At 60.9% G+C, this 115,079-nt stretch carries 98 protein-coding genes and 1 pseudogene (2 of these 99 cut by a window edge); 57 read left to right on the forward strand and 42 right to left on the reverse strand.

The window, feature by feature from the left end; genetic code table 11:
* Positions 1-919, forward strand: the 3' end of a protein-coding gene (locus NJC40_RS19095) for a UvrD-helicase domain-containing protein (protein WP_253142893.1). Its footprint begins 1,547 nt before the window's first position; 919 of the gene's 2,466 nt are visible here — the last part of the coding sequence; its start codon lies beyond the left edge, outside the window; the stop codon is at positions 917-919.
* Positions 920-936: 17 nt separating this feature from the next.
* Here the strand turns inward: NJC40_RS19095 and NJC40_RS19100 are convergent, their stop codons facing one another.
* Complete coding sequence (locus tag NJC40_RS19100) at positions 937-1,215, reverse strand: DUF1652 domain-containing protein (protein WP_084710063.1); 279 nt, start codon at positions 1,213-1,215, stop codon at positions 937-939.
* 333 nt (positions 1,216-1,548) lie between these two features.
* On the opposite strand from NJC40_RS19100, the gene NJC40_RS19105 reads away from it, so the two are divergent.
* The 3 genes from NJC40_RS19105 (at position 1,549) to NJC40_RS19115 (ending at position 4,589) form a co-directional block, all read left to right on the forward strand.
* Positions 1,549-2,625, forward strand: coding sequence for a polyamine ABC transporter substrate-binding protein (locus NJC40_RS19105; RefSeq protein ID WP_045490768.1), 1,077 nt, complete (start codon positions 1,549-1,551; stop codon positions 2,623-2,625).
* Positions 2,626-2,931: 306 nt separating this feature from the next.
* Complete coding sequence (locus tag NJC40_RS19110) at positions 2,932-3,612, forward strand: hypothetical protein (RefSeq protein WP_045490770.1); 681 nt, start codon at positions 2,932-2,934, stop codon at positions 3,610-3,612.
* Positions 3,613-3,695: 83 nt separating this feature from the next.
* Positions 3,696-4,589 (forward strand): polysaccharide deacetylase family protein, encoded by an 894-nt coding sequence (locus NJC40_RS19115; protein WP_045490771.1) that lies wholly within the window; start codon positions 3,696-3,698, stop codon positions 4,587-4,589.
* Between the two features lie 171 nt (positions 4,590-4,760).
* Here the strand turns inward: NJC40_RS19115 and NJC40_RS19120 are convergent, their stop codons facing one another.
* From NJC40_RS19120 to NJC40_RS19130, 3 genes are all read right to left on the reverse strand, one after another.
* Entirely contained in the window at positions 4,761-5,690 is a 930-nt protein-coding gene (locus NJC40_RS19120) for an IS110 family transposase (RefSeq protein ID WP_253143071.1), read from the reverse strand.
* A 346-nt stretch (positions 5,691-6,036) separates the two neighbouring features.
* Complete coding sequence (locus tag NJC40_RS19125) at positions 6,037-6,402, reverse strand: 4Fe-4S dicluster domain-containing protein (protein ID WP_253142988.1); 366 nt, start codon at positions 6,400-6,402, stop codon at positions 6,037-6,039.
* Positions 6,399-8,006 carry an FAD-binding protein gene (locus tag NJC40_RS19130; protein WP_253142987.1) on the reverse strand — a complete coding sequence of 536 codons (1,608 nt, stop codon included), beginning with the start codon at positions 8,004-8,006 and terminating at the stop codon, positions 6,399-6,401. The genes NJC40_RS19125 and NJC40_RS19130 overlap by 4 nt, the downstream gene beginning before the upstream one ends.
* Before the next feature lie 197 nt (positions 8,007-8,203).
* Here NJC40_RS19130 and NJC40_RS19135 point away from each other — a divergent pair, with 197 nt between their 5' ends.
* The 6 genes from NJC40_RS19135 to NJC40_RS19160 all read left to right on the forward strand — a co-directional run bounded on the left by NJC40_RS19135 (position 8,204) and on the right by NJC40_RS19160 (position 14,263).
* Positions 8,204-9,016, forward strand: coding sequence for a class II aldolase/adducin family protein (locus NJC40_RS19135; RefSeq protein ID WP_045490777.1), 813 nt, complete (start codon positions 8,204-8,206; stop codon positions 9,014-9,016).
* Between the two features lie 61 nt (positions 9,017-9,077).
* Entirely contained in the window at positions 9,078-9,986 is a 909-nt protein-coding gene (gene glsB, locus NJC40_RS19140; RefSeq protein WP_045490779.1) for a glutaminase B, read from the forward strand.
* Positions 9,987-10,029: 43 nt separating this feature from the next.
* On the forward strand, positions 10,030-11,115 hold the full coding sequence (locus NJC40_RS19145) for a DUF1615 domain-containing protein (RefSeq protein WP_363321704.1): 1,086 nt from the start codon (positions 10,030-10,032) through the stop codon (positions 11,113-11,115).
* Positions 11,116-11,208: 93 nt separating this feature from the next.
* Positions 11,209-12,246: an NADP(H)-dependent aldo-keto reductase gene (locus tag NJC40_RS19150; RefSeq protein ID WP_253142986.1), complete on the forward strand. Its 1,038-nt coding sequence runs from the start codon at positions 11,209-11,211 to the stop codon at positions 12,244-12,246.
* Between the two features lie 74 nt (positions 12,247-12,320).
* Entirely contained in the window at positions 12,321-13,871 is a 1,551-nt protein-coding gene (norR, locus tag NJC40_RS19155; RefSeq protein WP_045490785.1) for a nitric oxide reductase transcriptional regulator NorR, read from the forward strand.
* Positions 13,872-14,038: 167 nt separating this feature from the next.
* Complete coding sequence (locus tag NJC40_RS19160) at positions 14,039-14,263, forward strand: DUF6555 family protein (protein WP_045490787.1); 225 nt, start codon at positions 14,039-14,041, stop codon at positions 14,261-14,263.
* Between the two features lie 13 nt (positions 14,264-14,276).
* On the opposite strand, the gene NJC40_RS19165 is transcribed toward NJC40_RS19160, so the two are convergent.
* On the reverse strand, positions 14,277-14,771 hold the full coding sequence (locus tag NJC40_RS19165; protein WP_045490789.1) for a hypothetical protein: 495 nt from the start codon (positions 14,769-14,771) through the stop codon (positions 14,277-14,279).
* Between the two features lie 197 nt (positions 14,772-14,968).
* On the opposite strand from NJC40_RS19165, the gene NJC40_RS19170 reads away from it, so the two are divergent.
* Positions 14,969-15,556 carry a LysE family translocator gene (locus tag NJC40_RS19170; RefSeq protein ID WP_253142985.1) on the forward strand — a complete coding sequence of 196 codons (588 nt, stop codon included), beginning with the start codon at positions 14,969-14,971 and terminating at the stop codon, positions 15,554-15,556.
* Positions 15,557-15,593: 37 nt separating this feature from the next.
* On the opposite strand, the gene NJC40_RS19175 is transcribed toward NJC40_RS19170, so the two are convergent.
* Together NJC40_RS19175 and NJC40_RS19180 are read right to left on the reverse strand one after the other, a co-directional pair.
* Positions 15,594-16,436, reverse strand: a complete 843-nt coding sequence (locus NJC40_RS19175; protein ID WP_253142989.1) for a helix-turn-helix transcriptional regulator — start codon at positions 16,434-16,436, stop codon at positions 15,594-15,596.
* A gap of 80 nt (positions 16,437-16,516) precedes the next feature.
* Positions 16,517-17,416 carry a LysR family transcriptional regulator gene (locus NJC40_RS19180; RefSeq protein ID WP_253142984.1) on the reverse strand — a complete coding sequence of 300 codons (900 nt, stop codon included), beginning with the start codon at positions 17,414-17,416 and terminating at the stop codon, positions 16,517-16,519.
* A gap of 114 nt (positions 17,417-17,530) precedes the next feature.
* Between NJC40_RS19180 and NJC40_RS19185 the strand changes: the two genes are divergently transcribed.
* Both NJC40_RS19185 and NJC40_RS19190 read left to right on the forward strand, forming a co-directional pair.
* Positions 17,531-18,949, forward strand: a complete 1,419-nt coding sequence (locus NJC40_RS19185; RefSeq protein WP_045490795.1) for a coniferyl aldehyde dehydrogenase — start codon at positions 17,531-17,533, stop codon at positions 18,947-18,949.
* A 24-nt stretch (positions 18,950-18,973) separates the two neighbouring features.
* Positions 18,974-19,651 (forward strand): type 1 glutamine amidotransferase domain-containing protein, encoded by a 678-nt coding sequence (locus tag NJC40_RS19190; protein ID WP_253142983.1) that lies wholly within the window; start codon positions 18,974-18,976, stop codon positions 19,649-19,651.
* A gap of 40 nt (positions 19,652-19,691) precedes the next feature.
* Here NJC40_RS19190 and NJC40_RS19195 read toward each other — a convergent pair whose 3' ends face one another.
* Positions 19,692-20,003: an RcnB family protein gene (locus NJC40_RS19195; protein ID WP_045490798.1), complete on the reverse strand. Its 312-nt coding sequence runs from the start codon at positions 20,001-20,003 to the stop codon at positions 19,692-19,694.
* A gap of 243 nt (positions 20,004-20,246) precedes the next feature.
* Positions 20,247-21,101, reverse strand: a complete 855-nt coding sequence (locus NJC40_RS19200; protein ID WP_253142982.1) for an SDR family oxidoreductase — start codon at positions 21,099-21,101, stop codon at positions 20,247-20,249.
* 86 nt (positions 21,102-21,187) lie between these two features.
* Between NJC40_RS19200 and NJC40_RS19205 the strand changes: the two genes are divergently transcribed.
* The 12 genes from NJC40_RS19205 (at position 21,188) to NJC40_RS19260 (ending at position 35,773) form a co-directional block, all read left to right on the forward strand.
* On the forward strand, positions 21,188-21,601 hold the full coding sequence (locus NJC40_RS19205) for a winged helix-turn-helix transcriptional regulator (RefSeq protein WP_253112906.1): 414 nt from the start codon (positions 21,188-21,190) through the stop codon (positions 21,599-21,601).
* 98 nt (positions 21,602-21,699) lie between these two features.
* A complete protein-coding gene (poxB, locus tag NJC40_RS19210) occupies positions 21,700-23,418 on the forward strand; it encodes a ubiquinone-dependent pyruvate dehydrogenase (RefSeq protein ID WP_253142981.1) in 1,719 nt (572 codons plus the stop codon).
* A gap of 133 nt (positions 23,419-23,551) precedes the next feature.
* Positions 23,552-24,613 carry an RNA-guided endonuclease InsQ/TnpB family protein gene (locus NJC40_RS19215; RefSeq protein WP_492180392.1) on the forward strand — a complete coding sequence of 354 codons (1,062 nt, stop codon included), beginning with the start codon at positions 23,552-23,554 and terminating at the stop codon, positions 24,611-24,613.
* 378 nt (positions 24,614-24,991) lie between these two features.
* The gene (locus tag NJC40_RS19220; RefSeq protein WP_253140930.1) at positions 24,992-26,296 is read left to right on the forward strand and encodes an HlyD family secretion protein; all 1,305 of its coding nucleotides are present in this window, start codon (positions 24,992-24,994) and stop codon (positions 26,294-26,296) included.
* A gap of 12 nt (positions 26,297-26,308) precedes the next feature.
* Positions 26,309-29,053: a M16 family metallopeptidase gene (locus NJC40_RS19225; RefSeq protein ID WP_253140929.1), complete on the forward strand. Its 2,745-nt coding sequence runs from the start codon at positions 26,309-26,311 to the stop codon at positions 29,051-29,053.
* A gap of 12 nt (positions 29,054-29,065) precedes the next feature.
* Complete coding sequence (locus NJC40_RS19230) at positions 29,066-29,269, forward strand: hypothetical protein (protein WP_253140928.1); 204 nt, start codon at positions 29,066-29,068, stop codon at positions 29,267-29,269.
* Between the two features lie 161 nt (positions 29,270-29,430).
* Positions 29,431-29,631: a hypothetical protein gene (locus tag NJC40_RS19235; protein WP_045490806.1), complete on the forward strand. Its 201-nt coding sequence runs from the start codon at positions 29,431-29,433 to the stop codon at positions 29,629-29,631.
* A gap of 26 nt (positions 29,632-29,657) precedes the next feature.
* Complete coding sequence (locus tag NJC40_RS19240) at positions 29,658-29,987, forward strand: hypothetical protein (protein WP_045490808.1); 330 nt, start codon at positions 29,658-29,660, stop codon at positions 29,985-29,987.
* A gap of 184 nt (positions 29,988-30,171) precedes the next feature.
* The gene (locus NJC40_RS19245) at positions 30,172-31,326 is read left to right on the forward strand and encodes a JmjC domain-containing protein (RefSeq protein WP_253140927.1); all 1,155 of its coding nucleotides are present in this window, start codon (positions 30,172-30,174) and stop codon (positions 31,324-31,326) included.
* A gap of 12 nt (positions 31,327-31,338) precedes the next feature.
* Entirely contained in the window at positions 31,339-33,426 is a 2,088-nt protein-coding gene (locus NJC40_RS19250; RefSeq protein WP_253140926.1) for a peptidase domain-containing ABC transporter, read from the forward strand.
* Positions 33,426-34,739 (forward strand): TolC family outer membrane protein, encoded by a 1,314-nt coding sequence (locus NJC40_RS19255; RefSeq protein WP_253140925.1) that lies wholly within the window; start codon positions 33,426-33,428, stop codon positions 34,737-34,739. The genes NJC40_RS19250 and NJC40_RS19255 overlap by 1 nt, the downstream gene beginning before the upstream one ends.
* 116 nt (positions 34,740-34,855) lie before the next feature.
* On the forward strand, positions 34,856-35,773 hold the full coding sequence (locus tag NJC40_RS19260) for a LysR substrate-binding domain-containing protein (protein WP_253112880.1): 918 nt from the start codon (positions 34,856-34,858) through the stop codon (positions 35,771-35,773).
* A 222-nt stretch (positions 35,774-35,995) separates the two neighbouring features.
* On the opposite strand, the gene NJC40_RS19265 is transcribed toward NJC40_RS19260, so the two are convergent.
* Positions 35,996-41,341 carry an RHS repeat-associated core domain-containing protein gene (locus tag NJC40_RS19265; RefSeq protein WP_253140924.1) on the reverse strand — a complete coding sequence of 1,782 codons (5,346 nt, stop codon included), beginning with the start codon at positions 41,339-41,341 and terminating at the stop codon, positions 35,996-35,998.
* Between the two features lie 438 nt (positions 41,342-41,779).
* On the opposite strand from NJC40_RS19265, the pseudogene NJC40_RS19270 reads away from it, so the two are divergent.
* A pseudogene (locus NJC40_RS19270) lies at positions 41,780-41,896 on the forward strand (LysR family transcriptional regulator); the annotation flags it as partial.
* Between the two features lie 12 nt (positions 41,897-41,908).
* Here the strand turns inward: NJC40_RS19270 and NJC40_RS19275 are convergent.
* Entirely contained in the window at positions 41,909-43,480 is a 1,572-nt protein-coding gene (locus NJC40_RS19275; protein ID WP_253140923.1) for a hypothetical protein, read from the reverse strand.
* Positions 43,481-43,688: 208 nt separating this feature from the next.
* On the opposite strand from NJC40_RS19275, the gene NJC40_RS19280 reads away from it, so the two are divergent.
* The 5 genes from NJC40_RS19280 to NJC40_RS19300 all read left to right on the forward strand — a co-directional run bounded on the left by NJC40_RS19280 (position 43,689) and on the right by NJC40_RS19300 (position 48,821).
* A complete protein-coding gene (locus NJC40_RS19280; protein ID WP_253140922.1) occupies positions 43,689-44,303 on the forward strand; it encodes a putative antibiotic biosynthesis monooxygenase in 615 nt (204 codons plus the stop codon).
* A 147-nt stretch (positions 44,304-44,450) separates the two neighbouring features.
* A complete protein-coding gene (locus NJC40_RS19285; RefSeq protein WP_045494719.1) occupies positions 44,451-46,292 on the forward strand; it encodes an amidohydrolase in 1,842 nt (613 codons plus the stop codon).
* A gap of 82 nt (positions 46,293-46,374) precedes the next feature.
* Positions 46,375-46,998 (forward strand): isochorismate family cysteine hydrolase YcaC, encoded by a 624-nt coding sequence (ycaC, locus tag NJC40_RS19290; protein WP_045490828.1) that lies wholly within the window; start codon positions 46,375-46,377, stop codon positions 46,996-46,998.
* Positions 46,999-47,698: 700 nt separating this feature from the next.
* Positions 47,699-48,007, forward strand: a complete 309-nt coding sequence (locus tag NJC40_RS19295) for a hypothetical protein (RefSeq protein WP_045490830.1) — start codon at positions 47,699-47,701, stop codon at positions 48,005-48,007.
* A gap of 298 nt (positions 48,008-48,305) precedes the next feature.
* Positions 48,306-48,821 (forward strand): chalcone isomerase family protein, encoded by a 516-nt coding sequence (locus NJC40_RS19300; RefSeq protein ID WP_045490832.1) that lies wholly within the window; start codon positions 48,306-48,308, stop codon positions 48,819-48,821.
* A gap of 12 nt (positions 48,822-48,833) precedes the next feature.
* On the opposite strand, the gene moaA is transcribed toward NJC40_RS19300, so the two are convergent.
* The 3 genes from moaA to NJC40_RS19315 form a co-directional block, all read right to left on the reverse strand.
* A complete protein-coding gene (moaA, locus tag NJC40_RS19305; protein ID WP_045490834.1) occupies positions 48,834-49,832 on the reverse strand; it encodes a GTP 3',8-cyclase MoaA in 999 nt (332 codons plus the stop codon).
* 108 nt (positions 49,833-49,940) lie between these two features.
* Positions 49,941-51,296 carry a cation:proton antiporter gene (locus NJC40_RS19310; protein ID WP_253140921.1) on the reverse strand — a complete coding sequence of 452 codons (1,356 nt, stop codon included), beginning with the start codon at positions 51,294-51,296 and terminating at the stop codon, positions 49,941-49,943.
* A 58-nt stretch (positions 51,297-51,354) separates the two neighbouring features.
* Positions 51,355-51,576 carry a VOC family protein gene (locus NJC40_RS19315; RefSeq protein ID WP_253140920.1) on the reverse strand — a complete coding sequence of 74 codons (222 nt, stop codon included), beginning with the start codon at positions 51,574-51,576 and terminating at the stop codon, positions 51,355-51,357.
* A 109-nt stretch (positions 51,577-51,685) separates the two neighbouring features.
* On the opposite strand from NJC40_RS19315, the gene NJC40_RS19320 reads away from it, so the two are divergent.
* Entirely contained in the window at positions 51,686-52,747 is a 1,062-nt protein-coding gene (locus NJC40_RS19320; RefSeq protein WP_492180399.1) for an RNA-guided endonuclease InsQ/TnpB family protein, read from the forward strand.
* Here the strand turns inward: NJC40_RS19320 and NJC40_RS19325 are convergent.
* The 3 genes from NJC40_RS19325 to NJC40_RS19335 form a co-directional block, all read right to left on the reverse strand.
* A complete protein-coding gene (locus NJC40_RS19325; RefSeq protein WP_253140918.1) occupies positions 52,744-52,947 on the reverse strand; it encodes a hypothetical protein in 204 nt (67 codons plus the stop codon). The two genes, NJC40_RS19320 and NJC40_RS19325, sit on opposite strands and share 4 nt — an antisense overlap.
* Before the next feature lie 11 nt (positions 52,948-52,958).
* Positions 52,959-53,900, reverse strand: coding sequence for a class I SAM-dependent methyltransferase (locus NJC40_RS19330; RefSeq protein ID WP_253140917.1), 942 nt, complete (start codon positions 53,898-53,900; stop codon positions 52,959-52,961).
* Between the two features lie 110 nt (positions 53,901-54,010).
* Positions 54,011-54,295, reverse strand: a complete 285-nt coding sequence (locus NJC40_RS19335; protein WP_045490842.1) for a hypothetical protein — start codon at positions 54,293-54,295, stop codon at positions 54,011-54,013.
* Between the two features lie 627 nt (positions 54,296-54,922).
* On the opposite strand from NJC40_RS19335, the gene NJC40_RS19340 reads away from it, so the two are divergent.
* On the forward strand, positions 54,923-56,491 hold the full coding sequence (locus NJC40_RS19340) for a TerC family protein (RefSeq protein ID WP_045490844.1): 1,569 nt from the start codon (positions 54,923-54,925) through the stop codon (positions 56,489-56,491).
* 171 nt (positions 56,492-56,662) lie between these two features.
* A complete protein-coding gene (locus NJC40_RS19345) occupies positions 56,663-56,935 on the forward strand; it encodes a hypothetical protein (protein WP_045490846.1) in 273 nt (90 codons plus the stop codon).
* Positions 56,936-57,092: 157 nt separating this feature from the next.
* Here the strand turns inward: NJC40_RS19345 and NJC40_RS19350 are convergent, their stop codons facing one another.
* Complete coding sequence (locus NJC40_RS19350; protein ID WP_253140916.1) at positions 57,093-57,671, reverse strand: GNAT family N-acetyltransferase; 579 nt, start codon at positions 57,669-57,671, stop codon at positions 57,093-57,095.
* Positions 57,672-57,804: 133 nt separating this feature from the next.
* Between NJC40_RS19350 and cysC the strand changes: the two genes are divergently transcribed.
* Positions 57,805-58,368 carry an adenylyl-sulfate kinase gene (gene cysC, locus NJC40_RS19355; protein WP_253140915.1) on the forward strand — a complete coding sequence of 188 codons (564 nt, stop codon included), beginning with the start codon at positions 57,805-57,807 and terminating at the stop codon, positions 58,366-58,368.
* On the opposite strand, the gene NJC40_RS19360 is transcribed toward cysC, so the two are convergent.
* Positions 58,365-59,279 (reverse strand): LysR family transcriptional regulator, encoded by a 915-nt coding sequence (locus tag NJC40_RS19360; RefSeq protein ID WP_253140914.1) that lies wholly within the window; start codon positions 59,277-59,279, stop codon positions 58,365-58,367. The genes cysC and NJC40_RS19360 overlap by 4 nt on opposite strands.
* 103 nt (positions 59,280-59,382) lie before the next feature.
* Between NJC40_RS19360 and NJC40_RS19365 the strand changes: the two genes are divergently transcribed.
* Both NJC40_RS19365 and NJC40_RS19370 read left to right on the forward strand, forming a co-directional pair.
* Complete coding sequence (locus tag NJC40_RS19365) at positions 59,383-60,552, forward strand: aspartate aminotransferase family protein (RefSeq protein ID WP_253140913.1); 1,170 nt, start codon at positions 59,383-59,385, stop codon at positions 60,550-60,552.
* A gap of 122 nt (positions 60,553-60,674) precedes the next feature.
* Positions 60,675-61,202, forward strand: coding sequence for a DUF4174 domain-containing protein (locus NJC40_RS19370; protein ID WP_045490856.1), 528 nt, complete (start codon positions 60,675-60,677; stop codon positions 61,200-61,202).
* 81 nt (positions 61,203-61,283) lie between these two features.
* Here NJC40_RS19370 and NJC40_RS19375 read toward each other — a convergent pair whose 3' ends face one another.
* Together NJC40_RS19375 and NJC40_RS19380 are read right to left on the reverse strand one after the other, a co-directional pair.
* Positions 61,284-61,724, reverse strand: coding sequence for a CBS domain-containing protein (locus NJC40_RS19375; protein ID WP_045490858.1), 441 nt, complete (start codon positions 61,722-61,724; stop codon positions 61,284-61,286).
* A gap of 116 nt (positions 61,725-61,840) precedes the next feature.
* Positions 61,841-64,423 carry a bifunctional diguanylate cyclase/phosphodiesterase gene (locus NJC40_RS19380; protein ID WP_253140912.1) on the reverse strand — a complete coding sequence of 861 codons (2,583 nt, stop codon included), beginning with the start codon at positions 64,421-64,423 and terminating at the stop codon, positions 61,841-61,843.
* Positions 64,424-64,535: 112 nt separating this feature from the next.
* Here NJC40_RS19380 and NJC40_RS19385 point away from each other — a divergent pair, with 112 nt between their 5' ends.
* Complete coding sequence (locus NJC40_RS19385) at positions 64,536-66,896, forward strand: DNA polymerase II (RefSeq protein ID WP_253140911.1); 2,361 nt, start codon at positions 64,536-64,538, stop codon at positions 66,894-66,896.
* Between the two features lie 199 nt (positions 66,897-67,095).
* Here the strand turns inward: NJC40_RS19385 and NJC40_RS19390 are convergent, their stop codons facing one another.
* Entirely contained in the window at positions 67,096-67,947 is an 852-nt protein-coding gene (locus NJC40_RS19390; RefSeq protein ID WP_253140910.1) for an NAD-dependent protein deacetylase, read from the reverse strand.
* A 108-nt stretch (positions 67,948-68,055) separates the two neighbouring features.
* On the opposite strand from NJC40_RS19390, the gene NJC40_RS19395 reads away from it, so the two are divergent.
* A complete protein-coding gene (locus tag NJC40_RS19395; RefSeq protein WP_253140909.1) occupies positions 68,056-68,898 on the forward strand; it encodes a PhzF family phenazine biosynthesis protein in 843 nt (280 codons plus the stop codon).
* On the opposite strand, the gene NJC40_RS19400 is transcribed toward NJC40_RS19395, so the two are convergent.
* From NJC40_RS19400 to NJC40_RS19410, 3 genes are all read right to left on the reverse strand, one after another.
* Positions 68,895-69,734: a TIGR03915 family putative DNA repair protein gene (locus tag NJC40_RS19400; protein ID WP_253140908.1), complete on the reverse strand. Its 840-nt coding sequence runs from the start codon at positions 69,732-69,734 to the stop codon at positions 68,895-68,897. The genes NJC40_RS19395 and NJC40_RS19400 overlap by 4 nt on opposite strands.
* Positions 69,731-70,951: a putative DNA modification/repair radical SAM protein gene (locus tag NJC40_RS19405; RefSeq protein ID WP_045490870.1), complete on the reverse strand. Its 1,221-nt coding sequence runs from the start codon at positions 70,949-70,951 to the stop codon at positions 69,731-69,733. Before NJC40_RS19405 ends, NJC40_RS19400 begins: the two co-directional genes overlap by 4 nt.
* An 81-nt stretch (positions 70,952-71,032) precedes the next feature.
* Positions 71,033-71,377, reverse strand: coding sequence for a nuclear transport factor 2 family protein (locus tag NJC40_RS19410; RefSeq protein WP_253140907.1), 345 nt, complete (start codon positions 71,375-71,377; stop codon positions 71,033-71,035).
* A gap of 207 nt (positions 71,378-71,584) precedes the next feature.
* Here NJC40_RS19410 and NJC40_RS19415 point away from each other — a divergent pair, with 207 nt between their 5' ends.
* Together NJC40_RS19415 and NJC40_RS19420 are read left to right on the forward strand one after the other, a co-directional pair.
* Positions 71,585-72,100 (forward strand): sigma-70 family RNA polymerase sigma factor, encoded by a 516-nt coding sequence (locus NJC40_RS19415; protein WP_045490873.1) that lies wholly within the window; start codon positions 71,585-71,587, stop codon positions 72,098-72,100.
* A complete protein-coding gene (locus NJC40_RS19420) occupies positions 72,097-73,059 on the forward strand; it encodes a FecR domain-containing protein (RefSeq protein WP_253140906.1) in 963 nt (320 codons plus the stop codon). The genes NJC40_RS19415 and NJC40_RS19420 overlap by 4 nt, the downstream gene beginning before the upstream one ends.
* Positions 73,060-73,064: 5 nt before the next feature.
* Here the strand turns inward: NJC40_RS19420 and NJC40_RS19425 are convergent, their stop codons facing one another.
* From NJC40_RS19425 to NJC40_RS19450, 6 genes are all read right to left on the reverse strand, one after another.
* A complete protein-coding gene (locus NJC40_RS19425; protein WP_253140905.1) occupies positions 73,065-73,877 on the reverse strand; it encodes a class I SAM-dependent methyltransferase in 813 nt (270 codons plus the stop codon).
* 251 nt (positions 73,878-74,128) lie between these two features.
* On the reverse strand, positions 74,129-74,575 hold the full coding sequence (locus tag NJC40_RS19430) for a helix-turn-helix domain-containing protein (RefSeq protein ID WP_253113016.1): 447 nt from the start codon (positions 74,573-74,575) through the stop codon (positions 74,129-74,131).
* A 374-nt stretch (positions 74,576-74,949) separates the two neighbouring features.
* A complete protein-coding gene (locus tag NJC40_RS19435; protein ID WP_253140904.1) occupies positions 74,950-75,567 on the reverse strand; it encodes a PqiC family protein in 618 nt (205 codons plus the stop codon).
* Positions 75,564-77,243, reverse strand: a complete 1,680-nt coding sequence (locus NJC40_RS19440) for a PqiB family protein (RefSeq protein ID WP_045490880.1) — start codon at positions 77,241-77,243, stop codon at positions 75,564-75,566. Before NJC40_RS19440 ends, NJC40_RS19435 begins: the two co-directional genes overlap by 4 nt.
* Positions 77,233-77,850 (reverse strand): paraquat-inducible protein A, encoded by a 618-nt coding sequence (locus NJC40_RS19445; RefSeq protein ID WP_045490882.1) that lies wholly within the window; start codon positions 77,848-77,850, stop codon positions 77,233-77,235. Before NJC40_RS19445 ends, NJC40_RS19440 begins: the two co-directional genes overlap by 11 nt.
* A complete protein-coding gene (locus NJC40_RS19450; protein ID WP_253140903.1) occupies positions 77,847-78,476 on the reverse strand; it encodes a paraquat-inducible protein A in 630 nt (209 codons plus the stop codon). The genes NJC40_RS19445 and NJC40_RS19450 overlap by 4 nt, the downstream gene beginning before the upstream one ends.
* A 445-nt stretch (positions 78,477-78,921) precedes the next feature.
* On the opposite strand from NJC40_RS19450, the gene NJC40_RS19455 reads away from it, so the two are divergent.
* A complete protein-coding gene (locus NJC40_RS19455) occupies positions 78,922-79,275 on the forward strand; it encodes a hypothetical protein (protein ID WP_045490886.1) in 354 nt (117 codons plus the stop codon).
* Positions 79,276-79,334: 59 nt separating this feature from the next.
* On the opposite strand, the gene NJC40_RS19460 is transcribed toward NJC40_RS19455, so the two are convergent.
* Positions 79,335-79,652, reverse strand: a complete 318-nt coding sequence (locus NJC40_RS19460; protein ID WP_045490887.1) for an ElaB/YgaM/YqjD family protein — start codon at positions 79,650-79,652, stop codon at positions 79,335-79,337.
* Between the two features lie 140 nt (positions 79,653-79,792).
* On the opposite strand from NJC40_RS19460, the gene NJC40_RS19465 reads away from it, so the two are divergent.
* Positions 79,793-80,047, forward strand: a complete 255-nt coding sequence (locus NJC40_RS19465; RefSeq protein ID WP_045490888.1) for a hypothetical protein — start codon at positions 79,793-79,795, stop codon at positions 80,045-80,047.
* Positions 80,048-80,242: 195 nt separating this feature from the next.
* Here NJC40_RS19465 and NJC40_RS19470 read toward each other — a convergent pair whose 3' ends face one another.
* A complete protein-coding gene (locus NJC40_RS19470) occupies positions 80,243-80,722 on the reverse strand; it encodes an LEA/WHy family protein (RefSeq protein ID WP_253140902.1) in 480 nt (159 codons plus the stop codon).
* Between the two features lie 162 nt (positions 80,723-80,884).
* Between NJC40_RS19470 and NJC40_RS19475 the strand changes: the two genes are divergently transcribed.
* Both NJC40_RS19475 and NJC40_RS19480 read left to right on the forward strand, forming a co-directional pair.
* Positions 80,885-82,084 carry an acetyl-CoA C-acyltransferase gene (locus tag NJC40_RS19475; protein ID WP_253140901.1) on the forward strand — a complete coding sequence of 400 codons (1,200 nt, stop codon included), beginning with the start codon at positions 80,885-80,887 and terminating at the stop codon, positions 82,082-82,084.
* An 88-nt stretch (positions 82,085-82,172) separates the two neighbouring features.
* Positions 82,173-82,946, forward strand: a complete 774-nt coding sequence (locus NJC40_RS19480; protein WP_253112619.1) for an enoyl-CoA hydratase — start codon at positions 82,173-82,175, stop codon at positions 82,944-82,946.
* Here the strand turns inward: NJC40_RS19480 and NJC40_RS19485 are convergent.
* Complete coding sequence (locus NJC40_RS19485; RefSeq protein WP_253140900.1) at positions 82,943-84,793, reverse strand: type VI secretion system Vgr family protein; 1,851 nt, start codon at positions 84,791-84,793, stop codon at positions 82,943-82,945. The two genes, NJC40_RS19480 and NJC40_RS19485, sit on opposite strands and share 4 nt — an antisense overlap.
* Positions 84,794-85,072: 279 nt before the next feature.
* On the opposite strand from NJC40_RS19485, the gene NJC40_RS19490 reads away from it, so the two are divergent.
* Positions 85,073-85,777: a YebC/PmpR family DNA-binding transcriptional regulator gene (locus NJC40_RS19490; RefSeq protein WP_045490893.1), complete on the forward strand. Its 705-nt coding sequence runs from the start codon at positions 85,073-85,075 to the stop codon at positions 85,775-85,777.
* 1 nt (position 85,778) lies between these two features.
* Here the strand turns inward: NJC40_RS19490 and NJC40_RS19495 are convergent, their stop codons facing one another.
* The 6 genes from NJC40_RS19495 to xthA form a co-directional block, all read right to left on the reverse strand.
* On the reverse strand, positions 85,779-87,071 hold the full coding sequence (locus tag NJC40_RS19495) for a leucine-rich repeat-containing protein kinase family protein (protein ID WP_253140899.1): 1,293 nt from the start codon (positions 87,069-87,071) through the stop codon (positions 85,779-85,781).
* Between the two features lie 40 nt (positions 87,072-87,111).
* Positions 87,112-88,248 carry a M14 family metallopeptidase gene (locus tag NJC40_RS19500; RefSeq protein ID WP_253140898.1) on the reverse strand — a complete coding sequence of 379 codons (1,137 nt, stop codon included), beginning with the start codon at positions 88,246-88,248 and terminating at the stop codon, positions 87,112-87,114.
* A 91-nt stretch (positions 88,249-88,339) separates the two neighbouring features.
* The gene (locus tag NJC40_RS19505; protein ID WP_045490896.1) at positions 88,340-88,876 is read right to left on the reverse strand and encodes a DUF4880 domain-containing protein; all 537 of its coding nucleotides are present in this window, start codon (positions 88,874-88,876) and stop codon (positions 88,340-88,342) included.
* Between the two features lie 1,308 nt (positions 88,877-90,184).
* On the reverse strand, positions 90,185-91,093 hold the full coding sequence (locus NJC40_RS19510; RefSeq protein ID WP_253140897.1) for a LysR family transcriptional regulator: 909 nt from the start codon (positions 91,091-91,093) through the stop codon (positions 90,185-90,187).
* 85 nt (positions 91,094-91,178) lie between these two features.
* Positions 91,179-92,513, reverse strand: a complete 1,335-nt coding sequence (locus NJC40_RS19515; protein WP_253140896.1) for a substrate-binding domain-containing protein — start codon at positions 92,511-92,513, stop codon at positions 91,179-91,181.
* Positions 92,514-92,609: 96 nt separating this feature from the next.
* On the reverse strand, positions 92,610-93,422 hold the full coding sequence (xthA, locus tag NJC40_RS19520) for an exodeoxyribonuclease III (RefSeq protein ID WP_253140895.1): 813 nt from the start codon (positions 93,420-93,422) through the stop codon (positions 92,610-92,612).
* 185 nt (positions 93,423-93,607) lie between these two features.
* Here xthA and NJC40_RS19525 point away from each other — a divergent pair, with 185 nt between their 5' ends.
* The 11 genes from NJC40_RS19525 (at position 93,608) to NJC40_RS19575 (ending at position 113,613) form a co-directional block, all read left to right on the forward strand.
* Positions 93,608-94,270, forward strand: coding sequence for an N-acetyltransferase (locus NJC40_RS19525; protein ID WP_045490900.1), 663 nt, complete (start codon positions 93,608-93,610; stop codon positions 94,268-94,270).
* A 109-nt stretch (positions 94,271-94,379) separates the two neighbouring features.
* Positions 94,380-96,062 (forward strand): autotransporter assembly complex protein TamA, encoded by a 1,683-nt coding sequence (locus NJC40_RS19530; RefSeq protein WP_492180575.1) that lies wholly within the window; start codon positions 94,380-94,382, stop codon positions 96,060-96,062.
* Positions 96,059-99,748 (forward strand): translocation/assembly module TamB domain-containing protein, encoded by a 3,690-nt coding sequence (locus tag NJC40_RS19535; protein ID WP_253140893.1) that lies wholly within the window; start codon positions 96,059-96,061, stop codon positions 99,746-99,748. Before NJC40_RS19530 ends, NJC40_RS19535 begins: the two co-directional genes overlap by 4 nt.
* A gap of 169 nt (positions 99,749-99,917) precedes the next feature.
* A complete protein-coding gene (tpx, locus tag NJC40_RS19540) occupies positions 99,918-100,418 on the forward strand; it encodes a thiol peroxidase (protein ID WP_253112580.1) in 501 nt (166 codons plus the stop codon).
* Positions 100,419-100,612: 194 nt separating this feature from the next.
* Positions 100,613-101,917 (forward strand): MdtA/MuxA family multidrug efflux RND transporter periplasmic adaptor subunit, encoded by a 1,305-nt coding sequence (locus NJC40_RS19545; protein ID WP_253112577.1) that lies wholly within the window; start codon positions 100,613-100,615, stop codon positions 101,915-101,917.
* On the forward strand, positions 101,914-105,024 hold the full coding sequence (locus tag NJC40_RS19550; protein WP_253140892.1) for an MdtB/MuxB family multidrug efflux RND transporter permease subunit: 3,111 nt from the start codon (positions 101,914-101,916) through the stop codon (positions 105,022-105,024). The genes NJC40_RS19545 and NJC40_RS19550 overlap by 4 nt, the downstream gene beginning before the upstream one ends.
* Positions 105,021-108,128 (forward strand): efflux RND transporter permease subunit, encoded by a 3,108-nt coding sequence (locus NJC40_RS19555; protein ID WP_253140891.1) that lies wholly within the window; start codon positions 105,021-105,023, stop codon positions 108,126-108,128. Before NJC40_RS19550 ends, NJC40_RS19555 begins: the two co-directional genes overlap by 4 nt.
* Positions 108,125-109,582, forward strand: a complete 1,458-nt coding sequence (locus NJC40_RS19560; protein WP_253140890.1) for an efflux transporter outer membrane subunit — start codon at positions 108,125-108,127, stop codon at positions 109,580-109,582. Before NJC40_RS19555 ends, NJC40_RS19560 begins: the two co-directional genes overlap by 4 nt.
* Before the next feature lie 114 nt (positions 109,583-109,696).
* On the forward strand, positions 109,697-111,829 hold the full coding sequence (locus NJC40_RS19565; protein ID WP_253140889.1) for a putative bifunctional diguanylate cyclase/phosphodiesterase: 2,133 nt from the start codon (positions 109,697-109,699) through the stop codon (positions 111,827-111,829).
* A 71-nt stretch (positions 111,830-111,900) separates the two neighbouring features.
* Entirely contained in the window at positions 111,901-112,647 is a 747-nt protein-coding gene (locus NJC40_RS19570) for an SDR family oxidoreductase (RefSeq protein WP_253140888.1), read from the forward strand.
* A 411-nt stretch (positions 112,648-113,058) separates the two neighbouring features.
* On the forward strand, positions 113,059-113,613 hold the full coding sequence (locus tag NJC40_RS19575) for an MgtC/SapB family protein (protein WP_253140887.1): 555 nt from the start codon (positions 113,059-113,061) through the stop codon (positions 113,611-113,613).
* A 53-nt stretch (positions 113,614-113,666) separates the two neighbouring features.
* On the opposite strand, the gene NJC40_RS19580 is transcribed toward NJC40_RS19575, so the two are convergent.
* Entirely contained in the window at positions 113,667-113,828 is a 162-nt protein-coding gene (locus tag NJC40_RS19580; RefSeq protein WP_253140886.1) for a hypothetical protein, read from the reverse strand.
* A gap of 65 nt (positions 113,829-113,893) precedes the next feature.
* Positions 113,894-115,079: the 3' portion of a glycosyltransferase gene (locus tag NJC40_RS19585; protein WP_253140885.1), read on the reverse strand. Its footprint extends 128 nt past the window's final position; the window shows 1,186 of its 1,314 coding nt (coding positions 129-1,314); its start codon lies beyond the right edge, outside the window — the gene reads right to left on this strand; it ends in the stop codon at positions 113,894-113,896.

Below are 115,079 nucleotides of genomic sequence, written 5' to 3' on the forward strand. Positions count from 1 at the left end.
GCTGTTCGGCGAAACTGCGCCGGAGAATCTTGCGCAACTGGACGACGAAGCGCTGCGCCCGCTGTCGCACCTGATGATCGACGAGTTCCAGGATGTGTCGCCGCAGATCGTCTCCTGGCTGCGTGCCAGTTTGCGTGAAATCCGTCGGCGTGGCCCGGCCATGCATGTGGGGCGCCGGGCCCATCATGCCTCGCTGCTGTGTGTCGGCGATGACTGGCAGTCGATCTACGGCTGGCGCGGCAGTTCACCGCATTACTTCATGGCGTTCAACGAGGAGTTTTCATCGCCGGCCAGCACTCGGGTAATGCTCAGCGAAAACTACCGCAGCCATCAGCACATCATTGATGCCGCCGAACACATCGTCCGCGCCGCGCCGGCGATTGCCGGCAAAAAAGCCAAGGCCAGCGGTAACCAGCAAACACTGTGGCCGGTGGTCGTGCTCGAGCGCGATGACCAGGTCCTGTTCGAACGGGTTCAGGCTCACCAGCAGCAGGGCGACAGCATCCTGCTGCTGTACCGCAAGGGCAGCGAGCGTCAGCGGATGTCGGAGCAACTGCTGGCATTGCTGCAGGCCGATGCCGCGCAAACGCGGCAGATCAAAACCCTGAGTTACCACAGTGCCAAGGGCTTGCAGGCTGATGCCGTGTTTTTGCTCGGTGATTGCCAGCACCTGACTCAGTCGCCGGCCAAAAACCAGCTGTACCGGATTGCCGGACTGGGTGATAAGGGCGAACCGCAGGCGTACGACAAGGCCCAGCAGGACGAGGTGCTGCGGCTGGCGTATGTGGCGATTACCCGTGCAGTACGCCAGTGCTACTGGTTTATCGATAGCCAGGACCAAGGCAACGGCCCGAAAGCCTCGGACCGGGTGGCCGCCGACCAGGCGTACTTCGACGACCAGCGGCTGGGCAAAGTGTGATCAGGCCCGGCGGTTGCTCAAGATAGCTGCGAGGTCATGACCGGCAGGCTGAACAGCTCCATTTCTGCTTCGATGGCTTCGATGATGATTTCCACGTCACGGGCGTTCATGACCGTGGCGCAAGGCAGGCCGGCAATGGCCACGAAGGTCTGGCCGCTGGCGCGATCGAACAGGCGGGCGATCATACTGCTGGGCGCGTCCATGGTGGCTTCAAAACCGACCGGATGGAAATGCCAGCGCATGAGCTGGCAGGCGTTGGGGAACGTGACCTTGTTCATGGGACCCACCTGTATCATGCGCGCATCATCGATGCAGCGAGTGGCAGGGCAAGACATGGCTGAGCAAGCACTTATCCGAGGTGCTGTCGGAATTTTCCGGCACAATTGTCAGGCTTGTCTTGGTGAATAATGAAGATAGCACCGCCATATGAAACAAGCCGAAATATTTATCCCGAGGTTACAAAAAGTTCGATTTTTTTGACGTGAATCATGCTTGGGTGGGCTTGCGTACCGTCGGTCCGGTTTGCGCCGTTCGCTGGCCGCGTTGATGCTCTGTGCGGCGGTACTTTTTTCGTTGCTGTGCAGGTCGATAGAAGGCAAGCTGACAGCATGACGTCGAAGGGGTGCGCCATGTTCAAGTACACCATGCTGGGATTGCTGATGGCGGCCTCGGCCTCGCATGCAGCCGGGACGGTTAATGTCCACAACTGGACCGACTACATCGCCGACGATACCCTCAAGAACTTCCAGGCCAGCACCGGCATCAAGCCCATTTACACCACCTTCGAAAGCAACGAAGAACTCAACGGCAAGTTGCTGGCCAAGGGCTCGGGGTACGACGTGGTGTTTCCCTCGGTGCATTTCATGGCCCAGCAGATTAACGCCGGTGCGCTCAAGAAGCTCGACCTCAGCCAGTTGCCCAACTGGAAGAACCTCAACCCGGTGCTGCTCAAGGCTCTGCGGGTCAACGATCCGGGCAACACTCACGGCTTCCCTTACCTGTGGGGCAGCACCGGCATCGGCTATGACCGTGAGCAGATCGTTGCGGTGCTGGGCGAGAATCCGCCGGTGAACTCCTGGGATCTGCTGTTCAAGCCCGAGTACCTCAAGAAGGTCGCCCAGTGCGGCGTGGCGATCATCGACAACGCGCCGGAAATGCTGCCGATTGCCCTGAACTACCTGAACCTGCCGCCGCACAGCGATGTGCCGGCAGATTACGCCAAGGCCGAGGCTTTGCTGACCAGCGTGCGACCTTATGTGCGCTACTTTCATCTCAACAATTACATTCGCGACCTCGCGGCTGGAAAAATCTGTGTGGCAGTGGGTTTCTCCGGCGACATCGATCAGGCTCAGGACATCGCGGAAAAGGCCGGGCACAAGGACATTCTCTATTCGGTGCCTATGGAAGGGGCGCCGATGTGGTTCGACATGGTCGCCATGCCGGTGGATGCGCCCAATGAAAAGGCGGCCTACGCGTACATGAACTACCTGTTGCGCCCGGAGGTGATTGCCGCGATCACCAACCAGATGCATTACGCCAACGGCAACGAGAAAGCCGATGCGTTGATCGTGCGTGAGGTATGGTCTGACAAGACGGTGTACCCCGACGATGAGACCATCAGCCGGATGTTTGTTCTCGAGCCGGTCAATCCGGAGATTGACGCGCTGCGCAATCAGATCTGGGACCGGATTAAAAACCTCAAGTAAGCGGCCCGCATTCAGCATGGGTAGTCATATTTACTGACAACTGGGGCTGGTTTTTTTCGTCCGTTGTGCAACACAACGGCATTTTCCGACTCCCATAGAGGCTTATCGAGTCTGTCCGGGGGCAATGTTGCCCATGCCCCCGCTCATTCTTCATTGTGCAACATCTCCCGATTAGCCTTGGTAACAGGCTGTGCGAGGGATCGCGCACCGGCCTTCGAACGGACTCGTGAACCCGCCAGGTCTGGCAAATTTGCCGCAGTGACTGGACAGATTGCACCCGACTAACCTGTATCGGATTCAGAGAATATGACCCGTTTCAACTCATTGCTGACCAACGTGCGACAGCGCCGCTGGCTGGCGCTGCCAGCCGTTCTGACGGCCTCGGCAATTTTCTGGTTTTCCATCGGCGACGGCGTGCTGGCCGAACCCAAGAATGGCACCCAGACCCTGGTATTTCTGCGTCACGCCGAAAAACCTGCCATGGGCCTGGGGCAACTGAACTGCCAGGGTCTGAACCGCGCCCTGGACCTGGCCGAGCTGTTGCCCAATGAGTTCGGCAAGGCCGATTTCATCTTTGCGGCTGACCCTGGTCGGCATGTGGAAGAGGGCGAGGGCGATCATTCCTACAGTTACGTGCGCCCGTTGATGACCATCGGCCCGAGTGCTATCAAACTGGGCCTGCCGGTGAATATCGATTTTGGCGCCAATGACACCAGCGACCTCGCTCATGAACTGATGGACGTCAAATACCACGACGCGACGATTTATACCGCCTGGTCCCACGGTTATCTGCCGGAGCTGGTCAACAAGGTCGCCGAAGAGGCCTCCGGCAAGAAGATGAACCTGATCGACGACTGGACGGGTACCGACTTTGACTCGCTATTGGTCATGACTCTGGAATGGACCAACGGTAAAGCCAGCATGGAGTATCAGGTGGTCAAGCAGAACCTCAACAACGGTGCCGCGAGCTGTCCGGGCAGGGCATGAAACACTGGCTTTAGCGGGGCCGGGTCGCTAGTGTGTGCGGCCATCCGCTCAGCCGTCTTGAGCGGGGTTGTCGCGGACCCTTCATGAATGTTTTGAACGCCCTGTGCCTGTCGGCCGTCTGCCTGTTGGCGGGCTGCATCGGCCCGCCCGTGCCGCTTACCGAACAGACCCGCACCCAGTTGAGCCAGCAGGCGCCAGTGCGCTTTGTGCTGACCTTCGACGACGGTCCCAGCGGCTCGGGCTGGTGGAACCCGACCGCACGAATCCTGGATGATCTGGCTGATAACCCGGTGATGCCCGGGATCAAGGCCGTGTTTTTTGTCCAGACCGGGGCAATCGGTGGCGGTGGCAGCGACACGGGCCGGGAACTGCTGCGCCGTGAAGGCCGTGAGCTGCATATTCTCGGTTTTCACAGTGCTACGCCACGACACACCAACCACCGCTCGTTGAGCCCTGAGCAACTGGAGCAGTCGTTACGCGACGGGCTGCGGATCATCGCTGAGCAAAGTGGTCAGCAGGCCACGTTGCTGCGCCCGCCGTTCTGGAACTATGACCATCGTACATTCGCGGCTTACCGGGCGAAGGGGCTGCGAGTGCTGCTCACCGACCTGAGTGCCAACGATGGCAAGATCTACGGCTTCAACATGAGCCCGCGCCGCCGCGCAAACCTGCTACTGCAAGTCTCGCAAGTGCGCGAGCGGATCGCCAGGGGCGAGTTGCCCACGGTGGATGGCGCGACTCCGGTGGTGGTCACCTTCCATGACGTCAACCGTTATACGGCGCGGCATATCCATGAGTACTTGCAGATCCTGATCGACAGCGCCAGGGCCGATGGCTTGCCGCTGGCGGCCAAGCCGTTCTACGACGACCAGGCCCAATTACTGCGCGCCGCCACCGCCCGCACCGTACCTGATGATGGACGGGGCGTGCACCTGCCGGGGATCTGGGACTGGCTGTGGGACCATAACGGGCATTGAAACACTCGTTTCGACCGCGTCTGAGGTGTCGCAGCTAAAGCCAATACTGTTCAGATAAGCACTGCATGCCTTTGTGGGAGCCAACTGTCTTTCATCATCCCCCGATGAATGGGCATTTTATAATGCCATCGCGGATAGATTCCGCGATGGCGGGCAAAGCCCGCCCCCCATTCAAACCACGTGATCACGCCATGGTGTTCCGTCGCGCACCATGGCGTTCAGACGTATCAGCAGCACCCGCATGCAGGCCACCAGGGCCACTTTCGCGCACTTGCCTTTGGCACGCAGCCTCGCATAGCGCTCCTTGAAATCGGCGTTGTAGCGCACCATCACCAGCGCACACATGTAGGTCGCACGGCGCAGTTTCGTCCTCCCACCGTAGATCTGCCGCTTGCCGGCCTTGCTACCGCTGTCGTTGTTATACGGTGCCACACCGGCCAACGCTGCGATTTGTCCACGACTCAGATCACCCAGCTCTGGCAGGTAGCAGAACAGGCTGGCGATTGTCACTGGGCCTACGCCCTTTACGGCATGCAGCCGCTGCAGCAGTTCTGAGTCGACCTTGCGCGCTTGTGCATCGACAAGTTGATCTACCGCTTTGATCTGCACTTTGAGGCTGGCTTCCAACGCGAGGTAGATGTCCACCACGCTGGGCACTATGGTCTGTTTGATACGGCGCCGGTTGTCGTCACGTTGTTGAAGCAGATTGTTGCGCAAGTTGACCAGCTCAAGCAGGACTTCGCGCTCCTCGTCAGGCTTTGCGAAGCCCTTTGCCTCCAGGCTGGAGGCGAACATGGCCAGCATTTGCGCGTCGATTGGATCGGTCTTGGCACGCTTGCCCATGGCCAGAGCGAACTGACGTGAACGAACAGGGTTAATACGCTGGATCTTGAACCCGGCATTAGCCAGAAGCTTTACCGACAGTTTCTCGTAACCACCGGTGGCTTCAACAAGAACTCGTTCAACCTGATGGGCGCTGAGGTACTCAGCGATGCTGGCGAGACCTTCTTCAGTATTAGGCACACACAGCTCATCGGCTTTGGGAAACAGCGCAACCTGCAGCGTGGCCTTGGAAACATCAATACCGGCATAGGCGGACATGAGTAAAACCTCTAGGATAAAGAGTGAGAGGCGCTTTGGCCTGACTCACGCTTGTTGTTCGAGGTCGGACTCAGTCAACTGTTCGAGCTTTGAGCCAAAGCGGGAAGAGTGGATGGCAGCTTGGCTCCCACACGTGCTCTAGGCACCGCGATTTGTCAGCTTGCCATCCACCCCTCTCACCCCAGACTTTACCTTGATCAAAGACACAAGCGAGCTTGCTCGCGAAGAGGCCAGTAAAAGCACTAAATCTGCTGCGAATGTACCGCCGTCTTCGCCGGGAGGCCGGACCACAGCAACCGGAGTGCCGGCCGGCTGCTCCCACCAGTCTAATTGAACATTCTCGCCATCAGGCTTTATCCCGCCCGCCATGGGTCGCGCGCGCCTGGGCGAAGATTGCGTCCATGCGCCAGTGCTGGTTCTGGTAGTGCGGGTCTTCGGCCCATTCGTGCCAGCCTGAATCACGGCGGTACTGCCCGAGCAGGCCGCTGTGGCGAATCTGCCCGGCGTCCAGAACTTGTGGCTGGCTGCAATCGGGATCGACGTACAGCGCATCGCGGGTGCAGTACAACTCACACATGAAGCAGGTCTGGCAGGCCGACTGGTCGCCAATCGCTGGCAGGCCGTCGGCGTCCAGGGTCAAGGTGTTGGTCGGGCACACCTGCACGCAGGTGCCGCAGCCGTCGCACAGGTCTTTGAAGATGAGTTCAATCATGCCGGGGCTCCTTGCGCGCAGTGCGGTGTCGCAGGCTGGGGTTGCAGGGCATCGAAGCGATGCCAGTTGTGGTCCAGGCCGCCGATGCGCAAGTGCGCGTCGAAGCGCGCCAGTTGGGCAGGGCAGTCGCTGCGCTGGTGCATGCCACGGCTTTCCTGGCGTTGTTCGGCGGCCCGGTAGCACCAGCGTGCGGTGGCCGCCATGGCGGCCAGCTCACGGGCGCGCAGCGGGTTGCCGAGCGGGCTGGCAGTCGCATGGCGGAGCTGGTCCCAGACGTTGTCCAGTGCCTGCAAGGAGCGTTGAATCTGTGCGCCGCTACGAAACAGGTTCTTGTCCAGCGGATGAACTTCGTCCTGAATACCGCGGATCACGGCCTGGCTGTCCTGAACGGTCGTATTCAGGCCCAGGCCGGCAAAGCCCAGCAGCGCACCGCCAGCGCGGCCATGCTGCATGGCGTGCCGGGCGGCGGCGCGGCCGGCCCATTGTCCGGTCGACAGCGCCCAGGCCGAATTCTGCGCGCCACCGCCGGAGGTCGCCCCGGCAATCGGCTCACGGCTGGCGGCGTCTCCGGCGGCGTACAGGCCCGCCACGCTGGTCTGGCAATCCTCGTTGATCAAGCGCAAACCGCCCACGCCACGGATGGTGCCTTCCGGATGCAGGGTCACCGCAAAGCGCTGGCGGTACGGGTCGATGCCGCGACGGTCGAAGGGCAGCATCAGGTTGGGCTGGATGGTCGGCAACTGTTGGCGGATGTCGTGTGGCACCCGATGCAGGCGGCAGTACACCGGGCCGTTGAGTAACGCACGGGCCAGTTGTTCGGTAAAACCCGGTCCCTGGCTGATCGGCAGTTCCCCGTCATGGGCGTCATAGTACTGGCCGAAGCTGTAGACCATCGAACGGGTCATGCTGCTGCCCGCCGCTGCGATGCAGTAATAGTTGGAGAACTCCATGCCTGACAGTTCGGCACCGGCTTCGGCGCCCATCAGGTAGCCATCGCCGGTATTGTTGTGACTGCCCAGCAGGCTGGACAGAAACGCGCAGCCGCCGCTGGCCAGTACCACCGCTGGCGCCTGCACCTGCCAGTGACCGCCGGCCTGGCGCCGCCAGCCGCGCGCGCCGGCCAGGGTGCCGTGGGCATCGCGCAGTAGTTCCAGGGCCGGGCTGTGGTCGAGGACCGTGACGCCGCTATCCAGCGCCAGGCGGCGCATGCCGCGCATGTATTCCGGGCCGCGCAGGCCCCGGTAATGGGTCACGCCTTGGGCGTCGGTGGGGAAGTGGTAGTAACCCTGCAGGCCCGGCAGGCTGGTCCAGGTGGTGTCGATGGCGCGGGCCATCCAGTGCGGATCTGCCAGGCCAAACGCGGTGGCCAGGCGCTTGTCGATGGCCGCTTGACGCAACCCTGCATCCGGCGCCACCCACCAGTGGCCGGGGCCAGCGGTGGCCGTTACACCGCTGGTACCGCAGTAGCCCTTGTCGACCAACACCACCCGTGCACCTTCGCGTGCTGCCGCGACGCCCGCCCAGGTGCCGGCCAGGCCGCCGCCGATAATCAGCACGTCGGTTTGCAGTTCAAGGTCGGCAGAGGGGGGCAAGGGTGTGCTCATCAATGGCTCCAGGCAGCTCAGGATCAGGGCCTCCGCCTGGCAAGGGGTCGGTATCGCTGCGAATCTAAGCATAAAGATTATTTTTAATATTCTATTTTTTAATGATTAGCTTAGAAGAAAATGTGCTTTTTAAAGATCGCGTTATACGCATAGTCTGGGTGGCACGTGCTTCACGCAGCCATTTCAGGAGTTTCACCATGAGCAATGTCAGTGCCCTGCCGGTTCAGCCACCTTCCGCGTCGTCTGAAAGCAGCGTGCGCGAGCGGGTGTCTGCCGAAGAGTGGGAAGTGCGGGTCAAACTGGCCGCTGCCTACCGCCTCGCGGCACTCAAGCGCTGGACCGACCACATTTACACGCATTTCTCGGCGCGGGTGCCGGGCCCTGAAGAACACTTTCTGATCAACGCCTTCGGCTTGCTATTCGATGAAATCACCGCGTCGAACCTGGTCAAGGTCGACATTGACGGCACCATCGTCGACGACCCTACCGGGCTGGGCATCAATTACGCCGGCTATGTGATCCACAGTGCGATCCACGGTGCACGCCCGGACCTGCAGGCTGTGCTGCACACTCACACCCGCGACGGCATTGCCGTGTCGGCGCAAAAGAGCGGCCTGTTGCCGATCTCGCAACATGCATTGGGTTTCTCCGGGCGTGTGGCCTACCACGACTATGAAGGCGTGGCACTGGAGCTGGACGAGCGCGGGCGGTTGATCGCCGACCTGGGTGACAAGGATGTGATGATTCTGCGTAACCACGGCCTGCTGACCGCCGGGGTCAGTGTCGAACACGCCTTTCAGCAACTTCAGGGGCTGGAGTACGCCTGCAACATTCAGATCGCCGCGCAATCGGCTGGCAATGACGAGTTGATCCTGCCGCCGCCCCAGGTGGTGGCCAAGGTCGAGGAGCAGGCCAAGGTGTTCAAGGACGGTAACGGACCGGGTGTGCAGCGACACTGGAAAGCGCTGATTCGTGAACTGGATCGTCACGGCACCGATTACCAGCATTGAGCGGTGTTTTAACTTCGCGCCTTGGTGTAGTGTGCGCTCCCAAAAACACGGGGCGCCCTGCATGCAAGAGCTGTTGAACGAAATCCTCGAAGAAGTCCGTCCGCTGATCGGTCAGGGCAAGGTTGCCAATTACATCCCGGCACTGGAGCTGGTGCGGCCCGATCAACTCGGTATTGCGGTGTACGCCAACAGCGGCGAGATCTATCAGGCCGGCGATGCGATGACACCGTTTTCGGTGCAGAGCATCTCCAAGGTGTTCAGCCTGGTGCAGGCCATCAGTCACTCGGGCGAGGCGATCTGGGAGCGGGTCGGTTATGAGCCATCCGGCCAGCCGTTCAACTCGCTGGTGCAGCTTGAGTTCGAGCGCGGCAAACCACGCAACCCGTTTATCAATGCCGGCGCCCTGGTGATTTGTGATATCAATCAGGGCCGTTTTGCCGCGCCTGCCTTGTCGATGCGCGACTTCGTGCGCCGCTTGTGCGGCAACCGCACCATCGTCTCCGATGCCAAGGTCGCCGAGTCCGAGTATCAGCACCGCTCACGCAATGCGGCGGCGGCCTGGCTGATGAAGTCATTCGGCAACTTCAATGGTGAAGTCGAAGATGTACTGCGCAGCTATTTTCATCACTGTGCGCTGAGCATGACCTGTGTCGACCTGGCCAAGGCCTTTGGTTTTCTGGCCAACGAAGGGTTCTGCACCCACAGTGGCGAGCAGATTCTCAGTGCCCGCCAGACCACTCAGTTGAATTCGATCATGGCCACCAGCGGGCTGTACGATGAGGCCGGTAACTTCGCCTATCGGGTCGGATTGCCCGGCAAGAGCGGGGTAGGTGGGGGCATTATCGCTGTGGTGCCGGGACGTTTTTCGGTGTGCGTATGGTCCCCGGAATTGAACGCGGCCGGCAATTCGCTGGTCGGAATGGCGGCGCTGGAACGATTGAGCGCGCGGATCGACTGGTCGGTGTTCTAACCCTCGCCTTGATCCGCTTACCCATTTAAGGAGCAAGATCAAGGTGAACTCAAGCCTGCTGTCGAGTCTGCTGCTGGCCAGCCTCCTGCTTGGGGGGTGCGCCAGCCGCCCGTCAGGGCCGCCACCGTTAAGCCCTGAGCAGGCCCGCGAGCGCGTCCAGGCACTGTTGCCGGCCAGTGTGATCGACCGCCAGGGCTGGGCTGCTGATATCCAGACGGCGTTGACCACCCAGAACATCGCTGCGACCCCTGAAAACATCTGCGCGGTACTGGCGGTAACCGAACAGGAGTCAACCTTTCAGGCCGACCCGCCGGTGCCGGGGCTGGCGCGCATTGCCCGCGAAGAGATTGACCGCCGCGCGGCCCGCTTGCGGGTGCCCGCCAGCCTGGTGGATGCAGCGCTGGGGATTCGTTCGCCAGATGGCAAAACCTATAAACAGCGCTTGGCGGCTGCGCGCACCGAGAAGCAACTGAGCGCGATCTTCGATGATTTCACCGGCATGGTGCCGTTGGGCCAGACCCTGTTCGGGCGGTTCAATCCAGTGCACACCGGCGGCCCGATGCAGGTCAGCATCGCCTTTGCCGAGCAGCATGCAGGCAGCTACCCCTATGCCGTGGATGGCAGCATTCGCCGCGAAGTCTTCAGCCGCCGTGGCGGCATGTACTTCGGCACCAGGCACCTGCTGGGTTATCCGGCTGACTACCCCGAGCCGCTGTACCGCTTCGCCGATTTCAATGCCGGCTGGTACGCCAGTCGCAACGCGGCGTTTCAAAGCGCGCTCAGCCGCCTGACCGGTATCGGGCTCGCCCTCGATGGCGACCTGATCATCCACGACTCGCTGGCCACCGGCGCCACCGAGCGTGCGGTACGCAGCCTGGGGCCGCGGCTGGGGCTGAATAACCCGGCCATTTACAACCAGTTGAAAAAGGCCGACGGGCCGGATTTCGAAGACACCAAGGTGTACCGTCAAGTGTTCGAACTGGCCGAGCAGACAGCCGGTAAACAGCTACCCCGCGCCATACTGCCGGGTATCACCCTGCAAAGCCCGAAGATCACCCGTAAACTGACCACCGCCTGGTTTGCCAAGCGGGTTAATGAACGCTACCTGCGCTGCATGCAGCGTAACTGAAGGGTACCTCTAAAAACGTAAGCGATGGCAACGCAGGTAGTTTTTAGAGGTGCCCTGAACTGCTATTCATCACTCGATAAAAGGGAGTCATCGATGCAATTTCGTTCACTCGGCAAGACTGATATCTCGGTCAGCGCCATCTGCCTGGGCACCATGACCTGGGGCGAGCAGAACACTCAAGCGCAGGCCTTCGAGCAGATTCGCCTGGCCAAGGACGCGGCGGTCAACTTCATCGACACCGCCGAGATGTACCCGGTCCCGCCACGTGGCGAGACCTACACCCGCACTGAAAGCATCATCGGCGAGTACTTCAAGCAGTACGGTGATCGTCAGGATTGGGTACTGGCCAGCAAGGTGGCCGGGCCGGGCCGTATGGAGCACATCCGCGACGGCAATCCGCGCCTGGACCGGCGCAATATCACTGCCGCTCTGGAAGGCAGCCTCAAGCGCCTGAACACCGATTACCTGGACCTGTACCAGTTGCACTGGCCGGACCGCAAAACCAATTTCTTCGGCGTGCTGGGCTACCAGCATGATGCTGACGATCAGTCCACCGCCATTGAAGAAACCCTGGACGTGCTCGATGAGCTGGTCAAAGCGGGCAAGGTGCGCCATGTCGGCCTGTCCAACGAGACCCCGTGGGGCACTCAGCGTTTCCTGAATCTGGCCCAGACCCGTGGTCAGACCCGCGCCGTGTCGATCCAGAACCCCTACAGCCTGCTCAACCGAACCTTTGAAGTGGGGCTGGCCGAAATCGCCATTCGCGAGCAGATCGGCCTGCTGGCCTATTCGCCGCTGGCGTTCGGGGTACTGGCCGGCAAATACCTCAATGGCGCCCGTCCGGCCGATGGCCGCCTGACCCTGTTCGATCGCTTCCAGCGCTACAACAACCCGCAAGCGGTCAGTGCCACCGCCCAGTACGTGGCGCTGGCCCGTGAACATGGCCTGGACCCTGCGCAGATGGCCCTGGCTTATGTCACCAGCCGGCCGTTCGTGACCAGCAACATCATCGGCGCGACTACCCTGGAACAACTGACCAGCAACCTGGCGAGCATTGATCTGGTGTTGTCCGACGAAGCGATCGCCGGCATTGAGGCGATCCACGTCAAACAGCCGAATCCGGCGCCGTAACAAAACCAGGGTTCATCAGGCGGCAGGTTGCGGTCATAATGACCGCAACCTGACCGCCTGCCTGTGGAGCCTTGATGCCTCATCCTTTGCTGCGTTCGCTGTTGCCGCTGGTAGCCGACTTGTCGCGTGAGCTGCCTGACGAAGAACGTTATCGGCGCCTGCTGCATTCGCTGCGTCAGTTGTTGCCCTGCGATGCGGTGGCTTTGCTCAAGCTTGAAGACGACATGCTGGTCCCGCTGGCGGTGGATGGTTTGAGTCCGGACACCCTGGGGCGGCGTTTTCGGGTCAGTGAGCATCCGCGGCTGGAAATCCTCTTGTACAGCGGCAAGCCAGTGCGCTTTGCTTCGGACTGTGAACTGCCCGATCCCTACGACGGCCTGCTTGATGGTCATGGGCATCTGGAAGTCCACGACTGCCTCGGCTGCCCATTGATTATCCAGGGCGCGCCGTGGGGGCTGATTACCCTTGATTCACTGGACCCGGCCAGCTTCGGCAGTGTCGATCTCGACACCTTGCAAGGCTTTGCCAGCCTGGCTGCGGCCACGGTCATGGCCAGTGAGCGCATCAAGCAACTGGTGCGCGGCTTCGAGGACCAGCGGCAACTGCTTGAAGTCTACAAACACGTTGCCGGCGGCCATGCGCCCCGCGAGCTGGTTGGCCAAAGCCCGGCGCACAAGCGCATGGGGCAGGAAATCCAGCTGGTGGCCAACAGTCCGCTGACGGTGCTGATTACCGGTGAAACCGGGGTCGGCAAGGAATTGGTCGCCGAGTCGATCCATCTGCATTCACCCAGGGCGCACAAGCCGCTGATCAGCATCAACTGCGCTGCACTGCCGGAAACCCTGGTGGAGAGTGAGCTGTTCGGCCATGTCAAAGGTGCATTTTCCGGCGCACTCAACGGCCGCAGCGGCAAGTTTGAACTGGCCGATGGCGGCACGCTGTTTCTCGATGAGGTCGGCGAATTGCCGTTACCGGTGCAGTCCAAGCTGTTGCGGGTGCTGCAGAGTGGCCAATTGCAGCGTCTGGGGTCGGATCAGGAACATCATGTGGATGTGCGCATCATCGCCGCGACCAACCGCGATCTGGCCCAAGAGGTACGCCTGGGGCATTTTCGGGCGGACCTTTATCACCGCTTGAGCGTCTACCCGCTGAACGTGCCGCCACTGCGTGAGCGCGGCCGTGACGTGCTGTTGCTGGCCGGTTATTTTCTCGAAGAAAACCGCGTGCGCATGGGCCTGCGCAGTCTGCGCCTGAACACCGATGCCCAGCAGTTGCTGGTGGCCTGGCACTGGCCCGGCAATGTCCGGGAGCTGGAGCACCTGATCAGCCGGGCGGTGCTCAAAGCGATCTCGGCACATGCCGAGCGGCCCAGGGTGTTGACCATCGAGGCCTCGATGCTCGGACTCGAAAGTGAGCTGGCTGCTGCTACTTTGCTCCAGGTGCCGGACGACGAGCCACTGTTGCCTGCCCAGGCAGGACTCAAAGCGTCGGTGGACGGCTTCCAGCGTCGGCTGATCGAGCAGGCTTTGCAGCGCCATGACGGCAAATGGGCGCAGGTGGCACGCGAGCTGGACGTTGACCGCGCCAACCTCAGTCGGCTGGCCAGAAGGCTGGGGATTCGCTGAACAGACGGCTCGCCATACGACCGTTGGGAAAAAAAACGGAATCTTTCCTTTGGTGTGTGTGTCCCTTTATTCGCAGTGTCCGATTATTGCCAGGCTATTGCAGTGTCAAGGCAAAGCGTTGCGCACCGGGCACGGGGATTATTCAGACAAGGGAGGCAATGCCGTTAATGGCTCAGGAAAAACACTACCGGATCGACTACCTGTTGAACGGTGCATTTAAAAGCTTCTACATCCGATCTGTGCACATGGACAATGCCGAGGCCTGGCATTACGCAAGCGTCGATGCAGGCCTGGCACGCATTCCCAAGTACCGTCTGGAGAAGGTGGCGCGAGTGTCCAAACCCTACGCCGAACATTTTGGGATTACCAATGTGGAGTGGGCGCAGGCTTGAGGCGTCAGCCTGATCAGTCGCCGTCGTACGGGAACTCTTGCAGCGCCTCCAGCAGGGGACGGTCACCCGGCCCCTGCAGGTTGTCCAGAACCCAGCACTGCGAGGTCGGGTTCTTCGCCATCAGCAGCCGGGTGGTCTGTTCGACACCCTGCTGTCCGGGGGCATTCTTGTAACCCAGCAAATAGCTCATCTCGACGACCACCTGGCCGTCACTGTTGGACACCTGCTTCCAGGTGACCGGCTGTTGCACTTCGCCGTCCTGAGCGTCAGTCCACGGGTTGGCGGTGATGGCGCAGACATCCCCGCCGCCCTGGCAGGCCCAATCCTTCTTCAGCCACTCCAGTAACGTTGCCGACAGGTATTGCGGCCCGCCCTTGCCCTTGACGTAGAAATCAGCGTGCTGAGTGTAGATCCAGCGTGCGGTATCGGTAGGCGTCGGCGCGGGGCAGGCGGCCAGCGCGGTTGTGCAAAAACTGAAGGCAACGACGCAAGCGATGGCTTTGTACATGGGCTGAACTCGATAAAAATGAAGATAATGGCTAAGGGCTGCCTTATAACTGGCATTTGTAGAGTTAAACAGCAAAAAAGCAAGAGCGCAGGCGCATTTCTGTGCTGTGGCCGCGAGTGAGGGTAATTTCCTTCAATACAGCTGTACGGACCTGTCACTACCTTGGCGCAGTCATTTCGATTGTGTGTGAGGTAGGCATGAGTGTCCTGATTTCCATGGCGACGTTTGCGCTGGCATCGTCCATTACCCCTGGGCCGGTCAATATCGTTGCGCTCAGCGCCGCGGTGCGCTTTGGTTTTGCGGCCAGCATGCGGCATGTGCTGGGGGCAACCCTGGGCTTTACCCTGTTGCTGGTGCTGATCGGCTTCGGCCTGCATGAAACCCTGCAACACTGGCCGTTCCTGACCCGGATGATCCAGTGGGGCGGGGTCGCCTTTCTGTTGTACATGGCCTGGAAACTGGCTGCTGATAATGGTGAATTCAGCGTCGAGCAGTCCCAGGCCCGGCCGACCCTGCTGCACGGAGCGATGATGCAATGGCTCAACCCCAAGGCCTGGCTGGCGTCCATTGCCGGCATGGGCGCCTTCGTCGCCGACGGCCAGGCCAGCCTGATCTGGCAGTTTGCCGGGCTTTACCTGGTGATTTGCTACCTGTCGCTGGGCTGCTGGGCCTATGCGGGCGCACGGTTGAGCCACTACCTGGGCAGCGCCGCCAGAATGCGGCTGTTCAACCGAACCATGGCCGCGCTGCTGGTGGGCTGTGCGGTGTATCTATTGGTCCCATAGGAGGTAATGCCGTAGGAGGGGCTTTAGCCGCGAAGGCTTAGCCGCACAAGCTTTGCTCCTGCAACCGATACTGCCCAGGCGTCGCGGCCAGGTGTTTCTTGAATTCGCGCTGCAGGTGCGCCTGGTCGGCAAAGCCGGTTTCACACGCCACATCGGCGATCAACCGGCCACTGCGCAACTGGCTGTGCGCATGCTGAATGCGCCGGTTGAGCAGGTAGGCGTGCGGGGTCATGTGGTAGCGCTGTTCAAAGGCGCGGATCAGGTAAGACGGCGACAGCCCCACAGCGCGACAGATATCGTCCAGGCGCACGGCGTCTTTGAAATGGGCGTTGATGTAGTCAGCCGCCTGTTCGACCCGTGGTGCCGGCTTGCCCGCCTGCGGCCGTGCACCGCCGAGCAGATCCTGCATCAGGCCAAAAAACGCCACCGCCGTGCATTGCTTGTGCAGCAGCGAAGCGTCGCTATCCAGCAACGTGGCGTACAACCCCAGCAAACCTGCAAACAGCTGAGGGTCATGGCTGTGCGACGGGGCCAGCGGCGCAAAGCCGGTGGCAGTGTCATGCGAGATAGCGGCCAGCCACTGTGGGTCGACATACAGCATGATGTACGACCAGGGCTGGTCATCGATGGGGTTGCAGGCATGCACCTGGCCGGGATTCATCAGCACCACGGTCCCGGCGGCGATGCGCAGGGTGGATTTTTCCAGCAGGTAGGTACTGCAACCGGCGGTGATCGCACCGATGGAAAACACCTCATGGGAGTGCGGGGCGTAACACACCTGACGACCATCGGCCACCGAGCGGGCTTCGATGAACGGCAGGTCGGCGTGGCGCCAGAACAAGGGCCTGGCGGTGTGCTGAGGCTTGATTGCGCAGTCCATGTCCAGTGCTCCACCCACCCGATTATCCAGAGCGGGCAGGGTAGCCTGATTGGCGCCGCGATACCATGCCATTGGGCGCCTCAAGACTGGCCCGGGTCGTTGCGCAACCGCCACAACAACGCTTGCCGCGCATGGGCGACCCGTGGCTGGCGCAGTGCACTGGGTGTCCATAGCAAATAGTAATTGAGTTGCGTGCGGCCCTGCGGGGCGGCAATCTCCATCAGTTCGCCGCTGGCGATCTGGTGCTGGCACAGGTACTGCGGCAAGACGCTCCAGCCCATCCCCTTGACCAGCACATTGCGCAGGGTGCGCAGGTCCTGGCCGACCATCGCCGGTCGCAGCGTCGGCAGTTGCAGGCGGTTGCGCTCCAGCCAGTGGTTGATCAGCGGCAATTCCAGGTTGTAGGCCAGCAGCGGTTGGTCAAGCAGCGCCGCCGCCAGTTGCCTGGCGGCGTTCAGGCGCTGTACGACGCTGGGCGCTGCCACCGCCAGCACGTCGGTGGTCAGAATAAGCTCGCTTTTCAGGCGCTTGTCGGTAGCGCCAAAAGCCGAGATACCCAGATCGCAGTGACCTTCGAGCAGCATCTGGGTGATCAGGTCAGCGCTGCCGGTATGCAGGTGCACCCGGATGCCGGCCTGCAGCAACGGCGGCAACTGATCGACGATCACCTCGGCGAGAAAATCGGCATGGCCGATGATCTGCAGCACCCCCGAAACGTCCTGCGAGCGTGCCCGCGCCGCCGATAACGCGGCCTCGGCGGCATCGAGCCGGTCACCGACATCGGCGGCCAAGTCATCAGCGGCGCTGGTCGGCTGGACGCCATTGCTCAGCCGCTCGAACAACTGTCGGCCGACCGCGACTTCCAGCCCGGCGATGTGCTGCGAGACCGCCGGCTGGGTCAGGTTGAGCGCCCGCGCTGCGCCGCTGATCGAACCCTGGCGGTAGACCTCGATAAAAGTACGTAAGCGAACCAGTGACACGCCAAACCCCATAAATATATTTATGCCTGTCGCAAAATAGCCTTGTTAGCGCGTTCAGGCCAGCCTCCGTAACCTGTTGGCAACAGTAATTGACCCCTTACGGAGGGATCCGACATGTGTGATCAACCCACCGCCGCCGAACTGCAATGCCGTCTGCGCGCCATGCAACAGGCGCACTTGCGGGCCGGGCCGGCAAGCGCCCAATTGCGTCGGGATCGTTTGCAGCGCAGTGCGCGACTGATTCGTGAAAATCATCAGGCACTGAGTCAGGCATTGAGCGAAGACTTCGGTCATCGCAGCCACTATCAATCGCTGGTGGTCGACATGCTGACCACGGTGAAGATGCTTGAAGAGTCTGCCGAGCAACTGGAGCAGTGGATGCAGCCTGAGGTCGTCGCGACTCCCGCAGCGGGCATGCAGGCCTGGATTGAGCAGCAGGCGCTGGGCGTGGTGGGGGTGATCAGCCCGTGGAATTTCCCGATCAATCTGGCCTTCGGTCCGCTGGCCGGTATCTTTGCTGCCGGTAATACCGCCATGCTCAAGCCTTCGGAACTGACCCCGGCCACCTCGCAGTTGCTGGCCGAACTGATCGCCCGTTACTTTGACCCCAACGAGCTGGCCGTGGTGCTCGGCGATGCCAGTGTCGGCCAGGCCTTCAGTGCCCTGCCTTTCGATCACCTGGTCTTTACCGGCAGTACCAGCGTCGGTCGCCATGTAATGCGCGCTGCGGCCGAGAATCTGGTGCCGGTCACCCTGGAACTGGGCGGCAAATCACCGGTGGTGATCGACAGCGATGCCGACATTGCCCAAGCGGTGCAGCGCACGCTGACCATCAAAACCTTCAATGCCGGGCAGATCTGCCTGTCGCCGGATTATGTATTGATGCCCGAAGCCGCAGCCCAGGCGTTTGTCGACGCGGCCAAGGGCTTCATGGCCAGCAGCTTTGCCACGCTGCAGGACAACCCGGACTACACCGCGATCATCAGCCCGCGGCATTATCAGCGGCTGGTTGGCCTGCTGGACGACGCCGTCAGCAAAGGCGCGACGGTGGTGAGCCTGGCGCCCCATGGCGAGCTCGCCTACGACCCTGACACGCGCAAGATCGCGCCGCATCTGGTGCTGGGTGCCACCGATGACATGGCCATCATGCAGGAAGAAATCTTTGGTCCGTTGCTGCCAATCAAAGCGGTTCAGGATCTCAACGAGGCCATCGGCTACATCAACGCTCAACCCCGGCCACTGGCGGCTTACTACTTCGGTGCTGATCCGGCACGCCAGGCTCAATTCAATCAGCGGACCACGTCCGGCGCCCTGGTGATCAACGATGTGATGACCCATGCGGCCATCGACACACTGCCGTTCGGCGGGGTCGGGGCTTCAGGAATGGGCGCCTACCATGGGGTGCATGGTTTCCGGCGCTTTACCCATGCCAAGGCGGTGGTGGTGCAGAGCACCGATGGCGCCTCGAACCTTCGACTGCGCGCGCCGTATGGTGAAAAACATAACGAACTTGTGGCCCTGCTCAAGGCCTGAATACCTATTCACATGGAGAATGCTATGAAAATCCTGATGGTTCTGACCTCTCACAATCAACTGGGCAACACAGGCAACAAAACCGGTTTCTGGCTGGAGGAGTTTGCCGCGCCTTATTACACCTTCAAGGACGCAGGTGCCGAAGTGGTGCTGGCATCGCCGGCCGGCGGTCAGCCGCCGCTGGACCCGAAAAGCGCAGAGGCTGATTTTCAGACCGAACTGACCCACCGGTTCAATGCCGACCCGGCCGCGCAACAGGCGCTGGCCAACACCGTGCGCCTTGATAGCGTCAAGGCTGACGACTTCGATACGGTGTTCTACCCAGGCGGTCATGGTCCGCTGTGGGACCTGGCCGAATCAAAAGACTCGATTGCCCTGATCGAAGCCTTCGAGCGCGCCGGCAAGCCCGTCGGCTTTGTTTGCCATGCGCCGGGTGTACTGCGTCACGTCAAGGCTGCCGATGGCCAGCCGTTGATCAAGGGCCGTCGGGTGACCGGCTTCACCAACGGCGAAGAGGCTGACGTACAGCTCACCGACGTGGTGCCGTTTTTGATCGAGGATGAATTCATTCGCCTGGGTGGCGTGTACCAGAAAGGCCCGAACTGGGCACCTTATGTGGTCGAGGATGGCAAGCTGATTACCGGGCAGAACCCGGCCAGCTCCGAAGAGGTCGCCAAAGTATTGCTCAAGCAACTGGCCTGAGCCGGATGCAGGGGCGTGGCTGCCACGCCCCTGCATGACTTCAGCGTTTTTTGACGTCGACGATTTCCATGATCCGGTTGTTAGTGATCTGCACTCGCAGGTACTTGTCTTCTACCTGAACCCACTGGCTTTCCTTGTCTGGCTCGGGCAGGCCTTTGGCCTTCCAGTCGATGGCGGCGGCAGGGCGGTCCGAATCACCGGGCGCTTTTTCGCCTACCTTGATCGGTGACGGATGCAGGACACCGCCCTTGGCTTCGGTTTGCGGCTGGGGTTGTTGTGCGTTGACCGCCAGGCTGGTGCCGCACAGGGCACCGGCCAGGGCCAGGGCCGCGATCAATGAGGTGCTTTTCATGCGTCTCTCCCTATTCAATCAGCAAAGTGGCGGCTGTATGCCATGCCTGATTAATGGGACAGAGCGGCGAGCAAATCATTCAGCGAATTTTCCCGAGCCTTATTTCAAGGCATATGGGTACCTCTAAAAACGTAGGCGAGGCAGTCAGCGCAAGGCGAAAACAGGCGAGGAAGCGGAGTTTACGGGTTGTAAATGAGCATTCTGAGCCTGTTTTCAACGCAGCGATGACAACGCAGGTAGTTTTTAGAGGAGCCCATCCGCTAGGGTTTGCTGCCACGCAGTGGTCGGCCGCCCGATCAACTGGCTCAACTGCTTGCCCTCTTCGAACAGTCCGCCTTGCGCGGCACCGTTGTCGGAGTCAGACAGCAGATCGGCATAGATCAGCGGCAGACCGGCCTTGAGCAGCGCGGCCTGATAGTCGGCTGGCGACAGGTTGACGTAGGGCAGTGGCTGACCGGCCAGCTCGGCAGCCTTGGCAGCAAACTCGGCCAGCGTGTAGCTACTGTCGCCCGCCAGCTCATAGACCTTGCCGGCCTGGTCATTGGCGGCCAGCAACACCGCCACCGCCGCAGCGGCATAGTCGGCGCGGCTGGCCGAGCTGATCCGGCCTTCGCCGGCGGCGCCATACAGGGTGCCCAACTGCAGTGCACTGTCGATGGCGGAGACGTAGTTCTCGGTGTACCAGCCATTGCGCAGCACCACGAACGGCACGCCGCTGCTGCGCAGGTAGGCTTCGGTTTGGTGATGCTCGGTGCCCAGCGCCAGCGGTGTGCTGTCGGCACGCAACAGGCTGGTGTAGGCAAGCAATTTGACCCCGGCACGCTGGGCGGCGTCGATAACGGCACGATGCTGAGCGGTACGCTGACCCACTTCGCTGGATGATACCAGCAGTACCTTTTCGGCCCCGGCCAGGGCGCTGTCCAGGGTAGCCGGCTGGTTGTAGTCGGCCTGCCGCACCTGCACGCCCAGCGCCTTCAGGTCGCTGGCTTTTTCCGGGCTGCGTACGGCAGCGACAATCTGTGCGGCAGGGATTTTTTCCAGCAGTTGTTCGATAACCAGGCGGCCAAGTTGGCCAGTAGCACCGGTGACGACGATCATGATGATTTCCTTGCGTCTGATTGAAGATGAACTGAGCCTAAACCTTGTGCTAACTTTTAGTAAGTACGTACTAAAAGGTTAGTGTCATGTCAGATATTCCGGCTGTTCCCTCGGTCTTCAGCCAGTCCGTTTTTACCCGCCCTGGTGAATTGATGGCCAGCGAATGCCCGTCACGCTCGGTGCTGACTCATGTCTGCAGCCGCTGGGGCGTGCTGGTGCTGGTGGTGTTGCGTGGCGGTATGCACCGCTTCAGCGAATTGCGCCGCAAGATCGGCGGGGTCAGTGAAAAAATGCTGTCGCAGACCCTGCAGAATCTGGAGCACGACGGCTTCGTCGAGCGCCGCTCGCTGCCGGTGGTGCCGCCCCATGTCGAGTACCGTTTGACGCCGATGGGCGAGGAGGTCGCCGCACAGGTCGATGGCCTGGCCAGCTGGATCGAGCTCAACCTGCCGCGCATCCTTGAAGCGCGAGAAGCGTGCAGCGAGCCTGCGGCAGTCTGAAATGAGCGTGGCAGTTTTTCTGAACTGCCAGTGCAGGGCAGCGGTCGACCACAGCAGACCTTCAGCTTCGAGCTTTCAGTTTCGATAAGGAACCCTGCATGTCCAAGACCATTGCCGACCATCTTGCGCTCAGTCTCGCCGCTTCCGGTGTCACCGATATCTGGGGCGTTTCCGGCGACAGCCTCAACGGCCTGTCCGACAGCCTGCGGCGGTTGGGCAAAATCCACTGGCGCCACACCCGTCATGAAGAATCCGCAGCCTTTGCTGCCGGTGCCCAGGCTGCGGCCAGTGGCCGCTTGGCGGTGTGCGCCGGCAGTTGCGGGCCGGGCAATCTGCACCTGATCAACGGCCTGTACGATTGCCATCGCAGCCGGGTGCCGGTGCTGGCGATAGCTGCGCATATCCCGTCCTCGGAAATCGGCCTGGACTACTTCCAGGAAACCCACCCGCAGGAACTGTTTCGCGAGTGCAGCCACTTCGTCGAACTGGTCAGCAGCGCCGAGCAGTTCCCCCGGGTGCTGGAACGCGCCATGCGCGCGGCAGTCAGCCAGAAGGGCGTGGCGGTGATCGTGGTGCCCGGTGATATCGCCTTGCAGGACGCCCCCGAAGCGCCGTTGAGCAAGGTCGAACCTATCGAGGCCAATGTCGTGCCGGGCGAAGCCGGCCTGCAAGCCCTGGCTGATCGTCTCGATGCCAGCAAGGCGGTCACTCTGCTGTGCGGCGCCGGTTGTGCCGGTGCCCATGAACAGGTGCTGGCGCTGGCCGAGCGGCTCAATGCGCCGATTGTCCATGCGCTGCGCGGCAAGCAGCATATCGAATACGACAACCCCTATGACGTGGGCATGACCGGGCTGATCGGCTTCAGCTCCGGTTACCACGCCATGCTGGGCTGCGACACGCTGGTGATCCTCGGCAGCAGCTTTCCCTATCGCAACTTTTATCCGCCAAAGGCCAAGGTGGTGCAGATCGACCTGGACCCGACCCAGATCGGCCGCCGGGTGCCGGTGGACCTCGGCCTGGTGGGCGGCGTCCGCGAGACCCTCGATGCGCTGTTGCCGCGCCTCAAGCCGCACAGTGACCGGCGCTTTCTCGACAAGGCACTCAAACACTACGCCAAATCCCGTGCCGAACTGGATGAACTGGCGACCCCAAGCCCGGCGGGCGAGCCGATTCACCCGCAGTACCTGACCCGGATGGTCGATCAACTGGCCGACCCCGATGCGGTGTTCAGCGTCGATGTCGGCACCCCGACCCTGTGGGCGGCGCGTTACCTGCACATGAACGGCCAGCGCGGTTTGCTCGGCTCGTTCAGCCACGGCTCGATGGCCAACGCCATGCCCCAGGCGCTGGGTGCCCAGGTCGAGTTTCCTGAGCGGCAGGTAGTGGCACTGTGTGGCGATGGCGGATTGTCGATGCTGCTCGGCGACCTGTTGACCGTGCGCCAGTTGAACCTGCCGATCAAGATGATCGTGTTCAACAACAGTTCGCTGGGCTTCGTTGACATGGAGATGAAGGCCGGCGGGTATGTGCCGTTTGGCACCGACTTCAGCGAGATGCACTACGCCGGCATCGCGCTGGGCGCGGGCATTCTCGGCATTCGCGTAGAAAACGCCAGCGAGCTGCCGGCCGCCTTGCGCCGGGCCTTCGATCACCCTGGGCCGGTGCTGCTTGATGTGGTGGTGGCCAAACAGGAACTGGCGATCCCGCCGAAGATCAAGCTGGCCCAAGCCAAGGGCTTTAGCCTGTACATGCTCAAGGCGGTGCTGAGCGGGCGGGGCAGCGAGGTGCTGGAGCTGGCGAAAACCAACTTGCGTTAGCTGCGAGTTGCCAGGGTTTACCAAGCTGGCGCGAAAAGCCCCTTCCTTCAGGTAGGGGATGAAAGCGGCACCGCGAAGCGGTCATAGGGGTTAAGATCCACAAAACCGCCTTATCCTGTGTTTCATGACTGAAATGAAAGCGACCAAAACCCTCAAGATTCGAGTGCGAGACAAGCACGCAGCGCAGCTGCGTGAAGCGTCTCGTGCTGTGAATTTTGTGTGGAACTACGTAAACGAGTTGAGCAGTCGCTCGATTCGTGAGCGTGGTCGTTTTCTGTCGGCGTTCGACATTCACAAGTACACCAACGGGGCCGGCAAAGACCTGGGACTGCACAGCCAATCGGTGCAGGCTGTTGCCGACGAATATGTCACACGGCGCAAGCAGTTCAAAAAGCACCAGCTCCGCTGGCGCTGCTCGGGCGGCGCTCGGCGCAGCCTGGGCTGGGTGCCCCTCAAGGCCGGCGCTGCTGTCTGGAAAAACGGCCAGGTCGTCTTCAACAAACAGCACTTCAAGGTCTGGGACAGCTACGGCCTGGCGGGTTTTAAATTCAGATCCGGTAGCTTCAACGAGGACAGCCGTGGACGCTGGTATTTCAACGTCGTGGTCGAGGTCGACCGGCAGTTATCGCCAGGCCAGGACGCGGTGGGTATCGACCTCGGACTGAAAACCACGGCCACCTGCAGCGACGGTGATCGCCTTGAAAGCGGCAGGTTCTACCGGGATCTGGAGAGCGCCCTGGGCACGGCCCAGCGCGCCGGCAAGAAAGCCCGTGTACGGGCGATTCACGCCAAAATTGCGAACCGCCGCAAGGATTGCCTGCATAAGTTCAGCAACGCGCTGGTCGCGCGTTGTGGCGTCATTGTGGTGGGCGATGTGAACTCACTGAAACTCGCGAAAACCAGGATGGCCAAGTCAGTGCTGGACGCCGGCTGGGGTCAATTGAAAACCATGCTGGAATACAAATGCGATCACGCAGGCACGGTTTTCAAGGTTGTTAGCGAGAGAAACACCACCCAAACCTGTTCGAGCTGCAAGCAATTGCCGGACTCGAGGCCGAGAGGTATCGCAGGGCTTGGAATAAGGGAATGGACTTGTTGTGGGTGTGGTGTCACCCACGACCGCGACGTCAACGCCGCAAAGAACATTCTCGCGCTCGGGCATGAGCGTCCAATTGTGGGAATCCCCGCCCTTTAGGGCGGGGAGGATGTCAAGGCTAACAGCGGGCGACTGATGTTTCAGTTAAGGCTGGAGAATGCGCTTAAAGAATACTGGCTAATTGCTAACTAGTGGCCTGTAACCGCAGGGAGGCGGTTACAGAAAATCTTGAATTTCAGCGTTGTGGCCGACGCTGATAATGAACAGATTAACCCGGCATTCAGTGCCAACTAATCGGGCGCAGGCCCCGGCCTGTCTAGTTCGGCGTGGGGCATTGAATCGATGCCTTTAAAGATGGATTAGCGCGCTGATCAAGAGTGTGAAAAGTCTGGTAACAGGTTTTTCATTGAGCTGGATCCGTTGGATCGCTTAAAAAGCCACCCGCAAATCAGAATCGCTCAACATGGAAGTAAGCTTTTGCAGGATGCAGTTAAAGGACCTACTGCCGAGGTCCCGTTGTTTCGTCCCGAGGCCATGGCCTCGACGCAGGTGAACCGGTTCGGTCGCGTACTCATTCAGCAACCCTTGGGTTATACGGTTTCGGCGCTGCTGGCGGTGGCGTTGATTGCGCTGATCGCTGCATTCGCCTACTTCGGCACCTACACTCGAAAAGCGACAGTGACCGGTCTGCTGATGCCGGAGCAGGGCATCTTTCGCCTGGCTTCAAGCGGGGCGGGTTACATCGCCCAAGTCAAGGTAAAAGAAGGTCAGGCCGTTGAGCCAGGTGACGTTCTTTTTGTCGTCTCCGGCGAACGATTGAGCGCGGCCGGCGCGACTCAGCAACTAATCTCTGAACAACTTGACCAGCGCCAGTTATTGCTACAGCGCAACAGAACGCTGGCTGATGAACGAACTAATGGCCAGTTGCGCATGCTGGACGCGCGGCTGCGTTCTGTTGAGGAAGAGCAGGCTCGGTTGAGTGAAGAAGTGCAGTTGCTGGGGCGGCGCGTTGAACTCTCCCACGCCCACTTGAAGCGCCAACAGGAACTGGTGGCGGCCAATTTTATTTCGCTTGCCCAACTTCAGCAGAGCGAGGCGGACCTGCTCGCGCTGCAGGGGCAGCAGCAGAGCCTGAGACGTACCCAGGCCAATCTGCGGCGTGAACGCACGGACCTGCTGGCGCAGCGGCAGGACACCGAGCATCGTCATCAGGGCGAAATTTCCGACATTGACAGCAGCGTAGCCGTGATCCGCCAGGAACAGGCCGAAAACGAGGTGCGTGGCGAACAGATCATTGCTGCGCCGTTCAGTGGCGTGGTGACCGGCTTGAGTGTTCAGCCCGGCCAGCAGGTGGCGGCCGGCGCGTTGCTGGCCAGTGTCATCCCTCGCCAGGTCAAACTGGCTGCCCATGTCTATGTCGCGGCGCGTCAGGCTGGGTTTGTCGAGCCGGGGCAAACGGCGCTGATGCGTTATGCGGCCTATCCGTACCAGAAATTCGGATCGGCCCGTGCCACGGTGCAGGACATTGTCCGCAGCCCCTATGCCCTGCAGGAATTGCCCGCGCACATCGCCAGCGTGTTGCAAAGCGCAGAGGGGGCCACGCAATTGTTCTACCGCGTGAGCCTGGCTATCGAGGCGCAGGACCTGTTGGTCTACGGCCAGCGCCAGCCGCTGCAGGTGGGCATGCTGCTCGAAGCAGACATCATTCAGGACAAGCGCCGCATCTATGAGTGGGCTCTGGAGCCTATCTACTCAGTGACTGGAAAGTGGTCCACTCAATAAACAAGGATTGTCATGGTGCGTTTTATCGTTTCGGCGTGGCTGGTGCTGGTGGCCATGCCGGGTCTGGTGCAGGCCGATACCCGGCAACCGGTGATGGCCGTCGAGCACATTGCCGAGTACCGGCTGGCCAACGGGCTGACCGTCATCCTCGCCCCCGATAGCTCGGTCGGTACGCTTAACGTCGATCTGGTCTACCGAAGCGGCTCGCTGGCTGACCCGCAGGGCCGCAGCGGTACTGCACACCTGCTTGAACACCTGATGTTCAAAGGCACACCCCAGCGCAGCGGCGAACAACTGACCGATGGTTTGCGCCAGCGTGGCATCCAGTTCAATGCCACCACCAGCTACGATCGCACCCGCTACTCGGCGGTGCTGAGTGACGACCCTCAAGCACTGGATTACCTGCTGGCGCTGGAGGCCGAGCGCATGACGGCGCTGCGCTTCGAGCCTGCGGCCTTGCAGGCGGAAACCGAGGTTGTTCTGCGTGAAATGGAGCGTGCGCAGGGCCAGGCGTTACCGGCCTTGACTCAACAGTTGCTGGCCGCCAGTTGGCAGGACCAGGGCTATGGCCGTCCAGTGCTGGGGCACCGTGATGAACTGCGGCGCATCAGCCTGGATGAGTTACGCCGTTTTCACGCGCTTCATTACCACCCCGCCAATGCCGTTCTGGTGCTAACCGGCAAGTTCGACAGGGCGGCTGCACTGGCGACCATCGACCAGCATTTTGCGCCGCTGCGCTCAACAGCCGAGGCCCCCGCGCCGGTACTTGCCGAACCTGCGGCAGCGCAAGCCCCGGTCACGGTCGAGCTCAAACAGGGCAAGCAGTGGGTGGTTGCCTTGAGCTACCCACTGCCGGCCGCTGCCGACGAGCGCAACCTGGCTGTTTCGGTGCTGGCCGATGCGCTGGCGGGCGAGCCGCATGGCCGTCTTTATCAGGCACTGGTGGTGCCGGGGCATGCGAGTGCTGTGTATGCCGTGCAACAGGTCTTTGGCCGGGGTGGACACTACCTGTTCGGTGCGTTGCTGGAGCATGAAGCGTCCCGTGAGACGGTGCAGCGCATCTTGCTTGAGCAGGTCAAGTTGCTGGCGACCCAGCCGCTGTCTGCCGCCGAACTGCAGCGTTCGAAAACCGTGGCTGCGCACAGCAAAGCACAGTGGTTGAGCAATCCGGCGCTGTTGTCCAGCGTACTGGCAGAGTCGGCGGTGGCGGGCGGCTGGTCTCTGCCGTTCCAGCGCCTGGAGCGCCTGGCACAACTGGATGTGCAGACGGTGAGCGTGCAAAACCGGGCATTGCTGGCCGAGGCCGTGCCGGTGATCGGGCACCTGGCTGCCGGCAGCGGCGCAGCTGTGGCTGTAAGTGAGCCGCCGCCGCGCCCGGTCGCACCGGCCGCCAGCACCGCAGCCGCGACTGAACCGGCGCAGCCCTTGGCGGGCGTGGATGTGCCAGCGTTCAATCAACGCATCATGGCGATTGAAAACGGTATCACGCGTGGCAGCCTGAACAACGGCATGAAGGTGGCACTGCGACCGTTGCCGGGTTCTGCGCGACCGGTGCAGGGCACCCTGAACCTGCGCTTTGGCGATCTTGAAAGCCTGTGGGGCCAGCGTGCGGTGGCCGAACTGGCTGGCACCTTACTGATACGTGGCAGTCAGCATTCCAGCTATCAGCAGATCGTCGATCGGGTTAACCAGCTGGGCGCGGGCTTGTCTGTGGTGCCGCATGGCGGGGTACTGACGGTGCGTTTCCAGAGCCCGAAACAGAACCTGCCCGAGCTTCTGGCCCTGCTGGCCGAAGTGCTGCGCCAGCCGTCTTTTCCTGCCGAGGGTTTCGACCAGATCAAACGCCAGCGCCTGCAAGCCTTGCGCTCGCCCGCCGAGCCACCTGCGGCTGCCGCAAGCCGGGCATTGCGCCAGCACACTGAGCGTTACGCCCCCGGGGATATCCGCCACCATCCCGCGCCTGACCAGATGTATCAGGCGGTCGAGGCCGTCAGCCGCGATCAGGTACTGGCCTTCTACCAGAAATTCTACGGCACCCAGCACGGTGAACTGGCGCTCAGCGGCGACTTCGATGCCGAGCAGGTGCAGGCGCAACTGAACACCCTGTTTGGTGACTGGCTCAGCCAGGCTCCCTACCAGCGCATCGTCCCGCGTCATGAACCGGTCGCGGCGCTGCGTCAGCACGTGAAGTCCGATCCGGCACCGAGCGGGCATTTTATTGGCCGGCTGCATTTTGCCGCCAATGGCAGCGACGAAGACGCCGCCGCGCTGTTCGTCATCGAGCATATTCTGGGCCGTCATCCGCTGGCCTCGCGGCTGGGCAAGCGCCTGCGCGAGCGGGAGCAACTGAGCTACGACCTGCGCTCTTCAATCCGTATTCCGGCTGCCGGTGACGCCGCCTGGCTCAGCATCCAGGGTGACTACCCGGCCGGCCAGGGTGCCCGGCTGGCCGATATTGTTGCCGAGGAAGTACGGCTGCTGGCGACCAGTGGCATTTCCCAGGCCGAGCTGAGCCTGGCCAAACAGACCATTCTCGGCGAGCGCCAACGCGTGATGGCCGATGATCAGAGCATTCATAACCTGTTGGTCGGCCAGATGAGCGAAAACGTGACGCTGGCGGCCTGGGTGACACGCAACGACGCGTTTGCAGCGATGACCCAGGAGCAGGTCAACACGCTCGCCCGTCGTTACCTTGAAGTGCCCCGGATGACTGAAATCATGGCTGACGCCAAGCCTGAAAGTACCTCAAGCCATTGAACAGGCGATTGAATGTGTCCCTCTTATAAGGGTTTGATGACAGTTGGTCTTTTTCTGCTATTTGCCACGTTGTTGCAACTGGCTTATCGGTTGTTTTTACACCTGAACAAACGCCCTTATAACAGGCGTAAAACAGACCCGCTGGTGCTGATGGCGCAGATGATGCTGGCTTGGCTATTTGCCAATACGTGGGTCGGTCTGTTTCTTGATGAGTGACATAACCAGACCGTTTTCTGGTTTTTTGCAGCCGTGCCGGTTTTCAATATCAGCCGAGCCGGTTGCCTGTTTCAAAGACTGCAGCGGTCCAAGGTGTGCAATGGATCCTATGAAGATTAAGTATCAGGGCGTTGTTTTTCGTAGCGGAGGCACGAACGTAAATGGGTTTCTTTAGTGAGCTGCTGTTGACTGTGTTAGTGATGGGGTTGACCTATGGCGTGCTGTACGGTGGTTACCGGGCGTTGAAGGTTGTGACCGGGCGCCGGCAAGACAAGAAGTTGGGGCATATTGAAGCTATTGTTTTGATCGTATTGGCGGTTGTGATCGGCAATATGATTATGTCGTTGGCCGTTAAAGGCTGATTTAAACCAGAAAAGGGAATGTAATAATGCGTGAATTGTCCATGAAGGATATGCAGATGGTGGCCGGTGCAGTCGGCCCGGTGGGCGCGGCCATTGGCGCTGCCAGCGCAGCGTCGATGTACTACGGATACTCTGCTACCTCCGGTTCAGGAAGTATGGCCGGATTCGTGGGAAGCGTTGTTGCCGGTGGCGTTGCAGGCTTTTTCACCGGCCCCGCCGTGACCGGTGTTCTGCAGGGCGGGGCTGCCACGATCCTGGGTACCCAGGCCGGTTTCTATGGTGGCATGGCGGGAGGGATGGTCGAAAGCGGGATCAACTCGGCGGGCACCGACTATGCCGGTACAGGTTATCAGTAACAGCGTTGTCAATTGCTCGCGTCTGAAAGTAGCGACCCTCAGTGGATGAGCGTTGCTATTCATGACGCCTGACACGTGTGCTTGTTAATCCATCGCCCAGCGATGGTTAATGTGAGTTTAATTCGACCGTGAGAGTAGGGCGGTGGCCGGTTTATTAACCGGCCACCGCCTGTCAACGCCATCAATGAATATGAATTTTGGTTTGTCCGCTGCCGAGTTTGCCGCGCAGTATCAGGAAAAGAAGCCGCTGCTGATAAAGGGTGCCGTTGAACCTGGCCTGTTTGACTGGGATGAGGTCAATCAGATTTTCGAGCGTAGTGATGTGGCGTCCCATGACTTCAAGTTGTCCTGTGACGGTATCCGGCCCAAACATGAGTACGTCGAAAGTTACTGGGATATCGGGACGCTGCGTCAGCGTCTGATCAAACCGGTGGTCTATGATTATTTACGCCAGGGCGCAACCCTGATTGCCAACAAGATTGCCAATGAGCCGCGCATCAATCATTTTTCCCGGCAGGTTGCCCAGTTTACCGGCAGGCAAGTGGTCAACAGTGCCTACGCCGCGTTTGGCACCCGCGATTCGTTTCGGGCGCATTGGGATACCCGCGACGTATTTGCCATTCAACTGATTGGCCGCAAGCGCTGGATTGTTTACGAGCCGACATTTGCAGCGCCGCTGTTCACTCAGCAGAGCAAGGATTACGAGCATCTTTATCCGTGCCCGGAAACACCGTACATGGATTTTGTGATGGAAGCCGGTGATGTGTTTTATCTGCCGCGTGGCTGGTGGCATAACCCGCTGCCGCTGGGCGAGCCGACGTTTCATCTGGCGCTGGGAACCTTCCCGGCCTACACCATGGATTACCTTGGCTGGGTCATGCAGCAACTGCCGCAGTTCGTGCAGGCCAGGCAGTCATTAAGCGATTGGTCGAACGATCAGCCTGCACTGGCCGATGTGGGTCGGCTCATCGACGGATTCATCAAGGATCCCCACAACTACCAGCGCTTCATGGACGAGTTCACCGGGGCGCTGCGGGTTGAGTCGCCATTGGCCATCGAGGTGTTTGGCGATCCGGCCAACCTTCAGCTCGATGACCAGGCGCGCCTGCGTCTGAGTGCCCAGCGGGTTCAGGGGCTGGGTGAGGGTTATGTGATTGCCAACGGTGCCCGGCTGGTGCTGGACGAGCAGGGTGTGCAGCTGATTCGCTCGATCATCGAGCATCCCGGTATCAGCCTGGCGCAACTGCGCGCCGCCCATCACGGCACCGATGCCGCACGGTTGCACAGGCTGGTTGCCGATCTTTGCCAGCAGGATGTGCTGGAGCGTGTACGTGACTGACCGGGCGATCTCATGAAGGCTGTATTGCAAGCAGAAAGCCAGGAGTGTGGGCTGGCCTGTCTGGCAATGATCGCCAGTTACCACGGGCTGTACCTTGATTTGCAGGACTTGCGCCGACGCTTTTCGATTTCGCTCAAGGGCACCAACTTGGCGCAACTGGTGCGGTATGCGCAGAATCTGGACTTCAATTGCCGGCCCTTGCGGCTGGAGCTTGAGGAGATGGGCAAGCTGAGGCTGCCTTGTATCCTGCACTGGAACATGAACCACTTTGTGGTGCTGGAAAAGGTTCAGCGCAACCGTTTGCATGTTGTCGATCCGGCTGGCGGCAGGCGGGTACTGACGCTGGCCGAAGCCTCGCGGCACTTCACTGGCGTGGCCCTGGAACTGAGCCCGAATTCCACCTTCCAGCCTGCCGAGCGAAAACCGCGGATTCGTCTGCGTGATCTCACCGGGCGGGCAACCGGACTCAAGCGTGCGCTAGGCAACATCTTCATATTGGCGCTGGCGCTGGAGGTGGTGGCCTTGCTGGCCCCGCAGGTGACCCAGTGGGTGGTCGATGGTGCGCTGGTCTCGGCAGATCGCGATCTGTTGCTGCTCGCCGTGCTGGGTGGCTGCCTGCTGATGCTGATCGATTTTGTCCTGCGCATGGCGCGCGGCTGGATGGGCTTGCGGCTCAACCAGCAACTGACCTTGCAGTGGTCGGGCAACCTGTTCAGTCATTTGCTGCGGTTGCCCTGGCCATTTTTCGAGAAGCGCCAACTGGGCGACATCACCGCGCGCTTCCAGTCGCTGGCGGCCATTCGCGGGGTGCTGACCAACGGCGCGATCATGGTGGTGCTCGATGGTCTGGTGACACTCATTACCCTGGGCATGATGCTGCTCTACAGCACCACGCTCAGCGCCGTTGTACTGGTGGCCTTGCTGTTGTACGCCATCTTGCGGGCCGTGTTCTACCAGCCGCTGCGCACGGCCTCGGAAGAGCGCATCGTGCTGGCCGCCCGCGAGAACTCCTACTTTCTTGAAACGATCCGCGCGGCGCAGCCGCTCAAACTGTTCAATATCGCCTCACTGCGCCTGGCCACCTGGCAAAACCTGCTGGCCGATGTGCAGAACCGGGACGTCGCCACGCAGAGGCTGCTGCTGGTGTTCGCCAGCCTCAATACCCTGATCTTTGGCCTGGAAGGCATGTTGTTGCTCTATGTGGGCGGGATCGCGGTACTGGAGCGTGAGCTGTCGCTGGGCATGCTGCTGGCCTTTATTGCCTACAAGAGCCAGTTCACCAGCCGGGCCAGCCAACTGATCGATCTGGGCGTGGAGATCCGCATGTTGTCGTTGCATGCCGAACGGCTGGCGGACATCGCGCTGGAACCCGCCGAGCCGGAAAGCAACCTGGAAACCGACCTGATGCGCATCGAGCCGCGCCTGGAGCTGCGGGATGTGTCATTTCGTTATGCCGAGGGTGAACCCTGGGTGCTGCGTAACCTGTCGTTGAGCATCGACGCTGGCGACAGCGTGGCGATCGTCGGCCGCTCCGGGTGTGGCAAAAGTACGTTATTCAAGTTGCTGCTGGGGCTGTTGGTGCCTAACGAGGGCGATATTCTGGTTGGCGGTATTCCCGTGCGTCAGTTGGGACCGCAAGCGTTGCGAAACCTGGTGGGGGCGGTCATGCAGGAAGATCAACTGCTGGCCGGTTCCCTGGCGCAAAACATTGCCGCGTTCGATCCGGACGCGGATCAGCAGCGGGTCGAGGAGGCGGCGCGCCAGGCGCATATTCACCAGGCCATCATCAACATGCCAATGGGCTACCAGACGCTGGTCGCGGAAATGGGTAGCGGTCTTTCCGGTGGCCAGAAGCAACGCTTGCTGCTGGCCCGTGCGCTCTACAAGCAGCCACGTATTCTGGCCTTGGACGAGGCGACCAGCCACCTTGATCTGCACAGTGAGCAGCATGTCGTGCAGGCCTTGCACCAGATGCCGGTAACCCGAATCACCATTGCCCACCGCCGCGAGACGATCGCTTTTGCCAGGCGGCTGGTCTGCCTGGAAAACGGCAACGTGGTTGAGGACGTGCGTCTCGATCAGCAGCAGGCAATCAGCTGATGGCCGGGCTAGTCGCGCAGTGCCTGACCGTAAGCCTGATGATGCTGAGCTTGCCGCTGATGGCCCAGACCAGCGATCTGCTGGGCGTCTACCGCCAGGCGCTGGACAACGATGCGCAGTACGCTGCGGCCCAGGCGCAGCGGCGGGCCGGGCAGGAGCGTGAGCTACAGGGCCGGGCCGGCTTGCTGCCGCAGATATCCTTCGATGCCCAGACCAGTTGGAGCGAGACCGAGTATGAAGTGGTCAATGGCCGTCTGGAGCAGCGCCGCCAGAACCGCAGCTACGGCATTCAATTGGTGCAGCCGCTGTTTCGCTGGCAGAACTGGATCGAGTACCGCCAGGGCGGGCTGCACAAGGCGCTGGCCGAGCTACGCGCGCGCAGTGCCGAGCAGGCGTTGATTCTGCGAGTGGCGCAAGCCTACTTCGAGGTCTTGCATACTCAGGACGTGATTGCCGCCATGCTGCAGTTGCAGGCCGCTGATCTGGAACAACTGGCCAGTGCGCGCAAGAATTTCGAGCTGGGCAACGCCAATATCGTCGATGTGCATGAGGCGCAGATGAGCTACGACAGCACTCGCGCACAGTTGATCAAGGCCCGCAGCGATCTGGGCGTGGCGCGTCATGCGTTGGCGCGGCTGACTGGCCTGCCGGCGCAGGAACTCAGTGCGCTGGGCGAACAGATCAACCTGGTGTCGCCCGAACCGGGCGATGTCGAAACCTGGGTCCGGGCGGCCGAGCACAGCAGCCTTGAGGTGCAGATCCAGGAACTGACCACCGAAGTGGCTGAAAATGAAGTGCGCAGTCGCAAGGCAGAGCATCTGCCCAGCATCGACATGGTGCTTAGCCAGAACATGCAGCAGAACCCCAATGCCAACACCCAGCGCAGTGAGTCGGCGGCTATTGGCTTGCGGCTGAGCTTGCCGCTTTACAGCGGTGGGCGACTGACGTCCTCGGCACGCGAGGCCGTGGCGCTGCACCAGCAGGCTCAATACCAATTGCTCGATACCCGGCGCGCCGCTGCGCTGGCCACCCGTGAGGCCTGGGCGGGTGTGACCGATGGCATGGCGCAAATCAAGGCTCTGGAGGTGGCGCGGGTTTCGGCCCAGTCTGCGGTTGACTCCAATCGTTTGGGTTATCGCGTCGGGGTGCGCGTTGGTGCCGATGTGCTGGAGGTGCAGAGCCAGCTCAGCGAGATCGTGCGTCAGTTGGCGAAGGCCCGTTACGATGCCTTGCTTGCCCAGTTGCAACTCAAGGCGGCGATTGGTGCGCTGGGTGAAGGTGATCTGGCTGACATCAATGCCTTTTTGCAATGAACGCCAGTCTGATGTTCAAAGCACCAGAGCGGCCTGCGCACATCCGTACAAGCGCTGGCTGCTGGTTTCATGCCTACTGATGCAAAGTCTTGCCTTGCCCATCAGAGTCCGAACTCATGAACCGTAACGACCTGCGCCGTGTCGACCTCAACCTGCTGGTGATTTTTGAAGCGCTGATGTTCGAGCGCAACCTGACCCGGGTGGCGGAGAAGCTGTTCATTGGCCAGCCGGCGGTCAGTGCGGCGCTGGGACGTCTGCGCGATCTGTTCGATGATCCGTTGCTGCTGCGCAATGGCCGGGTCATGGAGCCGACGGCGCGGGCGCTGGATATTCTTCAGGAGATTCGGCCGGCGCTGGATACGATTTCCGGCGCCGTGAGCCGCGCCAAGGACTTCAACCCGGCCAGCAGCACCGAGGTGTTTCGCATCGGCCTGTCGGACGATGCCGAGTTCGGTCTGTTGCCGCCGCTGATGGCGCAGTTGCGCGAGGAGGCGCCGGGTATCGTCGTGGTGATCCGCCGGGCCAATTACCTGCTGTTGCCCGCGCTGCTGGCCTCGGGAGAAATCTCGGTGGGGGTGAGCTGGACCGTGGACCTGCCGGCCAACGCCAAGCGCAAGAAACTGCGTGACATCCCGTGCAAGGTGATTCGCGGCGATGCGCGGCCTGAGCCGCTGACTCTCGACGACTACTGCCGACGGCCGCATGCCATGGTGTCGTTCTCCGGGGACCTGTGCGGCAATATCGATATGGACCTGGCGCGGGTCGGCCGGACCCGCAAGGTGGTGCTGGCGGTGCCGCAGTTCCATGGTTTGCGCGCGCTGCTGGCCGGCACCGAGATGATTGCCACGGTGCCTGACTACGCCGCTTGCCCATTGGTCGAAGGCACTGCCCTGCGGGCTGAAGATCCGCCATTCCCGATCGATCCGGCCGAGTTGTCGATGGTCTGGAGCGGCGTCCATGACAACGACCCGGCCGAGCGCTGGTTGCGCGAGCGGATTGCCCACTATATGAGCAGGGCGCTGCCGATTGGTTGAGCGATATGCTGCTTATTCGGCGGTCTTGCTGGCGCAGCTTTTGCAGCAGCCAGTTATTACGCCGAACATCAAACTGGCCCAGGCAAAGGCTTTGGCCTGAACATGCTCAAGGCTGTGCTGGGCGGGCGGGGCAGTGAAGTGCGGAGTGGGTGAAGCGCCATCACTCCTACGGGCCGCTTCAGGGTGCCAGGGCAATGAACGACCCTGGCTCCCTGAAGTTGCCTATGGCAGGAACTTTTGAGGAACGTAATTATAGCCGGTTACCTTGTACACCAAGAGCTTCTCGTTGGCGGCAAAGCTTCGGGCGAGTTGCTGGGTCGATGCCTGCCCGCCCTTGGCCACTTGATTGAAAATTGCGCCCATACTTTTTGGCTCGAAGTTGATGGTGACGGGGCCGAGAAAACCTTTGACAGGTTTGTTAATAATGGCTGCGAACTGTGCAGCGAAGGAATTGGCTCCGCCATTCGCCGAGTAGCAAGTGAGCAAGCGGATGTTGTCATATATCGTGGGGTCAATGTTTTTACCATTGAGAATCTGCAGCAAGTCAGATGCTGAGCGCTCGGCATTATTCCAGACGGCCATGGTCGGTTTGAGTGCCAGCTCCTCGGCTTTTGTCAGGTCTCTACCATGGACGACAATATTCAGCCGATTGGCACTCTTGTAAGTGTCAACAAAGGTATAGAGTTCGTTATTGACCTGCCTCAGCGTCTTCATCGTACCGCCCATGGTGACGATTTTTCCGGAGGATGCAGTGCCACTCTTAACCGCACTGAGCACCCGGCGCTCCGAGTTCATGGCAGCGCCCATTCCCGAAGCACCGGCGTAACGGCTGACTTTGCTGACGGCGCCCAGCCCGGTCAGCGCGCCCGCTATTCCGGTGGCAAGTGACAGCACTCCAAGTGCTTTGGCAGCCTGTGGGTCGCGTTCCAACAGCAGCGCCGCCGCGATACCGAACGCGCCCGAGGTGATTTCCAGGCCCAGTGCGGCAATGGCAAAACCCGATCCCAGACCGCCAGTGGCCAGGCTGAGCCCGACCCCGATTGCCATATTCATGCCGGCCTGCACGACTTTGTTCTGCGCCAGTGCCTCGTGGGTCACTGTGCGGTAGTGCGTGAGCTCCTCATAGTGTCCGGTGGGGTCACTGAAGTTCACCGGGTCGTTGCTGCAATAGGCATAGCCATTGGGGCCACCGTCACCGAACGGGCTGAGGCTGTCAGGGGTCTGGAACGCTTGCAGGGCAGTGTTGTAGACCCGGGCGCCGTTGCCCAGCAAATAGTGGCCGGTGGGCCTGTCCAGCGGCTGGCCATTGAAGCCCAGCCAGTGGCGTTGGGTTTTATCGTCGGGGCGGTAGCCGAAGGGCGTGTAGCTGAACAGGGTCAGGGCCTTGGGACTGGCGGTCAGATCGTAACTGGCGATAACTGAACCTGAGGCATTCTTGAGCTCGAAACTGCGCGTGGTGATATCGCTGCCGCCCTGCGGCTTGAGCGTCTGCAGCATCAGGACGCAGGCTGGGCTCTGGTTGGCCAGCAGCGAGAAGCGGTTGTGGTAAAGGTTTTTGATCATCACCCAGCCTTTGCGGGCATATTGCTGATCGTCACGGTAGTAAAAGCTGTCCTCGCAATCGTTGCCATAGCACGACCGTAATTTGCCTTCCTGGTCATACAGATAGTTGTATTCGCTGAACCCACCGTCGGTACGGAACATCTGGCTCAGTAGCCCGCTGCTGTTGTAGTCCAGCGTATAGCCTGATTCGTTCTTCTTCAGTCGCCCCAAGGCATCGTAATCGAGCTTGGCGGTGGCGATGCCTGCTGCGCTATGGCTGATCGAACGGAGTTGGGTCTGATCAACTGTATCGCAGGTGTAGGTGGCCGTGTCCTGGCCGCCGTCAAAGACACTGACGCAGCTGCTGATGTTGCCCAGCGTCGTATAGGTGAAGGTTTGCTTGCTGAGCTTTTTGCCATGCACATCCACCGGCCGTTGCGTGCCGCTGCATTGATACACCGCCAACTGGCCAATGGGGGTGTAAGTAAAGCTTTCCTGGGAGGTTTCGGTGCCGTCACGCAGGACCTTGACGCTGGCCAGCCGGCCATCGGCGTCGAACGCCTGGCGCACAACCAGGGTCGACAACCCGCTGGCGCTGAATGTGCGTTCGGTTTCGCGGTCCTGGGCATCGTACTTGTAGGTGATGGTCATGGAGGTCTTGCCGACCTCGTCGGTGACAGTTTCCTCAGTCAGGCGCTCATTAGTGTCGTAGCTCAGGCGGGTGCTGACCCCCGGTGCCGAGGTCTTGACCAGGCGGCCGAGCAGATCATGGCTGTAGAGGGTCTTGTTGCCGAAGTCGTCGCGGTGCTCCAGCAGCAAGCCGCGCATGGAAAACACCGAGGTCGCGTTTGTGGTTGTTCCGCCACGGTCGGTGGTCGTCAGGTTGACGCCGGTAGTCGCGGCGTCATACCCGCGCTGGGTGCTGACCTGACCGGCAAGGTTGACCGGTGGGGGAACGGGGCTGGCAAGCAGGCCCCAGTCGTTGCTGCCGTTATAGCTGTAGGTTTTCTTGCGGCCGGCCACTTGTTCGGCAGTGACCCGTTCGAGGCCGTCGAAGGTGCGGCTGCCCCATTCATAATTGAACGTGTCCGCCGGTTTGCTGATCACCAGGCGTGATGCCTGGGCCGAGGCGATGTGCGCCGGGTACTCGATAATGCGCTCGATACCTTCGCTGCTCAGCTTGACCAACCGGTCGAAGCTGTCCCAGGCAAATTGCTGGACCGAGCCCTTGAGTGGGGTTTGCCTGATGACCCGTCCGGCGTTGTCGTACAGGTATTGCAGTGACTGATATTCGCTGCCACTTGCATCGCGCCAGGCCTGTTTTTCAATGCGCCCCAGTGCGTTGTAGTGGGTGGTCTGGCTGAGGTAGGACGCAGCCTGATACTGCTGTTTCTCCACCATGCTCCGGGTGACGGGATCGTATTCGCGGTATTGCGCCATACCGCCCACCACCAGAGATTTGCAGGGCTGCCCCCAGTTATCGTAGAACTGCTCCAGTTGTCGTTTGACGATGGCAGTGGTTGCATCGGCGGCGGGTTGGTAATCGTACTCGGTGGTGAGCTTTTCCCGGCCCAGACCATCGTAGCTTGTGCTCGATAGCTGTTTCCAGGCCACGCCGGCGGCATTCGAGCGGCGCGCCTCGGTGCTGGCGATGCGGTTGTGGGCGTCACGGATTTCACGGTATTGCTCGCCCCCCGCAAAGGTCGTGATGACCGCGGGGCAGCCTTTGCTCAGCGAATACTCATAGCGGGTCTGTTTGGCACTGGTGGCTTCTTGTTCCTGTTCTTGCTTGCTGAGCATCTGGCCATAGACATCGTAACTGTAGGCCACGCTATTGCCCTTCTGGTCCCTGGAGACCAGCAGTTGCTGGGTGCGCATGGAGTGCGTGACTTCGCTCGTGTCCTGGGTTTTTTCGGACGACTCGAAGGTTGTGGTGGTGGTCAGCTTGTCGCCTTGCAGCGTATAGGCGTAGCGGGTTTTCTGGATGGACAAGGCAATGTCTTGGCCGGTCGAATCGAGCAGCCGCTGGCTCAGGGATTTTATCCGGCCGAACGAGTCTGTATCGGTCTGGGTGTAGTACTCGGTTTCCTGAACAACCAGGCAGCTGTTACGCCAGTTCTTCAGACGGATACCGTCGTCGGACTGTGGGTCATGGATGACCAGTTTCAGCGAAGGTTTTACGGCGCCGCCCCGGACTGTAGTGCTTTTTACCGGGATTTCGGTATAGCCATAATAAGTCCAGCTCAGCTCTACCCGTTTGCCATCCACCATCCGGTAGCATTTTTCCGACTCCACATTGACCCGAAAGTAGTTGGGGTCGCCGGGGTGGCTGATGCTGACCGGCAAGTTATAGAGATATTTGCCGCCATCGGTCGGCACCGGCTCGCGTATGACTGTGCGCTCCTCCAGTGTGCCCCAGGTCATTCCCTGTTTGCCGAACAGCTGCATCGCCCAACCAGCCGGGTGACCGTAGTCTATCCAGAACCCAAGTTTTCCATGGAAGCCCGAAGTGTCCGAGTAGGTGGATGTGTTGGTGACGATGGTCGAGTCAACAGACTGACCCTTGTAGTAGGTGTACTCGGTGGTGACGTCGCCTTGCACTTGCTTGATCAGGTTGCCGGCGGCCTCGTAGACCTGCAGCTCGGTTTCGGTTCGCTGCGCGCCGCCTTTGCTGTAGGTGGTCAGGGTTTGCTGGCTGTACTGCTGGGCTTTGCTATCGAACTCTCGTTTGAATTGCCGGGTTGTGACGCAATCGCCCTGGCTGGTGAGCTGTTTGCTCAACACGTCGTTGATGTCGTACTGCAGCTCGTTCACCAATGTGGTGCCGTCGAAGGTTCTGGTCTGCCTGGCGGAGCTGGAGGTGAAGGTGTAGTCCTCCACCAGGTCCGATGAGGCATTGCTGCCGCTCAGGCTGTAGCGCGCAATACGACCGTCTGCCGTGTAGCTGATGGTCTCTTTCAAACCACGTGAGGACTCGATGGCAGTGAGTTGCTTGTTGGTGTACGTGAACTCCTGGGATTCGGCGGCGCTTGCGTTGAACCATTCATGCCTGACCAGGCGGTTGTCTTTGAGGTAAAGGTTGCAGCGTTTGACCGGCTCTTTGTCGGGGTATTCGGTGAAGTCGAGGGTATCGAGTTCGACTTCCTTGCCGGCGAATGTGGTCTTCTTCTTGAGTACCGCGGTCCTCAGTAATACCTGACGGTCATCCGCGACTTCGCTCAGGGTCACGTTCTGGCCGCTTCTTTCTGGCAACCCTTCATGTAACAAGATGCCGGGATCTATTCGCCATTTTAGGTACAGAGAGTGGCCCAGGCTGTTGGTGATCTGCGTAGGTAGTACATAAAGCGCCGAGCCGACACTCGGGGCCTCCTGGTCAGGCGCGGGTTCAAAGGCTTGGGTCATGCATTCTACGGTTCCATCCTTATGGATGATCTTTGCCTGCGCCTCAATCCCGTGAGTCGCTCTGAAGGTACTGAAACTGCTGATATAAAGACCTGGCATTGGCGAGTAGGGCACCAATACCTGCTCGACGGTGATGGCCTCGCCGCTGTACATGTGTAATTTAAGTACGCCGCCGGCATAGAGCGCGAAGTAACTGAAACGTGGCGCCCAGCCACCTTTGGTGAATGCGACATCGGGTGAATAGTAGTAATTGAGCGGCAGTACCGGGCCCATGCCGGCATTGCCGATCAGCGTGGTAATGGGCAGAAAGGCATTGAATTCGCCGGTCTGGATATTACCGCCATTATTCTCGGGGGCGCTGGTATTGAAAATAGCCTGGTGGCCCAGCATTAAGGGATAGCTACAGCCGTGCAGGCTGTACTCGATAGACAGAATATTGTCAGTGTTGAGAACCGTATTTTTGTTATAGACCGTGTTGAGTATGGTCAGCGTCTTGTTGGGAATGTCGAGGCTGACCAGGTTGCCCTTCTCCAGGGTGGAAGATAACGAGCCAAAGTTTCCCTGTATTCTCAGTCCGGTGTTCCTGGGTAACTGGTCAAGCTGCTTCAGAAGTATCTTTTCCATGATCTGCTCCGCAACCCGATTGGCTGCCCTGCTTCTTGTCCTTGAGAATTGCTGGCCCGTAAGAGGGTGTCTACAAAATGGTTGCACTCGGCAATGCTGCGTTGAAATCGACCTGGATCGCCAGCCCGGTCAAAATGCTCATGTACTTATGCACACTGCGCTTTTTCGCCCGTTTCGCCTTGTCTTGCCTTCGTTCGCCTATTTTGTAAGCACCCTCTAAGCCCATACCCTGTGAGTTTCAGGCGTCAGGCGCGGGGGTGTCTGCTAGCAGAGTTATTGGGTGGCCAGGGTTGCAGGAGGCTTCGCACTCATTGTGTTAGCGCGGGGAGGGAGGGGAGGTCGAGCGTTGCGCCCAGGATTTAAGCTGGCTGTTGCAGCATCGCGCCTTTGATCAGCAGCGTTTCAAAGCATTAACTGTAACGACCTGCGTCGTTGCCGATCAATCCGGCCGAGTTGTTGATGGTCTGGAGCGGCGACCATGACAACGACCCGGCCGAGCGCTGGCTGCGCGAGCGGATTGCCCACTACCTGAGCCGGGCGCTGCCGATTGGCTGATTGATGCGCTGCTTAATCGGCGATCTTGCTGGCGGAGCTTTGCAGCAGCCAGTTCTTGCGCTGCGGCATCAGTAGACCCTCAAGGACCGACACACGGTGGTCACGTTGTGAAATACGCTCTTGCTCGAACACCTCGTTGATCATGCTCAGCAGGTTGCGTGACTCGGTGACCGAAGCCGGAGTCTGCAGGTCACGGGTCAGGTCGCCATTGACGTAGGTGCGGACCCGCTCGTTCTGGGTGGACTGTTGAGTGGCGCTGGCCTCGATCAGCCTGCCCTTATGGTAAGCGATGCGGGTGCTGCTGCTGGCCTGGTCATTGATCTCGTAGTAGCGATAGTTCTGAGATTCACGCTCGCTGCTCAAGGTCAGCGCGACCAGTGGATTGAGGCTCTGGTGGTAAGACGCCTTGAGTGCGCTTTGCTGTTGTTGCTGTACATCCAGCTCCAGCGGTTTTTCATCGTTGACGCTGCTGGTTTGCGAAACAGTGTAGCTAAAGCGCTCGGCTTCCAGCGGCCGCATCGGGTTGTTGTAGCGCTCGGTCTCGTTAATCGAGGCGCTGAAGTCGGCCAGGCCGCTGAGCAAGGTGCGGTCCTTCTCGCTCAGCCGATCTTCGGCTGCTGCGCTGCGCTGGTCGTCAGCGCTGTTGAGCTGAACGAAGGCGTCCTTGAACAGGCTGATCAGATCCTTGTCACCCTGGCCGCGTTTTTGTGCGGCATCGAACTGTTCAAGGTAGCTGTTGATCGCTGACTGGCGCTGAGTGACGTTGCCGAGCAACTGAAGGTTGCTGGCATCAAGCTCCAGTTTCAGCTCGCCACTGGGACCTTGCAGGCTGACGCTGCGGGATTTTTCATCCAGGCGCAATTCGAAAAGCTGGTCGCCGTCCGGGGTCTGTAATTTGGCATTGAGCTGCAGTGAGGTGAACAGCTTTGGATCTAGTTGGGTCAGTTCGCCCAATTGCAGTTTGGGCGGCACTTGGCTCAGGCCATCAATGGCGGACTGGAAAGAACTGGCCAGAGCGCTGAGGCCCTTGAGTTCGCTTGCGCTCAGCTCACCGCCCAGTACCTCGGCATTGACCGCCAGGCCTTGATCGTTACTGGCCAGAGACAACTGCACCGTGGCGCCGGAAGCGGTTGTCAGACTAAACGTCAGGCTATTGTTCGGGTGTGCGCGTAGATCGTCCTGTAGCGGCTTGAGTGCAGCAGGTCCGCTGATCTCGGATCCAGAGGCAAACACGGATTGGGAAATGGCTTTACCGCCATTGGCTGCCAGTTGTTCAAGCAACGCCGCGCCCAAACCCTGAAAACGGGCACCGTTCGGGCCTGATTTGAGTTGCGCAAGTATCAGGGCGCTGAGCGAGTCTGTGGCATCCGCTTCCCAGCTGTAATGGGTTTGCGCACCAGGCATTTGGCCCTGACGTGAATAGGTCTGCGAGTCACTGACACTGTTGTCCTGGCCGAGGATGACGCTGGTCGCCGGCAGGCTGGTATCGGCCGAAGTCTGGCCGGCGGGCTGCACGGGCAGTGTGGTGCTCAGCTGGGTTTTGTACAGCGGGCTCAGCGGGGTGAGGCCTGTAATAGCGTTCATAAACGGCTTCCAATGTCGTTATGCGCAGGTTATCGGCCGTACAACGGAAATCAGTAGCGATATCTGAGGATTTGTATCGGGTCTGTAGCCAACACAGCACATGCATCCAATTCTCGTCTGGCAATCAGCGGCACCATCGCACTCTCATCGAAGCCGGGCTTGAGCAGTTCGACGCCCGCTTCTCAATCCGTGCCTTGGAGCGCCGAGCATGTCCGACACCCTTCACCCCGACGCAGCGGCGGGCGAGTCAGCTCGTGAAGTCGTGACCCTGGTGATCCGCCACCGGATCAAGACCGGCCTGGAAGTGCAGTACGAACAGTGGTTGCGGCGCATTGTCAGCATTGCCGCCGAGCAGCAGGGCCATCTGGGCGTGGATGTGATGCGTGGGCGCAGCGACGGGCTGCAGACCTTTACCTCGGTTTTGCGCTTTGCTTGCACTCAGAGCCTGCAGCAATGGCTGGACTCGCAGCAGCGGCGCGAGCTGGTGCGTGAGGCCGAGCCGATGCTGGCCGATGGCGATCAGACTCAGGTCACGGCCCATAACGAATTCTGGTTCAACTCAAGCGTTGAAGAGGCGCGCCAGCCGCCGCGCTGGAAACAGGCGGTGGTGTCTTACCTGGTGATTCTGCCGTTGAGCCTGCTGGTGCCGCTGCTGTGGGGGCCGGTGCTGGGCCTGAGCCCGCTGCTGTCAGGTTATGTGATGAGCAACGTGCTGATCACCCTGACCATTGTCCTGTTGGTGGTGTATCTGATGATGCCTGCCGCCACGCGATTGTTCGCTGCCTGGCTGAATGCTCCAGCCTCAGACAAAGGGAGTAACTGATCCATGAGTGATGACAACAACACCGATCTGCAGCGCCGGCGCTTTATCGCCAACAGCTCGTTGCTCAGCGCTGCCGCGGCGATCCTCCCGGCCTTTTCCTTCGCCGGCCAGGCCGGCACTTCTCAATCTTCAGTCAAAGGTACTGCTATGAATACTGTCGAGCTGATCCTGTTCAACGGCAAATTCCACACCGTCGACCGCGAAAAGCCCCAGGCCAGCGCGGTAGCGATCAGCGCCGGGCGTTTCGTGGCCGTTGGCAGCGAGGCCGAAGTCATGGCCCTGCGCGGCAGCGCCACTCAGGTCATCGACCTCAAGGGCCGTACGGTGATTCCGGGGCTTAACGACTCGCACTTGCACCTGATCCGTGGCGGCCTGAATTACAACCTGGAACTGCGCTGGGAAGGCGTGCCATCGGTGGCCGACGCACTGCGCATGCTCAAGGACCAGGCCGCGCGCACGCCCACCCCGCAGTGGGTACGCGTGGTCGGTGGCTGGAACGAATTCCAGTTCGCTGAAAAACGCATGCCGACCCTGGAAGAAATCAACCAGGCCGCCCCGGACACCCCGGTGTTTCTGCTGCACCTTTACGATCGCGCCTTGCTCAATCGTGCCGCGTTGCGGGTCGCCGGTTACACCCGCGATACGCCGAACCCGCCGGGTGGCGAGATCGTGCGTGACAGCAGCGGTAACCCGACCGGCATGCTGGTCGCCAAACCCAACGCAATGATTCTCTACGCGACGCTGGCCAAGGGGCCGAAGCTGCCACTGGAGTATCAGGTCAACTCGACCCGTCAGTTCATGCGCGAACTCAACCGGCTGGGCATCACCAGTTGCATCGATGCCGGTGGTGGTTTCCAGAACTACCCCGATGACTACCAGGTGATCGAGCAACTGAACAAAGACAATCAGTTGACGGTGCGCATCGCTTATAACCTGTTCACCCAGAAGCCCAAGGAAGAACTGGCCGACTTCAAGAATTGGACCAGTTCGGTGAAGCTTCACCAGGGCAATGACTTCCTGCGGCACAACGGGGCAGGGGAGATGCTGACGTTCTCCGCCGCCGACTTCGAAGACTTCCGCGAGCCGCGCCCGGACCTGGTCCCGGACATGGAAAGCGATCTGGAACCGGTGGTGCGCCATCTGGTCGAGCAGCGCTGGCCGTTCCGCCTGCATGCCACCTATGACGAATCGATCAGCCGCATGCTGGATGTGTTCGAGAAGGTCAATCGTGAGATCCCGTTCAACGGCCTGCCATGGTTCTTCGACCATTGCGAAACCATCACCCCGCGCAACATCGAGCGCGTGCGGGCGCTGGGCGGCGGCATCGCGATCCAGGACCGTATGGCTTTCCAGGGCGAGTACTTCGTCGAGCGTTACGGCGCCAAGGCCGCCGAGGCCACGCCGCCGATCAAGCGCATGCTCGCTGAAGGCGTACCGGTGGGCGCCGGCACCGATGCCACCCGGGTATCGAGCTACAATCCCTGGACCTCGCTGTACTGGATGGTTAGCGGTCGCACGGTGGGCGGGCTGGAGCTGTACCCGGAAGGTTTGCCGCGTGCGACCGCGCTTGAGCTGTTTACCCACGGCAGCGCCTGGTTCTCTTCCGAGCAAGGCAAGAAAGGTCAGATTCGCGTCGGTCAACTGGCTGACCTGGTGGCACTGTCGGCAGACTTCTTCAGCGTCGATCAGGAAGCCATCAAATGGATCGAGTCGGTGCTGACGGTGGTCGACGGCAAGGTGGTGTACGGCGCCGACGACTTCGAGCCGCTGGCACCCAAACCTATTGCGGTGCTGCCAGACTGGTCGCCCGTGGCCAAGGTTCAGGGCCACTGGCGCCCGTCCTCACCGGTACTGGCAGCGGTTCACCAGTGCAGTGGTCCGTGCGCCGTGCATTCCCATAGCCATGAAAAAGCCCGCCTCTCCAATGCCCCGGTCAGCGACTTCCAGGGGTTCTGGGGCGCGTTTGGCTGTTCGTGCTTTGCGTTCTGATTCTGCCTGTTCTGATGTGTGTCACCTGCGTGCAACCGCCGGGTCGTCCTGACCCGGCTTTACTCGAAAAATGGAGTCAATCATGAGCACTAACCCGTACAAGCGTTTGAACAAAGATGATGCTGTCGTACTGCTGATCGACCACCAGACCGGCCTGATTTCTCTGGTCCAGGATTTCTCGCCGAACGAGTTCAAGAACAATGTGCTGGCCCTTGGCGATCTGGCGAAATTCTTCAACCTGCCCACCATCCTGACCACCAGCTTTGAGCAAGGCCCGAACGGCCCGTTGGTGCCAGAGCTCAAAGAGCAGTTCCCGGATGCGCCGTACATCGCCCGTCCCGGCCAGATCAACGCCTGGGACAACGAAGACTTCGTCAAGGCGGTAAAAGCCACGGGTCGCAAGCAACTGATCATCGCCGGGGTGGTGACCGATGTCTGTGTCGCGTTCCCGACCCTGTCGGCACTGGCTGAAGGCTTCGAAGTGTTTGTAGTGACCGACGCCTCCGGCACCTTCAACGAAACCGTGCAACAGGCTGCCTGGGCGCGCATGAGCGCTGCCGGTGCGCAACTGGTCAACTGGTTCGCAGTGGCCTGCGAGCTGCACCGCGACTGGCGCAACGACATCGAAGGGCTGGGTAACCTGTTGTCCCAGCGGATCCCCAACTACCGCAACCTGATCAACAGCTACAGCGCATTTACCCAGTAAGGCGACGCTGCTGCGCGATCCTGCGTAGCAGTGGTCGGGCGGCGATCCGCTTGAGCCGCGAACAAGGCTATTCGCGGCTCAAGCTGCTCTCGTTAAACAAAATGCAAGCTATTGATTTTTAATGGATATCTCCTAGGAGCGGTTTTAGCCGCGAAGGCTTCGCGGCTAAAGCCGCTCCTGCAAAGTCTCGTGTTTGCTGCGCGACAGTGCGGTGCCAGTCGATTCTCCAGTGGTTTGTAAAGATATGTAGTGACTTTAAAAAATCACTACATAACTGTTGACGCATGCCTTTCGATTAAGCATGATGAGGCCATCTCCCCGATCGGGAGTGCTGAAAAAGGTGTACAGAACAGGCCCGACAAGCCGTCGGGATGTTCCAGGATGTAGGCTGCCCACAAGGCAGATTGACGAAGATGACCCGGCCCGCGTCGTTACAGGACCAAGAGCTGGCGAACCGACTTCATGACGTGCTTGTGGCTGATCTGTTCCCGATCGCCCGTCGAGTTTTCGGCTTTCGCTATTTCGCCTCCCGGATTCGATGCTGTGTTGTAGCGGCTTCCCGTCAAGGCTACCTGCATTTCCTTCAAGTCCGAATGTCACCTGACGAATGCTGCGTACCGCAGTTTCCCGGTCATTCCAGAAGTGTCCGTAGTCGATGTATCAAGCCTATTGAACAGTGCACGAGCGAAGGAGCATCAACATGACTATCCACAACCTGACCATTGATGAGCTGGCTCGTCTGTTTGCCGCCCGTAAGGATACTCTCGACAGCCATATGCTGTGGGTTACCCATGGCGGTGAAGTGCGCCTGGATCCGATGAGGGCCTGTTCCGAAGAGCAGGAGTTCCGCGCCGCCCACCCGCAACTGTGTGTTGCACTGAAAATGTTCCGCCGTGGGCAAGGCTATGTTGGCAAGAAGGCTGCTGCGGACCTGTCGTTCGTTGAAGAGCAGCTGGGGCTGTTGCGTAACGAGTGGCACAAGGCTCATGCCCGTGCCCGGGTGGCCTGACAAAACCGTTTGAAACAGGCCAATTGAAACCGGTATGCAGTCTCTCGGGAGCCTGTGTACCGGTTTTTTGTGCTGCGTCGATCATCCGCAAATGGCCCGAAGAATCTGTCATGGGCGTGTTACATATTTCAGACAAGTTATTTCACTGAATATACAAGTTCTGCCGGGTGGTATAGGTTATGTATCAAAGAGCCAGTGGGTGGCGCTGATTTGGCCCACTGAGGTCTAGACCATTCCGCTGGCTCTTTTCTCATCTTGTGCCGGTCATCGATTGACGACCTCTTTTGAGGGCTGCTCCATGAACGCGTTACGCTGGTTATCACTGGCTTTGGTGTTAGCCTGCGCCAATGCAATGGCCGACTGGCGTGAAGCGCTCCCAAGTGCCCGGATGGTAGGAGCCGGCGACCTGCGGCTCTGGGGTTTCAATATCTACACCGCGCGCCTGTTCAGCCCGGTGGTGCCTTTTAAGGTGGGCGCGCCGTTGGCGCTGGAACTGACTTACCACCGCGCCATTTCACGCGATGATCTGATCCGCGTCAGCCTTGAGGAGATCCAGCAAACCTCAGGTGCACGGGTCAATGCCGAGCAGTTGGCCGTGTGGCGTAAGGAAATGCAGCAGGCATTCATTGATGTCGAACCCGGCATGACCATCACTGGCGTTTATGTGCCGGGACGCGAAGCACGCTTTTACCTTGGCAAGCGTTTGCTGCATGTCATTGGCGACGCTCAATTTGCCGAGGCGTTTTTCGCCATCTGGCTTGACCCTTCGACCAGTAACCCGGACCTGCGCGCCAAATTGTTGGGCAAGTCATAAGACCCGCGCTAATCAGCCGCCGGTCATATTCATGAAGCGCACCACCTGCACCTCATCGTCCAGGCGAAAATCATGGCTCCAGGGCTTGAGTTGCATCGCCTGAATAATCGCTTCGCGTAACACCTCGGGTTGCTCAGGGTGATCGCGCAGGACCTGTTTGAGATCAGCCGAATGCTCATTGCCCAGGCACAGTAACAGTCGGCCTTCGACGGTCAAGCGTACCCGGTTGCAGGTCGCGCAAAAATTATGGCTGTGCGGCGAGATAAAGCCGATCCGGATCTGCGGGGCTTCAGCCAGGCGCCAATAGCGCGACGGTCCTTGGGTCGAGTCGGTGGAGGGCAGCAGGGTATAGCGTTCGGCGATTCGCTCGCGGACCTGCTCGCTGGAGTAGAACGCCTCCTTGCGACTGTGCTCGCTGATTGCCCCCAAGGGCATCTCCTCGATAAAGGTGATGTCCAGTTGGCGGTCGATGGCGAAGGCCACCAGGTCGTTGATCTCGTGGTCATTGCGGCCGCGCATCACCACGCAATTGAGTTTGGTGTGGGTAAAGCCGGCGGCGTTGGCCGCATCGATGCCCTCGATCACCTGGTGCAGGTGGCCGGTGCGGGTCAGTTCGTGAAAGCGCTGTGCGTCGAGGCTGTCGAGGCTGACATTCAGGCGTTTGACCCCGGCCTTGAACAGCGGTGCTGCCAGCTTGCCCAGTTGCGAGCCGTTGGTGGTCAGGCACAGTTCGCGCAGGCCGGGCAGGGCGGCAATCCGCTCACACAGGCCCACGATGCCCTGGCGCACCAGTGGCTCACCACCGGTCAGGCGGATCTTGCGGGTGCCGAGCGCGACAAAGCCCTGAGCGACCTGAAACAACTCTTCAAGGCTCAGGATCTGCTGGCGCGGCAGAAACGTCATGTCTTCGGCCATGCAATACACACAGCGGAAATCGCAGCGATCTGTCACCGACAGTCGCAGGTAATCGACCTTGCGTGCAAAGCGGTCCATCAGGACGGAATCAGCCATTTCACCCTCACAACTCATGACAGGCGCAAGCTTGCGTGTGTCGCCCGCCACAGTCCAATCGGTTGTGACAATAGCATGATCGAGCCGCTCTATGCGGGTCGCTTGCCATTAGTCCTGGCGGACCTCGGGCCGGCTCAGTTGGCGTTCATAACGGTCCAGCAGCGGCTGGGTACTCAGGCCGTGCAGGATGATGCTCAAACCTACCACCGAGAGGGTCAGGCCCGTGACGCCTTGGGCGATCTGTGGCTGCAAGCCATGACCGAGCGCATAAAAAAGGTAGTAAAGGCTGCCGATCCCGCGGATGCCAAACCAGCCCACCAAGGCTTTCTGCCTGGCATCAAACAGCTTGCGGCCGAGTAGCAGCCACACGCTGGCCGGCCGGATAATGCAGAACAGCGCCAGGCCCAGTGGTATGGCGCGCCAGTCCCAGTACAGTGCCAACGAAGCGCCGAGCAGGGTGATCAGCAGCACTTCCATGGCCCGCTCGATGAGGTTACCGAACAGCAGCATATCGCCCATCATCACCCCGGCGGCCAGTTGTGAGTCGCTGAGTTCTTCGATCTGCGTCACCGTGGCCCGCTCCCGCTCGACTCTGGTGTGCGCCAGGACCGGCTGCGCCACGTGTTCTGAGGGCAGCTCTGAATGGGTGATGCGGGCCTCGGCCTGGCGCAGACCGAAGCCGGCGGCAAACACCGCCAGAAAGCCGAAGGCGCCGAGTGCCTGCGCGGTAACGTAGGACAGGGCGATCAGCGCCAGAGCGAGAAAGTCATTGGGCGATGTGGTGCTGTCCGCGTTGCGGATACGCAGATGAATCATCAACTGCCCGACCCCGCGGCCCATGCCATAGCCCAGCAAAAGGCCGGCCGGCACGCCCCACAGCAGGTGTTTGAGGACCCAGGCGCCAAGCCAGTCCTGCACGGCGCCCTCCTGGGTCAGAAGCAGCAGAGCCAGGATCACGAAGGGAAAGGCCGTGCCGTCGTTCAGCCCGGCTTCACCGGACAGCCCGAAGCGCAGCCGATCCTGATCCTGGGCATCATTGACCTGCACCAGGCTGGCCAGCACCGGGTCGGTCGGTGACAGCACTGCGCCGAGCAACACCGCCAGCCCCCAGGACAACGCCAGCAGGTAATGGGCAACCAGCGCCATGCCAACGATGCTGGCCAGCATCACCGGGCCGGCCAGCCAATAGGCCGAGTGCCAGGCGCTGGCACGCAAGGGCAGGCGCAGCTTGATGCCGGTGTTGAACAGCGAGAACAACACCGCCACTTCGGTCAGCCGCTCCAGCCATTCATGCGACCGCTGAACATCCAGGGTAATCAGTTGCAGGCCCGCCGGGCCGATGGCAAAACCGAACAGCAGGCACAGCGCCGAGGTGGTGACCGGCAGCCAGCGCAGCCAGGAAGAGGTCAGGGCCAGCAGCATCAGCAAGACGCCAAGCACGCCCACATACACCATGAAGCTCATCGCTCGATCCTCGCCGGCCATCCCTTATGGGTATGACTGCTGATCAAGCAGGATGTTTTCAGTTTTGCGCAGGCGCATCCTCACGAAACTGCAGCACATTGCCCTCCGGGTCGAAGCCGTCGCAGGCACTGAAGTTGCGCGCTTGCCATTGCTGGTCGAGCGGATTGAGGCCACCGCCCAGTTCGCTGGCCTGTTGCCGTACCAGAGCAAGACTGGCCACCGGCAAGACCAGCTTGAGCTGCAGGTCAGTGCGCAGCTTTGGCGGGCTATCGATTACCAAGCTGGCGCGAAAAGCCCTTCCTTCAGGTGGGGGATGAAGGCGCCACCGCGAAGCGGTCATAGGGGTTAAAATCTACAAAACCGCCCCTATTCTGTATTTCATGACTGAAATGAAAGCGACCAAAACCCTCAAGATTCGAGTGCGAGACAAGCACGCACCGCAGCTGCGTGAAGCTTCTCGTGCTGTGAATTTTGTGTGGAACTACGTAAACGAGTTGAGCCGTCGCTCGATTCGTGAGCGTGGTCGTTTTCTGTCGGCGTTCGACATTCACAAGTACACCAACGGGGCCGGCAAAGACCTGGGACTGCACAGCCAATCGGTGCAGGCTGTTGCCGACGAATATGTCACACGGCGCAAGCAGTTCAAAAAGCGCCAGCTACGCTGGCGGCGCTCGGGCGGTACTCGGCGCAGCCTGGGCTGGGTGCCCCTCAAGGCCGGCGCTGCTGTCTGGAAAAACGGCCAGGTCGTCTTCAACAGACAGCACTTCAAGGTCTGGGACAGCTACGGCCTGGCGGGCTTTAAATTCAGATCCGGTAGCTTCAACGAGGACAGCCGTGGACGTTGGTATTTCAACGTCGTGGTCGAGGTCGACCGCCAGTTATCGCCAGGCCAGGACGCAGTGGGTATCGACCTCGGACTGAAAACCACGGCCACCTGCAGCGACGGTGATCGCCTTGAAAGCGGCAGGTTCTACCGGGATCTGGAGAGCGCGCTGGGCACGGCCCAGCGTGCCGGCAAGAAGGCTCGTGTGCGGGCGATTCACGCCAAAATTGCGAACCGCCGCAAGGATGCCCTGCATAAGTTCAGCAACGCGCTGGTAGCGCGTTGTGGCGTCATTGTGGTGGGCGATGTGAACTCACTGAAACTCGCGAAAACCAGGATGGCCAAGTCAGTGCTGGACGCCGGCTGGGGCCAATTGAAAACCATGCTGGAATACAAATGCGATCACGCAGGCACGGTTTTCAAGGTTGTCAGCGAGAGAAACACCACCCAAACCTGTTCGAGCTGCAAGCAATTGCCGGACTCGAGGCCGAGAGGTATCGCAGAGCTTGGAATAAGGGAATGGACTTGTTGTGGGTGCGGTGCCACCCACGACCGCGACGTCAACGCCGCAAAAAACATTCTCGCGCTCGGGCATGAGCGTCCAGTTGTGGGAATCCCGGCCCTTTAGGGCGGGGAGGATGTCAACAGCTTTTTCGCTACCGCCGGCGGCAGGGCGTGCAGCACCAGCTGAAACGAATCGGACTCCAGTACCATCAGCCGGTTCTCTTCCAGGGTGATGCTCAGGTTGGCGAGCTGCGAGTAAAACCGCGCCAGACGCGCCAGATCTTTGCCGAACAGCACGGCGCCGGGCTTGGGGTGTAGCGGCATGATCAACCTCCTCAATTATCCAGCGTGAACACCAGTGCCTTCAGCCCGCCTTCGGCACTGGCATCGGCAAACTCCGGCGGGTTGTCCAGCCGTTCGACAAAGCGCAGCGCCGGGGCTTCACGGGCCGTCTGTTCGATCAGAAATTGCGACGCGACCAACGGATCGTTCATGCAGGCCAGCACCTGACCGCCGGGGCTGAGCAACTGCGGCAGGCGGCGCAGCACCCGCTGGTAGTCCTTGTCCAGCACAAAGCTGCCTTTCTGAAACGACGGCGGGTCGATGATGATCAGCTCATAGGGGCCGCTGCGGGTCACCTTGCCCCAGGAATTGAACAGGTCGTGGCCAAGAAAACTTACCCGGTGCATTTCGTGGCCATTGAGCTTGTGATTCTCCCGACCACGATTCAGCGGCCCTTTGGCCATGTCCAGGTTCACCACCTGTTCAGCACCGCCGGCAATCGCCGCCACCGAAAAGCCACAGGTGTAGGCGAACAGGTTCAGCACTCGCTTGCCACTGGCCTGGGCCCGTACCCAGTCGCGGCCGTAGCGCATGTCGAGAAACAGCCCGGTATTCTGGTTGCGGCCGAAATCGAGCTTGTAGCGTAGGCCGCTCTCGGTGATCAGCCAGTGATCCCGGTGTTCACCGAGCAGCCACTCGGTATCGCTGTGCGCCGTATAACGGTGTTGCAGCAGCAGGCTATGGGCCTTGCTGTTGCGCCATGCCTGGCTATTGGTCAGTTCCTGCAGCAGTTGTTTGAGCGCAGCAAGCTCCTCGGCCGCCGGCTCGCGGAACAGCGCCACCAGCACCACCCCCTGCATCCAGTCCACGGTGAGGTGTTCAAGCCCCGGCCAGACCCGCCCGCGGCCGTGAAACAAGCGACGGGTTTCAGCCGGGGCGGGGTCCAGGGCGGTGAGCAGATGCTGGTGCAGGGTGGCGAGTGCTTCGGAATTCATGGCGCGAGTCGTTGATCAAAGGGCGTGTATGGTAGCAGCCCCGGATCAGGCCGGTTAAATGCAAACGGGGAAGCCAATGGCTTCCCCGTCGGGTCCTGCAACCTGCCGGCTCAGAGGTTCTGCGAGCTGGCAATCATGGCCTGGGCCATCTGTTCTTTCTGTGCGTCGGTCATGGTGTCCCAGATCTGGGTCTTGGCGTAGTAACCCAGGCCGCCCAGGCAATAGCAGCTCAGCGCGACGACCAGCAGGATCGACTTCAGGCTCCAGCTTTGTTCGCGTTCGGTTTCACGGGTGAAATCGCGCGAATAGGGCTGGTCAGCATGATGGCGAGGGTCCTGTTCCGAAGAGAAGCGTTTGAGCCATTGGAACAGGTGGGATACAACGTACCGCAGCATGGGAAAAAACCTCAATTTCATCGAATGGGTTGGCCGGTCAGCGCTTGCGCAGCGCACCGGCAGATCAGGCAATGCAAATACTGAAAACGAAAAAAGCCCGTCATAGGACGGGCTTTCTTTTTATTAGGAGATCAAGTCGAGGGGATGTCGCAATCGACCTTCAAGAAGCACTGCCGCTTGAGGCTTGGACATTACGCTTGTCTGTGTTGCAACATCTTAGTACAAAAAATGCTCGAAACTCCAGTAGTAATCTGCTGTTGTCAGACAACTGGCACTCTCTTGGGTGCGGTCAATTGTCACAGCGCATGGCTGCAGGCACGATGATTTCGAAATGCCGTCAAGCTTTGTAATAAATATTCTGCATGGTAATTGTGACTCGTTGTTGTACGCTTCTGTCCCGCATTCAATTTCAGGATTTTATGAACACCCTCCAGGAACCCCCCAGTCGCTGTGCACACGCCTTTGCACATTCACCCTTCTGCGACCCGCCTCAACGCAAACTCCTTCGGCCCGGCGTCCTGCCAAGCCTTCCCCGTGTCAGCGCTTCTTCCTTTGAGCAAAGCCCGGCTGTCCAACGCCGTTTGCTGACGTTTGCCCTTTATTTTTCCAAGAAAAAGAACTGACCTCATGGAATGGATTGCTGACCCCACGGCCTGGCTGGGCCTGCTGACCCTTATCATTCTGGAACTGGTACTGGGTATCGATAACCTGGTGTTCATCGCCATTCTGGCCGACAAGCTGCCGCCACATCAGCGTGACAAGGCGCGAATCATCGGCCTGACCCTCGCACTGCTGATGCGTCTGGGCCTGCTGGCGAGTATCTCGTGGATGGTGACTCTGACCGCGCCGCTGTTCGAGGTGTTCGGCAAGAGCTTCTCTGGCCGTGACCTGATCATGCTGTTCGGCGGTGTGTTCCTGTTGTTCAAGGCCACCATGGAACTGCACGAACGTCTGGAAGGCCATGTCAGCCAGCGCGCCACCACCGGCACCTATGCGTTGTTCTGGCCGATCGTTGCCCAGATTGTGGTACTCGATGCGGTGTTCTCGCTCGATGCGGTCATCACCGCAGTCGGTATGGTTGAGCACCTGTCGGTCATGATGATCGCGGTCATCATCTCGATCGGTGTGATGATTGTTGCCAGCAAGCCGCTGACCACCTTCGTCAACCGGCACCCGACCGTGATCATGCTGTGTCTGGGCTTTTTGATGATGATCGGTTTCAGCCTGACCGCCGAAGGTCTGGGCTTCCACATCCCGAAAGGCTACCTGTACGCGGCGATCGGCTTCTCGATCCTGATCGAGGTGTTCAACCAGGTTGCCCGCAAGCGGCGCAAGGCGTCCGCACATGGCAGCCTGCCGCGTCGTGAACGCGCTGCCCATGCGGTGATGCGCCTGCTGGGTGGCCGCCAACTCGAAGAGGGCTCTGTCGATGAAGAAATCAGCGACATGGTTGACTCTGCCGGCGGCACCGAAGCGGTGTTCGATCGTCGTGAGCGGGTGATGATCAGTGGCGTGCTGCAGTTGGCCGAACGGCCGATCCGCACAGTGATGACGGCACGTGCAGAGGTGGAATACATCGACCTCAAGGACGACGCCGACAAGATCCGCCTCAAGCTGATGCATTCATCGGTGTCGCGTCTGCCGCTGGTGGGCGAGGCCGGGATCGATGAGCCGCTGGGCTATGTGCACAAGAAAGAACTGCTGCGTGAGCTGCTGGCCGGCAACCAACCGGACATGGCGCTGATGGCCCGCAAGGCGATCAACCTGCTGGAGAACTTTTCGATCCTCAATGCGCTGGAGCAAATGCGTAAAGAGTCGACGCACATTGCTTTTGTGGTCAATGAGTTCGGCGACTTCATCGGTATCCTCAGCATGACCGACATCCTGGAGTCGATCGCTGGCCAGTTGCCGGACGCCAGTGAAATGGCCGGGCCGGATATCGTCACCCAGGGCGAGGACTTCGTTGTTTCCGGTGCCCTGAACCTCAGCCTGATCCGCGAGCGCACCGGCTTCCAGGCCCGCGTCACCGAGGACTACCAGACGCTGGCCGGCCTGGTGATGAGCCTGCTGGATCGTCTGCCAGTGATCGGTGACCAGCTGGAGCATCAAGGCTGGTCGTTGAAGGTGACCGGTGTCGAAGAGCGGCGGGTGACCAAAGTGTTGCTGCAACGCCAGCAGCAAGCCACCGGCAAGTAACCCGCCTCAAGCTGCGGTTTGCTGACCGTCAGGCTGCCATCGACGCGCCAAATGCGTCGATGGCATGCAACTGGTCGGCTCGATTCAACAAGATCGAATAAGGCTGGTCTATCCTGCCTCACTCCCGTGGCTTCAACCTGCAGTCAGCCACTCCACCTCCCGGAGCCTGCCATGACTGCTGCTTCTTTGTTCAATCCCAACCTGACCTATGACGTGATCTCGACCCGCAAGGCCTATCCGGTCTGGCGCATCCGCGAGCGCAAGGTATATGCCTACCTTGAGCATGACCCGCGCCGTGACTGGAGCGGGGAGATCGGCTTCTTGAGTCTGGGAACGCCCCAGCGGCTGGTCGACCATGATGGTCAGACCATCGCCTGGATCGTTGGCAATGAGGTTCGCGATACCAAAGGGCAACGCTTCGCCCTCAGCCAGGTCAAGGATTGACCGATTCGGACGGTACATGGCTTTGTGGCAGCGACCTTGGTCTGGGCGGCATTGCGACGAATGGGCCGGTAAAACCACGGCAAATGCAGTGACTTTGCTGGCCTCTTCGCTACCAAGGTAGCGCCCACAGAGGTACATAGGGCCTAAACGATCAGGTTCAACGCCGACGCGGCCGTGATACCACCGACTCGATATTTTTCCGGCCGATCAACAGTGGGCGCTCTGGCTCAGCTGTAACAGCCGGTTGTTCGCCCAGCCATTTGTACATCACCAGACAATCCACCAGGCCCAGCCGGGCGTGACGGTAGGCGCGTGGCAGGCGGCCGACGGTGTCGAAGCCCAGCTTGCCCCACAGCGCGACGGCCACTTCGTTGCTGGCCACTACCGAGTTGAACTGCATGGCCAGAAAACCGCTTTGCCTTGCCAACTGCTGCGAGTGCTCGCACATCAGCCGGGCCACGCCACGGCCACGCGCAGCCTCGGTGACCATATAGCCGCAGTTGCTGACATGGCCACCGGGACCTGCGGCATTGGCCTTGAGGTAGTAACTGCCCAGCAGCACGCCGTGTTCTTCAGCGACCAACGTGTGCAGCGGATAATTCAGCCACAGCTCGCGGGCCTGCTCAAAGGTCAGGGCCGGGTCATAGGCGTAGGTTTCCCGGGCGCTGACAACGGCCTGAAAGGTTGGCCAGAAGCCGTCGAAGTCGGCGGCGGTCATGGGGCGGATCTGGATCATGTCGGTCCTTGCGGTGTACGGCGTGAGGCGCACCTTATGTGTTCAGGCCAACGATCTGCAAGTCTGGCTTGCCGAGCAGCAACCAATGGCGGTATATGCTCAGCCCGGTATCTGGCCAATTTCAAGGAAGTCCATGCCCAGCCCTATTTTTGCTGACCTGAAATCTACCCAGTCATCCATGAGCCATGTGTTCTGGCTCACCGGCCTGCCTGCTGCCGGCAAGACCACCCTGGCCAAAGCGCTTGAACAGCGCCTGAAGGCTGTGGGCCGCCAGGCACTGGTGCTCGACGGTGACGAGCTGCGCCGCGGCTTGTGCGCCGATCTGGGCATGAGCGATGCCGACCGCCGGGAAAACATTCGCCGGGCCGGTGAGGTCGCTGCGTTGTTGCAGCGTTCAGGGTTGGATGTGATCTGCGCTTTCGTCTCGCCCTTCAATGAAGACCGCCAGCGGGTACGCCAGCTGTTCGCCACCGGGCAGTTCACCGAGGTGCATGTCAGCACCAGCCTGCAGGTGTGCATGCAGCGCGACCCCAAAGGCCTGTACGCCCGCGCACAACGAGGCGAGCTGCACAATCTGACCGGTTGGGATGCGCCTTTTGAGGTGCCCCTGGCGGCCGAATTCAGCTTCGACAGCCATACCATGAGCACTGAACATTTGCTTGATGCGCTGTGTGAACGTGCAGTGCAGTCGGGTTAAATCTGCTCCATGCCCCACAACTGCAGCGCGTATTCGACAAAACTGCGCAGTTTCGGCAACCGATAGCGGTCTTGCGGGTAGATCAGGTGCATGGGCCTGCCCGGCAGGCGGTACTCGGGGAGCAAGGCCATCAGCCGTCCCTCTTGCAGGTCCTGTTCGACCAGCGCGTCGGGCAGCATCACGATGCCCATACCGGCCTTGGCGGCCTGATACAGGCCCGCTGAAGAATTGATCATCAACGGTCCGTTGACCGGCACCGAGACCTCGCCGTCTGGTCCGTTGAGTCGCCAGTGTTTTTCGGTGGAGCTCCAGTCGTCGCCCGCCAGATAAGCGAATGCAAGGCAGTCGTGCTGTTGCAGGTCCTGGGGATGCCGGGGCGTGCCGCGCCGCGCCAGGTATTGCGGCGCGGCGCAGATGGTCAGGGTGTAGTTCTGCAAGGGGCGGGCGATCAGGCGCGTCGAGGTAGCCAGTTCGCCCATGCGGATGCCTACGTCGAAACCGTGGTCGAGCAGGTCCATGCGCTGGTTGGTCAGCACGACATCCAGGCGAATCTGTGGGTAGCGCCGGGAAAACTCGCTCAGGGCCGGGGCCAGACGCTCCGAGCCGAAGGTCAGCGGCGCGGTGATGCGCAAGGTGCCCAACGGTTCGCCCAGCGCCTGTTCAGCCAACTGTTCGGAATCGACCACCAGCCCCAGAACTTCCACGCAACGCTGGTAGTACGCTTCGCCAAATTCGGTCAGGCGCTGGCGGCGAGTGGTGCGCTTGAGCAGGCTGACGCCCAGGCGCTGCTCCAGTGCACGCAAATGGTTACCGACCATGGTCGTGGAAATTGCGCATTCGCGGGCGGCGGCCGTCATGCTGCCGGATTCGACGACCTTTACGAACACCGACATTGCCTGGAACAGATCCATTATCAATCCATGCTTGAAAATGTTTGAAGTTACAGCCGGTTTATCCAGCGAAAGGGGTTAACGATACTGCAAACCGTCCCTGACCACTATGGAGCCGCCGACCATGACCAGCGCTTGCCTGATGCACACCTACCAGCCGTTACCTTTGAGCTTTGTGCGCGGCCTGAACACCCGCGTATGGGACCAGGACGGGCGCGAATACCTCGATGCAGTGGCCGGTGTGGCAGTGACCAATGTCGGCCATGCCCATCCGGCGCTGGTGGCGGCCATCAGCGAACAGGCCGGGTTACTGTTACATACCTCCAATCTCTACAACATTGACTGGCAGCAACGTCTGGCACAGGCGCTGACCGGGCTGTCGGGCCTTGAGCGGGTGTTTTTCAACAACTCCGGCGCCGAGGCCAACGAGACCGCACTCAAACTGGCCCGCTTGCATGGCTGGCACAAAGGCATTGAGCAGCCGCTGGTGGTGGTCATGGACAATGCGTTTCATGGCCGGACCCTGGGAACGCTGGCCGCCAGTGACGGCCCGGCGGTGCGGCTTGGGTTTGCCGGTTTGCCGGGTGATGTGCTGCGCATCGCGTTCGGCGACCTGGCAGCCTTCGAGCAGGCCTGTGCCAGCCATGGCTCGCGGATCGCGGCGGTACTGCTTGAGCCGGTGCAGGGCGAGGGCGGGATTCGGGTCGCGCCGGCCGGCTATTTGAAGGCATTGCATGAGCGTTGCCGGCAGCGTGACTGGTTGTTGATGTTCGATGAAATCCAGAGCGGCATCGGCCGTACCGGGCGCTGGTTCGCTTGCCAGCATGAGGGCATCGTGCCGGATGTCATGACCCTGGCCAAAGGTCTGGGCAACGGCATCCCGATTGGTGCTTGCCTGGCGCGCGGCAAAGCGGCAGGGCTGTTCACTCCTGGCAGTCATGGCAGCACGTTTGGCGGCAACCCGTTGGCCTGTCGGGTCGGCTGCACGGTGCTGGAGATCATCGAGCGGCAACAATTGGTAAATAATGCCCGGCTGCTGGGCGATTATCTGATGGAGCGTCTGGGTCAGGCGCTGCACGACAACCCCAAGGTCGTCGCGATTCGCGGTCGCGGGCTGATGATCGGCATTGAGTTGCAGCAACCGATTGCCGATCTGAGTCTGATGGCCGCCCGGCATTACGGGGTTCTGATCAATGTGACGCGCGGCCGGACCATCCGCTTGCTGCCGCCATTGACCCTCAATCACGACGAGGCCGATACCATTGTGCAGGCGCTGCACAGCCTGCTTGAGTAACCGGTTTGATGGGGGCGAGTAAATTTTGGGCTATACCGGAAAGATACAGTTACGGTAGAAACACACATGGGAATTGCGAATCAAAGCAATATGCCGACCCACCGATTAACAAGGAGCCCCCCATGCCTATCCGGTCACTGACCCTTGCTACTCTGCTGCTCGTCGCTGCCCCGGTGTTTGCCGCCGACAGTGATGCACCGCTGGCACAGGAACGCGGCAAGGCCAGGCCTTTGGTCATCATTGCCCCTAGCCAAAGCGACCAGACGCTGGTCAGCTTGAAAAAAGCGCTTGAAGAACCCGCCAACCGCAAGGCCTTTACCGAGCGCAACATGGTGCTCTACACCGTGGTCAATACGCTTGGCCAGCGTGACGGCAAAAATCTGGATGCGCAGACCAGCATGGCGCTGATCCGCGAGTTGAAGCTGGGCGCCGGGGGCAAGACCCGGGTCATCCTGATTGGCAAGGATGGCGAGAAGAAGCTCGAAACCGAGAGCATTCAGGTTCAGGAAATCTTCGCCACCATCGACCAGATGCCCATGCGTGAAAAAGAGGCCAGCGCACCGGCAGCGGCGCCCGCCAGCAGTACCGCTCCACCGCCGGAAAAAGCGCCAAAGGCCGGCAAGGGCGGGGCGCCGACCCTCGACGACTGAGGGGCATCAGCCGTGCAAATAAAAAGCCCGCTGCAGCGTGTTCTGCAGCGGGCTTTGGCTTTTGCGCCAACCCGCCAGGGTTCACTCGCCGCGAATGTACTGTTCCAGCTGTTGAATCAGGCTCGCCTGTTCAGCGATGGCTTCCTTGACCAGGTCACCGATCGACAGCAGACCGAGCAGCTCGCCATTGTCGACCACCGGCAGGTGGCGCAAGTGGCCGTCGGTCATGATGTTCATGCAGTCTTCGACGCTGCGTGAGGAGTCAACGGTGATGACCTTGCTACTCATGATCGTGCTCACTGGCGTGCCGGCCGAAGAGCGGCCAAGCAGGACCATCTTGCGGGCATAGTCGCGTTCGCTGACCACGCCGACGACCGCGCCGTTTTCGACCACGGCCAGAGCACCGATATTCTTCTCGGCCATCAGTTTCAAGGCGTCCAGCACCAGCGCGCCGGGTGCAATAGTGTGAACCTGACGGTGTTGTTCAGGCTTGAGTTTGAGCAATTGAGCTACGGTTTTCATGGCGCTCTCCAGTGGCGAGACCTTGTTATCAGGGACCCTTCTGCGGGGTGGTTAAAGCATCCGGCAAGCCATGAGCTGCCGCAAGCTTGAAAGCGCCTTGCAAGGGTGCGAAAGCGTCAAACATCCAGTGCGTGCACATTTTGCCCTTCGATTGCCTGAAGCAGCGCTGCCAAGGGCATCGGCCGGTTCAGGAAATAACCTTGAGCTTCGTCACAGGTCAAGTCCTGCAAGTGTTGCAGTTGCTGCCCGGTTTCCACGCCTTCGGCGGTGATCGTCAAGGATAGCGCACGTCCCAGATCAATGATTGCCCGCACAATGGCACGTCCCTGGGCGCTGTGCTCGATTTCGCTGATGAAACTGCGGTCGATCTTCAGGGTGTCGAACGGCAGGTCCTTGAGGTAGCTCAGCGACGAGTAACCGGTGCCAAAGTCATCCATCGCCAGCCTGACCCCCAGGCGCTTGAGGGCCGTCATCAATTCCAGGCAGGAGGGTGCGTCCTCGATCACCACCCGCTCGGTCAGCTCCAGTTCCAGCCGCTGCGGTGGCAGCCCGGTGGCCGCCAGTACCGAGCGAATGCGTTCGACCAGGCCGCCGAGGCGAAACTCGATGGCTGAAATATTCACCGAGACCAGAACGTCGTCACCCCATTGCATCGCATCGCTACAGGCCCTGCGCAACACCCAGTCACTGAGCGCTACGATCAGGCCGTTCTCTTCGGCCAGGCTGATGAACTGATCCGGCATGCACAGCCCAAGCTGCGGATGCTCCCAGCGAATCAGAGCCTCGGCACCGCAGATCCGTCCGCTGCTCACCGCATGACGGGGTTGGTAACGCAGGCTGAACTGGCCGTGCCTGAGGGCGATATGCAGGTCTCTTTCCAGTTCACGGCGCTGCTGCATACGCTCGGTCATCTGTGGCTCATAGAAGCGCCAGGTGTTACGCCCATTGTGCTTGGCCTGATACAGCGCCAGGTCAGAAAAACGCAGCAGATCATCCGGCTCGACGCCGTCTGTGGGGGCACAGGCGATGCCGATGCTCAAACCGATCGTGATCTCTTGGCCATTGAGTATAAAAGGCTGGCAGATGCTGGCGATCAGCGTCAGGCACAGCTGTTCCACCGCGTGTCGGCTGGCCAGTGCCGGGGCAACCATGATGAATTCGTCACCGCCCTGGCGGGCCAGCAAGGCGCCTTGCGGCAGGCAGCGCGCCAGACGCCGGGCCACCTCGCGCAGCACGCTGTCGCCGCCGCTATGGCCGTACAGGTCGTTGACCGGCTTGAAGTGATCGAGGTCGAGGCTGAGCAGGGTCAGCGGCATGCCTTGGTGAGGCAGTTGCTGCTGCAACTGCGCTTCAAGAAATTCCCGCAACTGGCTGCGATTGGCCAGTCCGGTCAGGGCGTCGTGCCATGACAGTTGGCGCAGCCGTTGTTCAACCGCCACTTCCCGGGTGATGTCCGAGGCGCTGCCCTGATAACCGACGATCTGCCCGTCGTGCAGGATCGGCTTGACTGCAATCAGGCTGGTCAGGGTCTGCCCGTCGGGCGCTTGATGGGTACAACGGATCACCGAGCGGGTCGCGCTGGCGTGCTGAGCGTGGATCCATTGATCGAGCCGTTGCTCGGGGCAATCGAGCATTTCATCCAGACGGCGGCCCAGCCAGTCTTGCGCTGCCTGTCCGGTGACGGCGGTGAAGCGTTCGGACAGGTAAGTGATGCGCAGGTCCGAAGCGGTTTCCCAGAACCAGTCCGATGCGGCCTCGGCGACATTGCGAAAGCGCGCTTCGCTGCTGGCCAGGGCGCTGCGGCTGGCGCTGATCATGGCGTACTGCTGGTCCATCAGTTGCGCGTTGTTCAGCGCTCGCCGACGGATGCCGCGACTCACCAGCAGCAGCGCGCCAAGCAACAGCAGCAGGATCGGCAACAGCACCCGCAGCAAGCGATGACCGGGCCGCTCTGGATCCCAGCGCAACAGCAACTGCGGGTCGATCTGCAATTGCGGCTGGCGGGTTGCATCTTGCTGGTCGAGCGGGATGCGTAAATGGGCGATTTCGTAGCTGTTGCCCAGATGCTTGAGCTTTGGCGGACTCAAACGGTACGCCAGCACCAGTACCGACTGCACACCGGCCAGGCGTTGTACCGCCGGGTCGGTGCCAGGGGTCAGGCGGGCGGCGCTGACAAACACCGGTTGACCCTGCACATTGAGGATCCGGGTGGCGACGTGTTCCTCGTCCTCGCTGTTGCGCGCATCTTCTATCAGGCTGGCCGGAAAGCTGCCGAGCCAGCTCTGCAGCGTGGTGTCGCTCAGGTTACCCTGGTCCAGGGCGTAGGTTGTCTGGTTTTGCCCATTGATCACGAAAACCCCTTCGAAGTGAAAGGTCTTGAACAGTGAAGCCCCCAGATTATCCCGGTCATAGGCCCACTCTGTGTCGTGTTGCAGGTGCAGGGCGCGATAGGCCTCACCCCAAAAGGCGTAGTCGCGTGTGGTGGTGATCAGTTGCTGGTGGGTTGCTCGCCAGAGTTTGTCCACCAGCCGTTGGCTGTGGTTGCTGGCATCGCGATTCAATTGCAGGGCAATCAGCAGCAGGGCGGCGACCATTACCAGTGAAATCGCCGCCAGCAGCCCTAGCAAGGCAGACAGGGTGCGCCTGGCAAACCAGACATTGCGTGGGTCGGACTCAGGTGTCCTGGGTGCTGGGGGCATCGGGGCTGGCTCCATCACACGACTACTGATCATTTATAGACCCGGCAACGCGACCCTGCGCGCGTGGACCGCGTAGAATGCCTGCGGTTTGCAGATGGGTGAGGCGAGAGCGTTGGATTTACAGCGGGGTTTCATACTCAGTCGGCACTGGCGCGACACGTCGGCGGGCGTTGAAGTCGAGTTGTGGCTGGCGACCGAGCACGGGCCGCAGCACATTCGCCTGCCTGCCCTGCCGGCAGTGGCCTTCATGCCGGCTGTCCAGCGTGAACGCGCAGAGGCCTTGCTGCGCGGCGAGCAGGGTGTGCAACTGCGCGAGCTGGAGCTGCGCGACTTTCGTCATCGGCCGGTGTTGGGTATTTACTGCAATCAGTATTGGCAGTTGCTGAACATCGAAAGGACCCTGCGCAAGGGTAACCTGGACGTCTATGAAGCTGACATCCGGCCGCCGGACCGGTACCTGATGGAGCGTTTCATCACCGCGCCAGTGCTGTTCGGCGGCACACCGCAGGCCGACGCAACGCTGATTGAGGCGCATATCCGCCCGGACCCGGACTACCGGCCAGCACTAAGGCTGGCCTCGCTGGACATCGAAACCACCGAGCACGGCGAGCTTTACTGCATCGGCCTGGAAGGCTGCGGCCAGCGTCAGGTGTACATGCTCGGGCCGGCCAATGGCGATGCCAGCGGCGTGGATTTCAACTTGCAGTACTGCGCCAGCCGCGCCGAGCTGCTGCAGGCCCTGAACCACTGGATGGCGAAGCACGACCCGGACGCGATCATCGGCTGGAATCTGGTGCAGTTTGACCTGCGGGTGCTGCAAGAGCACTCCAAACGCCTGGGCATCCCGCTGTTGTTGGGCCGTGGCGGTCAGGCGCTGGGCTGGCGTGAGCACGGCAGCCGTCAGCACTTTTTTGCTGAAGCCGCCGGCCGGCTGATCATCGATGGCATCGAAGCGCTGCGCTCGGCGACCTGGAGTTTTCCGTCGTTCAGCCTGGAATCCGTCGCCCAGACCTTGCTCGGTGAGGGCAAGGCCATCGACACGCCGTACCAGCGCATGGACGAGATCAACCGCCTGTTTGCCGAGGACAAGCCGGCGCTGGCGCGCTATAACCTCAAGGACTGTGAACTGGTCACGCGGATCTTCGCCAAGACCCAATTGCTCACCTTCCTGCTGGAGCGCGCCACGGTAACGGGCCTGTCGGCCGATCGCAGCGGCGGTTCGGTCGCAGCGTTCTATCACCTGTACATCCCGCTGATGCACCGCACCGGCTTTGTCGCGCCGAATCTGGGCGAGCGCATGCCCGAGGCCAGCCCCGGCGGTTTTGTGATGGACTCGCAGCCGGGCCTGTATGAGTCGGTGCTGGTGCTCGATTACAAGAGCCTGTACCCCTCGATCATCCGGACCTTTCTGATCGACCCGGTCGGGCTGATCGAAGGGCTGCGTGAGCCGGGCGATGAACACTCGGTCGCAGGCTTTCGTGGCGCGCGCTTTTCCCGCACCCGGCACAGCCTGCCGAGTATTGTCGAGAGGGTCTGGCAAGGCCGCGAACAGGCCAAGCGTGACGGCAACGCGCCGTTGTCCCAGGCCCTGAAAATCATCATGAACGCGTTTTACGGTGTGCTGGGCTCCAGTGGCTGCCGGTTCTTCGACACCCGCCTGGCTTCATCAATCACCCTGCGCGGCCATGAAATCATGCAGAAGACCCGTGAGTTGATCGAGGCGCGTGGCTATCAGGTGATCTACGGCGATACCGATTCAACCTTTGTCTGGCTTGGCAAACCGCACGCTGAACCTGACGCTGCAGCCATCGGGCGGGGCCTGGTCGAGGAGGTCAACCAATGGTGGCAGAGTCATTTGCAAGCGCAGTACGGGCTGTCCAGTGCTCTGGAGTTGCAATACGAGATCCACTATTCGCGCTTTCTGATGCCGACCATTCGCGGTGCGCAAGAGGGGAGCAAGAAGCGCTACGCCGGGTTGGTCACGCGCAGCGATGGCCGCGAAGAAATGGTCTACAAGGGGCTGGAGTCGGTACGCACCGACTGGTCGCCGCTGGCCCGGGAATTTCAGCAGCAACTGTATCTGCTGATTTTCCAGCGCCAGCCTTATCAGGCGTTTGTCCGTGAATATGTGCGCCGGACCCTGGCCGGTGAACAGGATGAGTTGCTGGTATATCGCAAGCGTCTGCGCCGCCGACTCGACGACTACGAGCGCAATGTCCCGCCGCATGTGCGTGCTGCGCGTCTGGCCGACAACTGCAACCAGCGTCTGGGGCGACCGTTGCAATACCAGCGTGGCGGCTGGATCAGTTACGTGATCTCCACCAACGGCCCTGAACCCCTTGAAGCCCGCCAGGCGCCCATCGATTACGATCACTACGTCACCCGCCAGCTACAACCGATTGCCGACGCGATCCTGCCGTTCGTGAATGATGAGTTCGCCACGCTGATTGGCGGGCAACTGGACCTGTTCTAGCGGCAAAACTGTTCAATTAGGTGCTAAAAGTCTCTGCGGGAGCAGCCGGCCGGCGCTCTGGTTGCTCGTGAAGAGGTCGGTGAAGTCACAGCATCTGCTGCGAGTTTGTCGCCGTCTTCGCGAGCAAGCTCGCTCACCGGGGACATAAAGCACTTAACTGAACAGTATTGGTTCTGGCGACAACCCTGTAGGAGCGACTTTAGTCGCGAAAATCGCGAAAGTCGCGCAAGCCAGGAGGCTCTGCCAGGCGCATAACCAACTGCGGCAATAGCTCTTCACAAGGATCATCGAATTTCGCCGTCAACAGCTCATCGGCGCGGGTAATGCCTTGATTGATGGCCAGGATCGGCTTGCCTTGCTCAGCCATGGCCTTGCACAGCCGAAAGGCCGACCAGGCCATCAGCGAGGAGCCCACCACCAGCACGCCTGCCGCTTCAGTGGCCAGCGCCGTGGCGTCTGCGGCGGTCTGGCGGGCGACATTCTCGCCAAAGAACACCACATCCGGCTTCAGCCGCACGCCTTCACAATGCGCGCAGGAGGGGACCTGAAAACCGCCGATGCGGGCGTCATCAAGCAGCGTGTCGCCGTCCGGTGCCTGCATGGCCTCGACCTGCTGCATGTGCGGGTTATCGGCTTGCATCTGCGTCTGGATAACCGCCCGATCGTACTGCGCCTGGCAATCAAGGCAGCGTACCCGGTGCAGGCTGCCGTGCAATTCAATGGCTGCACTGCCAGCGCGCTGGTGCAGGCCATCGACGTTCTGGGTAATCAGGCCGCTGATTCGTCCTGCGCTTTGCAGCTCGGCCAAGGCCAGGTGCGCGGCGTTGGGTTGTGCCTGGAGGATTCTCGGCCAACCGAGCATGGCCCTGGCCCAGTAACGCTGACGCGCCGCCGGGTCGACAATGAACGTCTGATACATCATCGGCTGGCTGCCACGGCGCACACCTTGGCGGTCCCGATAATCCGGAATACCGGAAGCGGTGCTGATGCCGGCGCCGGTAATCACCAGCAGCGGGCGTTGCAGATACTCATAAAGCCTATCGAGGGACATACCGAACTCCAGACAACGTCATCTACCCAGTCTAATGATTATTGTGCTTTACCTCGGTTCAATCGCTATGCCACCCTCGCCAGCTTTAGTTTGGAAAGGATGCCCAGCGTGCGCCGCCACCCATTTCAGCAACTCGACGTATTCACTGACCAACCCCTGCAAGGCAACCCGCTGGCGGTAGTGCTGGAGGCCGATGATTTGGATGAGCAGCGCATGGCCGCGCTGGCCAACTGGACCAACCTCAGCGAAACCGCATTCCTGATGCAACCCACTGATCCGCGGGCGGACTATCGGGTGCGGATCTTCACCACCCTCAAGGAATTGCCGTTTGCCGGGCACCCGACGCTGGGCGCCTGCCATGCCTGGCTGCAGAGCGGCGGGGTGGCCAAAGGCAAGGAAATCATTCAACAGTGCGGTATCGGCCTGGTGCGCATTCGCCGTGACGGCGAGCTTCTGGCCTTTACGGCGCCGCCACTGTTGCGCGCCGGGCCGCTGGAGCCGGCACTGCTGGAGCACCTGATTGCCGCGCTGGGGCTTACGGATGATCAAGTGCTGGATGCTCGCTGGGTCGACAACGGCGCGGGCTGGGTTGCACTGCGACTGGCCAGCCGCGAGCAGGTGCTGGCGGTTACTCCGGACTTTTCCCGGATCCTCGGCATGGCCGTGGGTGTTTTTGCCGCATGGCAGGCCGAAAGCGCTGAAGGCCCGGCCAGCTTTGAAGTCCGCGCCTTTGTCGGCGGCGACGGCATGCCGGAAGATCCGGTCACCGGCAGCCTGAATGCAGGCATTGCCCGCTGGTTGCTGGAGGAAGGGCTGGCACCTGATCGTTACCTGGTCAGCCAGGGCACAGCCCTGGGTCGCAATGGCCGGGTGCATGTGCAACGTATCGGTGAAGATATCTGGGTCGGCGGTGCCTGTGTGACCTGTATCGAGGGCCAGATCAGCCTTTAATTTGCCGGCCGGATTCTTTTGCCGGGCAGGGCGGCAACGCTGCTGGCCTGGCCGTCGCGTTGCTTGCCGGTGCGGGCCTGGCTAATCAGCTCCGGAATCAGCGGGCCTTCGGGCAGGTTCTTCCAGAACCGCGCGGGCAGATGGCCCTGCATGACCTTGGGGTTGAGCCGCGCCGGGTTGAAGATGTTCTGGTAATAGGTCAGCCACAGCGCACCTTCAGGGTCTTGCGGCTGGCGTGCCAGCGCTCGCCAGGCATCCGGGCACTGACGATGGTGGATCAGGCGACTGGCGTCGTAGAACACCGCATCCTTGGGCGTTGCAATCAGCCAGCGGTGGCGGCCCATGCGGCCGATAAAATGCGTGCTGGCACTGGCCAGGATATCGTGGGCCGGCTCATGCCAGGCGATGTAGTCCGGCACGTTGTCGTCTGGCCATGAGGTGCCTGACGGCACGGCGACGAACCGCAGGAAGGCATGCAGGTGATGGGCTTCGCGACTGACCTGCTTGAGCCGGCGCTGCAGTTCGCTGCCCAGTTGATCGCCGGCCAGCATGGCGCTGCGATCGCCATGGCTGACCCGCCATAACACTTCATACAACAGGCTCCAGCGCTGCTCGCCGCAATATTGCGAGGCGGCGCGCAGTTGCTCCAGCAGCGCCAGCGGCACCCGTGCCTGGAACGGGCCAAGGCCATCTGGCAACGCTTCGTCGCTGCCGAACAGGTCCGCTTCTCGCTCGCCTTGCCAACTGACCCGGCTCGGATCAATGCCGTGGCTGAGCAGCCAGCGGGCCTGTTGCCGCCAGACCTCGAACAGGTCGTCGCACTCCAGGCAAATCACGCCCAGAGCCCCAACTGTTGCGGTTGCGGACGGTCACGCAACTGCTGGTGCAGGCGCTCGCTGGGCGTTTCGGCCTGGGACGGCCGGTAATCGCTGGTGATGATGAACGGCCGGGCCTTGGCCAGCACACAGCGCATCCGCGCCAGGTCTTCATAGCGGATACGGCGCAACCGGCGCAGTTCGACCAGCCGCTGAGCGGTGCGCAGGCCAATGCCCGGGATGCGCGCGATCAGGCTGGGCTCGGCGCGGTTCAGGTCCAGTGGAAACACCTCCCGGTTATTCAAGGCCCAGGCCAGCTTGGGGTCGATGTCCAGCGCCAGATCCCCCGGCCCGTTGAGCAGCTCATTGGCCTTGAAGCCATAACCGCGCAACAGAAAGTCGGCCTGATACAGCCGATGTTCACGCAGCAGAGGCGGGGCGGCCAACGGTACGCTGCTCGGGCTGTTGGGAATCGGGCTGAACGCCGAGTAGTAAACCCGCCGCAGTTTGTAATGGCTGTACATGGACTGGGCGCTGCGCAGGATGGTGCTGTCGTCGGTGCTGTCGGCGCCGACGATCATCTGAGTGCTTTGCCCGGCAGGGGCGAAGCGAGGCGCCCGTGGCTCGCCCTGAACGTTCTGCTCGGCGCTGTGGATGGTGTGCATGGCCCGGCGAATCGAGCTGACGTTTTTCTCCGGGGCGAGGATTTGCAGGCTGCTGTCGGTCGGCAGCTCGATATTGACGCTGAGGCGATCGGCATATTGACCGGCCAGCGCAATCAATGCCGGGTCGGCGTCCGGGATGGTCTTGAGGTGAATGTAGCCGCGGAACTCGTGTTTCTCGCGCAGCAGACGGGCGACCTCTACCAGTTGCTCCATGGTGTAATCCGAAGAGCGGATGATCCCTGAGCTGAGAAACAGCCCGCTGACACAATTACGCCGGTAGAAGTCCAGAGTCAGGCGCACCACTTCTTCGGGGCTGAAGCGCGCGCGCGGTACATCGCTGGAGCGGCGATTGACGCAATACTGGCAGTCGTACAGGCAGAAGTTGGTGAGCAATACCTTGAGCAGCGAAACGCAGCGGCCGTCGGGGGTATAGCTGTGGCAGATGCCCATGCCATTGGTCGAACCCAGTCCGGCCTTGCCGGCCGAACTGCGTTTGGGCGCGCCGCTGCTGGCGCAGGAGGCATCGTATTTGGCGGCGTCGGCCAGAATGCTCAGCTTTTCAATCAACTGCATGAAAAAACCCGATACTGTTTTTACATACAGTATCGGGCTTCGCCCTGAGGCTCAAGTGCCGCTGGTAAGACCGGTGCAGGATCAGTGCTGCTGGTAGGCCGTCGCGTAACGCCGGTTGATGCTCACGCAATCGGCATAGACCTTGAGCGATTTACGGTATTCATTGCCGGAACTGGCCGACGACGCGGATTCTTCTGTCTGTCCTTCCCAGAACGGGCTGAAGTCGCTCTCGGCGCTGCCTTCGGTCTTGATGGTCTCGATGAACTCATCGAGGGTGAACCACTGCGGCTGGCCATTGCTGTAGCTCATGATCCGGCTGTCCGGGTGCATGGCGCGGCGCAACAGCGCCTCATCGGCGAAGACCATGCCTGCAACATAGTTACCGACGGCCTGTTCGATGTAATCGTCTTCTGGCGGAGTCATCATGTTTTTAGTCCTTTAAGGTGCAGAGCATTGCTGAAATGGGTAAGAAATTGATGTCGCACGCGACCAGCCAAGCTTAGTCGGCCTGTCTCGATTGACAGGGTTGTGCGACAAATGGCCCCAATCGGGAAAAATTCCGATTGGCGGAAGGGTTCGAGTTAAATAGAATTATTCTCATTTCTTGAGTCGAACCCAAAGAGTGCTCCGCGCATGACCGATGCCGCTCAACCCATGCAGGCTGGCCTGGACAGTTTTTATCGCGAACACAGCAGTTGGCTGGAGTCCTGGCTGCGTCGGCGGCTGGGCAATGGCTGGGATGCCGCCGACCTGAGCCAGGAGACCTTTCTGCGGGTGTTGGCCAGCCCTGGCGGCGAACCGTTGGCGGCCTTGCGCGAGCCGCGTGCGTACCTGGTGACAGTCGGCAAGCGCCTGCTGCTCAACCATCAGCGGCGCCGGCAACTGGAGCAAGCCTATCTTGACGCACTGAGCCAGTTGCCTGAAGCCGTGACGCCGTCGGCAGAGCAGCGCTGGATCGTCCTGCAAACCCTGCAAGCGCTGGATGATCTGCTCGATGGGCTGGCACCGGCGGTGCGCCGGGCGTTCCTTTGGGCGCAGCTTGAGGGGTTGAGCTACGCGCAGATTGCCGAGCGGCTGCAGGTCTCGCAGCGCACCGTCAAACGCTATATGGCGCAAGCCTATGAGCACTGCCTGGTGGCTGATCTGTGAGCGGCGACAGTCAGGATCAGGCGCGCCAGCTGGCGCATGCAGCAGCCTATTGGCTGGCGTTGATCGAATCGGGCAGCGCCAGCGCCGAGGATCACGCACGCTTGCGTCACTGGCGCGAACAGTCGCATCACCATGAGCAGATGTGGCAGAAGGCCCAGGGGCTGCGCCAGCGCTTTGCCGAGGTGCCTGCCCAGCTTGCGCTGGCCAGCCTCGACCGGCCCGGCCCTGACCTGCAACGACGCGCCGTGCTCAAGCGGGCGCTGGTGATGGCGGCATTGTTGCCGACGGGCTGGCTGCTGAGCCGGCAACTGCCGCTGGCCAACTGGAGTGCCGACTTGCGGACCGCCACCGGTGAGCGGCGTATGGTCAGCTTGCCCGATGGCAGTCAATTGCAGCTCAACACCGCCACAGCGGTGGATCTGGAATGGCAGGCCGGCCAGCACCAGTTGCGACTGATCGACGGTGAACTGGCACTGAACATGGCCGCTGATGCGCAGCAGGTGAGCATTCAAACCCGTCTTGGGCAGATCAGTGCCAGTGCCGCCGAGCTGTGTGTTCGTCAGGATGCCCGGCGCTGCCGGGTGTCGGTCAGCCGCGGCAGTGTCGAGTTGCGCTTGGCCAGCGGTGCTATCGAGCGCCTGCAGGCCGGGCAGCGCGCTTCGTTGAATATCGACGGCATCACGCCGATAGAACGCTTCGACGCCCGTCAGCCGGATTGGCGCATGGGCGTGCTGAGTGTCGAAAATCGCCCGTTGGGCAGCTTCCTGACCGAGCTTGGCCGTTACCGGCCGGGCATCTTGCGTTGGGAGCCTGGCCTGGAGCAGTTGGCCGTGACTGGCTCCTTCCGGTTGGACGACACCGAACAGATCCTCGACCTGCTGGCCGCCAGCCTGCCGCTTCAGGTACAGCGCCGGACGCGCTACTGGGTCACCCTGGTCGCGCGCCCGAAAGTCGTCTGAGCCGCTCAGCGCCGCACGATCACCACTTCAAGATATTCCGCCGGGACGATCAGCGATTCGCTACCGGCCCGGTTCATGCGTTGCAGCAGGTCGCTCAAGTCCTGTTGCAAGCGCTGCGCGTCGTTCGCGGACAAACTGGCAAAGGCCATGTGCAGTGGCCCGTACCAAGCGCGGAAGGTGTCGATAAAGTGCTGCGCAGAGCGATAACGCATATTGAACAGTCGCGGTGTCACCCGCACCTCGCTGGCGGTGGCGGCAAACAAGTCGTCCAGGCAACTTCTGTTACCCCACTGCAACGGTGAGCGTATGCCTTCAGGTGGCGGTACATGCCTGGCAAGAGCCTTGAACATCTGTCCGACAAAACCGTCCGGCGTCCAGCAGGCCAGGCCAATGCGCCCGCCGGGCCGGCAGACCCTGGCCAGTTCAGCTGCAGCGCGAGGCTGGTCAGGGGTGAACATCACACCAAAGGTCGACAGCACCGCGTCGAAGCTGGCATCGGCAAACGGCAGGGCTTCGGCATCGGCTTCCAGAAAACTGATGTCGAAGCGCTCGGCCCTTGCCCGTTCGCGCCCGCGCTCAAGCAGCGCGCCGACAAAGTCGGTGGAGGTTACCACGCAGCCGCGCCGGGCGGCGGCAAGGCTGGCGTTGCCGTTACCGGCGGCAACGTCCAGCACGGTTTCGTCGTAGCGCAAGTCGCAGGCTTCGGCAAGCAGTTCAGCCGTGAGCAGCAGTCCGGTGCCGATCACGGCGTAGTCGCCGCTGCTCCAGACCTGGTTATGGCGCTTTTTGAGTTGTTGCAGATCCACGGGGGCTTTCATCAGGGGTCACCTGTCGGCGGGATGCAGGTAGAGGGCGGGAAACCCCGATGAGCGAAGAAAGGTAACGGCTTGCAGACCCGGCTTTGTCTCTGGGCTGGTAAGCGTATGCCAGCCGGTGGAGTCTCTCGATGCAGGAGTGATCAGCATAGTCAGTGCGCTGACTATGCTGGGCAAGAGTCGCCATATGGCTGGATGAATGGTCCTGGAGGGTGTAGCAAAACTGCCTGCGCTCGCCGACTTTCTCTAAAAGCCTAAACGAGCCGCGCGGTGGTGTAGATCAGCCGCAGCGCCGCCAGGCTGATGGATTCAGCCTCATTGCACAGCGCGTCGAGCGAACAGGCACCGTCAGGCTCGGTATGCTGGGTTCTGGCTTCCAGCATACGGGTCATCTGGTACAGGTTGCGGCTCATGCCATGCAGGCTTTCATGCAGGGCGGCGATGACCTGCTCCAGATTTTCGCTCGGCTGCGCAGACGATGCGTCATTGGCGGGAGGTGGGCGAGATTGCCCGGTGACCACATAGCTGACATCAACGCCAACTTCCGATACCCGTGAGAGGTAATCGGCCCTGGGGTATCTCATGCCGTTTTCATAATTGCCCTGGGCGTTGGTTTCAACGCCACCAATGGCCCCCAGCGCGCTCTGGGAAAGTTTCAGGCGTACACGTTCACGCTTCAGGCGTGGACCAATCCCGGTCATCCGTTTGTCCTCGATCAATCTTTCGCGCAGGCGTAAACCCGGCGAAGGCATAGTGATTTGAAGAGCGAACAGACCTGCTGCCCGGACGGGCAGCAACTGAAGGTCATCCGAAAAGTTCGCGGACCATATGATTTGGTGCGCGCACGATACCCGGAAATACCCCGGTGGAGTAGTGGCCATTAGTACTTTTTTGTACGAAGTGAAACGTTTTGATGTTAAGCATTGTTAAAAAAATAACAGGTATAAACCGGGTTGAATTTTGTTCCGGTTTATCCAGAAAGTGCGTTTGTAGAGTGCCTTATGCGGCAGGCAAGCAGCGGCTCATTCAGGCCGCAGCAAAGCCCGTCAGTACGCACTGACGGGCATGGCCGCTGTCAAGGGCAGCCGGCACTACGCTGCTGCGACCAGTTACGGCCTGTCTGGGCAATCTGCTCGGCCAGGCGGCTCACGGCGCGTTGATGGGCCAGCACCAGGTTTTCCATGCTGGCTGCGGCATTTTCGCGGATCACGCTGCTGCAGGTCAGGTTCTCGCGCTTGCTGCCGCTCGGGCCGCTACGCAAGCTCAGATTCCATACCACGTCGATCAGCGCAAACTGGCCGGGCACCGATTCAAAGCGGCGTACGTCAGCGCGCAGTGACAGCAGCGGCTCATCGCTGTTTTTGGGCAGCCCCGCCACATCGCGGCGATTCCACAGCCGTTCGAGCTGGGCGGTCAGAGCGTCATGAAACTCATCGCCCAGCGGCGCGCCCCAGCGCTCAGTGTCGAGTATCGCCAGGCTGCCATCGCCTTGGCGCACGACCAGCGGCGGCTGGTCGACCTGCACCGGCAGCAGCACCGGGAGCATTTCAAACTGGAACGGCGCCGGTGCGCTGCGTTGCGGCGGTGCGGAGTCGATGGGCGCGACCAGGGTGTAGTAGCGCAGGGTCGGTGACGAGCAGGCGGCCAGACCGAAAACGGCGGCCAGAACAGCAAACTTGCGGCGCAGGGTCATTCTTGTGGCTCCACATTCTTGTTACGCGACGACGAGCTTTTGAACGAGGCCGGTGCAGCATCGCTGCTGCGGCCCCGAATCAGCGATTCGGGCTGGCGACCGAGGAAGTCGGTCAGCACCCGCACCGAGCGGGCGGCGCGTTGTACTTCATCCAGTGCCTGACCAAGCTGCTGGCGGCCAGGAGAGTCTTCGCCCAAGGTGTCGTTGGCGCTGGCCAGGGTTTTCTCGGCCTGTTGCAGGGTGCCACGCATTTGCGGCAATACGCTGCCGTTGACGGTTTTCAGGGTTTTTTGCAGCTCGCTCAGGCTGCCATTGAGGTTGGTCGCCAGCTCGTCGATCGGCAGGCGGCTGAGTTTGTCGACAAAGGCCTGCAACTGCTCCTGTAGCTTGTCGAAGCTGCCGGCCACGGTCGGGATCTCCAGCGGCCGGGCACGTTGATCGAAAGCCACTTTCGGTGCCTTGGGGTCGAATTCCATGGCAATGTACAACTGGCCGGTGAGCAGGTTGCCGGTGCGTACCTGGGCGCGCAGGCCATTGCTGACGAAGGCGCCGAGAATCCGCGCCGATTGCTCGTCTTCATCGCCATTGCCCGCCAGCTTCTGGAGTTTTTCCTCGGCGGCGCCGAGGCGCTTGGGATAGATCACCGCACCCACTACGCCGGGGAAGGTCTTGGTGTCGCCGTCGTAGTCGAGGTCGACCGACACCACTTTGCCGATATTGACGCCCAGAAAGTCCACCGGCGCATTGACCGCCAGGCCGCGCAGCGACTGTTTGAAGCGCATGCGGATATAGCGCGGCTCGCCATCTGGTGGGGCCAGGGCGGTGGCCTGATCGTCGAAGATGCGGAACTCGGCATACTCGTCAGCAGGTTTGGCATCCGGGCTCCAGTTCGGCTCACGGAAGGCGATACCGCCGGAGACGATCGACGCCAGCGACTGGGTATCGATTTTCAGGCCCGCTGCGCCCACGGTGACGTCCACGCCGCTGGCGTTCCAGAAGCGCGTGTCGGTGGTGATGTACTTGTCGTTGGGCGAATTGATGAAAATCTGCACGTCGACGCCTTTGCCGTTGTCAGACAGGTTATAGCCCACCACCTGGCCGACCTGGATGCGCCGGTAATAGATCGGCGAGCCGATATCCAGCGATCCAAGGTCATCGGTACGCAGCACGAAGCGCTTGCCCTTTTCACCGAAGGTCACCGGCGGCGGGGTTTCCAGGCCGGTGAAATGATCTTTGGTCTGCTCGGCATTGCCTGCATCGGCGTTGATGAACGCGCCGGAGAGCAGGGTGTCGACCCCGGACACGCCGTGTGCACCGATGCGCGGGCGCACCACCCAGTATTGGCTGTCGACCCGGGTGAAGGGCGTGGCGCTATTGTTCAGCTCGATGGTGGCCAGGATGTGGGTACGATCCTCGCTCAGGTCGATGGCAGTGACCGTACCGATCACCACGTTCTTGTATTTGACCTGGGTCTTGTTGGCTTCCAGGCCTTCTGCGGTCTGGAAACTGACCTTGATCTTCGGGCCGATGTTCATCCAGTCGTGGGCGGCCATGGACAGGCCGATCAGGCCGGCCACGATCGGCACCAGCCAGACCAGCGAGATCCTCGCCCGGCGCGGTTTGATCTCCGGGCGGGTAGGGACTGCCGCGGACGTAGGGGGGGTGTTATCGGACATCTTCAACCTCTGCATCCCAGATGAGCCGGGGATCAAAACTCATGGCGGCGAACATTGTCATCACCACGACCAAACCAAAGAACAGGATGCCGATGCGCGGCTCGATGCTGCTGAGTTCGCGAAACTGCACCAGTGACGCCACCAGGGCCACGACCAACACGTCGAGCATCGACCAATAGCCGATCAGCTCGATGAAACGATACAGCCGGGTACGCTCGACCATCGCCCACTGACTGCGCCGCTGGCAGGTCACCAGCAACATGCCCAGCACCGCGAACTTCAGGCACGGCACCAGAACGCTGGCGATAAAGATCAGCAGCGCGATGTCCCACGAGCCGTGGTGCACAAAATCGATGACGCCGGCCATGATCGTACTTTCGCTGCTATTGCCGAGCATGTTGGTGTACATCACCGGCAAGACATTGGCTGGAATATAGAAAATCAGCCCGGCGATCAGAAACGCCCAGGTGCGCGTGAGGCTGTTGGGTTTACGGCGATGCACCGGTGAATCACAGCGTGGGCAACAGTGCAGCTCTTGTGCGCAGGCGTAGCCACAGATGTGGCACAGGTTGAGTTGATGCTCATGGGCATAAGGGATGTGGCTCATGAAGGCTTCACCTCAAGGATGTCCCATAGCCGGCGAATGTTGCGATTGGCGATCAGCAGGATCAGCACCATTAACATGCCCATCGCCCACAGGCCTATCCCTGGATGTACATCAAGCATGCCCGACAGTTTGATGATTGCCACCAGGATGCCAAGCATGCAGACCTCAAGCATGCTCCACGGCCGCAGATGCTCAAGGGCGCGCATGCATGCCTTGAAGCCGGGCGCAACAATGCCGCGCTGGGCATGCAGCAAGACCCAGAGCAGCAGCGCGATCTGCAGCAGCGGGGCAAAGATGATCGACAGACCGGCGACCAGCGCAATCAGGGTGATACGTCCCTGAGCCAGGGCTTCGACTGACTGCCAGAGCGTGACTTCGTTGCTCAGGCCTTTCATGCTGATGCTGATCACCGGAAAGATATTGGCCAGCAGAAACAGCATGGCGGCCGTCACGGTCAGGGCCAGCCATTGCTCCAGTGACATGCGTTGACCGCAGCCAAGCAGCGCGCGACAACGCAAGCAGTAAGCGGACTCGCCTGCGCGCAAGGGATGAATTTCATACAGCGAGTCGCAGTGCTCGCAAATAATCAGGGCCGGCTGTGGCTGGCTGGACGTTTCAGTGCTCATCGATGCCGTGGCTGCTGGTTCTGGAAAAGGCTACAACGCAAGGTGCAGGAAGATACCTGTTTGCTGCCGCTGAGGCTTGTATTTATGCACATTGATTGAGGCGAAAGTGGCTCAAGGATGGACCACAGGGGCAGATTGACGTTCCCATGTCACAGAGCCATTATTTCACGGATTTACCCTGTAAATGTGGCCGGTTGCGCTGAGTCCTCTCATCGGCGGGACGCTGGCCTCGCGGGGCTGATATTTCGTGAAATATCTGATTACATGATCAAAAAACAGCACAGGTGGCCCGGTCGCTGCTGCAAACGCCCGGCTGCTGGCGCTATGACGGCATCCAGCAGTGGCCGGTTGATCGAGCACTTGGCTGCGTCACCTTAGCGCAACCGGTCGCTGAAGCGGTGCACAGTGATAGACTCCTGCCTCGATCAGTCAGGAGCAGTTCGACGTGCGCAAGATGGTAATGATAATGGCGGCACTGGCGTTGACCGCATGTGATGCCGGCAAGTCCCCGACGCCAGCCCATGAGTCTGCTGCCAGTGCCCAAGTGCAGGCGCCGCAGGTCAGTCAGCCTAAGTGGTACATCCAGATGAACACCCGTGAGGCGATCAGCGACACCAGCGCGTGGCTGCTGGAGCGTCATTATGCGCCGGTGATCGTCAATCTCGATGGCAAGCAGCAGATCCTGCTGGGGCCTTACGAGTCGCAGGAGCAAGGCCAGGAACAGCTGACCGGGCTGGAAGCCAAAGTGGCCAAATCGCACCGCTTTGCCAAGCCTGCACTGGTCAATCGCGCCCTTTAAGGCGCTGCTATGTGGCTGGAACCGGCACTCTGTCGAGCCGGTTCCAGCGACAATGATTTTTAGCGACGGCCCAGCAAAAGGCCGACAACCAGCCCGAACCCTGCCGATATCGCAACGGTCTGCCATGGGTGGCCGCCGATGTAGGTCTCGGTCGCCTCGACGGCCGGGCGCGCACGCTCACGCACGCTGGTCACCGCTTCCAACGCCTGATTGAGCTTCAGGCTCAATTGCGCTTTCAGCGTCTCGGCGTCTTCTCCGACCAGCGCGGCGCTGTCTTTGAGCAGCTTTTCCGATTCTTCGATCAGCGACTGCAATTCGCTGAAAGCCTGATCCTTGATCTGGTCAGCAGGGTTTTGCGCGGCGGTTTTGCGGGCCATGGTGGTTTCCTTTCAGTGGATGGCATTTGAACCATTGAGTACCGGGCGGCGGCAAAAGTTGCAAGTTGTTCAATCGGCTGTTCGGCGTCATGGTCCTGGCCGTGTAAGATTGCCCCCGGTTTTTGTAAGAGGTAACCGCCATGAGTTTCAATCTCGCCAACCTTTCCCAGGCCGAACGTGCCGAGATCGAAGACGAAAAATCGCGTCTGTTCGAGCTATGGCAGAGCAATCTGGGCAAGGCCAAGGGTGATGCCGCGCGTCTGATCGGCGAAAAATCCAAACGCAAGGGCAAGTGGGCCGAATGGGTACGTGGCGAACTGGATGCCATGAGCCCGCCGGAGTACGCCAACATGGTGCGCAGTGAGGTCAATCGTTTGATGGCCGCTGCCCGATAGCAATGATGCCGATCAGTCAAGGGATTTTGGGGCTTGGCCAGGTTCTTGTGGGAGCGACCTTGGTCGCGAAAGGGCCAGTAAAACCGGTAAATGTTCTGTGAATGTAATGCCGTCTTCACGAGCAAGCTCGTTCCCACAGAGGTCGCATCGACCTTAACTGATCGGCATTACCAAATGGCAAGGGTTTCAACTCCATCAGTTGCCGGTGGCCGGCAGGCTCAAGGTGCCGCTGCTTCTGAAGCGTTGGGTACCGAACGGGCCGCCACCGAACTTGCCGTGCAAGGTGTACGGCAACCCGTCTAATGGCCGACCGCGTGCCTGCGCCTCGCTGAGCCCCAGGGTCTGGCGCAGTACAGAGAACGCCGTGATGCTCACCGGCACCGTGATCAGTGCCTGCGAATAGCTGGCCACCCGGCCATGCTGGTCACTGACCCCGGAAGCCAGCAAGCGGTCGTTGACCTCCAGGCGCAGGGCCACGCCGTTGTAGTGGATCTCGCTGTCGTTGGGGTTCTGAACCCGCAACTTCACGGCCATGCGCACTTCCAGGCCCTCGCCGGGTAGTGGCTCGATGCCTGCCACTTCGATCACCAGTGGATCACGATCCGGTAACCACGCGCAGGCGCCCAGTGCGCAGAACAGTGAGACAAGCAGCAGGCGACGTGTATGGCGCAACATGGCGGGCTCCAGAAAGGCAACACAGAATCTGACCATCGAGGCCGGCAGATATTCGCCGCACCGGTCGCCTGGGTTTTTCCACTAAGCTCAAGACTGTATGGCGGGTGCCACCATCGCGTTGGGCACCTGGCCGAGCAATCTTGTGTTCAGGAGGAGAGTTCCATGACCGTTCAGAGTCATCAGGACCCGGTGGTTATCGTCAGCGCAGCGCGCACGCCGATGGGCGGCTTTCAGGGTGAATTGCGCAGCCTGAGCGCCCCGCAATTGGGGAGTGCAGCCATCGCTGCGGCCGTCGCCCGGGCCGGTATCGAGCCGCAGGCGGTCGAGGAGGTGCTGTTTGGTTGCGTGCTGCCGGCCGGGCTGGGTCAGGCACCGGCCCGGCAGGCTGCACTGGGCGCCGGGCTGAGCATGGCGACGCGCTGCACGACCGTGAACAAGATGTGCGGCTCTGGCATGCAGACGGTGATCCAGGCGCATGAGCTGCTGCTGGCCGGCAGCGCCACGGTCGTGCTGGCCGGTGGCATGGAAAGCATGTCCAACGCGCCTTACCTGCTGGACCGGGCGCGTGAGGGGTATCGCATGGGCCATGGTCGGGTGTTGGATCACATGTTTTACGACGGCCTGGAGGATGCCTTCGAGCCCGGTCGGCTGATGGGCACCTACGCCGAGGAGTGCGCGCAATCGCACGGCTTCACTCGCGAAGACCAGGACGCATTTGCCCTGGCATCGCTGAGTCGCGCTCAACATGCCATGGCCAATGGCTGGTTCGAAGAAGAAATCGTCCCGCTTGAGGTCAGCGTCGGGAAAGAGCGCAAGCGTATCAGCCAGGATGAGCAGCCACCCAAGGCCCGGCCGGACCGGATCGGCTCGCTCAAACCGGCATTTGTCGATGGCGGAACGGTAACGGCGGCCAATTCCAGTTCCATTTCCGACGGTGCCGCTGCGCTGCTGTTGATGCGCCGCTCCGAGGCCGAGCGCCGTGGCCTGAGCGCGCTGGCCGTGATCCATGGTCACGCTGCCTATGCCGATAACCCAGGCCTGTTCACCACCGCGCCGATTGGCGCGATTGAGGCGCTGTGGTCGAAAACCGGCTGGTCAGCCGATCAGGTTGATCTGTTCGAAATCAACGAGGCTTTTGCGGTGGTGACGCTGGTGGCGATGAGCAAACTGGGGCTGGATCATGCACGGGTCAATGTCCACGGCGGCGCCTGTGCGCTGGGGCATCCGGTGGGCGCCTCGGGGGCGAGGATTCTGGTGACCTTGCTGGCGGCGCTGCGGCGTCACGGCAAGCGCCGTGGGGTGGCGGCGATCTGCATCGGTGGCGGTGAGGCTACGGCCATGGCTGTTGAGTTAATAAGATGAGGATAATCAAGAGATTATGATTGGATATGAATGTTGATTGTTCAATTTGGTGTTAACCGCCCGTTTTAAATAAAAAGGATAAAAAACAATGGCTTATAGCGAAATCCTTACCGAGGTCAGAGACAGGGTTGCGCTCATCACACTCAACCGTCCGCAGGCATTGAATGCCCTTAATGCCCAATTGATCGATGAGTTGAACCACGCGCTGGATCAGTTCGAGGCCGATTCGCAGATCGGCTGCATTGTGCTCACCGGCTCACAGAAAGCGTTTGCCGCCGGTGCAGACATCAAGGAAATGGCCGAGCTGACTTACCCGCAGATCTACCTGGACGATCTGTTCAGCGAAAGCGACCGGGTCGCCGGGCGGCGCAAGCCAATTATCGCTGCAGTGGCTGGTTTTGCCCTTGGCGGTGGTTGTGAGCTGGCATTGATGTGCGACTTTATTCTGGCCGCCGACAACGCCCGTTTTGGTCAGCCGGAAATCAATCTGGGGGTGTTGCCCGGGATGGGCGGCACACAACGCCTGAGCCGGGCGGTAGGCAAGGCCAAGGCCATGGAAATGTGCCTTACCGGGCGTCTGATGGATGCCCATGAAGCCGAACGCGCCGGGCTGGTGTCGCGGGTGGTCGCCACAGAACGGCTGCTCGATGAGGCCCTTGAGGCCGCCGCGGCCATCGCTGCCAAATCGCTGCCGGTGGCGATGATGGTCAAGGAAAGCGTCAATCGTGCATTCGAGGTCAGCCTGGCCGAAGGCATCCGCTTTGAGCGACGGGTGTTTCATGCGGTGTTCGCCAGCCAGGACCAGAAAGAAGGCATGGCGGCATTTGTAGCCAAGCGCCCGCCGCAGTTCAGGGGGCGTTAATCTGTTTGCGGCGCGGCGGCGGCATCGAGCAACGCCTGATGCAGGGCATCATTGCTGCTCTGGCGCAGATAGTGATGCAGCGTGACACAGTGGCCGGGGTGCAGCAGGCACAGCGTCTGCGCACCCCGGGCATATTCCATGGCCAACCGGCGCCGCTGCTCGGCAGTCATGCCCAGATAGCCCTGATCGTCCGTGCGGCCCTCGAATAACACATGCTCCGGGTCAAGCAGAGACAGATTTTCCAGCCCCGGCTTGTCCATGTGGACGATATACCAGACGCAATCGCGCAGCGGCGTGCCTTGCACGACCAGGCGTAGATCCTGCAGTGGCTGTTGTTGCCTGCGTCGGGTCAATTGCAGCCTGGCTGCGCTGACCTCGATGCCCTGGTGCCCGAGCCGAATGCTGGCCAGCGCGCCGCTCAGGCTCAGCGCTTGGGTGGCGCAGATCTGCAAGTATTGACCGCGTTGGACCGCCAGTTGTTCTGTGCCCGGCTCAATCGGGCAGCCATCAAGGCTCAAGCGCAGCGGCCCTGCAGCGATGCTGCCAGGCAACAGGGCGCAGATCGTCGGCCGGTCCGGGTCGCCGTCCAGATAGGCCACCAGAACCCGGCTGCCGGGCAGCAGCGGTTGATCGGCGGGCAAGCGACCGGGGATTAGCTGCGCCTGTACCGGAGCGCTGCCGGTTGTCTGCCAGTCGAGCCGGATCTTCAGGCTGGCCTGGCGATTGGCTGTGCTGTCGATCAGCGTTGCCGCATGCAGCCCGTTGATTCGGGGTTTTGGATGGCGCAAGGCCGGGCGAAACGGCTGGGTCCAGGGTATGACCGCAAAGTTGTTGCCGTATCCGGGATCGCTGTGCTCGCCCAGATCCAACAGCGGGGCGTTGAGCGCCCAGTCATGAGTATCGGCAGCGGCAAGGTTGCGCACGATCGTGGCAATCTCGTGGGGGTCTTGCCCTTCGAATACGCCCATCTGCCTGCCGTAGTGATGCACGCGGGTCACCAGCCAGTGGTCGTTGTAACGCTGCTCGGGGTGTCTGGCAATGCGTATGACCTGCCCGCAGCGCAGCGCCGCATCGCGGCTCTGCCCGCTGAGCTGACGAGCACCGCAGCGCAGTCGTTCCAGGTCACGGCTGCGCTGCTGTAATTGCCAGGCTTGCGGGTGGGACGGCGTGGCACCGTGGGTTGCCTGGCGCAGCGTCGGGGTGACGGGTTGTAAACCGCGAAATTCACAGAGCTGATCAAGCAGGCCGCTCCGGTCGCAGGGCAGGTGGGCCAGCAACGGCTCCAGGCGCTCGGTAAAACTCGCCGGGTCATCCGAGAACACCAGTTGCTGACCGTCGAAGTGAAAGTGAATACCTTCTTCTTCACACACCCGCTGCAGCAGATGCAGGTCGCTCTCTTGATACTGAATGCATTGATTGCGGACCGGATACACGCCGTGCAGGTGTTCGAGGCGCAGCTCTGTTGGGTCGTACCCGTTTTCACTCAGTAGACGTTCGATGAGCTGCAGGCTGCTCTGGCCGCTGAACAATCGTTGCCTTGGGGGGCTGGTCATGCGTTGCAGGCGCGGCGCCAGACTGATGCGGTAATGGCTCAGGCAGGTGCCGGCGTACAGCTGGCAGGCGTCAATGATTTCACCGTCGACAGCAGGATGCCCGGCGCGGGCGATGAAACTCGCCGCTCGGCCGTGCAGCCTGGCAAGCTCCAGGCCTGGATCGCGGCTGATCAGATCGATCGTATACCGCCACGGCTCGTTCAAGGCTTCCTGGCCGCTAAAGGCGGCAACCCTGAAGTCCATCGGCAGGCCTGGGATTTTCAGGCTGATCGGGCAGGCAGAATCATTGAGCATGCACAGATGCTCCCTCCTCAGGGGGTTAAGGCTGCGAAGGGTACGAAAAGCCGGAGCGCAAAGGCATAGTTGCCGGTTATTTCAGAAATGGCCTACAGCCCTGTAGGGCTCTGGGGTAATTGTCGGACAGCCGTTATGAAATTGTTGGAGGGGTTCCATCTATACGTCGGGCGTATAGAATGCTCGCCCTGTGTTCGGAGTATTCCGGGCGATACCTTTTTCAGCGTTCTGTCATCTTGTCGTGGCGGGACGCCAGTGAAGCGAGAGAGAGCAGCAGACATGGGCGCACAGTGGAAAGTCAAACATAAAGAAGCGGCCGCCAATGCCAGGGGCAAGATCTTCGGCAAGCTGTCCAAGGAAATCATGGTTGCCGCCCGCGGCGGTGCTGACCCTGACATGAACTCGCGCCTGCGCCTGGTGGTCGAGCAGGCCAAAAAGGCCTCGATGCCGCGTGACACGCTGGAGCGCGCGATCAAAAAGGGCGCCGGCCTGCTGGGTGAAACCGTCAGCTTCGAGCGGGTCACCTATGAAGGCTTCGCGCCGCACCGGGTGCCGGTGATCGTCGAATGCCTGACCGACAACGTCAACCGCACCGTCGCGGAAATCCGCGTGCTGTTTCGCAAGGGCCAGTTGGGCGCTTCGGGCTCGGTGTCCTGGGACTTCGCTTATCAGGGCATGATCGAAGCGGTCGCCAATTCGGCGGATATCGACCCTGAAGAGGCTGCCATCGAAGCCGGCGCCCAGGATTGCGAGCCAGGCGAGGAGGGCGTGACCCTGTTCCTCACCGAGCCGACTGACCTGGACCTGGTGTGCAAGGCATTGCCCGAGCAGGGTTTTACCGTGCAGTCGGCGAAACTGGGTTATCGCCCCAAGAACACCGTCGACGGCCTGACTGATGAGCAGATGGCTGAAGTCGAGGCGTTCCTGGAAGCGCTCGACAACAACGATGACGTACAAGACATGTACGTCGGGCTGGCGGGCTGATTCAGCCAGTGAGGGCTTGCAGGCAGTCATGGACTTCCTGCATCCCTGGCCTCAGCGCCACAGCCGGCTGTACGCAACGTGCAGCCAGTCGTGCCAGCGCCGGGCAGGAGTCACTGTCCGGACAGTGACTCAGCAGCTCTTCGAGCAAAATTCCGAATGCCCGTACTTCGATGCGCTCCAGCGCAGCGCTGACGCTGGCATGCGGATGAAAGGCGGCGGCGCCAAAGTCGCCCAGCAGGCACTGGCCGTCTGCTTGCCAGAGGATGTTATGCCCATACAGGTCGCCATGAGTGATGCCGATCGCGTGCAGATGGGCCACCACTGACGCGATACCGGTTGCCAGGCGCAGCACCACCGGCACGCTCAGTACGGTGTCTGGCGGGTAGATATCCCGGCTGCAGGAGGCCAGGCTCGGCGGGCCGGCCAGGTTGCGCAGTGCAGGATCAATCAGGCCCATGACCAGGCCACGACGCTGATCGGGGTGGCCGTCGACCTCGCCGATGACCTCAATCAATTGTGGATGCGCCCCGGCGGCCATGCACGCGAGCATTTCATCCTGTGGCGAGCCATCGCTGGTCAGCTCGCCCTTGTACAGTTTGATCGCCACCGCTCGGCTGCCTTCAGCGCTGCGCCATAGCCCTTGCTGGATGACCCCCGAAGCCCCTTCGCCAAGCCGTTGCTGCAGCTGCAGTTGCGCCCAGGGGATGCGATCGATTGTCGGCTGCTCAGGGCTGCGACTGAACGGGTTGCCGGAGTGTGCCAGCCAGGCCAGGGCCGGCATTTGCATCAGCCAGTCAGGCAGCGCCGGCAGTTGGTTGGCGGACAGGCGCAGCAATTCCAGCTGCTGACAGTTCGCAAGGCTTGCTGGCAGGCTTTGCAGGCGGTTACCGGCGAGCATCAGTTTCTGCAGCATCGGGCACCGGCCAAGCTGCTCCGGCAAGGTCTCCAGGCGGTTATCGGTAAGGATCAGCCAGCGCAGCCGCGGCGGCAGCGACTCGGCGGGCACGTGTTCGATGCGGTTGGCCTTGAAGCCGATCATGCTCAGCCGTTCGCAGCGCCCGAGTACGGCTGGCAGCTCGGTGAACAGGTTGTCAGAAACAAACAGCACTTCGAGTTTTGTCAGGCGGTGCAAATCATCCGGCAGGCTGCTCAAGGCGTTGCCGCTCAGGTTGAGGACTTCCAGCGAGTCGGCCAGGTCAAAGATTTCCTGCGGGAAGTGCTCCAGGCCGCAGCCCAGATCAAGGCGACGGATGCCGGCCAGTTTGCCGGCGCGCAGGTCTGCAAGAGAATGCATGGGTCGGGATTATCCAGGTTACCGGTGTGGTAGGGGAGATTCAGCGTAACGCCTGAACCATTTGCGCCAGAGCACCGAGCACGTCACGGCCCAGCGCCTTTGAGCGTTGCCCGGACCAGCCGGTGTGCGGGTTCGGGGCGTTGTCGTGATCCTTGAAGGGCATCTCCAGGGTCAGTGCCAGGCATTGGTAGCGTTCACCGACACTGTTACAGGCCAGGCTCATATTGGCCTGCCCAGGCGCGCTGCGGGGGTAGCCGTGCAGGCTCCGGAAGTCCGGAGTGATACCCTCCAGGGTGCTGCGAAACTGCGCCTCAAGCGCGGCCTGCCTGGGGCTGTAACCCGGATTGCCTTCGCAGGCGGCGGTGAAGACATAAGGGATGTCTTCGTCGCCATGGGCATCGATAAAGGCATCCACGCCATACTGTTCCATTTGTTGCTGGATGAAGAACACCTCCGGCGTGTCCTGGGCATTGCTGTCTTGCCAGGCGCGGTTAAGGTCTTTGCCGCGCGCATTGGTGCGTAGATGGCCATGAAAGGCGCCGTCCGGGTTCATGTTCGGCACCAGATACAGGTCGGCGGCGGCGAGCAAGGTCTGCAACGCGGCGTCGGCAGGCTCCTGTAAACGCTCGATGATGCCTTCGATAAACCACTCGGCCATATGCTCGCCCGGATGCTGTTGGGCGATGATCCAGATCTTGCGCTTGCCGGGCGCGCCGTCGCCTTTGCGCAGCAAGGCAATATCGCGGCCTTCGACGCTGTGTCCGGTGGCCAGCAACTGGCAGCCGGCATTGCTTAGCGCCTGTTCGATCAGGCGCGTATGGCGCTCACGGCTATAGGGTTCGAAATAGGCAAACCAGGCCTGGCGGTGACTGGCTTCGAAACGGAAACTCAGCGCCTGGCCGTCGAAGCTGGAGGGCACGCGAAACCAGCTCTGGTGGTCAGTGGATGCCACCGCGTTGTAGCCGTGCCAGGCATGCCCGTAGCTTGCGCCGGCAGCATTGCCGAGCCTGAAGTGGTAGTGCTGGCCGGGAATCAGGCCATCGACCTTGAAGTGGAACCACTGGTAATGCGGGCTGTTGCTGTCGGGGCGGATCGCCAGTTCGATGCGCTGGCTGTCGCTGGCATCGATGACCTCAATATTGCCGCTGTCAAAATCGGCGCTGATGTTCAGACTCACGGTGTCTCCCTGTATGCGCAAGTGCCGGGGTGTGGCAATTACTTTACAGGGATCTTGACGGGCTTTTCAGTCGTCGATCGGTCATTAGTGATCAGCTGAAGGCTTCGGCAGTCACCATCAGGCTGCCAATGAACGCCGTCAGCAGGTACCAGCCCAGGTAGCCGCGGCGTTTGCGTCGGTGCCAGCCAGAGGCGCCCAGAAGTGCAGCCGCCGGTTGCAATTGCCGCCAGAGCCGCTCGCTGGCCTGGAACGCCGCCAGATTGGCCGGATCGGCGTCGATCCAGTGACGAAACTCGATACGCTGGCTGGCAGTCGCCGCTGGGCTTTGCAAGTGGATATACCAGGCGTCGGCCTGATCGTGGGTCGCCAATGGCGCGTGGGTGTCCGCCAGGTCACGGTGCGCGTGATGCATGACCCGCAACATGGCGCGTTCGACCTTGTCGGTGGCAATCCCCATGAAGCTGGCGATCTCGGTGTGCGAGAGCTGTTCCAGGCGGCTAAGCAGAAATACCTGGCGGATATGCCGCGGCAGTTTGCCCAGGCGTCGGGTCAGTTCGAGCGTTTGCGTAGTGGCCTCAGCGTCGGTCCGGATGGGCATATGCAGTAAAGATGAGAGTTGGCTACTCATGTTCTACGCTCGCTGATCTTGCGTGGAGGGCGGGGACGTCCTTGGTTCAGGGATGTCACCCGTGACATGCGTACAGATTAGTGAGGTCGAGAATCATTCTCAAGTGAAAAGTGTCAACAATTGCCAATTTTCATAGAGGTATGAGTTAAAAACTATGACGCAGTTCAATATCGCTTTGCTATGATGCCGCCCATGAGCAACAGCAAAGACTTCATTAGCCTGAAGCAGCGAGAAAAAACCAAAAAAAAAGACCCGGCAAAAAGCCGGGTCAAAAACCGTGATTAGCCTGATGAGGAGATAATCCTGGAGTCGACCTAAGACTCCTGGGTTATCCGCCGGTCTCGCGACCAGCTGATGAAATAATAATCATTATCATTTTTAGGTCAACGCTTTTTTGCCCCTCATTGAAATTTACAATCCATTGCCCCGCACTGATGGATTTTCTCTAGGGTATACGACTCTTCTTGCTGCCCGCTTGGTCGCACTTCATTTCAGATCAGAATTGGGGTGGGAACGACCGGGCGGAGATCCGTTCTGGTCGTGAAGGGGCGGGTATGAGCCCGGAATCTGCTGTGCATGTGCCATTGTCTTCACGAGCGAGCTCGTTCCCACTTTGTTTCAAGTCAGAATCGGGGCGGGGGCGGCCGGGCGGCGATCCGTGCTGGTCGTGAAAGGGGCGGTAAGGGCTGTGCATGGGCAGTGGCTGTACCGCACACAGCACGAAGGGGAGCCTGGGCTCCCCTTCAAGGTTTCTTGGTATGCTCTTTTTATTGTTCGGGTGGCCTGTTGTTGTTTTTGGTGACCGTACCCGTTACCGCTTTGGCGATCCCCATACGGGATCAAGAGCAAACGTATTTTTTTGAGCGCTGATCAGCTTTCATCAAACGATCCAACCAGTCGGGCAGCTGCCTTGGGCAGTCTTGTTGTTCTTTGACGGGTTGCGAGGACAAAGCCCCGGAAAACTATCGACTCCAAAAAAATCTGTTGGCTGCGCCTCTGTGCGTGTTGTTCTTGTTATGTCAGAGCCGTACATCTTGTTTTTATTGGTTTGTCGCGTTTTTTTGTTCTTGTTGTACTGGAATATATAGCAGAAGCCGTGCCAACTTTTTAAAAGCCCCGTAATCCGGGGATTTCATCCGTGCATCGTCCTGCTGTAGGCCGAGTCACTCAATTGAAATGTTTCCGTGCTACCCGAATCCTGATGCATTCATCAACAAGGGTAACACTGTGTGACAAGGTGTCGCACGTGCTGCCCGACGCGCGTGCTGCTGTCAAGCGCAAACCCTGTTACCCAGCGCTTCAGGTGGGCTATTCCAGCCACATCGCCAGGCAAAGCTCGATCAGCTGTTCGCGCATCCAGCGGTTGGCCGGGTCATGGTCGGTGCTTTCATGCCAGTAAAGGTGGGTTTCCAGTAAGGCGGGTTGTTCGACCGGCAGATTGACCCAATGCAGAGCGTGCTGACGAGCGAAGTGTTCCGGCACAGTCATGATCAGGTCGGTCTGTTGCAGGGCGTGCCAGGCCATCAGGTAATTGCGCGAGCGCAGGCCAATACGTCGTTGCCGGCCAAGTCTGGCCAGTGCCAGATCGACGCTATGAGGTTTGTCACGCGGGTGGGCCACCAGAATCTGCGGCTGCGCCAGGTACTGCTCAAGCTCCAGAGTGCCGTGCTGCGCCAGCGGATGTTGCTTGCGCATCGCGCACACGTAGCGGTCTTCCAGGAGTTTGAGGTGGTGGATCTGCGCATCGCCCGGCGCGGGCGCGTCGATTGCCAGATCAAGGTGTCCTGCCGCTAGGGCCTGGGGAATTTCGTGGTGGCGGCTGCCAAAACTTTCGATGCACAGGTCCGGCGCCAGTTGCTGCAGGCGTTGCAGCAGCCTGGGCAGCAATAAAACCTCACTGAGGTCGTTCATGCTGATGCGCAAGGTTCTGTTGCTCAGCAACGGATCGAAACCCCGGCTTTGTTGCACCGACACCTGTAGCAGTGACAGCGCATTACGGATCGGGCCGACAATCCGCCGGGCCATCGGGGTGGGGATCATGCCGTGCGCGGTGCGCAGGAACAATGGGTCATTGAGGGTTTCGCGCAGCCGCGCCAGCGCATTGGAAACGGCCGGCTGAGTGATACCGATATTTTGCCCGGCGCGGGTCAGGCTGGACTCGGTGTAAATGGCATCGAACACCACGAACAGATTCAGATCGACTTTATGCAGCGTCATCGTGCAGGCGCCTCTTGTCGTGGCCCACGGCCATGTTCAAATTGATCATAGCCGTGCCTGCAGCAACTGCACGCCACCCTGCTGGTCAGTGCACCCAGACCTCCACCCGGCGATTGCGGATTCGCCCTTGCGCTGTGTCGTCATCGGCGACCGGCATGTCCTCACCCTGGCCCAGCACGTCGCGCAGGATCACATCATGGCGCAGCAGCTCACGGCGCACCGCCATGGCCCGCAGGCGCGACAGCAGCAGGGCGCGTTGCGGGTCGTCCTTGGCATCGCCAAACCCCACCAGGGTGACCTGGCGATCGAGCTTGTCATGGGCGCTCAGGTAATCCACCAGGCGCTGCACATCAAACAGTGCCTTGTTGTCCAGCCGGGCGCTGCCCTGCTCAAAGCGAAAGTTCACTGATAACCGCTGCGCCTGGCGGCTCAATGTCTGGTATTGACTGCTCATCTGTAGGTCGGGGCGCGTCTGTATGGTCTGGATCTGCTGTGCCACGAAACCACTGGCGGCAACAATCGCCTGCCCCTGGCGACTTTGGGCAAACCGCACCAGAGCCTGCGCCCAGGGATTTTGCAGGTGCGGCGGCAGATACAAGTAAAGCCGCCGCGTCAGCGGATAGTCTTCCGTGGCAATCGATTCGATCGTCGGCAGCAGCGGTTGCGCGTCGCCGTCAGCAATGGCCAGCGCGCGGGCGCGGCGGACCCAAGGCAGACCGATGAAACCGATGGCGTTGGGCGTGCGACTGACTTCGTCGGCCAGTTGCTCGCTCGACTCCAGTCGTCGCGCCCCGGCTGACAGCGCTTTGGCATGCGCGGTCAACACCAGCTCACGAAACGTTTCCCAAGTCCCGGATTGCTCATCGCGGGCACACAGCACTATTCGCCCAGGGGTGCCGCCAATGGTCTGCCAGTCGCTGATTTCGCCGCTGAAAATACGCGCCAGGGTCTGAGTGTCGAGCTGGCGCAGCGGGTTGCCCGGATGCACGATCACCGCGACGCCATCAATGCCAATCACGTGCTCGGCCTGCTGGCTGCGCAGATCCCCCAGGCTGGCCAAAGCCTGCAACTCCTGGTGCTTGATCGGTCGCGACGAAGCGGCGACATCGGTCAGGCCGCCTTGCAATGCCTTGAAACCGGTGCTGGAACCATGCGCGGCGACCTGTGCCTGCCAGATGCTGGCGTTGACATCCTGGCCGGTGACACGTTGTTCATTGGTCACTGCGCTGGCACGGGTCTGTATCTGCTGCAGGCCTTGTTCGCGCATCAGGCCTTCGATCAACCTCGGGCCTAGCTGAGCGTTGATGGTATTGGAGCCTTGCAGGCGCAAGACCGGCGCCGGGCTGTCCGGCGCGATCTGCGCCGCCACGGACAGCATTGAACCTGCCAGCAGCAGCGCAAACAGCAGCGCACGAAACATCGACATCACCTTGAAGCATGCAAGTGCCGCAAGATTAAGACACAAATATGACGGCGCGATGACGCCGGGACGCCAGACGTCGCCAGCGCCGATGGCTCAGCTCAGTTCCAGCCAGATCGGCGCATGGTCCGAGGGTTTTTCCATGCCGCGCAGGTCGTAATCGATCCCTGCCGCCTTGACCCGTGGCAGTAAGCCCTGAGTGGTCATGATCAGGTCGATGCGCAGGCCGCGTTTGGGTTCATCCTCAAAACCGCGGCTGCGGTAATCGAACCAGCTGAAGCGGTCACTGACCTCGGGGTTCAGGTGCCGGAAGCTGTCGACCAGCCCCCAGTTTTTCAGGCGTTCCATCCACTCGCGCTCTTCAGGTAAAAAGCTGCATTTGCCGGTTTTCAGCCAGCGCTTGGCGTTGTCGGCGCCGATGCCGATATCGCAATCCTGCGGGGAGATATTCACATCGCCCATCACCACCAGCGCCTGCTGGTTGCTGAAGCGGCTTTCCAGCAGTGCCTGCAAGTCGCTGTAGAAGCGCTGCTTGGCCGGGAACTTGGTGGGGTGGTCGCGGCTTTCGCCCTGCGGGAAGTAGCCGTTCATGATGGTCACCGGCTGGCCGTTGTGGTCGGCATAGGTGCCCCAGATGAAACGCTTCTGGGCCTCTTCATCATCTGTATCGAAGCCTTTATGCAGCGCCAGCGGCATGTTCTTCGACAGCAGCGCGACGCCGTAATGGCCTTTTTGCCCGTGGTAATGCACGTGGTAACCCAGCGCCTCGATCTCGGCATGGGGGAACTGTTCGTCAGCGACCTTGGTTTCCTGCAGGCCGATCACATCCGGCTGGTACTTCTCGATCAGCGCCGCCAACTGGTGGGGACGGGCACGCAGGCCATTGATGTTGAACGAGACAATTTTCATGACATGCAGGTCCTGGCAAAAACGAAACCGCGATGCTAACCAACCTGTGAGTTCGGGGCCAGCCTTGTAAACGGCTGTTACACGGCCTGAATTTTGTTGGAACTGTCGCAGATGGCCATGACTCTGACCCAGTGCATCCCGAGCGTTGCCGTATCTGCGCCGCCCTTTATCACGAGGTCCGTTGTATGCCTGACTCTACTGCCCCCCAGATCGATATCCGTCAACTCGACAGCGGTTACAGTCGTGAAACCCGTAATCTGCTGTTTCAGGCCTATCGCAACGATCCGAATTTCTCTTACGTATTCAACGCCCAGCGGGCGGGTTACGAGCAACGGGTCAAGGCCACGGTCAGGGAACTGGTCAAGCAGCACTTTTTACAGGACTTGCCGGCGCTGGGACTGTTTGTCGAGGACAGGCTGGCGGGCGTGGCGTTGATCGCGCCGCCGCAGCGCCGGCTGGGGGTGACCGAAAGCTGGGCGTGGCGGTTGCGCATGGTGCTCAGTACCGGCCTGAGCTGCACCCAGCGTTATCTGGACTACTACAATGCGGTGCTCGCTTGCCTGCCGACCCAGGCGGTGCATGTGCTGCCGCTGGTCGGTCTGGACCCCGCCTATCAGGGCCAGGTGCTGGGTCAGCGGCTGTCCGAACGGCTGCTGCAGGCGCTGCATGACTGGTGCGCAGTTGATGAGCATTCACGTGGCGTGGTCCTCGACACTGGAAATCCCCGCTATCTTGAATTCTATAAACAGCAGGGCTACGAGCAAATCGGTGAAGTGGCGGTAGGACCGATTCGTGAGCATGTGTTCTTTCACCCAAGTCCACGGGCTTTGGCGCAACCTGCTACCTAAGGGATTGAAACTTCGACGCTTTGTCCGCTCATGGGCGTGACACTGAGTCGTGTTAGCATCGGGACCCATGAAGCTTTCCAGATTATTCAGCAGCTTGTTCGTTATCTCCATGAGCGCCACGGTCCAGGCCCAGGCGCGTCTGGAGGTGGATGTCAGTCCCGCCAATGCGGCGCTCAAGGAGAACGTTGAAGGTTACATCGGCAGTCTGGGCGATCGTGATGCCCAGGCGCTGGAGCAGTTTCGCCTGGGCGCGGTACAGCAGGCGCAGACCGCTGCGCAGGCGCTGGGCTATTACCAGGCCAGGATCGATACCGAGGTTCGCGATGGCAAACAGCCGCAGCTGATTATCCGGATCGAGCCGGGCGAGCCGGTGCGCTTGCGCAATGTCACCGTACGGGTTGAAGGCCCGGCTGCTCAAATGGCGGCGTTCAAGGTGCCCAGAAGTGAAGCGCTGCAACCCGGCAAACCGCTCAACCATGGCCTCTATGAAGACGCCAAGAAGCTGATCCAGAACCAGGCCTCACGCTATGGGTTCTTCAGTGGCCGCTTCAGCCGCCAGCAACTGCGGGTCGACCCGCAGGGCGCCGTGGCGGATATCGAGCTGGTGTATGACAGTGGCCCGCGCTACGTGCTGGGGCCGGTCAGTTTCGGCGGCGACACACCGCTGGACCCGGACCTGCTGCGCCGCATGGTGCCGTTCAAGGAAAACACCCCCTACGATTCACAACTGATCGCCGAACTCAATCAGGCCATGCAATCGAGTGGCTATTTTGAAGGCGTGCGGGTCGATGCGGCGCCGACCGCCGCGCAAGGCCAGGTCATCCCGGTCACGGTGCAGCTTGAAACCCGCAAGCCCCGGACCATGGGCCTGGGGCTGGGCTTTTCCACCGACGTCGGGCCGCGCGGCAAAGCCAACTGGACCCGCCACTGGGCCAACCCCCAAGGGCACAGTTATGGCTTCGAATCGGAATTGTCGGCGCCCCGGCAGAACATCGGTCTGTACTACGATGTGCCGCTCGACCCGCCGCTGACCGACAAGTTGCGGTATGCCGGTGGTTATCAGTACGAAGAGATCGCCGGCACTGACACCCTCAGCAAGCTGCTGACCCTTGGCCCGGAGTGGCACAGCAAGTTGCCCAGCGGCTGGGAGCGGGTGGTGTCGTTGAAATGGCAGCGCGAAGAGTATCGGCTTGGCGATGATTCCGGGCTCAGCACGTTGCTGATGCCCGGTGTCAGCTATTCATTCCTGCGCAGCGATAACCGGATTGACCCACACAACGGTTATCGGTTGCAGTTCGATGCTCAGGTCGCGGCCGAGGGTATGTTGTCCGATACCAACCTGCTGCGCGGCAGCGCCATGGCCAAGGGCCTGACCACCCTGGGCCAGAATCACCGCTTTCTGGGCCGGGTGCAGATCGGCGGCAACTGGACCAATGGCTATTCCTCGATTCCGCCGTCACTGCGCTTCTTTGCCGGTGGTGACCAGAGCGTCCGGGGTTATGACTACCAGACCCTGTCACCGACCAACTCCGATGGTGACCGGATCGGTGGCCGCTACATGGTCGCTGCCAGCGCTGAATACCAGTATTCGATTGCCGAAAAGTGGCGCCTTGCGGCATTCGTCGACCAAGGTAACGCCTTCAATAATCTGGACCTGCCGAGCCTGAAGACCGGGGTCGGCTTTGGTGTGCGCTGGGTGTCGCCGGTCGGTCCGTTGCGCCTTGACCTGGCCCATCCGCTCGATGGCGATGGTGGCGTACGCCTGCACTTTTCCATGGGGCCGGAACTATGAATACTCGCCGCATCGGACGTGGCCTGATGATCGCCGCGCTCAGCCTGCTGGCTGTGATTATTGTTCTGCTGCTGGTCCTGTCCGGTCTGCTCGGCACTCAGGCTGGCAGCCAATGGCTGCTGCGCCAGGTGCCGGGTTTGCAGGTCGAGCAGTTCAGTGGCCGGCTGGGTGGGCATTGGCAGGCCGAAAAACTGCACTGGCAACAGGGGCAGCAGCAGGTGCTGGTCGTCAATCCCGAGCTCGACTGGTCGCCCGCTTGTCTGTGGCGCATGACGCTGTGCATTGAAAGTCTGCATAGCGGCCCGATCAGTCTGCAATTGCCGGCCAGCGAAGCTGACACGCCAAGCGGACCGCTGCAATTGCCAAACCTGAGCCTGCCATTGAGCATCGAGGTTCAGGACATCCAGATCGCCAGCTTGCAGATCGACGGCGTGCAGCAACTTCAAGACTTGCAACTGGCCGCACACTGGACCGCCGCAGGGCTGCAGATCGACCGGATTCACCTGCAACGTGATGATCTGCAAGTGGACGTGTCCGGGCTGTTGCAGCCGGTCGGTGACTGGCCGCTGAACATTCAGGGCCAGGTCCAACTGCCGCCGCAAGGCGAGCAAAGCTGGACGTTGGCGCTGGATATTCAAGGTGAGCTGCTCAAGACCCTGCAATTGCAAGGGCAAAGCAGCGGTTATCTGGACGCGCTGCTCAGCGCTGAGCTGCAGCCGTTGGCCGAGCAGTTGCCGGCACGCTTGAACATCACCAGCGAGGCATTCAAGGCCAGTGCCGATCTGCCCGACACCTTGACCCTGGAAAAGCTGCAGCTGACCGCCGAGGGCAATCTGCAGCAGGGCTATCAGGTGCAGGGCAACGCCAGCCTGCCGGCGGAAAAAGGCCCGGTGGCAATGCGTCTGGAGGGCAAGGTGGATGCGGCCGGTGCACAGATCGCCGGGCTGGAGTTGACCGCCAGCGAGCAGCAACGCGTCACCCTCAAGGGCACGCTGGGCTGGGCTGAAGGCCTTAAAGCCGATGCCAGCCTGGACTGGCTGGACTTCCCTTGGCAGCGCCTGTACCCGGCAGTCGCCGAGCCGCCGGTGGCGGTGCGTCAGTTCAAGGCCGTGGTGTCGTACACCGACGGCAAGTACCTGGGCAACTTCAGCGCCAAGGCTGATGGCCCGGCCGGTGCGTTCAGCCTGCAAAGCCCGTTCAGTGGCGATCTGCAAGCGGTCTATCTGCCACAGCTTGAACTGGAGGCGGGGCAGGGCAAGGCCAGCGGCTACCTGAATCTGGCGTTTGCCGAGGGCGTGGGGTGGGACACCGATCTGAAACTCAGCGCTCTGAACCCGGCCTACTGGGTCGCGCAGCTGCCCGGCACCTTGGGCGGTCAGTTGCGCAGCAAGGGCAGCATGCAAGGCGACACGCTCGATCTGCTGGCTGATCTGGACCTTACCGGTCGTCTGCGTGGCCAGCCGGCGATATTGCAGGCCAAGGCGGCGGGCGATGGTCAGCAATGGCAACTCGACAGTCTGCTGGTGCGGCTGGGCGACAACCGGATCCAGGGTAAAGGCGGGCTCGATCAGCGCCTGCGCGGGCAGTTGAATCTTGACCTGCCGCGTCTGGCGCAGCTGTGGCCGGGGCTGCAAGGTCAGGCCAAGGGACAACTGGAGGTGTCCGGTACGCTGCAAGCTCCGCAAGGTCTGGTCAAGCTCTCAGGGAGTGGCCTGGGCTTTGAGGATAATCGGCTGCAACGCCTGAACCTGGATGGCAAGCTCGATCAGGCGCAGCGCGCGACCCTGAGCCTCAAGGGCGATGGCATCCAGAGTGGCGACACGCGGCTGGGCACGCTGCAGGCTGACGCCCAAGGCACGTTAAGCAGCCAGCAACTGAAAGTCGACCTGCAAGGGCCGTTGTTGAAACTGGCGCTGGCGCTGGACGGCAAGCTGGATCAAGGCAACTGGCGCGGGCGGCTGGCCAGCGGTGAGGTACAAAGCGGTGGTCAGCAGTGGCGCCTGCAAGCGCCGGCGCGCCTGGAATACCTTGCCAGCGGCACGCTCAATTTCGGCGCGCATTGCTGGTTGTCGGGCAACGCCAGCCTGTGTGGCGAAAACCAGCGGCTGATGCCCGATCCGCGCTTGCGCTACCAACTGAAGAATTTCCCTATCGACAGCCTGGCGCAATGGATGCCCAAGGACTTCGCCTGGCGCGGCATCCTAAATGCCGATGTGGCCCTGGACCTGCCGGCCGCAGGTCCCACGGGCCAGATCAGTGTGGATGCCGGCGGTGGGACCTTGCGTATTCGCGACCAGCAGCAATGGCTGGATTTCCCTTACCGTACCCTGCAACTGACCAGCAAGCTGACCCCCAAACGCATCGACTCGCGGCTGGAGTTCGACGGTGACCGGCTCGGACGTTTGCTGCTCAATACGCGGATTGATCCGCTGGCGCGCAACAAGCCGATCAGCGGCGACTTTTCGCTGAGCGGCCTGGATGTTGCCGTGGCGCGGCCGTTTGCGCCCATGGTGCAGACTCTGGCAGGGCGCCTCAGTGGCAGCGGGCGGATTTCCGGCGGGCTGCTGGCGCCGCTGGTCAACGGCAATCTGAGCCTGGAAGGCGCTGAAGTCAGCGGGCCTGAGTTACCCTTGCAGATTAAGGATCTGCGTCTGAATGCGCAGATCGCCGGCGAGAACGTGCAGCTCAGCGGCGGCTGGAAAAGCGGCGATGCCGGCCAGGGTAACGTGAGTGGTCAGCTGGCCTGGGGCGACGCCCTGGCCGTGGATGTGCGGGTGCGCGGCACGCGCCTGCCAATTGTGGTCCAGCCCTATGCGGAGCTTGAAGCCGCACCAGACCTGAACATCACCCTGCAAGGCGGCCAATTGAAAATCGCCGGGACCGTACAGGTGCCCAAAGGGCGGATCACGGTACGCGAGTTGCCGCCCTCAACCGTCAAGGTCTCCGGCGACACGGTTATCGTCGGCCAGCAGACCGAGCAGGGCGCGCCGCCATTGGCCATGGCCATGGATATCAATGTGCTGGTCGGGCAAGAGCAATTGGCCTTTTCCGGTTTTGGTCTGACCGCCAACCTGGCCGGTCGTGTGCACATCGGTGACAACCTCGACACCCGTGGCGAACTGAACCTCAACGATGGCCGCTACCGCGCCTACGGCCAGCGCCTGACCATTCGTAAGGCACGGCTGTTCTTCGTCGGGCCGATCGACCAGCCGTATCTGGATATCGAAGCGATTCGTCAGGTCGATGAAGTGGTGGCCGGGATCCGCCTGAGCGGCAGTGCCGAACAACCGACCACCACGGTGTTCTCTGAGCCGGCCATGAGCCAGGAGCAGGCGCTGTCCTATCTGGTCATGGGCCGCCCGCTGAGCACCAACAGCGAAGACAACAATATGGTTGCCCAGGCGGCATTGGCTCTGGGGGTGGCGGGGAGCGCCGGAACCACCGGCAAGCTGGCCAGTAACCTTGGGATCAAGGACTTTGAGCTCGATACGGCTGGCACCGGCAATCAGACCAGTGTGGTGGCCAGCGGCAAGATCACCGACAAGCTCAGCTTGCGTTATGGCGTTGGAGTTTTTGAGCCGGCCAATACCATCGCGCTGCGTTATCTGCTGAGTAAACGGGTGTATCTGGAGGCAGCCAGTGGCCTGGCCAGCTCACTGGATATCTTCTATAAGCGGGATTTCTGAGGCGGCCAGTAGACAAGTGGCATGGATCAGTTGAGAATCATTCGCCTTTATGGGTCGGCTGGACCGATCAGAGCGTGCTTTAAGGTGTCTTGTAGCCTCTAGGTCATATGACTGATTCATGCTTAACTGCCGATCCCATCCAGATCATCTTGAACAAGGATCCTGTTTCATGGCTCAAGTAACTCTCAAAGGCAACCCGGTCAGCATCAACGGCGAACTGCCTGCCACCGGCAGCACTGCCCCGGCGTTTACCCTGGTCGGCGCTGGCCTGGCCGAGGTTTCGCTGGCTGACCTGGCCGGCAAGCGCAAAGTGCTGAACATCTTCCCAAGCGTCGACACGCCGACCTGCGCCACCTCGGTGCGCAAGTTCAACGCCCAGGCCAACGAACTGGCCAACACCGTGGTGTTGTGCATCTCGGCTGACCTGCCATTCGCCCAGGCACGCTTCTGCGGCGCCGAAGGTCTGGAAAACGTCAAGAGCCTGTCAACGTTCCGCGCTGCCGGCTTCGCCAGCCAGTACGGTGTTGCGATTGCCGATGGCCCGCTGGCCGGCCTGACCGCTCGCGCTGTGGTCGTGCTCGACGAGAACGACAAGGTCCTGCACACCGAGCTGGTGGGCGAGATCGCTGAAGAGCCTAATTATGATGCGGCGCTTTCCGTCCTCAAATAACACCTCGCGCTGCCTGACGGCCTGAGAATCGGCCGGCGCTGTTTCGTTTCATCAACGAAATTTCGCCGGTCTGTGATCCAGGCCGTTTTCATTTGCGTATCAGATGGTTAGCGAAGGTAAGCGCTTGGTAAAGGCGCTTTGCTTGAATCTCATCTGTGCTTATTGTTCAGCCTTCGAAAAAGCCCCCACCTGCAATGGTTGATTTATTCATGCAATCGTCTGGTCCCCGTAACTCTCGTCGCTGGTTGGTTAGTCTGTTGGTCCTGCTGGCGATCATCGGCCTGTGCTGGTGGTTCTGGCCGGCCTCCACGCCGCACAAGACCGCCGAGGCGGGCCATTCAGGCGGGCGTGGCGGCATGGCCCGCCCCGGTTTCGGTGGCTCGACCCAGGCAGTGCCGGTGCGGGTTGCTCCCGCCACTCAGGCGGACTTCCCGATCTATTACAAGGCGCTGGGTACGGTCACAGCGACCAACACCATCAACGTGCGCAGCCGGGTGGCCGGTGAGCTGATCAAGATCCACTTCCAGGAAGGCCAGATGGTCAAGGCCGGTGACCTGCTGGCGGAAATCGACCCGCGTACTTACCAGATTGCCCTGCAACAGGCTGAAGGCACGCTGGCGACCAATCAGGCATTGCTGCGTAACGCCGAGCTCGATGTGCAGCGCTACCGCGATCTGTACCGCGAAGACAGCATTGCCAAGCAGACCCTCGATACCGCCGAGTCGCTGGTCAACCAGTACAAGGGCACGATCAAGACCAATCAGGCCGCGGTCAACGAAGCGCGGCTGAATCTGGATTTCACTAAAATCCGTGCCCCGATTGGCGGTCGGGTAGGCCTCAAACAACTCGATCTGGGCAACCTGGTCGCGGCCAACGACACCACCGCACTAGTGGTGATCACTCAGACCCAGCCAATCTCGGTGGCCTTCACCTTGCCGGAAACCGACGTGCCGGCGGTCATCGAGCGCTATCGCAGTGGCGACAAGCTGCCGGTCGAGGCCTGGGACCGGGGTGATCAGAAGCAGCAGGGCAGTGGCGTGCTGGCCAGTCTCGACAACCAGATTGACGCCACCACTGGCACCCTGAAATTCAAGGCACGCTTTGATAATCGCGATGAATCGCTGTTGCCTAACCAGTTCGTCAACGTGCGGCTGCTGGCCAACACCCTCAAGCAGGCCGTGCTGGTGCCCACCGCTGCGGTGCAGTACGGCACCAAAGGAACCTTTGTTTACTCGCTGGGCGATGACAAGAAGGTCAAGATCAGCCTGCTCAAGACTGGCCCGAGCAATGAGACCTACACCGTGGTGACTGAAGGCCTGGCGGCCGGCACCCAAGTGGTGCTCGAAGGCACCGACCGGCTGCGCGAGGGTACTGAGGTCGAGATCGTCTCCGACAGCAAGGACGTGCCGGCCACGCCGAGCCAGAAACTGCAGGGCAAGCCCGGCAAAGCCGGTGAAGGCTCGGCTTCTGCCGGCGCGGTGGAAAACAGCCAAGCATGAATATCTCCCGCCTGTTCATCCTGCGCCCGGTCGCCACCACGCTGAGCATGCTGGCGATTTTGCTGGCCGGCCTGATCGCCTACACCCTGCTGCCGGTTTCGGCCTTGCCGCAGGTGGATTATCCGACCATCCGGGTGATCACGCTGTACCCCGGTGCCAGCCCGCAGGTGATGACCAGTGCGGTGACCGCGCCGCTGGAGCGCCAGTTCGGGCAGATGCCCGGCTTGACCCAGATGGCCTCCAACAGCTCCGGTGGCGCCTCGGTGATTACCTTGCGTTTCAGCCTTGAGCTGTCGATGGATGTTGCCGAGCAGGAAGTCCAGGCCGCGATCAATGCTGCCAGTAACCTGCTGCCTAGCGATCTGCCGGCACCGCCGGTGTACAACAAGGTCAATCCGGCCGACACCCCGATACTGACCATCGCGGTCAGCTCCAAGACCATGCCGTTGCCGCAGCTCAACGAGTTGATCGACACCCGCATGGCGCAGAAGATTTCCCAGGTCACCGGCGTGGGCATGGTCAGTATTGCCGGCGGCCAGCGCCAGGCGGTGCGTATCAAGGTCAACCCGCAGGCCTTGGCGGCCAATGGCCTGAACCTGGCCGACATCCGCACCCTGATCAGCGCGTCCAACGTCAACCAGCCCAAGGGCAACTTCGACGGTCCGATTCTGACCTCGATGCTCGACGCCAATGACCAGCTCAAGTCCGCCGCCGAATACGCCAACCTGATCGTCGCCTACAAAAACGGTGCACCCTTGCGCCTGAAGGACGTTGCACAGATCGTCGACGGTGCCGAGAACGACCGCCTGGCGGCCTGGGCCAACCAGAATCAGGCAGTGCTGGTGAACATCCAGCGTCAGCCAGGGGCCAACGTCATCGAGGTGGTCGACCGGATCAAGGCGATGCTGCCGGAGATCACCGACAACCTGCCGGCCGGTCTGGAAGTGGTGGTGCTCACTGACCGGACCCAGACCATTCGTGCCGCCGTCACCGACGTGCAGCATGAGTTGATGTTCGCGGTGATTCTGGTGGTCATGGTGACCTTCCTGTTCCTGCGCCGGATCAGCGCCACGATCATTCCGTCAATCGTGGTGCCGCTGTCACTGATCGGCACCTTTGGCGTGATGTACCTGGCCGGTTTCTCGATCAACAACCTGACGCTGATGGCGCTGACCATCGCCACCGGTTTTGTGGTGGACGATGCGATTGTGATGCTGGAGAACATCTCCCGTCATATCGAGGAGGGCGAGACGCCGTTTCAGGCCGCGCTCAAGGGCGCCCGGCAAATCGGCTTCACCCTGGTGTCGCTGACCCTGTCGCTGATCGCCGTGTTGATTCCGCTGCTGTTCATGGCTGACGTGGTGGGCCGGTTGTTCCGCGAGTTTGCCATCACTCTGGCGGTGGCGATCCTGATTTCGCTGGTGGTGTCGCTGACCCTGACGCCGATGATGTGTGCCCGCCTGCTCAAGCGCGAACCCAAGGAAGAAGAACAGAGCAAGTTCTACCGCGCCAGCGGCGCCTGGCTGGACTGGCTGATCGAAGCCTACGAGCATAAGTTGCGCTGGGTGCTCAATCATCAGGCACTGACCATGCTGGTCGCGATCGGCACCATGGCGCTGACCGTGGTGCTGTATATGGTGGTGCCCAAGGGCTTCTTCCCGGTGCAGGACACCGGGGTGATCCAGGGCATCAGCGAGGGGCCGCAATCGGTGTCGTTCACTTCCATGAGTGAGCGTCAGCAGGCCCTGGCGGCGATTATTCTCAAGGACCCGGCGGTGCAGAGCCTGTCGTCGTATATCGGCGTGGATGGTGATAACGCCACGCTCAACAGCGGGCGCATGCTGATCAACCTCAAGCCACACAGTGAGCGTGACCTGACCGCCGCCCAGGTGATTCAGCGTCTGCAACCGCAACTGGACCAGTTGGCCGACATCCGGCTGTTCCTGCAACCGGTGCAGGATCTGACCATCGAAGACCGGGTCAGCCGCACTCAGTATCAGTTCAGCATGTCGTCACCGGACTCTGAACTGCTGGGCGAGTGGAGCGAGCGCCTGCTGCAGGCGCTCAAGCAGCGCCCTGAACTGATCGACGTGGCCAGCGACCTGCAGGACAAAGGCTTGCAGGTGTACCTGGCCATTGACCGCGATGCTGCCAGCCGTCTCGGGGTGACCACCGCCAACATTACCGATGCGTTGTACGACGCCTTCGGTCAGCGGCAGATTTCGACCATTTATACCCAGGCCAGTCAGTACCGGGTGGTGCTGCAGTCGGCGTACTCCAACGAGCTGGGTCCCCAGGCGCTGGAGCAGATCTACGTCAAGACCACCGATGATCGCCAGGTCAAACTGTCCAGCCTGGCGCGGGTAGAACAGCGTCAGGCGCAATTGTCGATCGGCCACCTTGGCCAGTTCCCGGCGGTGATGATGTCGTTCAACCTGGCGCCGGACGTCTCGCTGGGCCAAGCGGTGCAAGTCATCGAACAGGTCCAGAAAGACATCGGCGTGCCGCTGGGCGTGCAGACCCGCTTCCAGGGCGCTGCCGAAGCCTTCCAGGCCTCGCTGTCGAGTACCCTGTTGCTGATCCTGGCGGCCGTGGTGACCATGTACATCGTGCTCGGGGTGCTTTACGAGAGTTACATTCACCCGATCACCATCCTGTCGACCTTGCCGTCGGCGGCGGTGGGTGCGTTGCTGGCGTTGATCCTCAGTGACAATGATCTGGGCATGATCGCGATCATCGGCATCATTTTGCTGATCGGCATTGTCAAAAAGAACGCGATCATGATGATCGACTTCGCCCTGGATGCCGAACGCAACCGCGGGCTGGACAGCCGCACGGCCATCTATGAAGCGGCGCTGCTGCGGTTTCGGCCGATCCTGATGACCACCCTGGCGGCATTGTTTGGTGCCTTGCCGCTGATGCTGGCCACCGGTTCAGGTGCCGAGCTGCGCCAGCCGCTGGGGCTGGTGATGGTTGGCGGGTTGCTGGTCAGCCAGATCCTGACCCTGTTCACCACCCCAGTGATCTACCTGTACTTCGACCGCCTGGGGCGTCGCTGGGGCCGTAAGCCTGACACCGCGCACGCTGCGCCACAGGCCGACGCATGAACCTGTCGGCGCCTTTTATAAAACGACCGGTCGCAACCATGCTGCTGAGCCTGGCGATCATGCTGATCGGCGGGTTTGCCTTTCGCCTGATGCCGGTCGCGCCGCTGCCGAACATGGACTTTCCGGTGATCGTGGTATCGGCCAGCCTGGCCGGCGCCAGCCCGGAAATCATGGCGTCGAGCGTCGCCACGCCGCTGGAGCGCACCCTGGGTACGATTGCCGGGGTCAGCTCGATGAGCAGCAATTCCAGCCAGGGTTCGACCCGGGTGGTGCTGGCGTTCGATCAGGGCACCGACATCAATGGCGCGGCCCGCGAGGTTCAGGCTGCTATCAATGCGTCGCGCAATCTGCTGCCCAGCGGGATGCGCAGCATGCCGACCTACAAGAAGGTCAACCCGTCGCAGATGCCGATCATGGTGCTGTCACTGACCAGCGAGGTGCTGAGCAAGGGCCAGCTCTACGACCTGGCCTCGACCATCCTGTCCCAGAGCCTGTCGCAGGTGCAGGGCGTCGGTGAGGTGCGCATCGGGGGCAGTTCACTGCCGGCGGTGCGGGTCGAAGTCGAACCGCACCTGCTTGAGCAGTACGGGGTGTCGCTGGACGATGTGCGCAACACCATTACTGCGGCCAACGTACGCCGCCCCAAAGGCTTTGTCGAAAACGACCAGCACAACTGGCAGGTACAGGCCAACGACCAACTGAGCAAGGCCAAGGATTACGCACCGCTGATCATCCGTTACCAGGATGGTTCGGTATTGCGCCTGGCGGATGTAGCCAAAGTTCGCGACGACGTCGAGAGCCGTTACAACAGCGGTTTCTTCAACGATGAGAAGGCGGTACTGCTGGTGATCAATCGCCAGGCAGGGGCCAATATCATCGAAACCGTGCAGCAGATCCAGGACCGCCTGCCGTCCCTGCGGGCGGTCATGCCGGCCAGTGTCAAACTGGGGGTGGCCCAGGACCGCTCGCTGGTGATCAAGGCCACCCTGCATGAAGCGGAGCTGACCTTGCTGATCGCGGTGGTGCTGGTGATCATGGTGGTGTTCCTGTTTCTCGGTAACCTGCGCGCCTCGCTGATCCCGACCCTGGCGGTGCCGATCTCGCTGGTGGGCTCGTTCTCGATCATGTACCTGTGCGGGTTTTCCCTGAACAACCTGTCGCTGATGGCGCTGATTCTCGCCACCGGGCTGGTGGTGGACGACGCTATTGTGGTGCTGGAGAACATTTCCCGGCACATCCACGAAGGCAAGTCGCCGCTACAGGCCGCGTTTGTCGGCGCCAAAGAGGTGGGCTTCACCCTGCTGGCGATGAACGTGTCGCTGGTGGCGGTGTTCATCTCGATTCTGTTCATGGGCGGCATGATCGAGAACCTGTTCCGTGAGTTTTCCATCACCCTCTCGGTGGCGATCCTGGTGTCGTTGGTGGTGTCGCTGACGTTGACGCCGATGCTCTGCGCGCGCTGGCTCAAGCCTGAAGTCGAGCATGAGCGCACGCGTTTTCAGCGCTGGAGCGACCGGGTCAACGCCCGCATGGTGGTGGCCTATGACCGCAGCCTGAGCTGGGTACTGCGCCATCCGCGCCTGACCCTGGCCAGCCTGTTGCTGACCATCGCCGGTAATGTCGGGTTGTTCGTGATCGTGCCCAAGACCTTCCTACCGCAGCAGGATACCGGCCAGATCATGGCGTTCATCCGCGGCGATGACGGCCTGTCGTTCAGGGGCATGCAGCCGAAGATGGAAATCTTCCGGCGCGCGGTGCTGGCTGACCCTGCGGTGCAGAGCGTGGCCGGTTTTATTGGCGGTGACGGCGGGATCAACAACGCGTTCATGATCGTGCGCCTCAAACCCATCAGCGAGCGCAAGCTCTCGGCAGACAAAGTGGTCGAGCGGATTCGCAAGAACCTGCCGCCGGTGCCGGGTGGGCGATTGTTTTTGCAGGCCGAGCAGGACATCCAGGTCGGCGGCGTGCGCGAACAGGCCAGCTCCCAGTACCAGTACGTGTTGCAGAGCGGCAATCTGGCCCTGCTGCGTGAGTGGTATCCGAAAGTGGTCGCGGCGTTTCGCGGACTGCCGGAGTTGACCGCCATCGATGCCCGGGAAGGCCGGGGTGCACAACAGACCACGCTGATCGTCGACCGTGATCGGGCCAAGAGTCTGGGCATCGATATGGAAATGGTCACTGCGGTGTTGAACAACGCCTACAGCCAGCGCCAGGTTTCGACCATCTATGACACCCTCAACCAGTACAAGGTGGTCATGGAGGTCAATCCCAAGTATGCCCAGGACCCCACTACGCTTGAGCAGATCCGGGTGATCACCGCCGACGGCCAGCGCGTGCCGCTGTCGACCATTGCCCATTACGAGCGCAGCCTGGAAAATGACCGGGTCTCTCACGAAGGGCTGTTTGCTTCGGAAGATATCTCGTTCGATCTGGCCGAAGGCGTTAGCCTGGACACTGCCACCATGGCCATCGAGCGTGCCGTGGCCGGTCTGGGTCTGCCCACCGATGTGATCTCGAAGATGGGCGGCACCGGCGATGCCTTCGCCAAGGCCCAGAAGAACCAGCCGTTCATGATTCTCGGTGCGCTGGTGCTGGTCTATCTGGTGCTGGGCATTCTCTACGAGAGTTACATACACCCATTGACCATCCTATCGACCTTGCCGTCGGCGGGGGTAGGTGCCCTGTTGAGCATCTATGTGGTCGGTTCGCAGTTCAGCCTGATTTCGCTGCTCGGTCTGTTCCTGCTGATCGGCATCGTCAAGAAGAACGCGATCATGATGATCGACCTGGCGCTGCAACTTGAGCGTGACAACGGCATGAGCCCGCAGGAGTCGATCCATCAGGCGTGCCTGCAGCGTTTGCGGCCGATCCTGATGACCACCATCGCGGCCATCCTTGGCGCACTGCCGCTGCTGCTGAGCACCGCCGAAGGTTCGGAAATGCGCCAGCCACTGGCGCTGACCATCATCGGCGGCCTGGTGTTCAGTCAGGTCCTGACCCTTTACACCACTCCGGTGGTTTACCTCTATCTCGATCGTCTGCGCCATCGTTTCAACGACTGGCGCGGCGTGCGTACTGATGCTGCCCTGGAAACTCCGCTATGACTCATTGCCCGGCCACTCCATCCTTGCGCCTGCGTCCGCTGGCGGCCTGCCTGTGCGCGCTGTTGCTCAGTGGCTGTGCCGTCGGCCCCGATTATCAGGTGCCGCAGCTCATTGCCACGGCGCAGTTCAAGGCTACCGAAGGCTGGCGTCAGGCGGCGCCGAGCGACGCGCTGGCGCGTGGCGCCTGGTGGGAAATCTACCAGGACCCGCAGCTCAACCAACTGGTCGAGCGCCTCAATACCTCCAACCAGACCGTCGCCCAGTACGAGGCTCAGTACCGCCAGGCTCAGGCGCTGGTGCGCAGTTCCCGGGCTTCGCTGTTTCCGACCCTGAACCTGACCACCGGCAAGAACCGTTCGGCGCAGGGCACCGGTAGCAGCAGTTCGAGCCTGTCGAACAACAGCAGCGGCATTCGTGACACCTATAACGCGCAACTGGGGGTGAGCTGGGAGGCCGATGTGTGGGGCAAGTTGCGTCGCGGCCTGGAGGCGGGTGAGGCCAACGCCGAGGCCAGCGAGGCCGACCTGGCCGCGATGCGCCTGAGCCAGCAGTCGGAGTTGGTGCAGAATTACCTGCAACTGCGGGTGATCGATGAGCAAAAGCGTCTGCTTGAAGCGACGCTCCAGGCTTACCAGCGCTCGCTGAAACTCACCGAAAACCAGTACCGCGCCGGGGTTTCCGGACCCGATGCGGTGGCGCAGGCTCGCACCCAGCTCAAGAGCACCGAGGCAGACCTGATCGATCTGGCCTGGCAGCGTGCCCAGTTTGAAAATGCCATTGCCGTGCTGATGGGCATGGCCCCGGCCGAGTTCAATCTGGCGGCGACCGATGACATCCCGCCATTGCCGGCCATTCCGGTGGGCGTGCCCTCGACCCTGCTGGAACGGCGTCCCGACATCGCTGCCGCCGAGCGTTCGGTGATGGCGGCCAACGCCAATATCGGCGTTGCCAAGGCCGCTTATTTTCCCGACCTGACCCTGAGCCTCAGTGGCGGTTACAGCAGCAGCTCGTTCTCCAACTGGATCAGCCTGCCCAACCGCTTCTGGTCGGTGGGGCCGCAACTGGCCCTGACCCTGTTCGATGCCGGCAAGCGCTCGGCAGAAGTCGACCGGGTCGAAGCGGTCTATGATCAGACCGTCGCTCAGTACCGCCAGACCGTGCTGACCGGCTTTCAGGAGGTCGAGAACTACATGGTCCAGCTCAAGGTATATGAACAGGAGGCGGGCGTGCGTGACGAAGCATTGGCGGCTGCGCGTGAGTCGCTGCGCCTGACCGACAATCAGTACAAGGCCGGCCTGATCGGCTATCTGGACGTGGTCAATGTCCAGGCTACGGCGCTGAGCAACGAGCGCAGTGTGCTGAATGTGCTGCAAAGCCGGCTGGTGGCCAGCGTGCAACTGATCGCGGCGCTGGGCGGCGGCTGGCAGGGCCTGGAGTCTTCCCGGGCGCAATGATCACGGCTTGACCGAGAAACGGCATTTTTTCTGGCTATTTGCCACTTTTTGTCGGGGCAAGCCTATCGGTTGGCGTGGAAGCGGGTAGAATCACCCCCATTGTGATTGGCATGGATGCGCTTACCCGGTCTACGTCATGAGGCATTCCCCGTGATTGGCAGCTACGTTCCCTCGCTGGTCATTATCTCCATCCTGGTCGCAGTCCTGGCGTCCTATACGGCGCTGGATCTGGCCGGTCGTGTGGCCACTGCCAAAGGCCGTAGTGCCTACCTGTGGATGATCGGCGGCGCGTTCGCGATGGGCATCGGTATCTGGTCGATGCACTTCATCGGCATGCTGGCCTTCGTGCTGCCCATCGAGCTGGGTTATGACGTACTGCTGACACTGGGTTCGCTGCTGATCGCCATGCTTTCATCGGGCTTTGCGCTGTGGCTGGTCAGCCAGCCAACGTTGCCATTCTCGCACCTGGCCCTCGGTGCTTTGCTGATGGGGGCAGGCATCAGTTGCATGCATTACCTGGGCATGGCCGCGCTGCACATGCAGCCGATGATCAACTACGATCCGCTGCTGTTCGGCCTGTCGCTGGTGATTGCCGTGGCCGCTTCAGCCGCGGCGTTGTGGATCGCGTTCAGTCTGCGGCAAAACACCCCGTATGTTTACCTGGCACGTTGCGCGGCCGCGCTGGTCATGGGCCTGGCGATCGTCGGCATGCACTACACCGGCATGGCGGCAGCCAGCTTTGCCGACGGCAGTTTCTGCGCTGCGCTGACTGACGGCCTGAAGACCGATGGCCTGGACAAGCTGGTGCTGGTCACCACTCTGGCGGTGCTGAGCATTGCTTTGCTGACCTCGGTACTGGATGCCCGGCTTGAAGCACGCACGGCCATCCTTGCCAATTCACTGTCCAGAGCCAATCAGGAACTGACCCACCTGGCGTTGCACGACAATCTGACCGGGCTGCCGAACCGGGTGCTGCTCACCGACCGTATCGATCAGGCCATGCGCGCCGCGCAGAAAAACCACAGCAGTTTTGCCCTGATGTTCATGGACCTGGATGGCTTCAAGCCGGTAAACGATGCCTTTGGCCATTATATTGGTGATCAACTGCTGCGCGATGTTGCCCAGCGCCTGCGCGCCAATCTGCATCGCCAGGACACCCTGGCGCGCATCGGCGGTGACGAGTTTGTGTTGCTCATGGAACTGGATGATGTTGGCGAAGCGGTGGCCGTGGCTTCGCGGCTGGTCGAGGTCATTTCCCAGCCGTTCGATGTCAATGCGCACACCTTGCACGTCTCGGTGAGCATCGGTATCTGCCTTTACCCCGGTAATGGCGCCGATCAGCACGAGCTGCTGATGAACGCCGATGCCGCCATGTATCACGCCAAGGCCAATGGCAAGAACGGTTACAGCTTTTTCGAGGCGTCGATGAACACCGACGCCCGCAATCAGTTGCAATTGCTTCAGGAGCTGCGAGTGGCGATCAGGGAGCGGCAATTCTGCCTGTATTACCAGCCCAAGTTCGATGCGCTGAGCGGCCTGCCGGTGGGCGCCGAGGCGTTGCTGCGCTGGAACCATCCGCAACACGGCTTGCTGGCTCCGGATCGGTTTATCGGCCTGGCGGAAAAGACCGGGTTGATCATTCCTCTTGGCGAGTGGGTGCTGGATGAGGCCTGCCGGCAAATGAGCCTGTGGCTGGCACGCGGTTACCAGCATTGGCGGATCGCGGTGAACCTGTCGGCCTTGCAGTTCTGTCATGCCGGGCTGGTGGATGTGGTCAGCGATACGCTGGCGCGGCATCGGCTGCCGGCCAATTGCCTGACCCTGGAAATCACCGAAAGCACGGCCATGAATGACGCCGATGCGAGCATGGCCGTGCTCAACAAGCTGTCTGAAATGGGCGTGGACCTGTCGATCGACGATTTTGGCACCGGTTATTCCAGCCTGATGTACCTCAAGCGTCTGCCTGCCAACGAGATCAAGATCGACCGTGGCTTTGTCCACGACCTTGAGCACGACAGTGACGACGCGGCCATTGTGTCGGCGATTGTGGCGTTGGGCCAGGCGCTGGACCTGCGGATCGTTGCCGAGGGGGTCGAGACCGATGTTCAGCAGAGTTTCCTGACCCGCCTGGGTTGTGATTCGCTGCAAGGCTATCTGCTGGGCCAACCGTTGCCGGCTCAGCGCTTTCTCGAAGAAGTCCAGGCGTCTGAGCAACGCGTGCGGGCTGCAGAGCTGCCGACAATTTGATACCCGCCGATTGCCAGTACGGCTCAGGCAGTCGGGTACTCCCGTTTTCAATCGGACCACAAGAAAAAAATATGGAAAAAGTGCTTCTCGTCACCGGCGGTTCTCGTGGCATCGGTGCCGCCACCGCATTGCTGGCTGCCACTGAAGGCTATCGAATCTGTATCAACTATCTCTCTGATCACAGTGCTGCCGAGCAGGTCTGTAGCCAGGTCCGCGCACTGGGCGCGCAGGCGATTGCCGTGCAGGCCGATGTCAGTAACGAGGACGAGATCATTCGCCTCTATTCCCGGATCGATACCGAACTGGGGCCGGTCACCCACCTGGTTAACAATGCGGCAAGCATCTCCCACGCCTCGCGGGTCGAAGACATGTCGGAGTTTCGTCTGCTCAAGATCATGATGAGCAACGTGGTCGGCCCGATCCTGTGCAGCAAACACGCACTGCTGCGCATGTCGCCGGAGCAAGGCGGGCAGGGCGGCAGTATCGTCAATGTCAGCTCCGTGGCCTCACGGCTGGGGGCGGCGAACGAGTACGTCGACTATGCGGCGTCCAAGGGCGCGCTGGATACCTTTACCATTGGCCTGGCCAAAGAGGTTGCCGGGCAGGGCATTCGGGTCAACGCGGTGCGTCCGGGCTATATCTTTACCGACTTTCACGTTCACTCGGGCGACCCGTTCCGGGTCAGCAAGCTCGAAGGCGACCTGCCGATGTGCCGTGGCGGAACCGCGCAGGAAGTGGCCGAGGCGATCATTTGGCTGCTCTCGGACAAGGCGTCCTATGCGACCGGCACGTTTATTGATGTCGGCGGCGGGCGCTGAATTGAAAGCCACTGATTTTTAATGGGTATCGCGTAGGAGATCGCCCGCCGCCTCGGCGTCGCGCTGTCGCGCAGCAAACATGGAGCCCCGTAGGACCGGCTTTAGCCGCAATACTCTTCAATTAGTCACTAACACACCTCGGTGAGCGACCTTGGTCTGGGTGGCATTCCGACGAAGAGGCCAGTAAAAACACTACATCTGCTGTGACTTTACCGGCCTCTTCGCGAGCAGAGCTTGCTCCCACAAAGGCATGCAGTGCTTATCTGAACAGTATTGGCTTCAGCCGCGCAGGCTTCGCAGCTGAAGCTGCTCCTACGGGGATCAATAACCGGCCACGCAGGTTTGGCAGATTTGCATGGCTGGCCGACAACCCCTAATGTGACCGCGATAAACCCACGCCAAGGAGCGGTCATGAATTCGTGGTGGCAACAGGTACTGGCAACCGTACAATCCGAGTTTGCCGACGTCACTGACATAGAACAGCTGACACGCGTGACACTGCGCCTGGTCACCGCTGCGATCCTTGGCGGGATCCTCGGTTTCGAACGTGAGCATCGCGGCAAGGCCGCCGGTGTTCGCACCCACATGCTGGTCAGCATGGGTGCCGCCTTGTTCGTTCTTGCCCCGGACATGGCCGGTGCCGACGACACTGCCTTGAGCCGGGTCATCCAGGGTATCGTCGCCGGCATCGGCTTTCTTGGTGCCGGTACCATCCTCAAGGAGCATGCCAAAAACATCTCCCAGGTCAAGGGCCTGACCACCGCTGCAGGATTGTGGATGACCGCCGCGATCGGCGTGGCCGCCGGCATGGGCCGGGAGGTCATGGCGATTCTCAGCACCTTGCTGGCACTGGCCATCCTCAGCCTGGTGCCGCATGTCGTGGACCGTCATGAACCTAAACAAAAGAATCATGGCGACGGGGCTGAGTCAGGCAATGAGCATGCCGACCGCCAGGAAGTGTCCTGAGAAGCTGTCTACACAGTGTCTGGACGGAGGCTGGCAGTCAGCCTCCGCTGCGCTCATAGTTTCGCCGGTGCTTCTTCGCTGGGTGGGTCGCCTATCGGTGTGCCCTTGTCGGCAGGCGGGGCAATGGGCGGTGGATCCTCTTCGGTTGGCGGAACAGGAATAACCGGATCGTCGATATTCGGATCCGGTGCTTCAGGCGGGATTGGAATGTTCATCGGGCTCTCCTGGCGGGGGAATGTCTATCGTTCGATTTGCCGCTGCGGGCAAAATTCCCGCGGATTCACGCCAGCCGATTCTTGGCCTCGATCCATTGCGCCATGTACTGGGTACTTTTGTGCTGATGGTGGCGCAACATGGCCCCGGTGAAGTTATTCAGGCGATGGCGTGGCAAGTCATTGCGCAACTGCTCGATGCGTCCGATCAGGCTCGCGCAATGTGTCTGGTAGCGATAGCGGGCTTGCAGCAACTGCCAGCCGTCGCGCTGCGCCTGCTCCCAGCTCGGCTGGTTTCGGTACAGCTGCACGGCTGCGTCGGCAATGGCCTGCGCCGTTTCAGCGATCATGCCGGGCCAGGGCAGGGTGCCGTGCATGGCTTCACTGCCGATCGGAGTGGTCACTGACGGCGTGCCACAGAGCATGGCATCGATCAGCTTGCCTTTGATGCCAGCCCCGAAGCGCAGTGGTGCCAGGGACACCCGGGCTGCCGCCATGACCTGCAAGGCATCCTCGGCCCAGTCCTTGACCAGAAAACCCTGCGCCGCATTGTGCAGCGCGGTGGCTTTGGGCGGCGTGTAAGCGCCATAGACATGCAACTGTGCTTCAGGCAGTTGTTTGCGGATCAGCGGCCATACGGCATTTTTCATCCACAGCACTGCGTCCCAGTTCGGCGCGTGGCGAAAGTTGCCGATGCTCAGAAAGTGCGCTCGCTCGGCAAACCCGGCCTGGCTGGCCGGGCTGCCTTCGAGCATCAACGGGCACCAGTGCAGTAGTTGCGCCGCAAAGCCAAAATGCTCGTTGAGCAGTTTTATCTCAACGTCAGAGGTCATCAGGTTCAGGTCGCAACGGTACAGCGCGGCGATCTCGCGCTGAGCCAGGTCGCTGGCGGCCATACGGGTAAATAACCCGTCGTGATCCGGCTTGAAAAGCTCGGTTAAATCAGCGCCTTGTGCATCAGCCTTGAGGATATCTCGCAGGATTGCCTGGCGCGCATGGCGCAGGCTCTGCAAGTCCGAGGTCTCAAGGATGCGCAGTGCATCAGGGCACTGCTTTTCGACCCGCCAACCGAATTGCTCCTCGATCATGAATTGATCGAACACCACGATGTGCGGGTCAAGTTCGCTGATAAAGCTGTCGAAACTGCTGTTATTGAGCTCGATACTGCATTCATCGATCCCCAGGCTGCGCAAGTCGGCCTTGTGCGGCCCTTCAGTGGCCGGGCTGGCGAAGGTGATCTGCCAGCCTTGTTCG

Source organism: Pseudomonas sp. 21LCFQ02 (assembly GCF_024129895.2).
Classification (GTDB): Bacteria; Pseudomonadota; Gammaproteobacteria; order Pseudomonadales; family Pseudomonadaceae; genus Aquipseudomonas.

Bases quoted from the DNA above. Each gene is read 5' to 3' on its own strand.
- NJC40_RS19110 (WP_045490770.1), top strand. From the start codon at position 2,932: ATGACCCGTTTCAACTCATTGCTGACCAACGTGCGACAGCGCCGCTGG.
- NJC40_RS19185 (WP_045490795.1), top strand. From the start codon at position 17,531: ATGTGTGATCAACCCACCGCCGCCGAACTGCAATGCCGTCTGCGCGCC.
- NJC40_RS19325 (WP_253140918.1), bottom strand. From the start codon at position 52,947: ATGCCGCTACACCCCAAGCCCGGCGCCGTGCTGTTCGGCAAAGATCTG.
- NJC40_RS19560 (WP_253140890.1), top strand. From the start codon at position 108,125: ATGACTCATTGCCCGGCCACTCCATCCTTGCGCCTGCGTCCGCTGGCG.
- NJC40_RS19535 (WP_253140893.1), top strand. From the start codon at position 96,059: ATGAATACTCGCCGCATCGGACGTGGCCTGATGATCGCCGCGCTCAGC.
- NJC40_RS19320 (WP_492180399.1), top strand. From the start codon at position 51,686: ATGAAAGCGACCAAAACCCTCAAGATTCGAGTGCGAGACAAGCACGCA.
- NJC40_RS19375 (WP_045490858.1), bottom strand. From the start codon at position 61,724: ATGAAAACCGTAGCTCAATTGCTCAAACTCAAGCCTGAACAACACCGT.
- ycaC (WP_045490828.1), top strand. From the start codon at position 46,375: ATGAGCACTAACCCGTACAAGCGTTTGAACAAAGATGATGCTGTCGTA.
- NJC40_RS19310 (WP_253140921.1), bottom strand. From the start codon at position 51,296: ATGAGCTTCATGGTGTATGTGGGCGTGCTTGGCGTCTTGCTGATGCTG.
- NJC40_RS19430 (WP_253113016.1), bottom strand. From the start codon at position 74,575: ATGACCGGGATTGGTCCACGCCTGAAGCGTGAACGTGTACGCCTGAAA.
- NJC40_RS19235 (WP_045490806.1), top strand. From the start codon at position 29,431: ATGGGTTTCTTTAGTGAGCTGCTGTTGACTGTGTTAGTGATGGGGTTG.
- xthA (WP_253140895.1), bottom strand. From the start codon at position 93,422: ATGAAAATTGTCTCGTTCAACATCAATGGCCTGCGTGCCCGTCCCCAC.
- NJC40_RS19335 (WP_045490842.1), bottom strand. From the start codon at position 54,295: ATGCTGCGGTACGTTGTATCCCACCTGTTCCAATGGCTCAAACGCTTC.
- tpx (WP_253112580.1), top strand. From the start codon at position 99,918: ATGGCTCAAGTAACTCTCAAAGGCAACCCGGTCAGCATCAACGGCGAA.
- NJC40_RS19450 (WP_253140903.1), bottom strand. From the start codon at position 78,476: ATGAGCACTGAAACGTCCAGCCAGCCACAGCCGGCCCTGATTATTTGC.
- NJC40_RS19150 (WP_253142986.1), top strand. From the start codon at position 11,209: ATGCAATTTCGTTCACTCGGCAAGACTGATATCTCGGTCAGCGCCATC.
- NJC40_RS19370 (WP_045490856.1), top strand. From the start codon at position 60,675: ATGCCTATCCGGTCACTGACCCTTGCTACTCTGCTGCTCGTCGCTGCC.
- NJC40_RS19530 (WP_492180575.1), top strand. From the start codon at position 94,380: ATGAGCGCCACGGTCCAGGCCCAGGCGCGTCTGGAGGTGGATGTCAGT.
- NJC40_RS19170 (WP_253142985.1), top strand. From the start codon at position 14,969: ATGAGTGTCCTGATTTCCATGGCGACGTTTGCGCTGGCATCGTCCATT.
- NJC40_RS19250 (WP_253140926.1), top strand. From the start codon at position 31,339: ATGAAGGCTGTATTGCAAGCAGAAAGCCAGGAGTGTGGGCTGGCCTGT.
- NJC40_RS19300 (WP_045490832.1), top strand. From the start codon at position 48,306: ATGAACGCGTTACGCTGGTTATCACTGGCTTTGGTGTTAGCCTGCGCC.
- NJC40_RS19365 (WP_253140913.1), top strand. From the start codon at position 59,383: ATGACCAGCGCTTGCCTGATGCACACCTACCAGCCGTTACCTTTGAGC.
- NJC40_RS19215 (WP_492180392.1), top strand. From the start codon at position 23,552: ATGAAAGCGACCAAAACCCTCAAGATTCGAGTGCGAGACAAGCACGCA.
- NJC40_RS19575 (WP_253140887.1), top strand. From the start codon at position 113,059: ATGAATTCGTGGTGGCAACAGGTACTGGCAACCGTACAATCCGAGTTT.
- NJC40_RS19230 (WP_253140928.1), top strand. From the start codon at position 29,066: ATGTGTCCCTCTTATAAGGGTTTGATGACAGTTGGTCTTTTTCTGCTA.
- NJC40_RS19225 (WP_253140929.1), top strand. From the start codon at position 26,309: ATGGTGCGTTTTATCGTTTCGGCGTGGCTGGTGCTGGTGGCCATGCCG.
- NJC40_RS19440 (WP_045490880.1), bottom strand. From the start codon at position 77,243: ATGTCCGATAACACCCCCCCTACGTCCGCGGCAGTCCCTACCCGCCCG.
- NJC40_RS19130 (WP_253142987.1), bottom strand. From the start codon at position 8,006: ATGAGCACACCCTTGCCCCCCTCTGCCGACCTTGAACTGCAAACCGAC.
- NJC40_RS19465 (WP_045490888.1), top strand. From the start codon at position 79,793: ATGAGTTTCAATCTCGCCAACCTTTCCCAGGCCGAACGTGCCGAGATC.
- NJC40_RS19125 (WP_253142988.1), bottom strand. From the start codon at position 6,402: ATGATTGAACTCATCTTCAAAGACCTGTGCGACGGCTGCGGCACCTGC.
- cysC (WP_253140915.1), top strand. From the start codon at position 57,805: ATGCCCAGCCCTATTTTTGCTGACCTGAAATCTACCCAGTCATCCATG.
- NJC40_RS19105 (WP_045490768.1), top strand. From the start codon at position 1,549: ATGTTCAAGTACACCATGCTGGGATTGCTGATGGCGGCCTCGGCCTCG.
- NJC40_RS19120 (WP_253143071.1), bottom strand. From the start codon at position 5,690: ATGTCCGCCTATGCCGGTATTGATGTTTCCAAGGCCACGCTGCAGGTT.
- NJC40_RS19495 (WP_253140899.1), bottom strand. From the start codon at position 87,071: ATGCATTCTCTTGCAGACCTGCGCGCCGGCAAACTGGCCGGCATCCGT.
- NJC40_RS19410 (WP_253140907.1), bottom strand. From the start codon at position 71,377: ATGATGACTCCGCCAGAAGACGATTACATCGAACAGGCCGTCGGTAAC.
- NJC40_RS19345 (WP_045490846.1), top strand. From the start codon at position 56,663: ATGACTGCTGCTTCTTTGTTCAATCCCAACCTGACCTATGACGTGATC.
- NJC40_RS19545 (WP_253112577.1), top strand. From the start codon at position 100,613: ATGGTTGATTTATTCATGCAATCGTCTGGTCCCCGTAACTCTCGTCGC.
- norR (WP_045490785.1), top strand. From the start codon at position 12,321: ATGCCTCATCCTTTGCTGCGTTCGCTGTTGCCGCTGGTAGCCGACTTG.
- NJC40_RS19240 (WP_045490808.1), top strand. From the start codon at position 29,658: ATGCGTGAATTGTCCATGAAGGATATGCAGATGGTGGCCGGTGCAGTC.
- NJC40_RS19415 (WP_045490873.1), top strand. From the start codon at position 71,585: ATGACCGATGCCGCTCAACCCATGCAGGCTGGCCTGGACAGTTTTTAT.
- NJC40_RS19580 (WP_253140886.1), bottom strand. From the start codon at position 113,828: ATGAACATTCCAATCCCGCCTGAAGCACCGGATCCGAATATCGACGAT.
- NJC40_RS19350 (WP_253140916.1), bottom strand. From the start codon at position 57,671: ATGATCCAGATCCGCCCCATGACCGCCGCCGACTTCGACGGCTTCTGG.
- glsB (WP_045490779.1), top strand. From the start codon at position 9,078: ATGCAAGAGCTGTTGAACGAAATCCTCGAAGAAGTCCGTCCGCTGATC.
- NJC40_RS19255 (WP_253140925.1), top strand. From the start codon at position 33,426: ATGGCCGGGCTAGTCGCGCAGTGCCTGACCGTAAGCCTGATGATGCTG.
- NJC40_RS19570 (WP_253140888.1), top strand. From the start codon at position 111,901: ATGGAAAAAGTGCTTCTCGTCACCGGCGGTTCTCGTGGCATCGGTGCC.
- NJC40_RS19100 (WP_084710063.1), bottom strand. From the start codon at position 1,215: ATGATACAGGTGGGTCCCATGAACAAGGTCACGTTCCCCAACGCCTGC.
- NJC40_RS19425 (WP_253140905.1), bottom strand. From the start codon at position 73,877: ATGAAAGCCCCCGTGGATCTGCAACAACTCAAAAAGCGCCATAACCAG.
- NJC40_RS19515 (WP_253140896.1), bottom strand. From the start codon at position 92,513: ATGTTTCGTGCGCTGCTGTTTGCGCTGCTGCTGGCAGGTTCAATGCTG.
- NJC40_RS19160 (WP_045490787.1), top strand. From the start codon at position 14,039: ATGGCTCAGGAAAAACACTACCGGATCGACTACCTGTTGAACGGTGCA.
- NJC40_RS19115 (WP_045490771.1), top strand. From the start codon at position 3,696: ATGAATGTTTTGAACGCCCTGTGCCTGTCGGCCGTCTGCCTGTTGGCG.
- NJC40_RS19445 (WP_045490882.1), bottom strand. From the start codon at position 77,850: ATGAGCCACATCCCTTATGCCCATGAGCATCAACTCAACCTGTGCCAC.
- NJC40_RS19360 (WP_253140914.1), bottom strand. From the start codon at position 59,279: ATGGATCTGTTCCAGGCAATGTCGGTGTTCGTAAAGGTCGTCGAATCC.
- NJC40_RS19380 (WP_253140912.1), bottom strand. From the start codon at position 64,423: ATGCCCCCAGCACCCAGGACACCTGAGTCCGACCCACGCAATGTCTGG.
- NJC40_RS19330 (WP_253140917.1), bottom strand. From the start codon at position 53,900: ATGAATTCCGAAGCACTCGCCACCCTGCACCAGCATCTGCTCACCGCC.
- NJC40_RS19195 (WP_045490798.1), bottom strand. From the start codon at position 20,003: ATGAAAAGCACCTCATTGATCGCGGCCCTGGCCCTGGCCGGTGCCCTG.
- NJC40_RS19485 (WP_253140900.1), bottom strand. From the start codon at position 84,793: ATGCTCAATGATTCTGCCTGCCCGATCAGCCTGAAAATCCCAGGCCTG.
- NJC40_RS19490 (WP_045490893.1), top strand. From the start codon at position 85,073: ATGGGCGCACAGTGGAAAGTCAAACATAAAGAAGCGGCCGCCAATGCC.
- NJC40_RS19285 (WP_045494719.1), top strand. From the start codon at position 44,451: ATGAATACTGTCGAGCTGATCCTGTTCAACGGCAAATTCCACACCGTC.
- NJC40_RS19200 (WP_253142982.1), bottom strand. From the start codon at position 21,101: ATGATCGTCGTCACCGGTGCTACTGGCCAACTTGGCCGCCTGGTTATC.
- NJC40_RS19470 (WP_253140902.1), bottom strand. From the start codon at position 80,722: ATGTTGCGCCATACACGTCGCCTGCTGCTTGTCTCACTGTTCTGCGCA.
- poxB (WP_253142981.1), top strand. From the start codon at position 21,700: ATGTCCAAGACCATTGCCGACCATCTTGCGCTCAGTCTCGCCGCTTCC.
- NJC40_RS19435 (WP_253140904.1), bottom strand. From the start codon at position 75,567: ATGACCCTGCGCCGCAAGTTTGCTGTTCTGGCCGCCGTTTTCGGTCTG.
- moaA (WP_045490834.1), bottom strand. From the start codon at position 49,832: ATGGCTGATTCCGTCCTGATGGACCGCTTTGCACGCAAGGTCGATTAC.
- NJC40_RS19555 (WP_253140891.1), top strand. From the start codon at position 105,021: ATGAACCTGTCGGCGCCTTTTATAAAACGACCGGTCGCAACCATGCTG.
- NJC40_RS19295 (WP_045490830.1), top strand. From the start codon at position 47,699: ATGACTATCCACAACCTGACCATTGATGAGCTGGCTCGTCTGTTTGCC.
- NJC40_RS19550 (WP_253140892.1), top strand. From the start codon at position 101,914: ATGAATATCTCCCGCCTGTTCATCCTGCGCCCGGTCGCCACCACGCTG.
- NJC40_RS19475 (WP_253140901.1), top strand. From the start codon at position 80,885: ATGACCGTTCAGAGTCATCAGGACCCGGTGGTTATCGTCAGCGCAGCG.
- NJC40_RS19260 (WP_253112880.1), top strand. From the start codon at position 34,856: ATGAACCGTAACGACCTGCGCCGTGTCGACCTCAACCTGCTGGTGATT.
- NJC40_RS19175 (WP_253142989.1), bottom strand. From the start codon at position 16,436: ATGGACTGCGCAATCAAGCCTCAGCACACCGCCAGGCCCTTGTTCTGG.
- NJC40_RS19510 (WP_253140897.1), bottom strand. From the start codon at position 91,093: ATGACGCTGCATAAAGTCGATCTGAATCTGTTCGTGGTGTTCGATGCC.
- NJC40_RS19390 (WP_253140910.1), bottom strand. From the start codon at position 67,947: ATGTCCCTCGATAGGCTTTATGAGTATCTGCAACGCCCGCTGCTGGTG.
- NJC40_RS19405 (WP_045490870.1), bottom strand. From the start codon at position 70,951: ATGCAGTTGATTGAAAAGCTGAGCATTCTGGCCGACGCCGCCAAATAC.
- NJC40_RS19505 (WP_045490896.1), bottom strand. From the start codon at position 88,876: ATGAGTAGCCAACTCTCATCTTTACTGCATATGCCCATCCGGACCGAC.
- NJC40_RS19480 (WP_253112619.1), top strand. From the start codon at position 82,173: ATGGCTTATAGCGAAATCCTTACCGAGGTCAGAGACAGGGTTGCGCTC.
- NJC40_RS19275 (WP_253140923.1), bottom strand. From the start codon at position 43,480: ATGAACGCTATTACAGGCCTCACCCCGCTGAGCCCGCTGTACAAAACC.
- NJC40_RS19135 (WP_045490777.1), top strand. From the start codon at position 8,204: ATGAGCAATGTCAGTGCCCTGCCGGTTCAGCCACCTTCCGCGTCGTCT.
- NJC40_RS19565 (WP_253140889.1), top strand. From the start codon at position 109,697: ATGCGCTTACCCGGTCTACGTCATGAGGCATTCCCCGTGATTGGCAGC.
- NJC40_RS19245 (WP_253140927.1), top strand. From the start codon at position 30,172: ATGAATATGAATTTTGGTTTGTCCGCTGCCGAGTTTGCCGCGCAGTAT.
- NJC40_RS19460 (WP_045490887.1), bottom strand. From the start codon at position 79,652: ATGGCCCGCAAAACCGCCGCGCAAAACCCTGCTGACCAGATCAAGGAT.
- NJC40_RS19340 (WP_045490844.1), top strand. From the start codon at position 54,923: ATGGAATGGATTGCTGACCCCACGGCCTGGCTGGGCCTGCTGACCCTT.
- NJC40_RS19525 (WP_045490900.1), top strand. From the start codon at position 93,608: ATGCCTGACTCTACTGCCCCCCAGATCGATATCCGTCAACTCGACAGC.
- NJC40_RS19165 (WP_045490789.1), bottom strand. From the start codon at position 14,771: ATGTACAAAGCCATCGCTTGCGTCGTTGCCTTCAGTTTTTGCACAACC.
- NJC40_RS19280 (WP_253140922.1), top strand. From the start codon at position 43,689: ATGTCCGACACCCTTCACCCCGACGCAGCGGCGGGCGAGTCAGCTCGT.
- NJC40_RS19265 (WP_253140924.1), bottom strand. From the start codon at position 41,341: ATGGAAAAGATACTTCTGAAGCAGCTTGACCAGTTACCCAGGAACACC.
- NJC40_RS19205 (WP_253112906.1), top strand. From the start codon at position 21,188: ATGTCAGATATTCCGGCTGTTCCCTCGGTCTTCAGCCAGTCCGTTTTT.
- NJC40_RS19190 (WP_253142983.1), top strand. From the start codon at position 18,974: ATGAAAATCCTGATGGTTCTGACCTCTCACAATCAACTGGGCAACACA.